Annotated in this window: 99 protein-coding genes and 1 pseudogene (2 of these 100 cut by a window edge); 54 read left to right on the top strand and 46 right to left on the bottom strand. The window is 60.4% G+C overall.

Annotated elements, in window-relative coordinates; translation table 11 throughout:
- From AB4N53_RS19805 to AB4N53_RS19755, 11 genes are all read left to right on the top strand, one after another.
- Window positions 1-160, top strand: partial view of a F0F1 ATP synthase subunit B gene (locus AB4N53_RS19805; protein WP_016772403.1) — the 3' end only. 311 nt of this gene lie to the left of the window's left edge; 160 of the gene's 471 nt are visible here — the last part of the coding sequence; its start codon lies beyond the left edge, outside the window; its stop codon occupies window positions 158-160.
- A gap of 12 nt (window positions 161-172) precedes the next feature.
- Entirely contained in the window at window positions 173-709 is a 537-nt protein-coding gene (locus AB4N53_RS19800; protein WP_016772404.1) for a F0F1 ATP synthase subunit delta, read from the top strand.
- A gap of 21 nt (window positions 710-730) precedes the next feature.
- Window positions 731-2275: a F0F1 ATP synthase subunit alpha gene (atpA, locus tag AB4N53_RS19795; protein ID WP_103302851.1), complete on the top strand. Its 1545-nt coding sequence runs from the start codon at window positions 731-733 to the stop codon at window positions 2273-2275.
- A gap of 50 nt (window positions 2276-2325) precedes the next feature.
- On the top strand, window positions 2326-3186 hold the full coding sequence (gene atpG / locus AB4N53_RS19790) for a F0F1 ATP synthase subunit gamma (RefSeq protein WP_007911960.1): 861 nt from the start codon (window positions 2326-2328) through the stop codon (window positions 3184-3186).
- Window positions 3187-3213: 27 nt separating this feature from the next.
- Entirely contained in the window at window positions 3214-4593 is a 1380-nt protein-coding gene (gene atpD / locus AB4N53_RS19785) for a F0F1 ATP synthase subunit beta (protein WP_025112247.1), read from the top strand.
- Between the two features lie 45 nt (window positions 4594-4638).
- Window positions 4639-5064, top strand: coding sequence for a F0F1 ATP synthase subunit epsilon (locus AB4N53_RS19780; protein ID WP_016772407.1), 426 nt, complete (start codon window positions 4639-4641; stop codon window positions 5062-5064).
- A gap of 119 nt (window positions 5065-5183) precedes the next feature.
- Entirely contained in the window at window positions 5184-6551 is a 1368-nt protein-coding gene (glmU, locus tag AB4N53_RS19775) for a bifunctional UDP-N-acetylglucosamine diphosphorylase/glucosamine-1-phosphate N-acetyltransferase GlmU (RefSeq protein WP_460122506.1), read from the top strand.
- A 207-nt stretch (window positions 6552-6758) separates the two neighbouring features.
- The gene (locus AB4N53_RS19770; RefSeq protein WP_041476528.1) at window positions 6759-7535 is read left to right on the top strand and encodes a DeoR/GlpR family DNA-binding transcription regulator; all 777 of its coding nucleotides are present in this window, start codon (window positions 6759-6761) and stop codon (window positions 7533-7535) included.
- 2 nt (window positions 7536-7537) lie between these two features.
- Complete coding sequence (glmS, locus tag AB4N53_RS19765; protein WP_460122504.1) at window positions 7538-9370, top strand: glutamine--fructose-6-phosphate transaminase (isomerizing); 1833 nt, start codon at window positions 7538-7540, stop codon at window positions 9368-9370.
- A 75-nt stretch (window positions 9371-9445) separates the two neighbouring features.
- Complete coding sequence (locus AB4N53_RS19760) at window positions 9446-10372, top strand: LysR family transcriptional regulator (RefSeq protein ID WP_460122502.1); 927 nt, start codon at window positions 9446-9448, stop codon at window positions 10370-10372.
- A 103-nt stretch (window positions 10373-10475) separates the two neighbouring features.
- On the top strand, window positions 10476-11102 hold the full coding sequence (locus AB4N53_RS19755; RefSeq protein WP_460122500.1) for a glutathione S-transferase family protein: 627 nt from the start codon (window positions 10476-10478) through the stop codon (window positions 11100-11102).
- 7 nt (window positions 11103-11109) lie between these two features.
- Here the strand turns inward: AB4N53_RS19755 and AB4N53_RS19750 are convergent, their stop codons facing one another.
- The 8 genes from AB4N53_RS19750 to AB4N53_RS19715 are packed head-to-tail and all read right to left on the bottom strand — an operon-like array spanning window position 11110 to window position 20098.
- Window positions 11110-12240, bottom strand: a complete 1131-nt coding sequence (locus AB4N53_RS19750; protein WP_460122498.1) for a glycosyltransferase family 4 protein — start codon at window positions 12238-12240, stop codon at window positions 11110-11112.
- The gene (locus AB4N53_RS19745; protein ID WP_460122496.1) at window positions 12241-13371 is read right to left on the bottom strand and encodes a glycosyltransferase family 4 protein; all 1131 of its coding nucleotides are present in this window, start codon (window positions 13369-13371) and stop codon (window positions 12241-12243) included.
- Window positions 13355-14722 (bottom strand): glycosyltransferase family 4 protein, encoded by a 1368-nt coding sequence (locus AB4N53_RS19740; RefSeq protein WP_460122494.1) that lies wholly within the window; start codon window positions 14720-14722, stop codon window positions 13355-13357. Before AB4N53_RS19740 ends, AB4N53_RS19745 begins: the two co-directional genes overlap by 17 nt.
- Window positions 14719-15972: an ABC transporter ATP-binding protein gene (locus AB4N53_RS19735; RefSeq protein ID WP_460122492.1), complete on the bottom strand. Its 1254-nt coding sequence runs from the start codon at window positions 15970-15972 to the stop codon at window positions 14719-14721. Before AB4N53_RS19735 ends, AB4N53_RS19740 begins: the two co-directional genes overlap by 4 nt.
- Complete coding sequence (locus AB4N53_RS19730; protein ID WP_460122490.1) at window positions 15972-16769, bottom strand: ABC transporter permease; 798 nt, start codon at window positions 16767-16769, stop codon at window positions 15972-15974. The genes AB4N53_RS19735 and AB4N53_RS19730 overlap by 1 nt, the downstream gene beginning before the upstream one ends.
- Window positions 16770-18212 (bottom strand): mannose-1-phosphate guanylyltransferase/mannose-6-phosphate isomerase, encoded by a 1443-nt coding sequence (locus AB4N53_RS19725; RefSeq protein WP_460122488.1) that lies wholly within the window; start codon window positions 18210-18212, stop codon window positions 16770-16772.
- Between the two features lie 3 nt (window positions 18213-18215).
- Window positions 18216-19187 (bottom strand): GDP-mannose 4,6-dehydratase, encoded by a 972-nt coding sequence (gmd, locus tag AB4N53_RS19720; protein ID WP_460122486.1) that lies wholly within the window; start codon window positions 19185-19187, stop codon window positions 18216-18218.
- Window positions 19184-20098, bottom strand: a complete 915-nt coding sequence (locus tag AB4N53_RS19715; protein ID WP_460122484.1) for a GDP-mannose 4,6-dehydratase — start codon at window positions 20096-20098, stop codon at window positions 19184-19186. Before AB4N53_RS19715 ends, gmd begins: the two co-directional genes overlap by 4 nt.
- Before the next feature lie 427 nt (window positions 20099-20525).
- Here AB4N53_RS19715 and AB4N53_RS19710 point away from each other — a divergent pair, with 427 nt between their 5' ends.
- From AB4N53_RS19710 to AB4N53_RS19685, 6 genes are all read left to right on the top strand, one after another.
- Window positions 20526-22103 (top strand): glycosyltransferase, encoded by a 1578-nt coding sequence (locus tag AB4N53_RS19710; RefSeq protein ID WP_460122482.1) that lies wholly within the window; start codon window positions 20526-20528, stop codon window positions 22101-22103.
- Window positions 22097-23398: a glycosyltransferase gene (locus tag AB4N53_RS19705; protein ID WP_460122480.1), complete on the top strand. Its 1302-nt coding sequence runs from the start codon at window positions 22097-22099 to the stop codon at window positions 23396-23398. The genes AB4N53_RS19710 and AB4N53_RS19705 overlap by 7 nt, the downstream gene beginning before the upstream one ends.
- Window positions 23395-24549: an acyltransferase family protein gene (locus tag AB4N53_RS19700; RefSeq protein WP_460122478.1), complete on the top strand. Its 1155-nt coding sequence runs from the start codon at window positions 23395-23397 to the stop codon at window positions 24547-24549. Before AB4N53_RS19705 ends, AB4N53_RS19700 begins: the two co-directional genes overlap by 4 nt.
- Complete coding sequence (locus AB4N53_RS19695) at window positions 24543-25382, top strand: class I SAM-dependent methyltransferase (RefSeq protein ID WP_460122476.1); 840 nt, start codon at window positions 24543-24545, stop codon at window positions 25380-25382. Before AB4N53_RS19700 ends, AB4N53_RS19695 begins: the two co-directional genes overlap by 7 nt.
- A 135-nt stretch (window positions 25383-25517) precedes the next feature.
- The gene (locus tag AB4N53_RS19690) at window positions 25518-26702 is read left to right on the top strand and encodes a DUF3142 domain-containing protein (RefSeq protein WP_460122474.1); all 1185 of its coding nucleotides are present in this window, start codon (window positions 25518-25520) and stop codon (window positions 26700-26702) included.
- Window positions 26689-28824, top strand: a complete 2136-nt coding sequence (locus AB4N53_RS19685; RefSeq protein WP_460122472.1) for a hypothetical protein — start codon at window positions 26689-26691, stop codon at window positions 28822-28824. The genes AB4N53_RS19690 and AB4N53_RS19685 overlap by 14 nt, the downstream gene beginning before the upstream one ends.
- Here the strand turns inward: AB4N53_RS19685 and AB4N53_RS19680 are convergent.
- On the bottom strand, window positions 28821-29450 hold the full coding sequence (locus AB4N53_RS19680) for a LysE family translocator (protein WP_460122470.1): 630 nt from the start codon (window positions 29448-29450) through the stop codon (window positions 28821-28823). The two genes, AB4N53_RS19685 and AB4N53_RS19680, sit on opposite strands and share 4 nt — an antisense overlap.
- 144 nt (window positions 29451-29594) lie before the next feature.
- Here AB4N53_RS19680 and AB4N53_RS19675 point away from each other — a divergent pair, with 144 nt between their 5' ends.
- Complete coding sequence (locus AB4N53_RS19675) at window positions 29595-30068, top strand: Lrp/AsnC family transcriptional regulator (protein WP_095181183.1); 474 nt, start codon at window positions 29595-29597, stop codon at window positions 30066-30068.
- A 101-nt stretch (window positions 30069-30169) separates the two neighbouring features.
- On the opposite strand, the gene lpdA is transcribed toward AB4N53_RS19675, so the two are convergent.
- Window positions 30170-31570 carry a dihydrolipoyl dehydrogenase gene (gene lpdA, locus AB4N53_RS19670; protein WP_460122468.1) on the bottom strand — a complete coding sequence of 467 codons (1401 nt, stop codon included), beginning with the start codon at window positions 31568-31570 and terminating at the stop codon, window positions 30170-30172.
- A gap of 211 nt (window positions 31571-31781) precedes the next feature.
- Between lpdA and hflK (AB4N53_RS19665) the strand changes: the two genes are divergently transcribed.
- The 5 genes from hflK (AB4N53_RS19665) (at window position 31782) to cfaB (ending at window position 39101) form a co-directional block, all read left to right on the top strand.
- Window positions 31782-33743 carry a protease modulator HflK gene (hflK, locus tag AB4N53_RS19665; protein ID WP_460122466.1) on the top strand — a complete coding sequence of 654 codons (1962 nt, stop codon included), beginning with the start codon at window positions 31782-31784 and terminating at the stop codon, window positions 33741-33743.
- Entirely contained in the window at window positions 33740-34783 is a 1044-nt protein-coding gene (gene hflC, locus AB4N53_RS19660; RefSeq protein WP_460122464.1) for a protease modulator HflC, read from the top strand. Before hflK (AB4N53_RS19665) ends, hflC begins: the two co-directional genes overlap by 4 nt.
- Entirely contained in the window at window positions 34780-35829 is a 1050-nt protein-coding gene (hflK, locus tag AB4N53_RS19655) for a protease modulator HflK (RefSeq protein WP_460122462.1), read from the top strand. Before hflC ends, hflK (AB4N53_RS19655) begins: the two co-directional genes overlap by 4 nt.
- Window positions 35826-37736 carry a cation-translocating P-type ATPase gene (locus AB4N53_RS19650; RefSeq protein WP_460122460.1) on the top strand — a complete coding sequence of 637 codons (1911 nt, stop codon included), beginning with the start codon at window positions 35826-35828 and terminating at the stop codon, window positions 37734-37736. Before hflK (AB4N53_RS19655) ends, AB4N53_RS19650 begins: the two co-directional genes overlap by 4 nt.
- Before the next feature lie 177 nt (window positions 37737-37913).
- The gene (cfaB, locus tag AB4N53_RS19645; protein ID WP_460122458.1) at window positions 37914-39101 is read left to right on the top strand and encodes a C17 cyclopropane fatty acid synthase CfaB; all 1188 of its coding nucleotides are present in this window, start codon (window positions 37914-37916) and stop codon (window positions 39099-39101) included.
- Window positions 39102-39111: 10 nt separating this feature from the next.
- Here cfaB and cls read toward each other — a convergent pair whose 3' ends face one another.
- The gene (gene cls, locus AB4N53_RS19640) at window positions 39112-40551 is read right to left on the bottom strand and encodes a cardiolipin synthase (RefSeq protein ID WP_460122456.1); all 1440 of its coding nucleotides are present in this window, start codon (window positions 40549-40551) and stop codon (window positions 39112-39114) included.
- Window positions 40552-40682: 131 nt separating this feature from the next.
- On the opposite strand from cls, the gene AB4N53_RS19635 reads away from it, so the two are divergent.
- Window positions 40683-41201 carry a DUF3617 domain-containing protein gene (locus AB4N53_RS19635; RefSeq protein WP_460122454.1) on the top strand — a complete coding sequence of 173 codons (519 nt, stop codon included), beginning with the start codon at window positions 40683-40685 and terminating at the stop codon, window positions 41199-41201.
- A gap of 83 nt (window positions 41202-41284) precedes the next feature.
- Here the strand turns inward: AB4N53_RS19635 and AB4N53_RS19630 are convergent, their stop codons facing one another.
- The 5 genes from AB4N53_RS19630 to AB4N53_RS19610 all read right to left on the bottom strand — a co-directional run bounded on the left by AB4N53_RS19630 (window position 41285) and on the right by AB4N53_RS19610 (window position 45063).
- Window positions 41285-42160, bottom strand: a complete 876-nt coding sequence (locus AB4N53_RS19630) for a metal ABC transporter substrate-binding protein (protein WP_460122452.1) — start codon at window positions 42158-42160, stop codon at window positions 41285-41287.
- Between the two features lie 11 nt (window positions 42161-42171).
- Window positions 42172-43041, bottom strand: a complete 870-nt coding sequence (locus AB4N53_RS19625; RefSeq protein WP_460122450.1) for a metal ABC transporter permease — start codon at window positions 43039-43041, stop codon at window positions 42172-42174.
- Window positions 43041-43709 carry a metal ABC transporter ATP-binding protein gene (locus AB4N53_RS19620; protein ID WP_460122448.1) on the bottom strand — a complete coding sequence of 223 codons (669 nt, stop codon included), beginning with the start codon at window positions 43707-43709 and terminating at the stop codon, window positions 43041-43043. The genes AB4N53_RS19625 and AB4N53_RS19620 overlap by 1 nt, the downstream gene beginning before the upstream one ends.
- Entirely contained in the window at window positions 43706-44602 is an 897-nt protein-coding gene (folE2, locus tag AB4N53_RS19615; protein WP_460122446.1) for a GTP cyclohydrolase FolE2, read from the bottom strand. Before folE2 ends, AB4N53_RS19620 begins: the two co-directional genes overlap by 4 nt.
- A gap of 83 nt (window positions 44603-44685) precedes the next feature.
- Window positions 44686-45063, bottom strand: coding sequence for a glutamine synthetase (locus tag AB4N53_RS19610; RefSeq protein ID WP_460122444.1), 378 nt, complete (start codon window positions 45061-45063; stop codon window positions 44686-44688).
- 207 nt (window positions 45064-45270) lie between these two features.
- Here AB4N53_RS19610 and zigA point away from each other — a divergent pair, with 207 nt between their 5' ends.
- Window positions 45271-46476: a zinc metallochaperone GTPase ZigA gene (zigA, locus tag AB4N53_RS19605; RefSeq protein ID WP_460122442.1), complete on the top strand. Its 1206-nt coding sequence runs from the start codon at window positions 45271-45273 to the stop codon at window positions 46474-46476.
- Window positions 46476-47126, top strand: a complete 651-nt coding sequence (locus tag AB4N53_RS19600; protein WP_460122440.1) for a DUF1826 domain-containing protein — start codon at window positions 46476-46478, stop codon at window positions 47124-47126. Before zigA ends, AB4N53_RS19600 begins: the two co-directional genes overlap by 1 nt.
- A gap of 4 nt (window positions 47127-47130) precedes the next feature.
- Here the strand turns inward: AB4N53_RS19600 and AB4N53_RS19595 are convergent, their stop codons facing one another.
- Complete coding sequence (locus tag AB4N53_RS19595) at window positions 47131-47487, bottom strand: NADH:ubiquinone oxidoreductase (RefSeq protein ID WP_212617469.1); 357 nt, start codon at window positions 47485-47487, stop codon at window positions 47131-47133.
- 41 nt (window positions 47488-47528) lie between these two features.
- Here AB4N53_RS19595 and AB4N53_RS19590 point away from each other — a divergent pair, with 41 nt between their 5' ends.
- Window positions 47529-48494 (top strand): CobW family GTP-binding protein, encoded by a 966-nt coding sequence (locus AB4N53_RS19590; RefSeq protein WP_460122438.1) that lies wholly within the window; start codon window positions 47529-47531, stop codon window positions 48492-48494.
- 66 nt (window positions 48495-48560) lie between these two features.
- Here AB4N53_RS19590 and AB4N53_RS19585 read toward each other — a convergent pair whose 3' ends face one another.
- Window positions 48561-48974, bottom strand: coding sequence for a DUF3301 domain-containing protein (locus AB4N53_RS19585; RefSeq protein WP_460122436.1), 414 nt, complete (start codon window positions 48972-48974; stop codon window positions 48561-48563).
- Between the two features lie 117 nt (window positions 48975-49091).
- Between AB4N53_RS19585 and pdxY the strand changes: the two genes are divergently transcribed.
- Window positions 49092-49964 (top strand): pyridoxal kinase PdxY, encoded by an 873-nt coding sequence (pdxY, locus tag AB4N53_RS19580; protein WP_042608042.1) that lies wholly within the window; start codon window positions 49092-49094, stop codon window positions 49962-49964.
- A gap of 104 nt (window positions 49965-50068) precedes the next feature.
- Here pdxY and AB4N53_RS19575 read toward each other — a convergent pair whose 3' ends face one another.
- The gene (locus tag AB4N53_RS19575; RefSeq protein ID WP_016772447.1) at window positions 50069-50551 is read right to left on the bottom strand and encodes an acyl-CoA thioesterase; all 483 of its coding nucleotides are present in this window, start codon (window positions 50549-50551) and stop codon (window positions 50069-50071) included.
- 278 nt (window positions 50552-50829) lie between these two features.
- Between AB4N53_RS19575 and AB4N53_RS19570 the strand changes: the two genes are divergently transcribed.
- Window positions 50830-52593: a cation:proton antiporter gene (locus tag AB4N53_RS19570; protein WP_460122434.1), complete on the top strand. Its 1764-nt coding sequence runs from the start codon at window positions 50830-50832 to the stop codon at window positions 52591-52593.
- Window positions 52594-52614: 21 nt separating this feature from the next.
- Here the strand turns inward: AB4N53_RS19570 and AB4N53_RS19565 are convergent, their stop codons facing one another.
- The 3 genes from AB4N53_RS19565 to uvrD all read right to left on the bottom strand — a co-directional run bounded on the left by AB4N53_RS19565 (window position 52615) and on the right by uvrD (window position 56518).
- Window positions 52615-53022 carry an SMI1/KNR4 family protein gene (locus AB4N53_RS19565; protein WP_038359443.1) on the bottom strand — a complete coding sequence of 136 codons (408 nt, stop codon included), beginning with the start codon at window positions 53020-53022 and terminating at the stop codon, window positions 52615-52617.
- 135 nt (window positions 53023-53157) lie between these two features.
- Window positions 53158-54033 (bottom strand): Tim44 domain-containing protein, encoded by an 876-nt coding sequence (locus AB4N53_RS19560; protein ID WP_460122432.1) that lies wholly within the window; start codon window positions 54031-54033, stop codon window positions 53158-53160.
- A gap of 301 nt (window positions 54034-54334) precedes the next feature.
- On the bottom strand, window positions 54335-56518 hold the full coding sequence (gene uvrD / locus AB4N53_RS19555; RefSeq protein WP_186568764.1) for a DNA helicase II: 2184 nt from the start codon (window positions 56516-56518) through the stop codon (window positions 54335-54337).
- Between the two features lie 257 nt (window positions 56519-56775).
- On the opposite strand from uvrD, the gene AB4N53_RS19550 reads away from it, so the two are divergent.
- From AB4N53_RS19550 to AB4N53_RS19540, 3 genes are all read left to right on the top strand, one after another.
- Window positions 56776-59649 carry a putative bifunctional diguanylate cyclase/phosphodiesterase gene (locus AB4N53_RS19550; protein WP_460122429.1) on the top strand — a complete coding sequence of 958 codons (2874 nt, stop codon included), beginning with the start codon at window positions 56776-56778 and terminating at the stop codon, window positions 59647-59649.
- 127 nt (window positions 59650-59776) lie between these two features.
- Window positions 59777-60643, top strand: coding sequence for a transcriptional regulator HexR (hexR, locus tag AB4N53_RS19545; protein ID WP_007962240.1), 867 nt, complete (start codon window positions 59777-59779; stop codon window positions 60641-60643).
- Window positions 60644-60876: 233 nt separating this feature from the next.
- Window positions 60877-61080: a PA3496 family putative envelope integrity protein gene (locus AB4N53_RS19540; RefSeq protein ID WP_081932351.1), complete on the top strand. Its 204-nt coding sequence runs from the start codon at window positions 60877-60879 to the stop codon at window positions 61078-61080.
- Here the strand turns inward: AB4N53_RS19540 and AB4N53_RS19535 are convergent.
- Entirely contained in the window at window positions 61022-61984 is a 963-nt protein-coding gene (locus AB4N53_RS19535) for a LysR family transcriptional regulator (RefSeq protein ID WP_460122426.1), read from the bottom strand. The two genes, AB4N53_RS19540 and AB4N53_RS19535, sit on opposite strands and share 59 nt — an antisense overlap.
- Before the next feature lie 190 nt (window positions 61985-62174).
- On the opposite strand from AB4N53_RS19535, the gene AB4N53_RS19530 reads away from it, so the two are divergent.
- Together AB4N53_RS19530 and oadA are read left to right on the top strand one after the other, a co-directional pair.
- Window positions 62175-63590 carry an acetyl-CoA carboxylase biotin carboxylase subunit gene (locus AB4N53_RS19530; RefSeq protein ID WP_024014853.1) on the top strand — a complete coding sequence of 472 codons (1416 nt, stop codon included), beginning with the start codon at window positions 62175-62177 and terminating at the stop codon, window positions 63588-63590.
- 101 nt (window positions 63591-63691) lie between these two features.
- Entirely contained in the window at window positions 63692-65500 is a 1809-nt protein-coding gene (gene oadA, locus AB4N53_RS19525) for a sodium-extruding oxaloacetate decarboxylase subunit alpha (protein WP_122612789.1), read from the top strand.
- A 210-nt stretch (window positions 65501-65710) separates the two neighbouring features.
- Here the strand turns inward: oadA and AB4N53_RS19520 are convergent, their stop codons facing one another.
- Window positions 65711-67900, bottom strand: coding sequence for an autotransporter outer membrane beta-barrel domain-containing protein (locus tag AB4N53_RS19520; RefSeq protein ID WP_460122424.1), 2190 nt, complete (start codon window positions 67898-67900; stop codon window positions 65711-65713).
- Window positions 67901-68191: 291 nt separating this feature from the next.
- Between AB4N53_RS19520 and AB4N53_RS19515 the strand changes: the two genes are divergently transcribed.
- A complete protein-coding gene (locus tag AB4N53_RS19515) occupies window positions 68192-68491 on the top strand; it encodes a helix-turn-helix domain-containing protein (protein WP_460122422.1) in 300 nt (99 codons plus the stop codon).
- A gap of 7 nt (window positions 68492-68498) precedes the next feature.
- On the opposite strand, the gene AB4N53_RS19510 is transcribed toward AB4N53_RS19515, so the two are convergent.
- The gene (locus AB4N53_RS19510) at window positions 68499-69335 is read right to left on the bottom strand and encodes an amino acid ABC transporter permease (RefSeq protein WP_460122420.1); all 837 of its coding nucleotides are present in this window, start codon (window positions 69333-69335) and stop codon (window positions 68499-68501) included.
- A complete protein-coding gene (locus AB4N53_RS19505) occupies window positions 69332-70150 on the bottom strand; it encodes an ABC transporter substrate-binding protein (protein ID WP_460122418.1) in 819 nt (272 codons plus the stop codon). Before AB4N53_RS19505 ends, AB4N53_RS19510 begins: the two co-directional genes overlap by 4 nt.
- A gap of 113 nt (window positions 70151-70263) precedes the next feature.
- On the opposite strand from AB4N53_RS19505, the gene AB4N53_RS19500 reads away from it, so the two are divergent.
- Window positions 70264-71166: a homocysteine S-methyltransferase family protein gene (locus AB4N53_RS19500; RefSeq protein WP_460122416.1), complete on the top strand. Its 903-nt coding sequence runs from the start codon at window positions 70264-70266 to the stop codon at window positions 71164-71166.
- Window positions 71167-71293: 127 nt separating this feature from the next.
- Here the strand turns inward: AB4N53_RS19500 and AB4N53_RS19495 are convergent.
- The 3 genes and pseudogenes from AB4N53_RS19495 to AB4N53_RS19485 form a co-directional block, all read right to left on the bottom strand.
- Window positions 71294-71959: pseudogene (locus tag AB4N53_RS19495) on the bottom strand (GNAT family N-acetyltransferase); the annotation flags it as partial.
- Between the two features lie 12 nt (window positions 71960-71971).
- Window positions 71972-72418 carry an N-acetyltransferase family protein gene (locus AB4N53_RS19490; protein WP_460122414.1) on the bottom strand — a complete coding sequence of 149 codons (447 nt, stop codon included), beginning with the start codon at window positions 72416-72418 and terminating at the stop codon, window positions 71972-71974.
- A gap of 10 nt (window positions 72419-72428) precedes the next feature.
- On the bottom strand, window positions 72429-73052 hold the full coding sequence (locus AB4N53_RS19485) for an FMN-binding negative transcriptional regulator (RefSeq protein ID WP_460122412.1): 624 nt from the start codon (window positions 73050-73052) through the stop codon (window positions 72429-72431).
- Between the two features lie 93 nt (window positions 73053-73145).
- Here AB4N53_RS19485 and pdxR point away from each other — a divergent pair, with 93 nt between their 5' ends.
- The gene (gene pdxR, locus AB4N53_RS19480; RefSeq protein WP_460122410.1) at window positions 73146-74699 is read left to right on the top strand and encodes a MocR-like pyridoxine biosynthesis transcription factor PdxR; all 1554 of its coding nucleotides are present in this window, start codon (window positions 73146-73148) and stop codon (window positions 74697-74699) included.
- Here pdxR and AB4N53_RS19475 read toward each other — a convergent pair.
- From AB4N53_RS19475 to aspA, 7 genes are all read right to left on the bottom strand, one after another.
- Entirely contained in the window at window positions 74656-79260 is a 4605-nt protein-coding gene (locus AB4N53_RS19475) for a dermonecrotic toxin domain-containing protein (protein ID WP_460122408.1), read from the bottom strand. The genes pdxR and AB4N53_RS19475 overlap by 44 nt on opposite strands.
- A gap of 138 nt (window positions 79261-79398) precedes the next feature.
- Entirely contained in the window at window positions 79399-80493 is a 1095-nt protein-coding gene (locus tag AB4N53_RS19470) for a polyamine ABC transporter substrate-binding protein (RefSeq protein ID WP_460122406.1), read from the bottom strand.
- Window positions 80490-81515 carry a histone deacetylase family protein gene (locus AB4N53_RS19465; protein WP_460122404.1) on the bottom strand — a complete coding sequence of 342 codons (1026 nt, stop codon included), beginning with the start codon at window positions 81513-81515 and terminating at the stop codon, window positions 80490-80492. Before AB4N53_RS19465 ends, AB4N53_RS19470 begins: the two co-directional genes overlap by 4 nt.
- A 203-nt stretch (window positions 81516-81718) precedes the next feature.
- Window positions 81719-82711: an AraC family transcriptional regulator gene (locus AB4N53_RS19460; RefSeq protein WP_460122402.1), complete on the bottom strand. Its 993-nt coding sequence runs from the start codon at window positions 82709-82711 to the stop codon at window positions 81719-81721.
- A gap of 172 nt (window positions 82712-82883) precedes the next feature.
- Entirely contained in the window at window positions 82884-83888 is a 1005-nt protein-coding gene (locus AB4N53_RS19455; protein WP_460122400.1) for an asparaginase, read from the bottom strand.
- A 171-nt stretch (window positions 83889-84059) separates the two neighbouring features.
- A complete protein-coding gene (locus AB4N53_RS19450) occupies window positions 84060-85508 on the bottom strand; it encodes an alanine/glycine:cation symporter family protein (protein ID WP_434767165.1) in 1449 nt (482 codons plus the stop codon).
- 485 nt (window positions 85509-85993) lie between these two features.
- Window positions 85994-87418 carry an aspartate ammonia-lyase gene (aspA, locus tag AB4N53_RS19445; protein ID WP_016772472.1) on the bottom strand — a complete coding sequence of 475 codons (1425 nt, stop codon included), beginning with the start codon at window positions 87416-87418 and terminating at the stop codon, window positions 85994-85996.
- Window positions 87419-87598: 180 nt separating this feature from the next.
- Between aspA and AB4N53_RS19440 the strand changes: the two genes are divergently transcribed.
- The 5 genes from AB4N53_RS19440 to AB4N53_RS19420 all read left to right on the top strand — a co-directional run bounded on the left by AB4N53_RS19440 (window position 87599) and on the right by AB4N53_RS19420 (window position 91413).
- Window positions 87599-88507, top strand: coding sequence for a LysR substrate-binding domain-containing protein (locus AB4N53_RS19440; RefSeq protein ID WP_122748256.1), 909 nt, complete (start codon window positions 87599-87601; stop codon window positions 88505-88507).
- A gap of 334 nt (window positions 88508-88841) precedes the next feature.
- The gene (purE, locus tag AB4N53_RS19435; RefSeq protein WP_007920220.1) at window positions 88842-89333 is read left to right on the top strand and encodes a 5-(carboxyamino)imidazole ribonucleotide mutase; all 492 of its coding nucleotides are present in this window, start codon (window positions 88842-88844) and stop codon (window positions 89331-89333) included.
- A gap of 10 nt (window positions 89334-89343) precedes the next feature.
- Window positions 89344-90426 (top strand): 5-(carboxyamino)imidazole ribonucleotide synthase, encoded by a 1083-nt coding sequence (locus AB4N53_RS19430; protein ID WP_460122398.1) that lies wholly within the window; start codon window positions 89344-89346, stop codon window positions 90424-90426.
- A gap of 111 nt (window positions 90427-90537) precedes the next feature.
- The gene (locus AB4N53_RS19425; RefSeq protein WP_016772475.1) at window positions 90538-90783 is read left to right on the top strand and encodes a GlsB/YeaQ/YmgE family stress response membrane protein; all 246 of its coding nucleotides are present in this window, start codon (window positions 90538-90540) and stop codon (window positions 90781-90783) included.
- A gap of 93 nt (window positions 90784-90876) precedes the next feature.
- Window positions 90877-91413, top strand: a complete 537-nt coding sequence (locus tag AB4N53_RS19420; protein ID WP_460122396.1) for a DUF3299 domain-containing protein — start codon at window positions 90877-90879, stop codon at window positions 91411-91413.
- A 125-nt stretch (window positions 91414-91538) separates the two neighbouring features.
- On the opposite strand, the gene AB4N53_RS19415 is transcribed toward AB4N53_RS19420, so the two are convergent.
- Window positions 91539-92438 (bottom strand): D-hexose-6-phosphate mutarotase, encoded by a 900-nt coding sequence (locus AB4N53_RS19415; RefSeq protein WP_460122394.1) that lies wholly within the window; start codon window positions 92436-92438, stop codon window positions 91539-91541.
- Between the two features lie 57 nt (window positions 92439-92495).
- Window positions 92496-92900 carry an acyl-CoA thioesterase gene (locus tag AB4N53_RS19410; RefSeq protein ID WP_003229628.1) on the bottom strand — a complete coding sequence of 135 codons (405 nt, stop codon included), beginning with the start codon at window positions 92898-92900 and terminating at the stop codon, window positions 92496-92498.
- A gap of 377 nt (window positions 92901-93277) precedes the next feature.
- Between AB4N53_RS19410 and AB4N53_RS19405 the strand changes: the two genes are divergently transcribed.
- The 8 genes from AB4N53_RS19405 to AB4N53_RS19370 all read left to right on the top strand — a co-directional run bounded on the left by AB4N53_RS19405 (window position 93278) and on the right by AB4N53_RS19370 (window position 104017).
- Entirely contained in the window at window positions 93278-94576 is a 1299-nt protein-coding gene (locus tag AB4N53_RS19405) for an MFS transporter (protein ID WP_073470879.1), read from the top strand.
- A 232-nt stretch (window positions 94577-94808) separates the two neighbouring features.
- Window positions 94809-95807, top strand: a complete 999-nt coding sequence (locus tag AB4N53_RS19400; protein WP_016772480.1) for a phosphate ABC transporter substrate-binding protein PstS — start codon at window positions 94809-94811, stop codon at window positions 95805-95807.
- 220 nt (window positions 95808-96027) lie between these two features.
- A complete protein-coding gene (locus AB4N53_RS19395) occupies window positions 96028-98313 on the top strand; it encodes an ABC transporter permease subunit (RefSeq protein ID WP_460122391.1) in 2286 nt (761 codons plus the stop codon).
- Between the two features lie 16 nt (window positions 98314-98329).
- Window positions 98330-100000, top strand: a complete 1671-nt coding sequence (gene pstA / locus AB4N53_RS19390) for a phosphate ABC transporter permease PstA (protein WP_460122389.1) — start codon at window positions 98330-98332, stop codon at window positions 99998-100000.
- A gap of 94 nt (window positions 100001-100094) precedes the next feature.
- A complete protein-coding gene (pstB, locus tag AB4N53_RS19385) occupies window positions 100095-100928 on the top strand; it encodes a phosphate ABC transporter ATP-binding protein PstB (RefSeq protein WP_016772482.1) in 834 nt (277 codons plus the stop codon).
- Between the two features lie 121 nt (window positions 100929-101049).
- Window positions 101050-101811 carry a phosphate signaling complex protein PhoU gene (phoU, locus tag AB4N53_RS19380; protein ID WP_016772483.1) on the top strand — a complete coding sequence of 254 codons (762 nt, stop codon included), beginning with the start codon at window positions 101050-101052 and terminating at the stop codon, window positions 101809-101811.
- A gap of 189 nt (window positions 101812-102000) precedes the next feature.
- Entirely contained in the window at window positions 102001-102933 is a 933-nt protein-coding gene (locus AB4N53_RS19375) for a response regulator (protein ID WP_041476598.1), read from the top strand.
- Window positions 102934-103120: 187 nt separating this feature from the next.
- The gene (locus tag AB4N53_RS19370) at window positions 103121-104017 is read left to right on the top strand and encodes a peptidoglycan DD-metalloendopeptidase family protein (RefSeq protein ID WP_122506249.1); all 897 of its coding nucleotides are present in this window, start codon (window positions 103121-103123) and stop codon (window positions 104015-104017) included.
- Window positions 104018-104128: 111 nt separating this feature from the next.
- Here the strand turns inward: AB4N53_RS19370 and AB4N53_RS19365 are convergent, their stop codons facing one another.
- From AB4N53_RS19365 to phoB, 3 genes are all read right to left on the bottom strand, one after another.
- Entirely contained in the window at window positions 104129-105469 is a 1341-nt protein-coding gene (locus tag AB4N53_RS19365) for a hemolysin family protein (RefSeq protein WP_016772486.1), read from the bottom strand.
- A gap of 123 nt (window positions 105470-105592) precedes the next feature.
- Window positions 105593-106879, bottom strand: coding sequence for a phosphate regulon sensor histidine kinase PhoR (gene phoR, locus AB4N53_RS19360; RefSeq protein ID WP_189691472.1), 1287 nt, complete (start codon window positions 106877-106879; stop codon window positions 105593-105595).
- A gap of 140 nt (window positions 106880-107019) precedes the next feature.
- Window positions 107020-107709 carry a phosphate regulon transcriptional regulator PhoB gene (gene phoB / locus AB4N53_RS19355; RefSeq protein WP_007896474.1) on the bottom strand — a complete coding sequence of 230 codons (690 nt, stop codon included), beginning with the start codon at window positions 107707-107709 and terminating at the stop codon, window positions 107020-107022.
- A 151-nt stretch (window positions 107710-107860) separates the two neighbouring features.
- Here phoB and AB4N53_RS19350 point away from each other — a divergent pair, with 151 nt between their 5' ends.
- Complete coding sequence (locus AB4N53_RS19350) at window positions 107861-108244, top strand: COG4315 family predicted lipoprotein (RefSeq protein WP_252877130.1); 384 nt, start codon at window positions 107861-107863, stop codon at window positions 108242-108244.
- Window positions 108245-108358: 114 nt separating this feature from the next.
- Here AB4N53_RS19350 and ubiA read toward each other — a convergent pair whose 3' ends face one another.
- Entirely contained in the window at window positions 108359-109249 is an 891-nt protein-coding gene (ubiA, locus tag AB4N53_RS19345) for a 4-hydroxybenzoate octaprenyltransferase (RefSeq protein ID WP_460122386.1), read from the bottom strand.
- Window positions 109249-109809: a chorismate--pyruvate lyase family protein gene (locus AB4N53_RS19340; RefSeq protein WP_460122384.1), complete on the bottom strand. Its 561-nt coding sequence runs from the start codon at window positions 109807-109809 to the stop codon at window positions 109249-109251. The genes ubiA and AB4N53_RS19340 overlap by 1 nt, the downstream gene beginning before the upstream one ends.
- A gap of 200 nt (window positions 109810-110009) precedes the next feature.
- Here AB4N53_RS19340 and AB4N53_RS19335 point away from each other — a divergent pair, with 200 nt between their 5' ends.
- The 3 genes from AB4N53_RS19335 to AB4N53_RS19325 all read left to right on the top strand — a co-directional run bounded on the left by AB4N53_RS19335 (window position 110010) and on the right by AB4N53_RS19325 (window position 111811).
- Window positions 110010-110177: a rubredoxin gene (locus tag AB4N53_RS19335; RefSeq protein ID WP_003177199.1), complete on the top strand. Its 168-nt coding sequence runs from the start codon at window positions 110010-110012 to the stop codon at window positions 110175-110177.
- A gap of 19 nt (window positions 110178-110196) precedes the next feature.
- On the top strand, window positions 110197-111345 hold the full coding sequence (locus AB4N53_RS19330) for an NAD(P)/FAD-dependent oxidoreductase (RefSeq protein WP_460122382.1): 1149 nt from the start codon (window positions 110197-110199) through the stop codon (window positions 111343-111345).
- A 190-nt stretch (window positions 111346-111535) separates the two neighbouring features.
- Window positions 111536-111811, top strand: a complete 276-nt coding sequence (locus AB4N53_RS19325; protein WP_003213368.1) for an HU family DNA-binding protein — start codon at window positions 111536-111538, stop codon at window positions 111809-111811.
- Window positions 111812-111924: 113 nt separating this feature from the next.
- Here the strand turns inward: AB4N53_RS19325 and AB4N53_RS19320 are convergent, their stop codons facing one another.
- From AB4N53_RS19320 to AB4N53_RS19310, 3 genes are all read right to left on the bottom strand, one after another.
- Complete coding sequence (locus AB4N53_RS19320) at window positions 111925-112293, bottom strand: DUF2388 domain-containing protein (RefSeq protein ID WP_460122380.1); 369 nt, start codon at window positions 112291-112293, stop codon at window positions 111925-111927.
- Between the two features lie 83 nt (window positions 112294-112376).
- Window positions 112377-114707 carry a lipase family protein gene (locus AB4N53_RS19315; RefSeq protein WP_460122378.1) on the bottom strand — a complete coding sequence of 777 codons (2331 nt, stop codon included), beginning with the start codon at window positions 114705-114707 and terminating at the stop codon, window positions 112377-112379.
- Window positions 114704-115343, bottom strand: partial view of a hypothetical protein gene (locus AB4N53_RS19310; RefSeq protein ID WP_460122376.1) — the 3' portion only. The gene runs 197 nt beyond the window's last position; only the last 640 of its 837 coding nucleotides appear in the window; its start codon lies beyond the right edge, outside the window — the gene reads right to left on this strand; the stop codon is at window positions 114704-114706. Before AB4N53_RS19310 ends, AB4N53_RS19315 begins: the two co-directional genes overlap by 4 nt.

Genomic DNA, 115343 nt, shown 5'->3' with positions numbered 1-115343 from the left:
GGCTCAAGCCGAGATCGAACAGGAACTGAACAGCGTCAAAGACAAGCTGCGTGCCCAAGTGGGCTTGCTGGCTGTTGGCGGCGCCGAGAAGATCCTGGGTGCCACAATCGATCAAAACGCGCACGCAGAGCTGGTTAACCAACTGGCTGCTGAAATCTAAGCGAGGGCGATCATGGCAGAACTGACCACGTTGGCCCGACCTTACGCTAAGGCGGCCTTCGAGCACGCTCAGGCCCACCAGCAACTGGCCAATTGGTCAGCCATGCTCGGCCTGGCAGCAGCGGTGTCGCAAGACGACACCCTGCAGCGCGTGCTCAAGGCCCCGCGACTGACGAGCGCAGAAAAGGCCGCCACGTTCATTGACGTGTGCGGCGACAAGTTTGATGAAAAGGCACGCAACTTCATCAACGTCGTTGCCGAGAACGACCGTCTCCTGCTTCTGCCGGAGATCGCCGCTCTGTTCGACCTGTACAAGGCCGAACAAGAGAAATCGGTAGACGTTGAAGTAACCAGTGCATTTGCATTGAACCAAGAACAGCAAGACAAACTCGCCAAGGTTCTCAGTGCACGACTCAACCGGGAAGTGCGCCTGCAAGTTGCGGAGGACGCTGCCTTGATTGGTGGTGTCGTGATCCGCGCCGGCGACCTGGTTATCGATGGCTCGATTCGCGGCAAAATCGCGAAACTTGCCGAAGCATTGAAATCTTGAGTTTGAAGGGGCAGCAGAGCAATGCAGCAACTCAATCCTTCCGAAATAAGTGAAATTATCAAGGGCCGCATCGACAAGCTCGATGTGACCTCCCAAGCCCGTAACGAAGGCACTGTCGTCAGCGTATCTGACGGCATCGTGCGGATTCACGGTCTGGCCGACGTCATGTACGGCGAGATGATCGAGTTTCCGGGCGGCGTCTACGGTATGGCCCTCAACCTGGAGCAGGACTCCGTAGGTGCCGTGGTATTGGGCTCCTACCAGTCGCTGGCTGAAGGCATGAGCGCCAAGTGCACCGGCCGCATCCTCGAGGTTCCTGTTGGTAAGGAATTGCTGGGTCGCGTAGTCGATGCTCTGGGTAACCCTGTTGACGGCAAAGGTCCACTGGGCAACACCGAGACCGACGCGGTCGAGAAAGTTGCTCCAGGCGTGATCTGGCGTAAGTCGGTAGACCAGCCTGTACAGACTGGCTACAAGGCTGTCGATGCCATGATCCCTGTCGGCCGTGGCCAGCGTGAGCTGATCATCGGTGACCGTCAGATCGGTAAAACCGCTCTGGCGATCGACGCGATCATCAACCAGAAAGACAGCGGCATTTTCTGCGTCTACGTAGCTATCGGTCAGAAGCAATCGACCATCGCCAACGTGGTTCGCAAGCTGGAAGAAAACGGCGCCCTGGCCAACACGATCATCGTGGCTGCCAGTGCTTCGGAATCTCCTGCGCTGCAATTCCTGGCACCGTACTCCGGTTGCACCATGGGTGAATTCTTCCGCGACCGCGGTGAAGACGCGCTGATCGTTTATGACGATCTGTCCAAGCAAGCAGTGGCTTACCGCCAGATTTCCCTGCTGCTGCGCCGTCCACCAGGCCGTGAAGCTTACCCAGGCGACGTGTTCTATCTCCACTCCCGTCTGCTGGAGCGCGCATCCCGCGTTTCGGAAGAATACGTAGAGAAGTTCACCAACGGCGCAGTGACCGGCAAAACCGGTTCCCTGACCGCACTGCCGATCATCGAAACCCAGGCTGGCGACGTTTCCGCGTTCGTTCCGACCAACGTGATTTCCATCACCGACGGTCAGATCTTCCTGGAATCGGCGATGTTCAACTCGGGCATCCGCCCTGCAGTGAACGCCGGTGTTTCCGTATCCCGTGTGGGTGGTGCCGCTCAGACCAAGATCATCAAGAAGCTGTCCGGTGGTATCCGTACCGCTCTGGCTCAGTACCGTGAACTGGCGGCATTCGCCCAGTTCGCTTCTGACCTGGACGAAGCGACCCGCAAGCAACTTGAGCATGGTCAGCGCGTTACCGAGCTGATGAAGCAGAAGCAATACGCACCGATGTCGATCGCTGACATGGCGCTGTCGCTGTATGCCGCTGAGCGTGGGTTCCTGACTGACATTGAAATCGCCAAGATCGGCAGCTTCGAACAAGCGCTGATTGCTTTCTTCAACCGCGATCACGCCGATTTGATGGCCAAGATCAACGTTAAAGGTGACTTCAATGACGAAATCGACGCTGGCATGAAAGCCGGTATCGAGAAGTTCAAGGCCACCCAAACCTGGTAAGCCGCAGCGGGAGCCGCGAGGCTCCCGCTTGCTAACCTGATAGGTGTTACATGGCAGGCGCAAAAGAGATTCGCAGTAAGATTGCGAGCATCAAAAGCACGCAAAAGATTACCAGCGCCATGGAAAAAGTGGCGGTCAGCAAAATGCGCAAGGCACAAATGCGCATGGCTGCTAGCCGTCCTTATGCGGAGCGTATCCGCCAGGTTATTGGGCATCTGGCCAACGCCAACCCGGAATACCGCCACCCGTTCATGATCGACCGCGAAATCAAGCGTGTTGGTTATGTTGTGGTGAGCAGTGACCGTGGTCTGTGCGGCGGCTTGAATACCAACCTGTTCAAGGCCCTGGTCAAGGACATGGCGGTAAACCGCGAAAACGGCGTCGAGATTGATCTGTGTGTCGTTGGTAGCAAGGGTGCGGCCTTTTTCCGTAACTTCGGCGGTAACGTCGTTGCAGCTATCAGCCACCTGGGTGAAGAGCCGTCGATCAATGATCTGATCGGCAGCGTCAAGGTGATGCTGGATGCCTACCTGGACGGCCGTATTGACCGCCTGTCCGTGGTGTCCAACAAGTTCATCAACACCATGACGCAACAGCCTACCGTGGAGCAGTTGATTCCACTGGTGGCTACCCCGGATCAGGATCTCAAGCACCACTGGGACTATCTCTACGAACCGGATGCCAAAGAGCTGCTTGACGGCTTGATGGTCCGTTACGTCGAGTCGCAGGTCTACCAGGCGGTGGTCGAGAACAACGCGGCTGAACAGGCTGCGCGGATGATCGCGATGAAGAACGCTACCGACAACGCCGGTGATTTGATCAGCGATTTGCAGCTGATCTACAACAAGGCGCGTCAGGCTGCGATCACCCAAGAGATCTCGGAAATCGTCGGCGGCGCTGCCGCGGTTTAACGGTTCAAATATTCAGAGGATCCAGCTATGAGTAGCGGACGTATCGTTCAAATCATCGGCGCCGTTATCGACGTGGAATTTCCACGCGACAGCGTACCGAGCATCTACAACGCGCTGACTGTACAAAGCGCGGCCGCAACCACTCTGGAAGTTCAGCAGCAGCTGGGCGACGGCGTGGTTCGCACCATTGCGATGGGTTCCACCGAAGGCTTGAAGCGCGGTCTGGAAGTTACCGACTCTGGCGCAGCCATCTCCGTACCAGTCGGTAAAGCGACCCTGGGCCGGATCATGGACGTCCTCGGTAACCCGATCGACGAAGCTGGCCCGATCGACACCGAAGAGCGCTGGGGCATTCACCGTCCAGCGCCTTCGTTCGCTGAACAGGCAGGCGGCAACGACCTGCTGGAAACCGGCATCAAGGTTATCGACCTGGTCTGCCCGTTCGCCAAAGGCGGTAAAGTCGGTCTGTTCGGTGGTGCCGGTGTAGGCAAAACCGTAAACATGATGGAACTGATCCGTAACATCGCCATCGAGCACAGCGGTTATTCCGTGTTCGCCGGTGTGGGTGAGCGTACTCGTGAGGGTAACGACTTCTACCACGAGATGAAGGACTCCAACGTTCTGGACAAAGTGGCACTGGTTTACGGTCAGATGAACGAGCCGCCGGGAAACCGTCTGCGCGTAGCACTGACCGGCCTGACCATGGCCGAGAAGTTCCGTGACGAAGGTAACGACGTTCTGCTGTTCGTCGACAACATCTATCGTTACACCCTGGCCGGTACTGAAGTATCCGCACTGCTGGGCCGTATGCCTTCGGCAGTAGGTTACCAGCCGACCCTGGCTGAAGAGATGGGCGTTCTGCAGGAACGTATCACTTCGACCAAGGAAGGTTCGATCACTTCGATCCAGGCGGTATACGTACCTGCGGATGACTTGACCGACCCGTCGCCAGCGACCACCTTCGCCCACTTGGACGCCACCGTCGTTCTGTCCCGTGACATCGCTTCCCTGGGTATCTATCCGGCGGTAGATCCACTGGATTCGACTTCGCGCCAGCTGGACCCGAACGTGATCGGCCAGGACCACTACGACACCGCTCGCGGCGTTCAGTATGTTCTGCAGCGTTACAAAGAGCTGAAAGACATCATCGCGATCCTGGGTATGGACGAGCTGTCGGAAGCCGACAAACAGTTGGTTAACCGTGCTCGTAAGATCCAGCGCTTCTTGTCGCAGCCGTTCTTCGTGGCTGAAGTCTTCACCGGTGCTTCGGGTAAATACGTTTCCCTGAAAGACACCATTGCTGGCTTCAAAGGCATCCTCAACGGTGACTACGACCACCTGCCAGAACAAGCGTTCTACATGGTTGGCGGCATCGAAGAAGCGATCGAGAAAGCCAAGAAACTGTAATCCCGGCGCCCGGCAACGGGCGCTAATTTAGGTTGAGGCAATCAGATGGCTATGACAGTCCATTGCGATATCGTCAGCGCGGAAGGGGAAATCTTTTCCGGCCTGGTCGAGATGGTGATTGCGCACGGTGCACTGGGTGATCTTGGTATCGCTCTGGGTCACGCGCCGCTGATCACTAATCTCAAGCCGGGTCCGATCCGCCTGATCAAGCAAGGCGGGGAAGCCGAGGTGTTCTACATCTCCGGTGGTTTCCTCGAGGTTCAGCCGAACATGGTCAAGGTACTTGCCGATACCGTGCAACGTGCCGCCGACCTGGATGAAGCTCAGGCTCAGGCAGCTCTCAAGGCTGCCGAGAATGCCCTGAACGAAAAAGGCGCGGACTTCGATTACGGCGCCGCTGCCACTCGTCTGGCCGAGGCTGCAGCTCAGCTGCGCACCGTCCAGCAGATCCGCAAGAAGTTTGGCGGTTAATCCGTCAGCCGCTTGTTGTGCGATTGATAAAAAAGGGTAGCCTCGGCTACCCTTTTTTCTTTTCCGAATTCCCCAGAAACCGGTCGCAGTCGCTGACCACCCAGGATTGGTAGCCAGTCATGTCTCTCGAAATCGTTATCCTCGCGGCCGGTCAAGGCACTCGTATGCGCTCGGCGCTGCCCAAAGTGCTGCATCCGGTTGCCGGCAACTCCATGCTCGGCCATGTTATCCACAGCGCCCGGCAACTTGATCCACAGCGCATCCACGTGGTGATCGGTCACGGTGCCGATGTGGTGCGTGAGCGACTGGCAGCTGATGACCTGAACTTCGTGTTGCAGGACAAACAGCTCGGTACTGGCCATGCCACCGCCCAAGCGGTGCCGTTCATTGACGCCGACACCGTGCTGATTCTTTACGGCGATGTGCCTCTGATTGAAGTTGAAACCCTGCAGCGTCTGCTCAAGCATGTGGTGCCGGGACAAATGGGCCTGCTCACCGTAGAGCTGGATGACCCGACCGGTTATGGCCGCATCGTGCGCGATGCCGACGGCAAGGTTGCGGCCATCGTCGAGCACAAAGACGCCAGCGAAGCGCAACGGGCCATCACAGAGGGCAACACCGGCATCCTGGCCGTGCCGGCCAATCGCCTGGCGGACTGGATGAGCCGCTTGTCCAATAACAACGCGCAGGGCGAGTACTACCTGACCGACGTGATCGAAATGGCGGTCAGCGATGGTTTGGTCGTCGCTACCGAACAACCGCACGACCCGATGGAAGTCCAGGGCGCCAATGATCGCAAGCAATTGTCTGAACTGGAGCGTCATTACCAGTTGCGCGCCGGCCGTCGTCTGATGGCTCAAGGCGTGACCCTGCGTGACCCGGCACGTTTCGATATACGCGGCGAAGTGACTGTGGGCCGTGATGTGCTGATCGACATCAACGTGATCCTCGAAGGCAAGGTGATTATCGAAGACGACGTTGAGATCGGTCCGAACTGCGTGATCAAGGACAGCACCCTGCGTAAGGGCGTGGTGATCAAGGCCAACAGTCATATCGAAGGTGCCATTCTCGGTGAAGGCAGCGACGCCGGTCCCTTCGCGCGTTTGCGCCCGGGCACTGTGCTCGAAGCTCGCGCCCATGTCGGTAATTTCGTTGAGCTCAAAAACGCCCATATGGGCGAGGGTGCCAAGGCTGGCCACCTGACCTATCTGGGCGATGCCGAAATCGGCGCACGCACCAACATCGGTGCCGGCACCATCACTTGCAACTACGATGGCGCCAATAAATGGAAAACCGTATTGGGGGCTGACGTTTTCATCGGCTCCAACAACTCGCTGGTTGCGCCTGTGGATATCTCCAACGGTGCAACCACTGCGGCTGGCTCGACCATCACGCAAAATGTGGATAACGCTCAGCTGGCAGTTGCCCGAGCGCGTCAGAAGAACATCGACGGTTGGAAGCGCCCGGAAAAAATCAAAAAATCCTGATTTATCCACAACCACCTGTGGGAGCGAGCCTGCTCGCGAATGCGGTTTGTCAGTCACGTCTTCAGTGGCTGAGACTCCCCTTTCGCGAGCGGGCTCACTCCCACAGTCATTTCATCCTTTCTGAATTTTTCTCCTCACAACTTGACGGCAACCTTTCGATAGAGTTTCATTGCTTGCGTTATCTTTCGAATCGAAACTTAAGCCGCCATGTCCAAACGCAATACTCCTCAGCGTCGTCATAACATTCTCGCCTTGCTCAACGAGCAGGGCGAAGTCAGTGTGGATGAGCTGGCCAAGCGTTTCGAAACTTCTGAAGTTACGATTCGCAAGGATCTTGCTGCGCTGGAAACCCATGGTCTGTTGCTGCGTCGTTACGGCGGTGCGATCACCATGCCGCAAGAGCTGGTCGCAGAAACTGCGCAGAGTATCTCCAAGTACAAGCAGGCGATTGCTCGGGCGGCAGTCAAACGCATCCGCGAACACGCGCGCATCATCATCGACAGCGGCAGCACCACCGCCGCGATGATTCCAGAACTGGGCCAGCAACCTGGCCTGGTGGTGATGACCAACTCCCTGCACGTCGCCAACGCCTTGAGCGAACTGGAACACGAGCCGGTGCTGCTGATGACCGGTGGCACCTGGGATCCGCACTCCGAATCCTTTCAGGGCCAGGTCGCCGAGCAGGTACTACGCTCTTACGACTTCGACCAATTGTTCATCGGCGCCGACGGTATCGATCTGGTGCGCGGCACCACCACATTCAATGAACTGCTCGGTCTCAGCCGGGTGATGGCCGACGTGGCGCGGGAAGTCATCGTCATGGTCGAGGCCGACAAGATCGGCCGCAAGATTCCCAACCTGGAGCTGCCATGGAGCAGCATCCATACCCTCATTACCGATGATCGCCTGCCAGTCGAGGCACGCGATCAGCTTCAGGCCCGCGGGATCACCTTGATCTGTGCGGCTGTCAGTCAGGAGAAATAACCATGTGTGGCATTGTCGGCGCAGTAGCTGAACGTAATATCACCGCCATCCTTCTCGAAGGCCTGAAGCGCCTCGAATACCGCGGCTATGACAGCGCCGGTGTGGCGGTCTATACCAATGACGAAACCCTGGACCGCATGCGCCGTCCGGGCAAGGTCAGCGAGCTGGAAACCGCACTGGCCGAACAGCCGCTGGCCGGCCGTCTGGGTATCGCCCATACTCGTTGGGCGACTCATGGCGCACCGTGCGAACGCAACGCTCATCCGCATTTTTCCGGTGACATTGCGGTGGTGCACAACGGCATCATCGAGAACCACGAAGCCCTGCGCGAACAGCTGAAAGCGCTGGGCTATGCGTTCAGCTCGGACACCGACACCGAAGTCATTGCCCACCTGCTGACCCACAAGCTCAAGGAACAACCGGACCTGACTGCCGCGCTCAAAGCGACCGTCAAGGAGCTGCATGGCGCCTACGGTCTGGCAGTGATCAACGCGCAGCAACCGGATCGTCTGGTCGCCGCGCGCAGTGGCAGTCCATTGGTGATCGGCCTGGGCCTGGGCGAAAACTTCCTCGCTTCCGACCAACTCGCTCTGCGTCAGGTCACTGACCGCTTCATGTACCTGGAAGAAGGCGATATCGCTGAAATCCGTCGCGACAGCGTGCAGATCTGGGACGTAACCGGCAACGCTGTCGAGCGCCAGACCGTGCAGTACACCGACGGTGCCGAAGCCGCCGACAAGGGTGAGTTCCGCCACTACATGCTCAAGGAAATCCACGAGCAACCGACCGTGGTTCAGCGCACTCTCGAAGGTCGTCTGGGCAACAATCAGGTGCTGGTTGAGGCCTTCGGTCCGCAAGCCGCCGAGCTGTTTGCCAAAGTGCGCAACGTGCAAATCGTCGCCTGCGGTACCAGCTATCACGCCGGTATGGTCGCGCGTTACTGGCTCGAAGAACTGGCCGGCATCCCCTGCCAGGTCGAAGTCGCCAGCGAATTCCGTTATCGCAAAGTCGTGGTGCAGCCGGACACATTGTTTGTGACCATCTCGCAGTCCGGCGAAACCGCTGACACCCTCGCGGCCCTGCGCAATGCCAAGGAGCTGGGCTTCCTCGCCAGCCTGGCAATCTGCAACGTCGGCATCAGCTCGCTGGTGCGTGAATCCGACCTGACCCTGCTGACTCAGGCCGGTCGCGAAATCGGCGTGGCTTCGACCAAAGCCTTCACCACGCAACTGGTCGGCCTACTGTTGCTGACTCTGTCGCTGGGCCAGGTACGCGGTACTTTGGCCAACGGCGTCGAAGCCACGCTGGTCGAAGAGCTGCGTCGTCTGCCGACTCGCCTCGGCGAAGCGCTGGCGATGGACAGCACCGTGGAAAAAATCGCCGAGCTGTTCGCCGAGAAAAACCACACTCTGTTCCTCGGCCGTGGCGCGCAATTCCCGGTCGCGATGGAAGGTGCCTTGAAACTCAAGGAAATCTCCTACATCCACGCCGAAGCCTATCCGGCCGGTGAACTGAAGCACGGTCCGCTGGCCCTTGTGGATAACGACATGCCGGTGGTCACCGTCGCGCCGAACAACGAACTGCTGGAGAAGCTCAAGTCCAACTTGCAGGAAGTCCGCGCCCGTGGCGGCGAGTTGATCGTATTTGCAGACGTTAAGGCCGCGATGACCAATGGCGAGGGTACTCATGTGGTGCAGATGCCACACATCCACGACATTCTCTCGCCGATCCTTTATACGATCCCGCTGCAACTGCTGTCGTACTACGTCGCCGTGCTCAAGGGCACCGACGTCGATCAACCGCGCAACCTGGCGAAATCGGTGACCGTGGAATAAGTTATCCACCGTTGACCTAAGCTCCCACAATCGCAGCCTCGGCTGCGATTGTCGTATCCGCCGCTGAGGAATCCCATGGACCGCTTTCAGGAAATGCAGATCTTCGTTGTCGTCGCTCAGGAGCAAGGCTTTTCGGCGGCGTCGCGGCGTCTGGGGTTGTCAGCGGCAAGCGTCACCCGAGCGGTGGCGGCGCTGGAGCAGCATATCGGTACGCAGCTGCTGGTGCGTACCACGCGCACCGTGCATCTCACCGAAGCCGGGCAGCGTTATTTCGATGACTGCCGGCGGATTCTCGCCGAGGTGCAGGAGGCCGAGGATTCGGCGGCAGGCAGCCATGCCTTGCCGCGCGGGCAGTTGACGATCACTGCGCCGGTGCTGTTTGGCGATCTGTTCGTGACCCCAGTGATGGCCGATTACCTTTGTCGTTATCCGGATGTGTCGATCAACGCGCTGTTGCTGGACCGGGTGGTCAACATGGTCGAGGAGGGCATTGATGTCGCAGTACGCATCGGTGAGCTGCCGGACAGCAATCAGCATGCGATTCGCGTCGGGGAAGTGCGGCGGGTAATCTGCGCTTCGCCGGGGTTTCTGGCTGAACATGGCCGCCCGGAGCATCCGCAGGCCTTGGCCGGGCTGCCGGTGGTGGCGACGTCGGCGATCGGTCAGCAACGCAACTGGCCGTTTCTCGACGGCGGTGAAGCACTCAGCGTGCGCACCGAACCGCGCCTGACCGTCACGGCCAATCAGTCGGCGATCACCGCCGCGCGCAAAGGCCTGGGTCTGACGCGAGTGCTGTCCTATCAAGTGGCGGACAAGGTTGCGGCGGGCGAGCTGGAAATCGTCCTTGCCGAGTTCGAACTGCCGCCGTTGCCGATCCACGTGGTGTATCAGGGCGGGCGCAAGGCGCCGGCGCGAATCCGCAGTTTTGTCGACTTCGCCGTGAAGGCCCTGCGCGAGCATCCGGCCTTGAGCGCTACGGCGTTATTGCACGAGATGAAATAATCGATTGCAGCTGCTGGTTATTCTGTTGTTCCGGCAACACATAGATGATGACTCATCGGCGCGCTCATCCCCGTAGCGACGTCACTTTCCAGCGGAGTCGACCATGCAAGCGATCAAACTCTACAACTTCCCCCGTTCCGGCCATGCCCATCGCGTCGAGTTGATGCTGTCGCTGCTGCAACTGCCGACCGAGCTGATCTTTGTCGACCTGGCCAAGGGTGAGCACAAGCAGTCGCAGTACTTGGCGATCAACAGCTTCGGCCAAGTACCGGCGATTGATGACAACGGCGTGGTGCTGGCCGATTCCAACGCGATCCTGGTTTATCTGGCGCAGAAGTATGGCAACGGTCGCTGGCTGCCGACCGACCCGGTGGGCGCAGCGCATGTGCAGCGCTGGCTTTCGGCAGCGGCGGGACCGATTGCCTTTGGCCCGGCGGCGGCACGCCTGATCACGGTGTTTGGTGCGCAGCTGAATGCCGAGGAAGTCATTGGCCGTGCGCATAACCTGCTCAAGGTCATGGAACTGGAATTGGGCAGAACTGCCTATCTGGCGGGGCAAGAGCCGACCATCGCTGACGTATCCGCCTACAGCTACATTGCCCACGCTCCGGAGGGCAACGTCTCGCTGGATGACTACGCCAACGTTCGCGCCTGGCTGGCGCGGATCGAAGCGTTGCCGGGTTTTGTCGCGATGCCGCGTACTGTCGCGGGTTTGCAGAAAACCGCGTGATCTCCACTCAAGCGTAGGACAGAGCCTTTTCAGCCAGTAGTTCCTGATACAGCTCTGTCCACTTGCGACCCATCTCATCGGCGGTGAACAACTGCCGATAGCGCGCTTCGGCTTTGACGCCCATCTCGGCAGCACGCGCAGGGTTTTCCCAAAGCGTACGCATGGCTTCACGGAAGGCCTGTGGATTGCTCGGTGGCACCACCAGTCCGGTTTCGTCGTGGATATTGATGAAACTGGTGCCGGTGCCGATTTCGCTGGAGATCATCGGTTTGCCGTACATCGCGCCTTCGAGCAGCGAAATCCCGAAAGCCTCGGAACGCAAGTGCGAGGGAAATACGATCGCGTAGCTCAATTGCAGCAACGCCACTTTGTCCTCGTCACTCAGACGACCGAGGAAATGAATATTGCGCAGGCCCAGCGCGGCGGCCTGTGCATGCAGTTCCTGCTCCAGCGGACCGGCACCGACGATCACCACGGGATAATCGACGTCCTTGAGCGCATCGAGCAGGATGTGCAGGCCCTTGTAATAACGCATTACTCCGACGAAGAGAAAAAACTTATCCCCAAGCTGTTGGCGCCAGCGGTTCGTCCTTTCGGTATCAGGCTGTGGATAACCTGCCTTGTTCAAGCCGTAGGGGATAACGCGAGTCTTGTCCTGAAACTGCTGCAACACATCGCTGGTGTGCAGATAGTTCGGCGATGCAGCAACGATGCGGTCGGCGCTGGCGAGAAAGCGATTCATCAGTGGCCGATAGAGCCTGAGCAAATGCTTCTGGCGAATGATGTCCGAGTGATAGGTCACCACGCTCGGCTTGTTCACGGCGCTGGCGAAATGCACCAGGTCCATGAACGGCCACGGGAAGTGATAGTTGATCACGTCCGCTTCAGCGGCCAGCTCGCGGAACTGCTTGAACACGCTCCAGGAAAAGCCGGTGGAGGCGAACTGGATATCCAGCTTCGCCCGATGTACTTCGTGCTGACCGAGTTGCACCACGGGCGGCGTCGGATCGGTGCTGAGTGTCAGCACTTGCCCGTCGATGCCATGCTGGGCGCCGCTTTCGCACAACTGAAAGATGACTTGTTCGATGCCGCCGACCGAATCGGGCAGGTACGTCTTGAAGAAATGAAGAACGCGCATTCAACCTCCCATGGCCTGGCGGTACGCACCGGCCGTGGCCTGTGCACAACGTTGCCAGGAAAAAAGTGCCGCCTGCTGCAATCCCGCTTCGCGGCAGGCCTGCCAATGCAGCGAGTCGTCGATCAGCCGGCCCATTGCATCACGCAGACCCTCGGCATCGTCCGCTTCAATATAGTTGCCAGCCGCGCCGGCCACTTCCGGCATCGCCGAAGAGCGGGTGGTCACCACTGGCGTGCCGCTGGCCATGGCTTCCAGCACCGGCAAGCCGAAGCCCTCATACAACGATGGAAATATCAGTGCCCGGGCGCCGGCCAACAGTTGCGCCAGTTGCTCATCGGGCAGATAGCCGAGCAGGCATACGTGACCGCTGGCCAATGCCTGGCGCAGTGGCTCGCTGAACTGCTCGCGCTGCCAACCGGCCATACCCGCTATCAACAAGGGAAAACGCTGGCGCACGACGTCGGGCAGCAGGGCGTGGGCCTGCAATGCCAGGCTCAGGTTCTTGCGCGGCTCGAGGGTGCCGACGCACAGGAAATACTCCCGGTTCTGGACGGCGTGGGCCTTGAGTACGCTATCGATTTCCTCGGTTTGCCGAGGGCGGAAGCGTTCGGCCACGCCTAGCGGCGCGACCACGAATCGCTGCGCAGGCAGGTTGAAATAAGCTTGCGCCTCGTCGGCGATTGCCTGCGAATCGGTCAGAATCACTCGCGCCTGCTCCACACCTGCGGCCAGACGACGTTCGATCTCCCTCAGCCGTGCTGGCGGTTGGGTTTCTGGAAAATGCAGGTGCGTCAGATCATGCAGGGTGATCACGGTCGGGCCGTCGAAAGCCAGCGGCCAAAGGCTCGGCTCGTGATAAAGATCAATCCCTTGGCGCCGACCCTGATCGAAGCGTTTCTGCTCCAGCCAGCGGCGTGCCTGATACGCCCCGGGTATTTGCCGCAACAATGGCGTCATGCGCGAGTAGCCGGGCATGGCCGCGTCCGGCAGGGCCGAACTCCAGCCCCAGCCATGAAACAGAGTCACCTCCACATCGGACTCGCTGCGCAAGGCGTTGACCAGTTCGGCGACGTAGTGGCCGATGCCGGTGCGCGGCGCTTGCAGGATGCGGGCATTAAGAGCAATGCGCATACGGCCTCGCTTGCACGCGCGGGGCCTGCAAAACATTTTCAAGACTGCGAGTCGCCAATTGTTCACTGGCCTCGCGCCAGCCGATCCAGCGCCAGTCAGCGACCTCGCGGGCGGCGGGAAATTGTCCGCTGCGCTGATAGGTTTCGATCAGATCGGCAAGACTTTGTGGATCCTGCAGATCGAAATAAGCCATGAACTCGCCGCCGATTTCGCGGAAAACCGCGATGTCGCTGCCCATTGCCGGCAAACCGCGCTGCATGGCTTCAACCAGCGGCAGGCCGAAGCCCTCGACAAACGATGGGAACACCAACGCGCTGGCTTGCGTATAAGCGTATTCAAGGCTGGTGTCATTCAGGTCGTTGAACATGAACAGGCGCCGGTTCAATTGCGGGTGATTGCGAATGCGGGCGAGCAGGGCGTCGCATTTCCAGCCGATCCGTCCGGCGATGCACAAGCGTGCCGTTGAGCCATCGGCCCAGGCGCGTTCGAAGGCGTCGAGCAGGTACCCATGGTTCTTGCGCGGCTCAATGGTGCTGACCATCAGAAAAACCGCTTCGGGCGCTGTGAACAGGTCTCTCAAGCGCGGTTCGACCGTGGCTTCGCTGTGCTGCAGATCAAGCTCGGAACCCAGATGAAAGTAATCGAACCAGCGCTTTTCAGTCTGCTCGGCACCGATTCTGCGCTGCAATTCGTCACGCACCTGATCGCGCACCGTGGCGGAAATTGCCATATAGCCGTCAGCTGTGCGGGTGATCCAGTCGAACCATTCGTTGAAAACCTCGACCAGACGCGTGTCGTAAAACTGCGGATGCGTCAGCGGAATCAGGTCGTAGATCACCGCGATCATGCCGACGCCGTCGCGTTTGAGCTGCTCGACATGGGTGAAAAAATCCGAGTGCCAAGAAGAATCCAGCAGCACCAGTTGATCGCCCGGCTGGTGCTGAAGCGGCGAACAACGTTTGAGCAACTGCCTGCGATTGATCCGCCGGACCAGCCGAATCGGCAGGCCGAGCACTGCAAACTGGGTCAACCGATAGCTCACATACAGCAGTCGCCGCGCCGGTTTCGACGTGCATAGCGCATCGCGGCGCTGGTGCCATTGCCAGAAGCGGTGGGCGAGGCGCTCCAGGCGCTCACCGAAGGTTTCAAGGCTGTTCCAGAAAGGTGTATCGAGTGGCGCCAGTTGCAGCACGTGGTAGAGCTGACCATTGATCACCACCACCGGCATGCACTCGATGCCTTCAGCGCTGGCGGGCAACTGCTTGATGACGTTGCGCACCACGCGCTGGATCCCCGAATTGACCTTCGGATGTTTGAATACGTGAGTGCATTCAACCAGGAGGCGGGTCATGGCGCACGCTCGACAGGCCGGGCCTCGTTTTCACGGGTAATGGTGGTTTTTGCGTCGAGCCAGGCACAACCGACGAAATCCTCCCGAGGGTTGTTGATCACGTGGAACACCAGTGCGTAGTCACGCCACTCGAAATTGCGATCCAGGTGCGAGTCCAGACGCGACAGGCTCAGCGACACCGAATAGTTGCCTTTGCCCAGGCCCATGATGAAGGCGAAGCGATAGGTGAAGCGTTCACCGGCGCGCAGATCGGTCAATGCCTTGTTCAGTCGGTGGGTGTTGATGCCGTACATCATCTGGCCCAGTCGATCCTTGAGGATAAAGCCCAGCACCAGCCGTTCGATGTCCTCGCGTACCTCGACCTGCACTTCGAGCACCACCGGCTGGCCGACTTCGACAGCGTCAATGCTGCGCTGGTTTTCATCGAGCAGGCGTACGCCGAGAATCGCCGCCTCGCCGGTGCCGGAGACCGTCTGCACCTCGCCACCGGCGAGCGTTTCCTGGCGTACGACCTGACCCTCACGTTCGGCCATTAGCGCGTTGTAATAATCGAGGACCGGCTCCGGTTTGCCGCGCATGGCCACGCGCCCATCCTTGAGCAGGATCGCCGAGTCGCAAATCGACTGAATCGCGAAGCGATCATGTGACACGATCAATAACGTCGTGCCGGATTTACGAAAGCTGCGGATGCGTTCGAAGCTCTTGTGCTGAAAATAGGCATCGCCCACCGACAGTGCTTCGTCGACGATCAGGATGTCCGGGCGCCGAGCCGTGGCGACGCTGAACGCCAGGCGCATCTGCATGCCGCTGGAGTAAGTGCGGACCGGGTGATCGATGGCTTCGCCGATTTCGGCAAAACGTTCGATATCGGGCATCAGGGCCTGGATTTCTTCAAGCTGCATGCCCAACAACTGACCGGCCATGATTGCGTTCTGGCGCCCTGTGAAGTCCGGATGGAACCCCATGCCCAGCTCCAGCAGGGCTGCGACGCGCCCCTGCAGTTCAATCTTGCCCCGGGTGGGTTGGGTGGTGCCGGTGATCATTTTCAGCAAAGTGCTTTTGCCCGCACCGTTGGCGCCGACGATGCCTACCGCTTCGCCGGGAGCAATTTCGAACTCGACGTCCTGCAGCACCCAATGCGGATGATGCCGGAGCGGTGAAAACGGAATCAGCCACTCGGCCAATCGCGCCCAGCGGTTGGGATACTGTTTATAGGCCTTGCCCAGGCCGGTGACGCGAATATGCCCCATCAGAGTTCATCCACCATTTCGCCGACGCGCTGGCGAAACAGCCTCAGACCGATCAGACAAAACACCACGCCGGTAATGAAAACCGGCAGCAGCGCACTCCATACCGGCCACTGACCGTAGAGAAACAGGTTCTGATAACTGCTGAACAGGTGGGTCAGCGGGTTGAGTTGCAGCAGGCGCTGGACCCATTCCGGCAGGATCGTGACCGGGTAGACGATCGGCGTCAGCCAGAACCAGAACTGCAGGCAGATGCCGAACAACTGGCCGACATCGCGAAAGAATACGTTCAACACGCCAAGGACCATGCCCAGCCCGGCGCAGAACATCATTTGCAGAGCAATCAGCGGAATCAGCGCCAGCAGCGCCATCCCCGGCCAGCGCCCGGTGACCAGCAGAAAGCCGAGAAACAGGCCGATGATGATGGCGAAATTGATTCCTGCGTTGATCAGCACAATCACCGGCAGGCAAATTCTCGGGAAGCTGATTTTCTTCAGCAGATTGGCGTTTTCCAAAAACATGTTCTGGCTGCGCAGGGTGATTTCGGAAAACAGTCCCCAGGCGAGCAGACCCGCACACAGGTAGACGCTGTAGGCCATGCTGTCGTCCACACCCGGTAAACGTGCGCGCATGATCTGGGAAAAAATCACCGTGTAGACGATGATCATCGACAGCGGATTGAAGATCGGCCATAGCGCGCCGAACAGCGAATTGCGATAGCGCGCTTGAAACTCTCGCTGCACGCTGCCGAGGATGAATCCACGGTAGCTGTACAGCGAGCGGTACAGGGAAAGCAGCATTCAAACCGTCCTGCCATATTGATCTTCGAAGCGAACGATATCGTCCTCGCCCAGGTACTCGCCGCTTTGCACCTCAATGATGACCAAATCGATCACCCCGGGGTTTTCCAGGCGATGCTTGTGTCCGGCAGCAATGAACGTCGATTCGTTCTTGGCTACCAGCGTGGTGCCGGAACCGTTGTTGGTGACCTTGGCCATGCCTTCGACCACCACCCAGTGTTCGTTGCGATGATGGTGCATCTGCAGTGACAACTTGCCACCGGGTTTGACCACGATGCGCTTGATCTTGAAACGCGGGCCTTCCTCGAGAACGGTGTAGGTGCCCCAGGGACGGCTGACCGTACGATGCAGGCGATAGGCTTCGTGGGATTTGTCCTTGAGCTGTTTTGCCACGCGGCGCACATCCTGCGCACGGTCGGCATGGGCCACCAGCACCGCATCGGCGGTGTCGACGATGATCAGGTTATCCACACCCACTGTCGCCACCAGCCGGCCTTCGCTCTGCACGAAGTTGTTGTGGCTGTCGATGAAAATCGCTTCGCCGCTGGCGCGGTTGTTGTCGGCATCGGCCGGAATCAGCGCCGCGACCGCGCTCCACGAGCCAATGTCGCTCCAGTCGAAACCGGCGGGTACCACCACGACTTTTTCCGAGCGTTCCATCAGCGCGTAGTCAATGGAAATGTCAGTGATTTCGGCAAACAGCGTCGGCGACAACTCCTGTTGCAGGCAGCCCACGGTTTCAACTGGCGCGCTGACGGCCATGCAGGCACGGGTCTGTTCCAGCAACTGGGGTGCGTGCAGTTGCAGCTCGGCAATAAGCGTCGCGGTGGTAAAACAGAACATGCCCGAATTCCACAGGAAATTACCGCTCTCCAGGTAGTGCGTGGCGGTTTGCAAGTCGGGCTTCTCGACGAAACGCTGCACCTTGGCCGCGCCTCTGGCGTCCAGCGGCGCACCGGTCTCGATGTAGCCGAAGCCGGTTTCCGGGGCGGTCGGAACCACGCCAAAGGTCACCAGATAACCGTCCTTCGCCAGATTCACTGCGTGTTCGACCGCACTTTTCAAGGCGTCCTGATTGACGATCAAATGATCCGCCGGCATCACCACCATGATTGCGTCGTCACCGTGCAGGGCCTGCAACGACAACGCCGCAGCCGCGATCGCCGGTGCGGTGTTGCGCCCGCTCGGTTCCAGCAGAAAGTGCCCGCGATGGCGCGATACGTGCGCCGCGCAATAGTGATCCTTGCTCTGGAAGTAATACTCGCGGTTGGTCACCGTGACGATGTCGCCCCAGCCATCGAGCAAAGCTGCCGCGCGCTGGTAGGTCTTGCCCAGCAGCGACTGGCCGTCGGGCAGGGTCATGAACGGCTTGGGATGGCCCTCGCGGGACACCGGCCACAAACGGGTGCCGGCACCGCCGGACAGAATCACTGGAATCAGCATGGCCTACTCCTTGGCGACGCGTTTCATGTCCGCATCCATCATCATGCGGATCAAGGTATCCAGGTCGGTTTTCGGTTTCCAGCCCAGTACACGCTGGGCCTTGGCCGGGTTGCCGAGCAGCACTTCGACTTCGGCCGGGCGGAAGAACGCCGGGTCGATCTTCACGTAATCGCGGTAGTTCAGGCCGACGTGGTCGAAGGCGATGCGGCACATTTCGCGCACCGTGGTGGTAACACCCGTGGCGACTACGAAGTCGTCAGGCTTGTCCTGCTGCAGCATCAGCCACATGGCTTCGACGTAATCGCCGGCAAAGCCCCAATCGCGTTTCGCGTCGATGTTGCCCAGTGCCAAGTCCTGCTGTTTGCCCAGCTTGATGCGCGCGGCCGCGTCAGTGACTTTGCGCGTCACGAATTCGATGCCGCGCAGCGGTGATTCATGGTTGAAGAGAATGCCGCTGCTGGCGTGCAGGTTGAAGCTTTCGCGGTAGTTGACGGTGATCCAGTGGCCGTAGAGCTTGGCCACGCCGTAAGGGCTGCGCGGGTAGAACGGGGTGTTTTCGTCCTGTTGCTCAGCCTGGATCAGGCCGAACATTTCGCTGGTCGAGGCCTGATAAAAACGCGTGTGCGGACTGAACTGGCGGATCGCTTCGAGCAGGTGTGTCACGCCCAATCCATCGACGATGCCGGTGGTGACCGGTTGATCCCACGAGGCGGCAACGAAACTCTGTGCGGCGAGGTTATAGACTTCGTCCGGTGCCGACTTGATTACCGCACGCTGCACCGAGCAGGCATCGGCCATGTCGCCGTCGAGGTAGACGATATCGGCTTCGACACCCATCTCGCGCAGGCGCCAGCGTGAATCGCTGCTGCGCCTGGCGACGAGGCCGTGAACCTTGTAGCCCTTGTCCAGCAGCAGTTTGGCCAGATAGGCGCCGTCCTGGCCCGTAATCCCGGTAATCAGTGCACTTTTTGTCATTGTTGTCGTACTCGCGTCTCCCAGTCGGACAGGATCGCCCGCAGGGATTGTTGTGTGGTGATGGCTGGCGCCCATCCTGTGGCGCTGGCCAGTTTTGCCTGACTGCCGCAGACGCGGCGCTGGTCCGCGCGACGCATGCGCGCCGGATCCTGCACCAGTTCTACGTCGACTTCGGCCAGATCGGCCAATTGCTCGATCAGGCTGCGAATGCTTTGCTCGCGGCCCGAGCAAATGTTGTAGACCTGCCCCGGTGTGCCGTTTTCCAGCAGTGCGAAGTAGGCGCAAATCACATCGCCGACATCGAGAAAATCGCGGGTCACGTCGATATCGCCGACTTGCAGTTGCGGTGCTTGCAAGCCCTGTTTGATGCGGCAGATCTGCCGCGCTGCGCTGGCGATGACGAAGCTGTCTTTTTGCCCGGTGCCAATGTGGTTGAACGGACGCGCGACCAGTACCGGCCAGCCTTCGCTCAGGCCCCATTGAAGGGTCAGAAATTCCGCTGAAAGTTTGCTCACTGCGTAAGGATTGCGCGGCAGCGGCGGTTGTAGCTCGGTGATCGGCAGGTGCTGCTCGTCGACTTGCCCGTAAACGTCACCGGAGCTGACGTACAGGAATGTCCCGGCAAAGCCGCGAGCCTTGAGCGCCTGCAACAGATTGAGGGTGCCGAAGAGATTGATGTCGAGGGTGCGGGCCGGGTCACGAAAGGCTTCCGGCACAAAGGTCTGGCCGGCCAGATGAATGACTGCATCCGGCAACTCAGGCCAAAGGTCGATGAGGCTGTCGGCGTTCGTAAGGTCGTAGGCCGATGCGGCAGGCAGCAGCTCCCACGACGATCCCGGCGAAGCCAGACGAGACTGAATGTGTTGTCCCACGAAGCCACTGAGGCCCGTGACGAACAGACGTTTTTTCAAACAGCGACCCCTTGGTCATGACTCGCGCCGCTTTCCTCACACGCTTTAAGGAAAGCTCTGTCAGACCGGAGGAAGTATCCGGTGAAACAGCAGGCGAAGCCGTTGTTGTAGTTGTTTGGTTGCCAATCTGTGCCAATTGCTCGGCAATTTCAACCGGGCAAACCGTGACTGGTCAGTTCTCGTCAGCATAGTCCGATTTATTCTCGCCCGGCGGTTCCCGGAGTCGCGATGGATGTGTTTAGAATGGCCTTCGTCGCGAGTTGGCCGGTTGTTTTCCGGACGCCGCGACGCGGGGTGAAACTGACCACTAAAACAAGAACGAAGACGTGCCCGATGATGACGGACGAGTGCCGGCCCTGCCGACCCGATCCGACGCCCGGCCGTCATAGCATGAAGCAGCCGGGACGGCGCTTCATCGTGGGATGCCATGAATTTCATTCTCTATTCGGACGTCAACGACAGCTCCATCAGTGCCAGTCTCGGGCGTCCGGAATACAGCTATTACTTTGTGCTCAAAGCCTATCGCCCGGTGCTGGAAAGCCTGGGGCGGGTGCACGTGGCCGGGTCTGTCGCCGACGTTGATGTGATTTACCGGCAATTGCTCGCCGCTGGTGAAGACAGTGTGTTCCTGTCCTTCACTCCGCCGCAGAAAACCCCGGTTGATCTGGAATGCCCGACGATATGCGTGGTGGCCTGGGAGTTCGATTCGATCCCCGATGAACAGTGGGACGACGATCCGCGTCAGGACTGGACGCGCATGCTCGCGCGCCACGGCCGGGTCATCACCCTGTCGAGCCACACGGCAACGGCGATCCGCCGCTCCATGGGCGAAGCATTTCCGGTACTGGTCTTGCCAACGCCGTTGTGGGACAGCTTCGCGGCAATTCGTCAGCAACAGCAGCCGATGCCAGTCAATCCGGGCACTACGCTGGCGATCAAGGGCTGCATTTTCGACAGCCGTACATTGGGGCTCTCGGCCGACGGTTTGCTTCCTGTCCCGCTGACTGCTGAAGAAGAGGCTGCGCTGGCGGCTGAACTGGAGGCAGCCCGGCCACCACCTTTGACGCTCAAGCGGCGTTTCGTCATTGCCCGGCACTACCTGCGGCTATGGCTGTTGAACGCCGGTCAGCTGCAAGCCGAACCGGTACCTCGAGTTAAATTCTTGTCGAACTGGTATTGGGAAGGCGTTCGCGATCTGCTGCCCGATGCCGTTCACGGTTGGCTCGAGCAGCGTCTGCCGGCCGTGTGCGCCGCGCCACCGCTGACGGTAGTCGAACCTGTCCCGCTCAATCTGCCAGACACCTCTTCGGTGGTCGAAACCCGGGTTGACGGCGTTATCTACGTCAGCGTGTTCAACCCCAAGGACGGGCGCAAGAACTGGCATCAACTCATCACCGCGTTTTGCTGGGCGTTTCGTGAGACGGCTGATGCGACGCTGGTGCTGAAAATCACGCAGAACGATCTGGCGCTTTACTACGACGAGCTGATGACCTTGCTCGCCCAGCTCACGCCGTTCGCCTGCCGCGTGGTGGTCCTGCACGGTTACCTGGACGACGGCCAATACGCTCGGCTTTATCAGGCCGCGAGTTTTTACGTCAACGCTTCGCGCTGTGAAGGTCTTTGCCTGCCCTTGATGGAGTTCATGTGCAGCGGCAAACCGGTGATCGCACCGGATCACTCGGCGATGCAAGACTACATCGACGACTCGGTGGCCTTCGTGGTCAAGTCCAGCGAGGAGCCGGCCATCTGGCCGCAGGACACTCGCCTGATCTATCGCACGCTGCGTCATCGGCCCGATTGGGGCTCGCTGAAAAGTGCCTACGAACGCAGCTACCGCATGGCCACGACGCAGCCGCAGGATTACCGCCGCATGTCGGCAGCGGCGGGAGAACGCATGCAGCATTATTGCGGTTTCAGCGAGGTGCAAACGCGTCTGTCGAACTTCTTCGAACCTTTGCCCGAGATTGCAGATGTCGTGCTCGCGAAGGATAACGCCTCATGCTGATCATCATTCATTCGGAAACCAACCGGCACACCATCGCGCAGAACCTCGGGCGCTCGGAATACAGCTATTACTTCGTACTCAAGGAGTATCGCCCGGTGCTCGAACGCATCGGTCAGGTGGTGGAAGTGGCCGATCCGCAGACGGAAGTCGATGCGCTGTATCTGGAATGCCTGAGCCGTGGCGAGCCCTGCGTGTTTCTGTCGTTCTCGCCGCCACATCGCACTCCCGTTGACCTGGCCTGTCCGACGCTGCCGGTGTTTGCGTGGGAGTTCAGCACGATCCCCAACGAAGCCTTTGCGGGCGAGCCGCGCAACGACTGGCGTAGCGTATTGCATGCCTGCGGGGCGGCGATCACCCATTCCAGTTATACGGTCAACGCCGTGCACGAGGCCATGGGGGCCGAATACCCGATCGTCGCGGTGCCGGCGCCGGTCTGGGACCGCTTTGCCGCCCGTGGCGCGAATATGCCCGAGCAACCGCTGGCCGCTGCATACAGCCTGACGATCAAAGGCCTGGTCGCGGACAGCCGCACCCTCAATCTGAATGCATTCGGCCCTGCGCACCTGCGCAGCGGCGACGGCATCGACTTCGCCGCGCCGGCCTCCGAACAGACGCTGGTGCTTGATGGCGTGGTTTACACCTCGGTGTTCAATCCCGGTGACGGGCGCAAGAACTGGGAAGACATGCTCAGTGCGTTTTGTGTGTGTTTGCGCGATGTTGAAGATGCGACGCTGGTGCTCAAGCTCACTCACCATGACGCCGAAGAAGCGCTCAGCGATATTCTTCATCACTTGTACAAAAACCAGTCTTACCGCTGCCGCATCGTTCTGATCTACGGTTACCTCGCCGATCCGGACTACGAGCAACTGGTGCAGGCCACGCGGTACGTGGTCAACACCTCGTACGGTGAAGGTCAGTGCCTGCCGTTGATGGAGTTCATGTCCTGCGGCAAGCCGGCGGTGGCGCCGCGCACCACGGCGATGATCGATTACCTGAGTGCCGACAATGCCTTTCTCATCGAATCCACCGACGAGCTGACAGCCTGGCCCCACGACCCGCGCAAAGCCTTTCGAACCTTGCGTTACGTGACCAACTGGAGTTCGTTGTGCGAGGCCTATCGTGCCAGTTACGACGTCGCGAAAAACCAGCCGCAGCGCTATGCCGCGATGTCGGCGCAGGCAGTCGACAGTTTGCAGGCGTTTTGCAGTCAGGCTGTGGCTGAACAGCGTTTGCGAGGGTTTCTGACGCAGTTGTTCGAGCATCGTGCGCCTGCCCTGGAAGCCCCCCAGGCATGAACGCCAAGCGCATCATGGACGTTGAAGTCCTGCGTGCGGTCGCGGTGCTCGGCGTGTTGTTCCACCACTTGCCGGACAATCTGTTCGGCGAACCGGTGCGGTCTCTGGGCTTGATCCATGCGTGGGCGCAGACGTGGTGGGGCGTCGATCTGTTTTTCGCCATCTCCGGGTTCGTCATCGCCCGCAGCCTGATCCCGCTGTTGCAAGGCTGCACGACGGCGCAGCAGCGCTGGCTCCAGGTCCGCCACTTCTGGCTGCGCCGGGCTTTTCGCCTGTTGCCTTCGGCCTGGCTGTGGCTGGTGCTGATCCTGCTGGCCTGCGTGTTTCTCAACCGATCCGGCGCTTTCGGAACGCTGTCCGCCAATCTTCAGGCAACTCTGGCCGGGGTGCTGCAATACGCCAATTTCCGGTTTGCCGACAGCTTCTTCCAATACGAATACGGCAGCAGTTTCGTCTACTGGAGCCTGGCGCTGGAGGAGCAGTTCTATCTGCTCTTTCCGTTGCTGATCCTGTTGTTTCGCCGGCACCTGGTCTGGGCATTGCTGGCGCTGGTGGCGGTGCAGATTCTGACCGTGCGCACGCCTTTGCTGATGGTGGTACGCACCGACGCGCTGGCGCTTGGCGTGCTGTTGGCGATGTGGAGTGCGCAGCCGGGTTATCAGCACTGGCAGCCCTCGCTCTTGCGCCGACCATGGCTTGGCATCTCAGCCTTGATTGCCATTGCAGCGCTGTTGAGCTTCATGGCCACCGACCGTTTCACTTTGGCCAATTATCGGATCGGTTCGATCGCCGTGCTCAGTGCCATGCTGGTCTGGATCGCCTCGTACAACCGTGACTACCTGATGCCTGCCGGACGCTTGCAGCGGTTGCTGGCATGGGTCGGTAGCCGCTCCTACGGTATCTACCTCATTCACATTCCGGTCTACCTGTTGGTACGTGAACTGATATTTCGCTTGCAGAGCAGCGGCCTGCCGAGCCCGGCCGGACATCCCGTCCTTACGCTGTTGATTGCCTTCGGCCTGATCGCGGTCCTCAGCGAACTCAACTACCGCTTGGTCGAAATGCCGATGCGCAATCGCGGTGCTGCACTGGTCAAGCGCCTCGATGCCTCCCGAACTGCTGTTACCTCAACCGGAGCCACCTCATGCTGAGTTTTTTGAAGAAACTCTCGGCGACAACGCCTGCACAGACGGCAGCAGAACCGGTCGCTGCGGTTGCCGACAAAGTCGATCCGTACTTGCTCGGCCTTTACGATGCAAAGCTCAGCGGCTGGTTCAACCAGGAAACTCACGAGCTGTACACAGGGTTCGCCGTGAGCGCCGACGACACGCTGCTTGATGTCGGCTGCGGCGATGGCGGCAACGTGCACTTTTGCGGTATGCGCGGGGCGAAGATCATTCTTGCCGATATCGATGCGGCCAAGGTCGAGGCCACGCGCCAGCGTCTGAACGACACACCGGCCCGGGACATCGAATGCCATGTCACCGACTGCAACCCACTACCGATTGCCGACGCAACGGCGACGCGTGTGGTCTCCACCGAGGTGATCGAGCACGTCGACGATCCCGCGCAGTTTCTCGCCGAGCTGGTGCGGGTCGGCAAGCCGGGCGCGCTGTATCTGCTGAGCGTGCCGCATCCCAGCTCCGAGGACCTGCAGAAGGACATCGCCGCGCCGGAGTATTTCCAGAAACCCAACCACATACGCATCATCAGTGAAGAGCAGTTCAAGTTGATGGTCAGCGAGGCCGGGCTTGAGATCATCAGCCACAGCCAATATGGCTTCTACTGGTCGATGTGGATGATGTTGTTCTGGGAAGCCAAGGTCGAGCTCAGCAACCCCGATCACCCGATGCTCGAGCACTGGGCCAATACCTGGCAAGCGGTGCTGGACTCTCCGCGCGGAGCGCAGATCAAGCAGGCGCTGGATGCGGTGGTGGCCAAGAGTCAGGTGATCATCGCGCGCAAACCTGCGGCATCCCTGTAGGAGCTGCGGCACGCTGCGATCTTTTGATCCAGGTTGTTGAAGCAAGATCAAAAGATCGCAGCCTCGTTTCACTCGACAGCTCCTACACGGTTTTTGTGTAACCTTGCAGCCCGGTGATCGAGGGGTTTTCAAGGTATGCGGTTTATTGCGGGTCTGATCTTTAGCGTCTTGCTGGCAGGTTGCGAGCAACACCCCGCGCCGGTCCTCGACCAGCAACTCTACGTCTGGCAACGCCAATGGACACCTGCGCATGAACCGGCATTGCGCGACAGCCACGACGATTTCTCGACCCTGCGCGTGCTGGCATTGCAGGCCTTTCCTGGCGAGCGGTGGAGCAGGGCGCGGGTTGCTCCGGCATTGTTGAAAGCTGATGGTCGCCCGCTGATCGCAGTGATTCGCCTCGATGGCCAGTTGCAGTCGCTGGATCAGGAGCAGGTCACCGCGCAGATTCTGCAGATCATTGCCGATTGGCAGGTGCATGGCCTCACGCTGAACGGTATCGAAATCGACCACGATGCCGGCAACGCGCGGCTGCCGGCGTACGCTGAATTCCTCAAACATTTGCGTGCGGCGTTGCCGCCTTCGTTGCCTTTGAGCATCACCGCGCTGCCGGCTTGGCTCGACAGCGTGCAGTTGCCAGCGCTGTTGCAAAGCGTCGACAGCAGCGTGTTGCAAGTCCACGCCGTGAGCGATCCGCGACTGGGTCTGTTCGATCCCGAGCAGGCGTGGAAATGGGCCAAGGCCTGGGCACGTATCAGCGACAAACCGTTCTATCTGGCGCTGCCGGCCTACGGCGTTGCGCTGTTGAGCGATGACGGTGGCGCGCCGGTAGTGGAAAGCGAAGTGCAACTGGAGCGCGGCGGGCAGCGCAGGGAATTGCTCGCCGATCCGCAGCAACTCAGCCAATTGGCCAAGACCTTGCGCGAGGATCCACCTGAGCATCTGGCCGGTTTGATCTGGTTTCGCTTGCCGCTGGCCAACGATCGTCGCGCCTGGAGCCTGACTACTTTGCGCGCCGTGGCGCGGGGCGATGGGCTGAACAGCCGGTTGGATCTGTCATTCAGAGAGCAGGGCGGTCTCTATGACATCCAGCTCGAAAACCGCGGCAATCTCGACAGCCCGTGGCCCGCGAAAATCACGCTGAAGGCGCAGGATTGTGCAGGTGCCGATGCGCTCGCCGGTTACTCGTTGCAACAAAGTGCCAATCTGCTTACCTTCACCCGCCTGCGTGACGGCCGCTTGCCGGCGGGCGGACAGCGCGCTGTCGGTTGGGCGCGTTGTGCATATATTGATCAAGGAGGTTCGCATGTTGACCCGTAACTGGCCCCGCCATCTGCTTTGCCTGAGCCTCAGCCTGCCGCTGGGTTCGGCGCTGGCCTGCGGCCCGGACTTCCCCATGCGCCTGCTCGACAACCGCGCGCAGACCTTGGCCGATTTGCCCGAAGGCAGCTTCAGCTTCGAAATCAGTCGCTTGGGTAAAACCATTGCCGGGCTGAAAAATGTCACAGGGGCGACCCATAACCCCAATGACTACGCCGAAGACCACGCGGCTGAGCTGGCGCGCGAACAGGCTGAGCAGGTGGGCCTGAGCGCCGAGCAATACGCGGTGGTCAAGCGCCTGCGAGGGCTCAGCGATGCACGTCAGGCCGAGGAGCAGGGCGCCAGTTTGCCGGCGGAAATCCGTTTGTACGTCGCCGGCGCCGTTGCCTTTGCCACCGGCGATGATCAATTGGCCACGGAGTATTTCAACAAGGTGCTGGCACTGCCGGCAGACCAGCGTCCGTTGCGCAGCACCTGGGCGGCGTATTCCCTCGGGCGCATCGCCTTTGCCATGAGCAACGAGGCGCACGATCGCATCGAAGCGCTGGAAGAAGCGCGCGATGCTTTCCGCCACGCTCGGCAACTGAGCATCGACGGCTTCAGCGATCCGCTGGAATTGGGCGTTGCCAGCCTCGGTGAAGAGGCGCGGGTGTTGCGCAGCGCGGGCGACTGGAGCGGCGCCATCGAACTGTACGAAGCACAGAACCTGCACGGTTCGGCCGTCGGTTACACCTCGCTCAAGCAACTGATGAACGAACTGGCCGAATTGCCCGAGGCCCAACTGGCGAAACTGCTACAGCAGCCAGCGGTGCAGCAACTGGTTACGGCATCGCTGGTCAGCCGTCAGGGCTGGTCTTTCGGTGAGCAGCCGCCGAATGAAAAGAAACTCGTCACACTCCTGCAAAACAGCACCCGTGGCAGCCTCGACAATGCCGATCGACTGGCGGCGATGAGTTATCAACAGGGCGACTACGCGTCTGCCCAGGCCTTTCTGGTAAACGCCGGCGACGGCGGGCTGGCCTGGTGGCTGCGGGCAAAACTGGCAGTGCGTGAGGGCGACACGACTGCCGCTGCCGCCGCCTACGCCAAAGCCGCCCAGGCCTTTCCGCAGAATGAAGACTGGGGCTATCGCCGCACGCCGGACTGGGCGTTTGAAACGGTACAGCCCAAATGCCGGGTCGACGGCGAAAGCGCGATCCTGGCGCTGCAACGCGGTGAATACCTGCAAGCATTCGTGCAGCTGTATCGCAGCAACAGCCTTTACTGGTTCGATGCCGCCACCGTTGCCGAGCGGGTGCTGACGATCGATGAGCTCAAGCGGTATGTCGATGAGAACGTGCCGGCGCCGCCGCCATTAACCCAGCAGGAGCGCGACAGCTATGTCCCGCTGTCGGTGGCCGCCAACCTGCGCAATCTGCTCGGTCGGCGCTTGCTGCGTGAGGGGCGATACCAGGAAGCGGTCGGTTATTTCGCCAGTGACGATCTGCAGCACAAGGCTCGGCTGTACGGCGAGCAACGGCTCAAGGCCGACTCGGCGTGGTGGCCGAGCAAGCGCGCCAGTGCGTTGTACAACGCCGCGTGGACAGCCCGGGAGTGGGGCATGGACATCCTCGGTTATGAGATGGCCCCCGATTACGCCACCTTCGGCGGCAATTACACGCTGGAGAGCACGAAGCTGGATGTCGGTCCGCTGATTTCCACGGCGGAAGTGCAGCGCCAGCAGGCCAGCGCCGCGCAACCGGATCAGCGTTATCACTATCGTTTTGTCGCCACGGCACTGGCCGGTCGCGCCGCCGATAACCTGCCGCACACCAGTCAGGCGTTTGCTGCGGTGTTGTGCAACGCCGCCGGCTGGAACAGCAGCCTCGAAGACCAGAGTGCGCTGTATCAGCGCTACGTCAAGGAAGGTCCTTACGTGCCGTGGGCGCAGGACTTCGGCAATCAATGTCCGTACCCGGACTTCGAGCATGCGGACAAGCGCTACGTCACCCAGGTGACCGATGCCGTGCGTGAAACGCTGCGACCATACAAGTGGCCGGTGCAGATCGGCGCGGTGCTGCTGGTCGCTGTCGCTGCGCTACTGCTGATCACCCGTCGTCAGCGCAAGGTACGCAAAGGCTAGGCCTGCTGAATGAAGCTCAGGCGTACGGCGAAGCCAATCAACAGGCTGCCAAACAGCCATTGCTGAATGCGCTGGGCGGTCGGACTGTGTTGCAGCCAACGGCCCAGTGCCGCGCCGGTCAGGGCAAATACACTGTCGAACAGCAGACCGACGCCGACCAGCACCAGGCCAAGCACGGCGAACTGGCTCAACACCGGCGCGCCATGACTGACGATGAATTGCGGCAGTAGCACCGAGCAGAACAGCAAAGCCTTGGGATTAAGCAGGTTGGTCAGCAAGCCGCGACGGATCGCATCGCGCCACTGGCCGTGGGCAAGTGCCTGCTCTTGGGTTTGCGGGCTCGGCACCAGCGAGCTGCGCAAACACTGGATGCCGATCCACAACAGATAGGCCGCGCCAGCGATGCGCACCACGTCAAACGTCCACGGTGCCGTTTTGAACAGCGCCGCCAGCCCCAATGCTGCCAGTGCCACGTGGCAGGCGCGGGCAATGGCAAGGCCCAGCGCGGTGGCCAATGCCGCGCCACGCCCCTGTCGCGCCCCGGTTTGCAACAGCAGGATCATGTCCGGTCCCGGCAGTAGCAGAACCACAGCCAGCGTCAGGATAAACAGCCAGAGACTTGCCACGTCACGCCCCTCTCAATGTTGATTTTCTCGCGCCAGTCTAGAGCGAGAGGCCAGGGCAGGTGCTTGCGTAGTCGGCTTCAATTGTTCACAGCTTTGGCATAACCTGCTGGTTTTAAACCGTCAGACTATCGGGATCTGCCAAAGATGAAACTCGACGCCTATGACCGCAAGATTCTCGCCGCGCTGCAACGCAACGGCCGCCTGAGCAATGTCGAGCTGGCGGAACAAATCGGCCTGTCGGCCTCGCCGTGCCTGCGCCGGGTGCGCATGCTGGAAGAGGCGGGAGTTATTCGAGGCTACCAGGCCAATCTGGATCGCGATGAAGTCGGGCTGGGGCTGACGGTGTTTGTCGGGGTCAAGGTCGAGCGGCATAACGAAGAACGCGCCGAGGCGTTTTATGCGGCCGTCACTGCGTTGCCTGAGGTGGTCTCAGCGTTTCTGGTGTCCGGCGAATCGGATTTCCTCTTGCAGGTGGTCGTCCCTGACTTGCGCGCTTATGACCGCTTTGTCAGTGCGCACCTGCTGAAACTGCCTGGGGTGAGCGATATTCGCAGCAACTTTGCCATTCACACAGTGAAAGCGCCGGGGGCGTTGCCGTTGGGGCATCTGCCGCTGTAGACCGGGTGGCGCCATTCGCGAGCAGGCTCGCTCCCACAGGGGTAACGCATTCCAATGTGGGAGCGAGCCTGCTCGCGAAGGAGCGCGCAAGGCTTGGAGATTTACATCTGCGTCGCCATCCCCTCGACATTCATCGCTGCCTGACGCAACGCTTCCGAACGCGTCGGGTGCGGATGGCAGGTCAGGGCAATGTCCTCGGCCGACGCGCTGAACTCCATCGCCACACAGAACTCGCCGATCATCTCACTCACGCTCGGCCCGACCAGGTGCACGCCAAGGACTTCGTCCGTGCGCTCGTCGGCGAGGACTTTGGCAAAGCCCTCGGTTTCGTGATTGATCTTCGCCCGGCTGTTGGCAGTGAAGGGAAACTTGCCGACCTTGTAGGCACGGCCCTCGGCCTTGAGCTGTTCTTCGGTCTGGCCGACGCTGGCCAGTTCCGGTTGGGTGTAGATGACGTTGGGGATCAGCGCGTAATTGACCTCACCGGCCTTGCCGTGGATCTGCTCGACGCAGGCCATGGCCTCGTCTTCTGCCTTGTGCGCGAGCATCGGCCCGGACGTGACGTCGCCGATGACCCAGACCCCAGCGGCTTCGGTGCGATGTTGCTTGTTGGCGAGCATGCCGCGTTTGTCGGTACTCAGGCCGACGTTCTCCAGCCCCAGGCCCTGGGTGTATGGCCGACGCCCGATGGCCACCAGCACATAGTCGGCTTCGATCAGCTCAGCCGTACCACCAGCGGCAGGCTCGACACTCAGCTGCACGCCTGTAGCGGAGCTGGTGGCGCTGGTGACCTTTGAACTCAATTTGAAGGCAATGCCTTGTTTGCTCAGCGCGCGCTGCAAGGTCTTGCCGGCCTCGGCATCGACGCCGGGGCAGATGCGATCAAGGTATTCGACCACGGTGACCTGCGCGCCGAGTCGCCGCCATACCGAACCCAGCTCCAGGCCGATCACCCCGGCGCCAATGACCACCAGATGTTTGGGCACTTCACTCAGCGACAGCGCGCCGGTGGAATCGAGGATGCGCTGGTTGTCGATCTCGACGCCGGGCAGGGGAGTGGGCTCGGAGCCGGTGGCGATGATGATGTCCTTGGCGCTGAGCTCGGTCTTGTTGCCCTGATCGTCGGTCACCGTGACTTTGCCCGGGCCGTCGATGTGGCCCCAGCCTTTGATCCAGTCGACCTTGTTCTTGCGAAACAGAAATTCGATGCCCTTGGTCAGGCCGGCGACGCTTTCGTCTTTCTGTTTCATCATCTGCGCCAGGTTCAGCGTCGGTTTGACTTCGATGCCAAGGTTGGCGAACTCCGTACCCACCGCAGCGGCGAAGAGTTCTGAAGCGTGCAACAAGGCTTTGGACGGCATGCAACCAACGTTCAGGCACGTGCCACCGAGGGTCGAGCGCCCTTCGACGCATGCGGCCTTGAGCCCGAGCTGGCCGGCGCGGATCGCTGCGTTATAACCGCCGGGGCCGCCGCCCAGAATCACCACGTCATAGTTGCTCATGCGCTTGCTCCAGATTGCTCGATGGGGGATAGCGAAGATTAGCTGCGATTAAAATTACGTGCGTAATATGAGCTTTACCGGACATTTCGGTCAAGGCTTCAGGCAAGCGACAGCTGCGGCGTCTTTGAATAACGGTAAATGTATACGAATATTTCACAGTTTCCGTTATATCGTAACGCTATGAACGTAGGGCCTACATTTTCGGGGTGTTATGCAAGTCGATCTTGAGTTGGACGCCGCGCCAGTCACCGAACTGCCGCGCTTTCAGCAGGCAGCCGCGCACTCACGCAAATTGCGTTGGTTAGCGTATGGACTCGGCGCAGTGGCCGGGTTGGGCTGGGTGTTGGCATTTTTCGTCGGTCTGTTTGCGCCGCAATCCTTGTGGTCGCCGTTGTTGGTCAATCAGAGCGCCGCGTTGCTGGTGCTGGTCGCCGGGCTGCAATCGGCCTGGTGGGTGGCGCAATGGCGCGCGCGGGTGATGCATCCGCCAGCCTCGCAACCGAGCGTCGTGGAGGAAGGCGCAGCAGCCGAGGGCTGGTACGAAAGGCTGCTGGAGCGCTTGAGTCTGCGCGGCCGGTATTTGCTAGGACAAATCGGCGCGCCGGCACTTTGGCTCGGTGGCTGGGCATTGCTGGTTCTGCTCAGCACCGAGCAAGTGTGGAATCTCACTTTACCTGCTGCGGCGTTGGGCCTGCCGGCAAACATTGGTGCAGCACTGATGTTGTTGCTGGCCTTCGCCTTGCTGGTGCTGGAGCGGCAACTGGCGCAGGAGCTAACGGCGCAATGGCCGGAGGCGGCTGCGCTGGCGCAACTGACCCGGGTGGTGATCATCACCCTGTTGATCGGTGCGCTGTGTCTGTTGTTTGCCAGCGAGCACGCAGTCTGGCCGGTTCGCGTTGCAGTGCTCAGCGCAATCTTGCCGATGCTGGTTGCCCTCGAACTGCTGTTGCGCGCGGCGCTGTCTGTCTTCAGCCCGCGCCTCGACCAACTCGAGCCGTCCCTGCTGGCGCGCAGTTTTACCTCCGATATGCTGCGTTGGCCGCCGCAGCCGTGGTTGGCGTTGCAGCACGAAATGCACAATCGGTTCGGCATCGATCTGCGCCAGATCTGGGCCTTCAGTTACATGCGCCGGGCCTTGTTGCCAGTGTCGGCGGTGGTCGTCCTTAGCGGTTGGCTGCTGACCGGCGTACATGAAATTCCTCTGCAGGGTCGCGGCATCTACGAGCGCTTCGGTAAACCGGAACAGGTTTTCGGCCCGGGTTTGCATGCCGGTTTGCCTTGGCCACTGGGGCGTGTGATCTCCGTTGAAAACGGCGTGGTCCATGAACTGGCGACCAGTGTCGGCGACAAGCCAATCGCCGCGCAGTCCGACTCCGCTGAAGGCCCCGCCCCGCTGATCGCCAACCGTTTATGGGACGCCAGCCACGTCAACGACAAATCCCAGGTCATCGCCAGCAGCCGCGGCGCGCAACAGGGCCTGCAAATCGTCAACATGGATGTGCGCTTTGTTTATCGCATCGGTTTGGACGACGAGGCGGCGTTCGCCGCGACCTATAACAGCGCCGATGTAGCGACGCTGATTCGCAGCACTGCCAGCCGCATTCTGGTTCACGATTTTGCCTCGCGCACCCTCGACGGTCTGCTCGGCGACGACAGGGCAGGGCTGGCCGAGGAAATCGGTCGCGCAGTGCAACGCGATCTGAACAAACTGAACAGTGGTGTGGAAATCCTCGCCACAGTCGTCGAAGCGATTCATCCACCGGCCGGTGCGGCAAATGCCTATCACAGTGTGCAGGCGGCGCAGATCGGCGCCCAGGCGTTGATCGCTCGCGAGCGCGGCGCGGCTGCGCAGACCAGTAACGAAGCGCAGTTGCAGGCGAGCACGGCGCAGGATCAGGCAACGGCAAACGCGCAGGAGATCAATGCCGCTGCGCAAACCGCCGACCTGAAATTCGGCGCCGAACAAAAGGCATTCGCCAGTGCCGGTCAGGCCTTCGTACTGGAGCAATATTTCAGCCAGCTCAGTCAGGGCTTGAGTAAAGCCAGGTTACTGATACTTGATCATCGACTCGGCGGCAGCGCCAACGCGCCAACCATCGATCTGCGTACTTTCACACTTCCGACTGATCCGTCGTCCCCACGCACCACCGCTCAACCAGGAGCCACCCATTGAGCCAGTCGCCTGTTCATGACGTTCACGACCACAGCGGCCATGACCACGGCCACGGCGGCCATCACCATCATCATGGTCATCATCACCATCACGGCGAGGTGCCAGAAGCCGGACCCTTTCCGTGGCGGCGTATGGGCTGGGCTGCGTTGCTGGTGGCGTTTGCCATTGCCGCGGCGAGTCTGGTGCAAGTGCGCTCCGGTGAAGCTACGGTCATCACCCGTTTCGGAAATCCGTCGCGGGTCTTGCTCGCTCCAGGATTGAACTGGCGCTGGCCGGCACCGTTCGAAGCAGCGATCCCGGTGGACTTGCGTTTGCGCACAACCTCAAGTGGTCTGCAGGACGTTGGTACTCGGGACGGTTTGCGCATCATCGTGCAGGCCTATGTGGCGTGGCAGGTGCAGGGTGATCCTGAACACGTGCAGCGCTTCATGCGAGCCGTGCAGAATCAGCCGGACGAAGCGGCGCGGCAGATTCGCACCTTTGTCGGCTCAGCGCTGGAGACCACGGCCAGCAGTTTCGACTTGGCCAATCTGGTCAACACTGATGCCAGGCAAGTGCGCATCGCTGATTTTGAAGCGCAATTGCGGCAACAGATCGATCAACAATTGCTCGCCACTTATGGTGTGCGCGTGGTGCAGGTCGGTGTCGAGCGGCTGACTTTGCCCTCGGTCACACTCAACGCCACAGTCGACCGCATGCGCGCAGAACGTGAAACCATCGCTACGGAACGCACGGCTGTTGGCAAACGCGAAGCGGCGCAAATTCGCTCCGCCGCCGAGCGCGATGCGCGGATCGTCCAGGCCGATGCAACGGTGAAAGCCGCTGGCATTGAAGCGCAGTCGCGGGTTGAGGCTGCGCAGATTTATGGGCGCGCCTACGCCAGCGCGCCACAGCTTTACAATCTGCTGCGCTCCCTCGATACCCTCGGCACCATCGTCACGCCAGATACCAAACTGATTCTGCGTACCGACTCTGCACCGTTCCGCATATTGGTCGACGGCCCGCCGAAGCTCGATAACAAACCCGGATCGCAACCATGAGCGAAGAAGTTCCACGTGGAACACATGCGTTGAACAGTCCGTGGATTCAAGCCGGACGTCTGACCTTCATCGTCCTGTATGCGATCACGGTATTGGCCGCGTTGGCATGGGCATTTTCGAATGTCCGGCAGATCGATCCGCAGAACCGCGCGGTGGTACTGCACTTCGGCGCACTGGATCGCGTTCAGAATGCAGGACTGTTATGGGCATGGCCGCAGCCCTTTGAGCAGGTGATGCTGTTGCCGGCGGCGGATCGGGTGATCGAGCGTCGAGTGGAAAATCTGTTGCGCAGTGACGAGGCGCTAAAGGCTGACCGGGTGGCGTCCTTCGCCACGCCGTTGAGCGATGCACTTGCCGGATCTGGTTATTTATTGACCGGTGACGCCGGCGTAGTGCAACTGGACGTGCGAGTGTTTTACCAAGTCTGCGATCCCTACGAATTCGTGTTGCAAGGCGAGCATGTGCTGCCGGCACTCGATCGCCTGGTGACGCGCAGCGCCGTGGCGCTGACTGCGGCGCGAGATCTCGACACCATTCTGGTCGCTCGCCCGGAATTGATCGGCGCCGACAGTCAAGCGGCCGAGCGTCGTGAGCGATTGCGCGGTGATCTGGTGCAAGGCATCAACGCGCGTCTCGCTGAACTGAAGGCGAGCGGGCAGGGCATCGGTATCGAGGTGTCGCGGGTCGATGTGCAATCGAGTCTGCCGGAGCCAGCGGTCAGTGCTTTCAATGCGGTTCTGACCGCAAGTCAGCAGGCTGACAAAGCTGTGGCTAACGCGCGCACCGATGCCGAGAAACTTACCCAGTCCGCCAACGAACAGGCAGACCGCACGCTGCAGGTGGCTCACGCGCAGGCAGGTGAGCGTCTTGCAAAAGCCGCGGCCGATACCGCAACCGTCTCTAGTCTCGCCACGTCTGCCGACCCGCAAATGCTCCTGCGTCTGTATCGCGAGCGCATGCCGAAGATTCTTGGTCAGGCCGGGTCGGTTACCACCGTCAACCCGAAAGACGATTCCCGGTTGATCATTCAAGGAGCCAGTCAATGACGGCGACTACCGCTGCTCCGAGCCTGTTGTCCTCGGCCGAACAACGTCGCGCCGCGCGTCAATTGACCCTGGCGATGCTTGCGCTCGGGCTGCTGGGTCTGGGCTTGCTCTGGCGCTGGATGCTCCCGGAGCAGACCGGTGTCAGCCAATTGCTGCTCGGTGTCGCCTCGTTGCTGGTAGCGGTTCCGGTGATGCGTTCGGCCTGGTACAGCCTGCGTTACCCGAGCCTGCACGGAATCACCGATCAATTGATTGCGCTGGCCATGCTCGGTGCCTGGGCGACCGGTGATCTGCTCACTGCAGCGTTGTTGCCGATCATCATGATCTTCGGCCATGTCCTGGAGGAGCGCAGCGTCATCGGCTCCCAGGAAGCGATTAATGCGCTTGGCCAGTTGACCCGCAGCCGTGCGCGCAAGCTGCAAGCAGACGGTTCGATCATCGAGGTGGACAACGGCATGCTCAGCGCTGGTGATGTCGTCGAGGTGCGGGCCGGTGATCGGGTGCCGGCAGACGGTCGGGTGCTGGCCGGTCAGGCGAGCCTTGATACCGCCTCGATTACCGGTGAGTCGGTGCCGGTAGAAGCGGGCGTCGGCGCACTGGTGTTCGGCGGGGCAATCAACCTTGATGGAGTGCTGCGCGTTGAAGTCACCCGCACCGGCGAGGAATCCACGTTGGGCAAAGTCATCGCCCTGATGCAAAACGCCGAGCGCTCGAAACCACCGATCACACGGTTACTCGAACGCTATGCAGGCAGTTACATGGTGTTGGTTTTGCTGCTGGCGGCGGTGACCTGGTTCGTCACCAATGATGCTCAGGCCATGCTCGCGGTGCTGGTGGCGGCGTGCCCCTGTGCGCTGGTGCTGTCGGCGCCGGCCACGGCGATTGCCGGTGTCGCCGTGGCCGCGCGCCATGGGATTCTTATTCGCAGCTCGGCATTCCTGGAAGAACTCGCCGATCTGACCTCGCTGGTGGTCGACAAGACCGGCACGCTGACTTACGGCACGTTGCGTTTGCAGTCGATCGACAGCCCGAATGCGGACACCGCCGACGTGCAGACACTGGCCGCCAGTCTCGGCGCGGCGAGCAGTCATCCGGTGAGCCGGGCACTCGCTGGGATGGCCGGTCAGGAAGCTTATTGGCCTCTAACTGAAATTCATGAGCGCCAAGGCTTGGGTGTAGTTGCGATGACAGGGAAGGGCGAAGCTGCGCTCGGTCGCCCAGAGTTGTTCGCACAACTGGGCATCACAACCACCCTTGTTCCTGAACACGATGGCCCGATTGCCGGGTTGGCCCTGAACGGCGAATTCCTCGCCTGGCTGTTGCTCGCCGACAGCATCAAACCCGAAGCACGCATTGCCTTGAGCGAATTGCGCGAACTGGGCCTGGGACGACAACTGCTGCTGACCGGTGATCGTCAGAGTGTCGCGCGAACCCTGGCGCAGGAAGTCGGGCTGAATGAAGTCCAGGCGCAAGCGCTACCCGAAGACAAACTCAATCGCGTGCTCAAGGAAATCGATCACGGCTTCCGTCCGATGGTGGTGGGTGACGGCATCAACGATTCACTCGCACTCAAGGCAGGCGTAGTTGGCGTGGCGATGGGCGCCGGCGGTGCCGACATTGCTCTGGCGTCAGCGGACATCGTCTTGATCGGCAGCGACTTGCGCCGCCTCGGTACTTGCGTGCGCTTGAGTCGTCAGTGCCGTCGCACTTTGCAGGCCAATGTGATCATCGGGCTGGGCTGGACGCTGGCCATCGTGATTTTTGCGGCTTTCGGTTGGCTGGGTGCCGCCGGGGCCATGATCGCGGCGCTGCTGCATAACCTGAGTACGTTGTTGGTGTTGGGCAACGCCGGACGTTTGCTGCGCTTTCAGGAGCCATTGCTCAGGCTCGACGCTCAGGATAAATGAAAGAAAATTCATCGAACCGCACAGTGCGCAGGCAGTCATCTATCGTAAGGCGCGTCGCCTGTGGCTTTCAGCCGATGGGCCGATCACGATAGACAAGGCCGATCGAATCGATAGCCTGCTATTTTTCCAGGTTGGTCTACCCTCAGATCAGACGTCTGAAATAAGGGGGGATTTTCCATGCTCGCGCAACTTCCACCGGCCTTACAGAATCTGCAGTTACCGCTTCGCCTGCGACTCTGGGACGGCCATGAGTTCAATCTGGGCCCGACGCCCAGCGTGACCATCGTCGTCAAGGACCCGCAGATGGTCACTCAATTTACCCACCCAAGCCTGGATGCGCTGGGTGCGGCGTTCGTCGAAGGCAAGCTGGAACTGGAGGGCTCGATCAGCGAGGTCATTCGGGTCTGCGACGAATTGAGCAGTGCGCTGCTCGACGAAGAAGAAGGCAGTCAGCCGGTGCGAGCGCATCACGACAAGGACACTGACGCCAAAGCCATTTCCTACCATTACGACCTGTCGAATGCGTTCTACCAGCTCTGGCTGGACAGCGACATGGTGTATTCCTGTGCCTATTTCGAAACCGGCAGCGAAACCCTCGAACAGGCGCAGCAAGCCAAATTCCGCCATCTGTGCCGCAAGCTGCGCTTGCAGCCGGGCGAGTATCTGCTGGATGTCGGCTGTGGCTGGGGCGGTCTGGCGCGGTTCGCGGCGCGAGAGTTCGGTGTGAAGGTCTTCGGTATTACGTTAAGCAAGGAGCAATTGGCACTCGCGCAGGAGCGTGTCAAAGCCGAAGGGCTGGAAGACCAAGTCGAACTGCAATTGCTCGACTATCGCGATTTGCCGCAGGACGGTCGGTTCGACAAGGTCGTCAGTGTCGGCATGTTCGAACATGTCGGCCATGCCAATCTCGCCGAGTATTGCGCAACGTTGTTCGGCGCGGTCAGGGAGGGCGGGCTGGTGATGAATCATGGCATCACCGCCAAGCACACCGATGGCCGTCCGGTTGGACGCGGCGCCGGAGACTTCATCGAGAAGTACGTGTTCCCCAACGGCGAGTTGCCGCATCTGTCGATGATCTCAGCCGAGATCAGTGAAGCGGGGCTGGAAATCGTCGATGTCGAAAGCCTGCGCCTGCATTACGCGCGCACGCTCGATCACTGGAGCGAGCGACTTGAAGACAACCTCGAGGCTGCGGCGAAGCTGGTGCCCGAGCAAGCGTTGCGTATCTGGCGTCTGTACCTTGCCGGCTGCGCGTATGCTTTTGCCCGGGGCTGGATCAACCTGCATCAGATCCTCGCCGTGAAAGCTCATCCGGATGGCAGCCACGAACTGCCCTGGACCCGCGACGATATCTACCACCCCTGACACGGGGCGTTCAGAGAATCGGCGAAATCAGCCGGGCGATCCGCATGCCGACTTGCTGCAGGCGGTGGATCTCCCGGCTTTCTTCTTTGGCCACCTCATCGGCCTGTGCGAAGTCATCGTTGAGCATCTGTTCCACGGCGGCGGCGAACTCGCTGTCGACGGTCAGTAACATCACTTCGAAATTCAGGCGGAACGAGCGATTGTCCAGATTGGCGCTGCCGATGGCGCTGATCTCGCTGTCGATCAATACCACTTTCTGGTGCAGAAAACCCGGTCGATAACGGAACACCCTAACGCCGGCCCGTACCGCTTCAAAGGCATACAGGCTTGAGGCGGCATAGACGATGCGATGATCAGGCCGCGACGGCAACAGCAGGCGCACATCGACACCACGCAATACCGCCAGCCTCAATGCCGCGAATACAGCTTCGTCCGGGACAAAGTAAGGGCTGGTGATCCATACGCGTTGAGTGGCCGCGTGAATGGCTTCGACGAAAAACAGCGAGCAGGTTTCGTAGGCATCGGCCGGGCCGCTGGCGAGCAATTGGCAAAGCACGCCATCGTCCGGATACGCATCCGGAAGGATCAACGGTGGCAATGTTCGAGCTGCCCAGAACCAGTCTTCGGCGAACGATTCCTGCATGCATGCCACCACCGGCCCGCGTACTTTAACGTGGGTGTCACGCCACGGCGCCAGTGGCGGCTTCTCACCCATGTATTCATCGCCGACGTTATGCCCGCCGACGAACCCGACTACGCCATCGACCACGACGATTTTTCGGTGGTTGCGGAAGTTGACCTGAAAGCGGTTGAGCCAGCCGCTGCGCGTGGCAAAGGCTTTGACCTCGACGCCGGCATCACGCAATGCCTGCACGTAATGATGGGGCAGGGCGTGGCTGCCAATGCGGTCGTAGAGCAAATGAACGGAAACGCCTTCGGCGGCCTTCTTCAACAGCAAATCACGCAAGCGCTGGCCGAGCCGATCGTCGTGGATGATGAAGAACTGGATCAGCACGGCTTCCTTCGCTTGCTCGATCGCCTGAAAAATCGCATCGAAGGTCGCCGCGCCGTTCACCAGCAGTTGCACCTCGTTATTCGCCAGACACGGCATGCGCCCCAGTTTGGGCATCGCGCGCAGTGACGCGTAGGCACTCGACGCGCGAGCGGCCAAGGCTTCTTCCACCCACGGGCGCCAGTTCAATTCGGAAATGGCCAAACGCATCTGCTCGTTGGCCTGGCGCCGCGCCTTGATGTAGCCATCGAAGGTGCTGCGACCAAATACCAGATATGGAATAAGCGTGAGGTAGGGAATGAAGATCAGCGACAATGCCCAAGCGATCGAACCTTGCGCAGTGCGCACGGTGAGCACCGCATGGATCGCCGCGATCGACCCGAGTGTGTGCAACAGGGCGATCAGGTAACCGAAAATGTGCGGTCCGAAAAAATCCATGGGGCAACCTTGCTCCGCGAGATGCAATGCTTAACAGACCATGTTCTGCTGCGAATGTCTCTATTTAATCGGCGCATGAACCGACGCAATCGGCCGGCGTCTAACGGCCACAACTGATCAGGAGTTTCTCGATGAACGTTCGTCTGCTGGGTTTGGTGCTGGGCCTGGGTTTGGCTTTACCGGTGGTTGCACAGGCACAAATGCTGCAGCCGGGATTGTGGGAGATGACTTCGAGCAATCTGAAGGTCGATGATCAGGCCATGGACGTGCAATCGATTCTTGGCCAGATTCAAGGTCAGATCACCCCGCAGCAGCGTGCGGCGCTGGAGAAGAACGGCATCAATATCGGCGGTAAAGGCATCCGCGCTTGCCTGACGCCACAACAGGTCGCGACCAACGACATCCCGTTGGCCGACCCGCAATCGGGTTGCAAACAACAGATCACCGAACGCACCGGCAACCAATGGAAATTCCGCTTCAGCTGCCCGAAAGCCCAGGGCACCGGCGTGGCTACATTCCTCAGTGACCGCGAATTCACCACCGTCGCCAATGGCACCTTCAACGCTATCGGTATCAACCAGAAGGGCAGCCTGGAAACCCGTGCGGTTTGGCTGGGTCAGGACTGCGGCACGGTAAAACCTCGCGCTTGAAACCTCTGCGACTCCCACAGCTGGAACCTATTCCAACTGTGGGAGCGAGCCTGCTCGCGAATAGATCGCAAATTCGCCTCAAGTCATGGCTGACTCAACGCCTTGTACAGCGTATTGAGGTTGTATTCGAACAGCCCGGTAAAGGTGCTCGCCGGCCCACTCGCCGCCAGTGCATCCGAGTACAGCGTGCCACCAATGTGTGCGCCGCTTTCATCCGCGATCTGCCTGAGCAGGCGCACGTCCTTGATGTTTTCCATGAACACCGCTTTGACTTTGGCCTGGCGAATCTGCGTGATCAGCGCAGCGACTTCGGCGGCGGAGGGTTCGCGTTCGGTGGACAGACCCTGTGGCGCGATAAAGTCGATGCCATAGGCCTGACCTAGATAGCCGAAGGCATCGTGGCTGGTGACAATCCTGCGGTTGCCCGGCGGCAGCCCGCCAAGTTTGCTCTTGGCTTCGGCGAGCAGAGTGTAGATCTGTTTGATATAGGTCTGGCTGTTGCGCTCGTAGTCAGCCTTGTTGGCCGGGTCAGCGGCGATCAGCGCGTTGGTGATGTTGGCGACATACAACTGGGCGTTCGCCAGATTGTGCCAGGCGTGTGGGTCAGGAATGGTTTCGCCGTCTTCATCGAGCGAACGTGGAATCACCCCGCGACTGGCACTGATCACCGTGGCCTTACTGTCGGTGCTGGCCACCAGCCGATCCAGCCAAGGCTCGAAACCGAGGCCGTTCTTGATGATCACTTTGGCGTTTAGCAAAGCCTTGGCATCGTCCGGGGTCGGCTCATAGGTATGCGCATCGGCGTCCGGGCCAACCATATTGGTGATCTGCACGTGCTCGCCGCCGACCTGATGGACCATGTCGGCGAGGATGCTGAAGCTGGTGACCACCGGCAGTTTTTCGGCGGCCGACAAGGACATCGACAGCATCAAGCTGAACAGCACGAGTAGAGCGCGCATCGGGAAACACCTCATTGGGATGTGAGCAAAGGCGGGCGGCGCAGCAGACCGTGAACCGGTCCCAACACCACCGACAGCAGATAGCCGAGCCCCGCGACCAGCACGATGGCCGGGCCGCTGGGCAACGAGTAGTAGAACGACAGCAGCAAACCGAGCCACACCGACACGCAGCCCATGACGGCGGCGACGGCAATCAGTATCGGCAGACGGCGACTCCAGAATCTCGACGCAGCAGCTGGAAGCATCATCAATCCCACCACCATCAGCGCGCCGATGGCCTGAAACCCGATCACCAGATTCAGTACGACGAGGGTAAGAAACACACCGTGAGCCAGAGGCCCCAGACGGCTGACTGTGCGCAAGAACAACGGGTCAAGTGTGTCCAGCAGGAGTGGTTTGTAGATCGCCGCCATGGCCATGAGGCTGCCTGCCGAGACCCACAGCATGCCGGTCAGCGTTGGTCCGTCTACGGCCAGCGCTGAGCCGAACAGCAAATGCAAAAGGTCGAGGCGTTTGCCGGCAATGCCGAGAATCAGCACGCCGCTGGCGAGTGAGATCGGATAGATTGCGGCGAGGCTGGCGTCCTCGCGCAGACCCGTGCGCCGGGTGATCCAGGCCGCAAGTCCGGCCATGCTCAGCCCGGCGCCGAGGCCTCCGAACGTCAGAGCAGGGAGGCTCAGACCGGCAAACCAGAATCCTAACGCTGCACCAGGGAGAATGCCGTGGGCGACGGCGTCACCGATCAGGCTCATACGCCTGAGAATCAGAAACACGCCCAACGGCGCAGTGCTGCACGCCAGCACCAGGCCGCCGACCAGGGCGCGGCGCATGAACACGAATTCGCTGAACGGCTGCCAGAAATGGTCGAGGGTAGCGAGCATCAGGCGACCTGCATGTGCGGTGCCGGCTGGATCAGTTCCTGGCTGGTTCCGTACACGCACTCGGCGTTTTTGATCAGCAGGGTATGCGGAATGTGTTGGCGGACAGCGGCCAGGTCATGGCAGACCACGACCAGTGTCCGACCCTCGGCGTGCCAGTGGTGGATGTGTTGCCAAAGCAGTTGCTGGCCGAGTTCGTCGAGTGCGGCGTGAGGTTCATCCAGCAATAGCACCGGGGCATCCGCGAGACTCAGACGTGCGAGCAAGGCGCGTTGTAACTCACCGCCTGACAGAGCCATCAACGGACGCTGTTCGAGTCCACTTAAGTGCCAGTCTTCCAATGCGTTGTTGAGTCGCTGCGTGCGTAGTTGTGTCGACAGCCGTCGGCCCCAGAAACCTGCGGCGATGAGCTCTTGGAGGCTGATTGGAAACTGGCGATCAAGGTGCTGCTGTTGCGGCAGGAAGGAAATTCCGCTTTGCCGGGGAACCGCCATTTCTACCTTGCCAGCCAGAGGTTTTTGCAAACCGGCGATGACCTTCAGCAGGCTGCTTTTGCCGCAGCCGTTGGCGCCGATGACGGCCGTCAGGCTGGCACTTTCGAATTCAAGACTCAGAGGCGTCGTCAGCGGTTGGCCGGGTGCGCCCCAGACCAATGATTGGCAGCGGATCATTTGCGCTCCCGTTGCCAGCTGCTTTCGGCGACGGCGTCATGGGCATGCAGGCTTTCGGCGTGGATCACGCGGATGTGGAATTGGTTGATGCCAGGCGTGCGCTGCAGTGCCAGGTTGAGTCGGCGCGCGGCGTCTTCGCAGAACATCAGGTTTTGCCCATTGGCGAGAGCGAAGGCTTGCTCATCGGGGCGCTTTACGGCGGTCTGAACCGCAGTGCCCAACGCTGCTTCAGCGTCATTGATGATCGCGGTCAGCGGTAGCTCGTCGATGAAATTGTCGAGATGCAGGTGCAGTTGCGCAAAGCTGCGTTGACTGTGCGGAGTGGCTACGATCCCTTTGGTTGAACCTAGCCACGCCAGAACATCCGCGTGTTGCAGAGCCTTGTTGGCGAAATCTTCGACGAATTGCTGCTGGATCAATTGCCTTGCCAAGGCTGCGGAGCAGGGGCATGTCGAGGAATAGGGCACCTCGATTTTTAGTTCCACGTGGAACATTTGCTGTTTCACGCTGGCTGAAATGGTTGCCGGATAAGATTTCCAGCCGGCCAACGAACTGATCAGCGCGGCTCGTTTCAGCAGCACGTCGGTGTGAATGTTCAGATGAGCGCTGGCGGATAGACCTTGGTGACTTTGCAGAAAACGCTTGAGTACCTGATGCAGCAGAGCGGGAGAAAGGCTTTGCTGTTCGAGGGCTTCGAGTGCCAGATACAAGCGCGACATGTGAATACCACGCGCTTCGCCATTATCGAGACTAACGCCGGCGTCTATTTTTGCGCTGAGGCGTTGGCCTTCAAGCAAAACGGGAAGGGAGATCCCGTGCATTCCCACCCAATCGAGAGGCAATGTCTGGCGGGCAGATTGAGCGGCGATATCTGGAAGAGTAAGAGAATTCATGGTTGAGACCGTCGTGTTGATCTCTTTTTACGTTACATTATAACAATCCATTCAGCGACGCTTTTTTCATGAAAAGGTTTTCACTAGCAGCCCGTCATCCGGCTGCAAGTGAACCTTGCGCTGCTCCCTCCCGAGCTGGAAAAGCGGTTGATGGTCGTCCACCCGACACGACGGGTATAGCCAACCCAAGCCTCGCCATCAGAGGCAATGCCGGTAAAAAAGGTTAATTGGCCGAAGCGGCTGTTGGTCTGCGCCCAATAGCGATGGCCGTCCTTCTCGAATCCGCGCAGGTAAAGCGTGGAACCTACCGTACTGACGCTATAGGCGTTGCCGTCGGCGTCTACACAGGCCAGCAGATTAGCGCTGCGTGTGCAGTGCGCGAGCGCCGGCATTTGCGCTTGGGCTTGACCGGCCAGCGACGTAGCGCAGCTCAAAATCAGGTATTTCAACCCATTGTTCATTGCGAGTTTCCACGATCGGTGGTGCGGCAATTTGCGAAATCTCCTGCGTCGGACTGGCAAGCTCAAGTTGTTATACTATAACATAGGTCGTAACCAGCCTGAGCTGCCGATCACAATCGTATGCCTTCTTTGACCCGGTTAAATGAAGCGCAACACGCCAAGCGCACCTCAAAGCGCAAATCGGCTGCCATTTATAAGGATTATCCAATGTCAGCCAAATTGCCCGTCACCGTACTTTCAGGATTTCTCGGCGCGGGAAAAAGTACACTTTTGAATTACGTACTACGTAACCGAGACGGCTTGCGCGTTGCGGTGATCGTCAACGATATGAGCGAGATCAACATCGATGGCAGTGAAGTCCAGCGTGATGTCAGCCTGAACCGCGCTGAGGAAAAACTCATCGAAATGAGCAATGGCTGTATCTGCTGTACGTTACGTGAAGATTTACTGGAAGAAGTCAGCAAACTTGCCCGTGAGGATCGTTTCGATTACCTGCTCATCGAGTCCACTGGCATTTCCGAACCGCTTCCGGTCGCGGAAACCTTCACCTTCCGCGATGAACAGGGGCAAAGCCTCGCCGACATCGCTCGCCTGGACACCATGGTCACGGTGGTCGACGGTGTGAATTTCCTGCTCGATTACCAGGCAGCCGAAAGCCTTGCCTCTCGCGGCGAGATTCTCGGTGCAGAAGACGAGCGTTCCATCACCGATCTGTTGATCGAGCAGATCGAATTCGCCGACGTACTGCTGATCAGCAAAATCGACATGATCAGCCAGCACGAGCGCGAAGAGCTCACCGCTATCCTCAAGCGCCTGAATGCCCAGGCTGAAATCATTCCAATGGTGATGGGCGAAATCCCACTGGAGAAAATCCTCAACAGCGGTCGTTTCGATTTCGAGAAAGCCGCACAAGCGCCCGGGTGGCTGCAGGAGTTGCGCGGTGAGCACGTCCCGGAAACACAGGAATACGGCATCGCGTCGACGGCCTACCGCGCGCGCCGGCCATTCCACCCGCAACGCTTTTTCAGCTTCATTGACCGCCCATGGCTGAACGGTAAATTGCTGCGCTCCAAAGGCTTCTTCTGGCTGGCCAGCAAACCCACCGATGCCGGTAGCTGGTCCCAAGCCGGCGGCCTGATGCGCCATGGGTTCGCCGGGCGTTGGTGGCGTTTCGTTCCAAAAAACCAATGGCCTGAGGATCAGGAAAGTGTCCAGGCGATCATGGGAAACTGGATGCCAGGCACAGGAGATTGCCGCCAGGAGCTGGTTTTCATCGGTCAGGACATCGATTTCCTACAACTGAGCGCTGAACTCGATGCCTGCCTTTTGACCGATGAAGAAATGGCCATGGGCGTAGAAGGCTGGCGTTCGCTGCCTGACCCATTCGGTCCCTGGCACGAAGAGGCCGCCTGATGCTTGCGCTCAAAGATCAGCAGCACCTTACCCGTCATCAGCACCAGGGCCTGACTCCGCAAACGCTGACGCGCATCCTCGAAGATCAGGCCAATCTCGCTATCTGGCAGCGCCAGCTACCCGTGCACATTGCCGATTTTGCGCAATTGGTGCTGTCGCTCAACGAGCCCCTGGCCGAGTCGCTTTGCCTGGAGTTACCTGACGAAGACGCCGAACCGGATCTCGCCGGTCTGGCTGCAGGGTTGCGTGATCTGCAAGGTTTCGAAGGTTTCATGTGCGACCTCAAATGGCTGATCAGTGCCTTCGCCTGTCTGCTGGGCGCGCGGCGTATCGGCGTGCGTTTGCGTGTGCTGGACAAGGCCATGTGTCCGCGCTTCCACGTCGATCACGTGCCGGTGCGCCTGATCACTACTTACGCTGGCATCGGCAGCCAATGGCTTGAGGAGGGTGCGATGGACCGCGCGCAACTTGGCCAGGCCAATGCCGAACCGCAAGATCCAGCGTCGATTCGTCAGCTCGACAGCGGCGACGTCGCGCTGCTCAAAGGCGAAAAGTGGCACGGTAATGAAGGCTTCGGCCTGATCCATCGTTCGCCGCAACCGGCACCCGGTGAGCGCCGTCTGTTGCTCACCCTCGACTGGCTCGGCTGACACATCAGGGCTTGCGCCAGACGCCCTGACTCTGGCCTTCGCAATATGGCTTGAGATACGCCGCATCGGTGGCCACGCCGTAATAGTGGATATCCTGGCGATAGGGCATATTGGCGACTTGCGCGTTGCTGCACACGCCGAAAGCGCCGCTCGGGCACTGATCGACGTACTGCACCTCGACCTTCTGCCCGGCCAGCGTCGGTTGGCAGAAGCCGTCATTGAACAATTTCTGCGGAATCGTCCTGTTCTGCTGACAGACTTTGACGTCGAGCCGTTCGCCCTGCGTGTGCACTACGCAGGCCTGGGCCCACGCTTCACTCGACAGCAGCGCCAACAGCAACGACCATCCCGACCAGCGCATCTTCGATCTCCTCAATAACAGTCTGCAGAAAAGTGCCCACCATGTTGCAGAACATACCGACCCACGTCATCGCCGGCCCATTGGGCGCTGGCAAGACCAGCCTGATTCGCCAGTTGCTGGCGCAGCGGCCTGCGGACGAACGCTGGGCGGTGCTGATCAACGAGTTTGGCCAGATTGGTCTGGACGCCGCGCTGCTGACTCGCGATGCCGATGGTATCGCACTCGGTGAGGTGGCCGGGGGCTGTCTGTGTTGCGTCAATGGCGCGCCATTTCAGATCGGCCTCGGCCGGTTGCTGCGCAAGGCCAGGCCAGATCGACTGTTTATCGAGCCATCCGGACTGGGCCATCCGGCGCAGTTACTCAAGCAGTTGAGCGAGGCGCCGTGGCTGGGCGTGCTGGCTGTTCAACCGAGCGTTCTGGTTTTGGATGCTCAGGCACTGCACGCAGGCAAATCCCTGCCGGACGCCCAGCAGAAAGCGTTGGCCAGCGCGGGGTTGTTGCTGTTGAACAAGGCGCAGGATCTTGATGAAAAGGCTCGAGACAGTATCGCCACCCAGTTGCCGCCCGTCAGGCTGATATGGACGCAGCGAGCACAACTGCCCCTGAGCGAGCTGCCGGGGCTGAAAGCAAAAGCATACGAAGGCGCAGGCAATCTGCCGCTGCCCACTGGATTGGCACAGCTGCCAGCGGTCTGGAGCAATCCGGCCGAACCGATTTGCCTGAGTCAGTCACAAGAGGGCGGCTGGAGCATCGGTTGGCGCTGGCATCCGGCGCAGGTCTTTGATCAAGATCGCATTGCCCATTGGTTGAGCGGTATGAACTGGAAGCGGGCCAAACTGGTTATCCACAGCACGGATGGCTGGGTTTCGGCGAATGCGCTGGAGAATGCCGAGCTGGAATGGCAGGTAAGTGAATGGCGAAGAGATTCGCGGATCGAGCTGATTTTCAGTGATATTGAAGAACTTGGAGTGCTTCAGCAGGGGCTGGCTGCTTGTCGCAAGCTTTAGATGCAAAAGATCGCAGCCTTCGGCAGCTCCTGCAAAGCCTGCATCAAGGCTGCGATATCTGGTCTCTCAAGGCTTCCACTTGGTATGTTCCTGGCGCCACTGGCTCAACTCGATGACTTCCGCGCGAGGCTTGTGCACTTCGACCACCGGCGGCGTATCGTCGAACGGCGCCGGGTAGGGTGCCAGTTCAATCTGCGCACTGTGCGCGCCGAACTGGGTGACGGTACCGTTGTGGCGGCTCTCGCCGGTCACGGTGAACTCGAAGTTGTAGACCCGCGCCAGTCGTCGGCGACCGTTGGCATCCTTGATCAGACCGATCTTTTTCAGCGCGACGTTACCGTCCAGCAGCTCGACGCCGACATTGGTGCAATGCTGCTTGACCCGTTCCAGCGCGCGCTCGCGCAGGCCGTGGTTGTGCCATAGCCAGGCACCGGCAGCGGCGAACAGCATCAGCACGAAGATGTTTTCCAGGCTCAGCATCTACATCGAACTCCAAATGATGGCGTCAGCTTAACTGTCTCGCCGGTCTGTCGTACAGGCTGTGTTTCGTCGCATACTGCGCGGCTTGAATTTCAATCGTTTTACGGAATGACCCGAATGAAACGTACGCCTCATCTGCTCGCCATCCAGTCCCACGTGGTGTTTGGCCACGCCGGCAACAGCGCTGCGGTTTTTCCGATGCAGCGCGTCGGGGTCAACGTCTGGCCGCTCAACACCGTGCAGTTTTCCAACCATACCCAGTATGGTCAGTGGGCCGGTGAAGTGCTGGCGCCGCAGCAGATTCCCGAGCTGATCGAAGGCATCGCCGCGATTGGCGAGCTGGGCAACTGCGACGCGGTGCTCTCCGGCTACCTCGGCAGCGCCGCGCAGGGCCGGGCGATTCTCAGCGGTGTGGCGCGAATCAAAGCGGTCAATCCGAAGATGCTGTATCTGTGTGATCCGGTGATGGGCCATCCGGAGAAGGGCTGCAGCGTACCCACCGAAGTCAGCGATTTCCTGCTGGATGAAGCGGCGGCCGTGGCGGACATCATGTGCCCGAACCAGTTGGAGCTGGACAGTTTTTCCGGGCGCAAGCCGCAGTCGCTGTTCGATTGCCTGGCGATGGCGCGGGCGCTGCTGGCGCGCGGGCCGAAAGCGGTACTGGTCAAGCATCTGGATTACCCGGGCAAACCGGCCGATGGTTTTGAAATGCTGCTGGTGACTGCCGAAGGCAGCTGGCATCTGCGCCGTCCCTTACTGGCGTTTCCACGTCAGCCGGTGGGCGTGGGCGATCTGACCTCTGGTCTGTTCCTGGCGCGGGTGTTGCTGGGTGACAGCCTGCTGGCAGCGTTCGAATTCACCGCAGCAGCGGTGCATGAGGTGTTGCTGGAAACCCAGGCGTGCGCCAGTTACGAGCTGCAACTGGTGCGGGCGCAGGATCGCATTGCGCATCCGCGGGTGAAGTTCGAGGCTACAGCGATCAGTCTGTAATCTCGTCGTTGTTCAAAAAGATCGCAGCCTTCGGCAGCTCCTACATGGGTTTGCATTCCAAAATGTAGGAGCTGCCGAAGGCTGCGATCTTTTGCTTTTTGGTCTCAGGCGTCGCCCTTGATTTCCTGATAACGCTTCTCCAGTTCCTGGCGAATCTGCCGGCGCTGCTGCGCCTGCATGAAGCGGCGCTTGTCTTCGCTGTTCTGCGGTTGCAACGGCGGCACGGCGGCCGGTTTGCGCTGATCATCCACCGCGACCATGGTGAAGAAACAGCTGTTGGTGTGGCGCACCGAGCGTTCGCGGATGTTTTCGGTGACCACTTTGATGCCGACTTCCATCGACGTGTTGCCGGTGTAGTTGACCGAGGCCAGGAACGTCACCAGTTCGCCGACATGAATCGGCTCGCGGAAAATCACCTGATCCACCGACAGGGTCACCACGTAGCGCCCGGCATAACGGCTGGCGCAGGCGTAAGCCACTTCGTCGAGGTATTTGAGCAGGGTGCCGCCGTGGACATTGCCAGAGAAGTTGGCCATGTCGGGGGTCATCAGTACCGTCATCGACAGCTGGGCGTTTCCGGGTTCCATAACGTTCTCACGGATCAAGGCTGATTGCAGGAAGCGCCTCTGCGGGCACCTGGTAGCTTTTCAAAAAGCACCGTTATCGGGACGCCGCGCGGCGGGCCGCCGTCACGCCGGTAGCGATCTGTTTCCATATATTGCACCGGCTTCCAGAGCGAAGTCGCGGTGTTAACCTGCAAAAGCCCTGCCCAAGGGCAATTCCTACATTAAAAGCGGATTTTTACCCTGCTCGCGCAGAACGTCTGACGTCTGTCCGCGCGCCTCGTCATCAAGGAGACCACGCCATGCATGCCATCAGTTTTATTCAGGACCTGGCAGTGATCATGCTGGTCGCAGGCGTGGTGACCGTGCTGTTCCACCGTTTCAAGCAGCCGGTGGTACTCGGCTACATCGTTGCCGGCTTCATCATTGGCCCGCACACGCCGCCGTTCGGCCTGATCCACGATGAAGAAACCATCAAGACCCTGGCCGAACTCGGGGTGATCTTCCTGATGTTCTGTCTCGGCCTGGAGTTCAGCCTGCGCAAGTTGTTCAAGGTCGGCGCGACAGCGTTCATTGCCGCGTTTCTCGAAATCATCCTGATGATCTGGATCGGCTACGAAATCGGCCGCTGGTTCGACTGGAACACCATGGATTCGTTATTCCTTGGCGCGATTCTGGCGATCTCCTCGACTACCATCATCGTTAAAGCGCTGAATGACCTGAAGATGAAAAACGAGCGCTTTGCGCAGTTGATCTTCGGCGTGCTGATTGTCGAGGACATCCTTGGCATTGGCATCATTGCGTTGCTGTCGAGCATCGCCGTCAGTGGCACGGTGAGCTCGGGGGAAGTATTTTCAACGGTCGGCAAGCTGTCGCTGTTCATGATCGTCGCGCTGGTCATCGGCATTCTGTTGGTGCCGCGTTTGCTGGCCTATGTGGCGAAATTCGAAAGCAACGAGATGCTGCTGATCACCGTGCTCGGCCTGTGTTTCGGCTTCTGCCTGCTGGTGGTCAAGCTCGAATACAGCATGGTTCTAGGCGCTTTCCTGATCGGTGCGATCATGGCCGAGTCGCGGCAATTACTGAAAATCGAAAGACTGGTCGAGCCGGTTCGCGACCTGTTCAGTGCGATCTTCTTCGTCGCCATCGGGCTGATGCTCGACCCGCTGATTCTCATCGAATACGCCTGGCCGATCGCGGTAATCACCGTGGCTGTGGTGCTTGGCAAGATGTTGTCCTGCGGCCTCGGTGCGTTTATCGCCGGCAATGACGGACGGACCTCGCTGCGAGTCGGCATGGGTCTGTCACAGATTGGCGAATTTTCCTTCATCATCGCCGCGCTGGGCATGACTTTGCAGGTCACCAGCAACTTCCTCTATCCGGTCGCTGTGGCCGTGTCGGTAATCACCACGCTGCTGACGCCATACCTGATTCGCGCGGCGGACCCGCTGTCGATCAAGCTCGCGGCCGCCGTGCCCAAGCGTCTCGGGCGGGTGCTCGGCATGTATGGCGAGTGGTTGCGCAGCATTCAGCCGCAAGGCGAGGGCGCGATGCTGGCGTCGATGATCCGGCGGATTCTGTTGCAGGTCGGGGTCAATCTGGCGCTGGTGATTGCGATCTTCTTTGCCGGCGCGTACTTCGCCGAGCGCATGTCGTTGTGGCTGCAGGACTGGATCAGCGATCCGAGCTGGCAAAAGGCACTGATCTGGGGCGGTGCGTTGTTGGTGTCGCTACCGTTCCTGATTGCCGCTTATCGCAAGCTCAAAGCGCTGTCGATGCTGCTGGCGGAGATGGGCGTCAAGCCGGAGATGGCCGGGCGTCACACGCAGCGAGTGCGCCGGGTGATCGCCGAAGTGATCCCGATTCTCTCGCTGCTGGTGATTTTCCTGCTGTTGGCAGCCTTGTCGGCCAGTATCCTGCCGACCAACAAGCTGCTGGTGCTGATTGCCGTGGTCGCCGCTGCGGTAGCGGCGCTGCTGTGGCGCTGGTTCATCCGCGTGCATACGCGGATGCAGGTGGCCTTGCTGGAAACCCTCGACAACCACAAGGAATCGTCGGGGCATTGACCAGCCGGGGCGTGTGGCGGATCAGCTTTCCAGCCAGACGTCCCGCGCCCAGTGCCACACCGATTCCCAGGTTTCTTCAGCAATCAGTTCTTCTTCGGCCTGCCACAGCACCACGGTGCCGTCTTCTTCGACACAGTAATAGTCATCGCCGTCCTGACAGATCGGGATCAAGCTGCGGTCAACGCCCACGTCCCATGCATTGGCGGCGACGTCCGGCAGATAGGTGTGTGATTGCGGGTCGGTGACCGTCACCGGCTCGAGGCTGCCATAGACCACATCGCTGACGGTCAGCAAAAATTCTTTGAAGACGAACGGAATGTCGATGAACAGTTGTTCTTCGATTTCCACCAGCAGGTCTTCGTCAGGCAATTCCAAAGGAACCGGCACGGGTTCGTTGGCTTCGCGCAGTTGTTCGATGATTTCTTCCACGTCCGGGATCCTCTTGCTGAATGGCGCGGTTTATATGGGCCGGTTTATACAGTAGCTCGCTATAGATGCAACCGTGAAATGAAAAACCCCGGCCGAGGCCGGGGTTCTGTTACCGCAAGTGAAGCGCAGCAGGGATCAGCCGTTCTGGCGGATACCGGCGACCAGCCAAGGCTGGTTGTCGCCCTGCGGACGTTCCATGTTCCAGCTTTCGCTGAACACTTCGCCCTGGTCGAAACGCGAGGTTTTCGACACGCCGGTGAAGGTCAGGGTGGCGATGGTCTTGTCGGCACGATCGTCGACGCCGTCCAGTTGCACCTGCAGGTTGTCGATGTAGGTCGACTGGAAGCCGTCGCCCAGGTCGGCACGCTCACGCTTGAGGAACTCAAACATTTGCGGGGTCACGAACTCGGCGATCTTGTCCATTTCGTTGGCGTCCCAGTGCTGCTGCAGCGACTGGAAGTGGCTGCGCGCGGCTTCAAGGAAGCGCTGTTCGTTGAACCAGGCCGGTGCGTTGATCACTGGACGGGCGGCAGCCGGAGCAGCCGAACCACCGAAGATCGAACCCATGGCGGCAGGTTTCTGTTCGAACACTTCACGCTGCATCGGCGCGCCGGCCGGAGCGAATTGCTCCTGCTGCTTGCGACGACGGGCGGCGATGAAGCGGAAGATCACGAACGCGATCAGGGCCATGATCAGGATGTCGAAGATCTGCATGCCCTGGAAGCCGTCGCCCATGAACATCGACGCCAGCAGGCCACCGGCGGCAATACCCGCCAATGGGCCGAGCCAGCGCGAAGCACCACCGGCCTTGGCCGCGGCGCCAGCAGCACCGGCAGCGCCAGCGGTCGCTGCTGCGCCGCCCACGCCAGGAGAAGAAGGAGCCATCTGGCTGGTCTGGTGCGTCGGCGCAGCGCCGGCGCTTTTGCCACCACCAAAGCGCTTGGCGTTGGCGTCGAGGCTCATCGTCAGGCCGATGCACAACGCCATGGCGATGCTAAGAAAACGTTTCATAAAGGGTATTCCCGTTTTGTGGAGACACGCGCGCCATGTTGCACAGCTGAAGTGTTACTGGCTAGCGAGAGAGTGTTTCGGGCTTTTGCCTGACAGGTCGCGTTCAGCTTGGCGAGGCAATCAGCCGATGTACTTTTGTCTGTAGGAAAAGACGATAGGTTCAGAGGGATTGATGCACTTGAGCCGCATACCCTGTGGGAGCGAGCCTGCTCCCGAAGGCGTCGTGTCAGACAAATGAATGCTTGATGACACAGCGCTTTCGCGAGCAGGCTCGCTCCGACATTGGGTTCAGTGCCGGTGGTTAGATCGCTTCCAGCTTGGCATAGCCGAGCATCAGCCACTTGCTGCCTTCGCTGAAGTTCACCTGCACCCGGGCCTGGGCGCCGGAGCCTTCGAAGTTGAGGATCACCCCTTCGCCAAAGATCGAGTGACGGACAGCCTGACCGAGCACGAAACCGGTTTCCGGAATCTCGCTGCCGCTGAACAGATTGCTGCCGCTCATCGACTGGTTGCCGCCGAACGGTCGGCTGACGCTGTTGGACAGACGAACTTCCTGAATCAGGCCTTTCGGCACTTCCCGTACGAAACGCGACACCTTGTTGTAGGTTTCGCTGCCGTACAGGCGCCGGGTTTCCGCATAGGTCATCACCAGATTCTGCATCGCCCGGGTGATACCGACGTAAGCCAGACGCCGTTCTTCCTCGAGACGCCCCGGTTCTTCCAGGCTCATCTTGTGCGGGAACAGGCCTTCTTCCATGCCCACGAGGAACACGTAAGGGAATTCCAGACCTTTGGCGCTGTGCAGGGTCATCAGTTGCACACTGTCTTCGTGCTCGTCGGCCTGAGTGTCGCCGGCCTCCAGCGAAGCATGGCCGAGGAACGCCGCCAGTGGCGTGAGTTCTTCGTCCTCTTCGGTGTTCTCGAAGTTGCGCGCGGCGCTGACCAGTTCCTCAAGGTTTTCTACCCGGGCCTGGCCTTTTTCGCCTTTTTCCGCCTCGTGATAGGCGATCAGGCCAGACTGCTCGATGACGGTTTGCGTCATCAGGTGCAGCGGCATCTCGGCGCACTTGGCGGCGAGGTTCTCGATCAGTTCGATAAATGCACCGAGCGCGCTCGCTGCACGGCCGGTCAGGCCTTTGTTAGCCACCAATAGGCGCATTGCTTCCCACATCGACACATCGCTGTGCCGCGCATGCTCGCGAATCGCTTCGACGGTTTTCTCGCCGATGCCGCGGGCCGGCACGTTGATCACCCGCTCCAGCGCCGCGTCGTTGCCACGACCTTCAAGCAAGCGCAGGTAGGCCATGGCGTTCTTGATTTCCGCGCGTTCGAAGAAGCGCTGCCCGCCATAGATGCGGTACGGGATGCGCTCACGCAGCAGGGCTTCTTCGAGCACCCGCGACTGGGCGTTGGAGCGGTACAGAATCGCGATATCGCTACGGGCCAGACCGGTTTTCAGCGCGCTTTCGATGGTTTCCACCACGTAGCGCGCTTCGTCGTGTTCGTTGAACGCGGCGTACAGATTGATCGCTTCGCCGTCGCCACCGTCGGTCCATAGCTCTTTACCGAGACGCCCGGTGTTGTTGGCGATCAGCGCGTTGGCGGCTTTGAGGATGCCGGCGGTGGAGCGGTAGTTCTGCTCCAGACGAATCGTCTCGGAGTCCGGGAAGTCGGACGAGTACTGATGAATGTTCTCGATCTTCGCGCCGCGCCAGCCGTAAATCGACTGGTCGTCGTCGCCGACCACCATCAGGCTGTCGCCGCCCTTGCCGAGCAGGCGCAACCAGGCGTACTGCACGGCGTTGGTATCCTGGAACTCGTCGACCAGAATATGCCGGAAGCGCTTTTGGTAGTGCGCCAGCAGGCCGGGGTGATCGCGCCACAGGTCGAGTGCGCGCAGCAGCAGTTCGGAGAAATCGATCACGCCGGCACGCAGGCACGCTGCCTCGTAGGCTTCGTAGATGCCGCGCATGGTGGCGAGGAACAGGTCGCCGCTGGCCTGAATGTGTTGCGGTCGCAGACCTTCGTCTTTCTGGCCGTTGATGAACCACTGCGCCTGCCGCGCCGGCCAGCGTTGCTCGTCCAGACCCAGCTCGCGGATCACCCGCTTTACCAGCCGTTGCTGGTCATCGCTGTCGAGAATCTGGAAGGTCTGGCTCAGGCCCGCTTCCTGCCAGTGCGCGCGCAGCAAGCGGTGCGCGAGGCCGTGGAAGGTGCCGACCCACATGCCGGCCGGGTTGATGCCCAGCAACTGCTCGATGCGATGGCGCATCTCGGCAGCGGCCTTGTTGGTGAAGGTCACCGACAGGATGGAGTGAGGCGAGGCGTTTTCGACCTGGATCAACCAGGCGATACGGTGCACCAGCACTCGGGTTTTACCGGAACCGGCGCCGGCCAGGACCAACTGACGGCCAACGGGGGCTGCTACGGCCTGGCGTTGGGCATCGTTGAGGGAGTTCAGCAGAAGGGAGAGATCATCGCGCATCGGGGCATTCTAGGGTGCGCCGCAGGCCCGGGCAAACCGTGCGTTGCATTAGCCGATGAAAGTGCTGCCGATGACGACCGGTCGGTCACTGGCTGCAGGCTTCGGCCCGTCTCGCCTGAGGGGTTGCAGCGGTGCGCAAGCGGCGGAAAATTTCCCCGCAATTGTGATCGGCAGCAGTTTGGCATCGGGATCGGCTTGTGTATGCTCCGTGCACGTTTCGGGCGCACGCCCTCCTTATAAGAACAAGAACGTTGCCCATGATCTTCAGCGCCGAACTGTCGGGACCCTCCGTGGACCCCCGGGTGATCCGCAAGCACTATGCCGTCGAAATGGCGGTGGAGCGCACGCGTCTGCTGTATCAGGGCTCGTTGTTGCCCACGCTGTTCATGTTGATCAACGGTCTGGTCTGCGCCGCTTTGCTCTGGAGCCCGCAGCGCTACTTCGTGGTCAGCGTCTGGCTGGTGTGGCTGCTGTCGCTGGTCGCGCTGCGGGTGATTCAGGTGGCCGCGTTCGATTCGGCGATTCCCGATCGTCAGGCCCAGCCGATCTGGTTCCGCATGTTCCTGCTCGGTTCGACCATGACCGGCCTGACTCTGGCCGGAGCCGGTATCGCCCTGGTACCCGCTGACAACTTCATGCAGCAAGCCTGGGTGTTCGGCCTGATCGGCGCGGCAACGCTGTCGGCCAGTGTCGCCTACGCGGTGAGCCTGCCGGCGTTCCTCTCGTTTACCTTGCCGTGCCTGCTGCCAGCGATCGGCTACCTGTTCTGGGGCGGCGACGATCAGGCCCGGGGCTGGGGCTGGCTGGGTCTGATCCTGCTCGGTTCGTTGAGCGTGGTGGCGTGGCAGGTCAATCGGCTGATCGACCGTGGATTGCTTCGGCGTTTTCAGAATCAGCACCTGATCGAGCATTTGCAGCAAGCGCAGACGCGCAGCGAACAACTCAATCAGGAACTTGGCAAAGAGATCGAACAGCGCCGCTGTGCCGAGGCGCAATTGCGTGAAGCGCAGGTCGATCTCGAAGATCGCGTAGCCCAGCGCAGCCGCGAACTGGATGCCGCCAATCAGGCCCTGAGCAAAAGCGAAGCGCGCCTGGCGCTGGCGCTCAAGGCCAGTGAGCTCGGATTGTGGGACTGGAACCTGCAGACCGACGAAGTCCATCACACACAGATTCAAGAACTGTTCGGCCTCGCCCCGGAGTACGTGACCGCGCTGCTGCGCGACCTCAAGCCGCGACTGCACCCCGAAGACGTGCCGTCACTCAAGTTCGCCCTGGTCGAGCATTTGAAAGGGCGCACCGAGGATTATCAGGTCGAATATCGCCTGCGCCACGGCGACGGCCACTGGGTGTGGATCGAGGACCGTGGCCGCGCCGTAGAGCGCAGCGCCAGTGGCCGGGTGATCCGCATGGTCGGCACCCGTCGCGATATCAGCGCCAGCAAAAGCCTCGAAGAGCAGCAACGGCTGGCGGCAACGGTGTTCGAAGCGGCCAGCGAAGGCATCGTGATTCTCGACCCGGACTACGCGCTGATTGCGATCAATCAGGCGTTCAGCCGGGTCACCGGTTACGAGATCGACGACATGCTCGGGCGCAACGTCGTCGAGTTGCCGTGCAGCCGCGATGCCCGTCGTCACTACGTGGCGATCCGTCAGGCACTGGAGCAGCACGGCAGTTGGCAGGGTGAGCTGGTGGAAACCCGCAAGAACGGCGAGCTGTATCCGCAATGGCTGCAACTCAATGCCGTGCGCGACAGCCGTGGCAATGTCAGCCATATCGTCGGCTTCTTCGCCGATCTCTCGGCGCGGCGTGCCTCGGAAGAACGCATGCGCTATCTGACTCATTACGACGAGCTCACCGGCCTGGCCAACCGTGCGCTGTTCCGCGAGCGTCTGCACGAAGCCCATCAGCGGGTGCGGCAAGGCGGGCGCCGCAGTCTGGCGTTGCTGCACATCAATCTCGATCGCTTCAAATTGCTCAACGACAGCCTTGGCCATGAAGTCGCCGATCAGCTGCTGCAGAAGATGGCCCGGCGCCTGGTCAATGCCTTGCCGGAAGCCGACACCATTGCGCGCCTGTCCGGTGACGAATTTGCCGTGCTGTTCGATGCCTACGGCAATCTGTCGAGCCTGGCGCGGGTCGCCACGCGGTTGTCGGCCAAGCTGCGTTTGCCACTGAGCGTCGACGGGCATGAACTGGTGGTCAGCGCTTCGATGGGCATCAGCCTGTTGCCGGACAACGCGCGGGAGATTTCCGCGCTGGTCAGCCAGTCGAACATGGCCATGCAGCATGCCAAACATCTGGGCGGCAACAATTTCCAGTTCTTCACCGACAGCCTGCAAGCCAGCACACTCGAACGTTTGCAACTGGAAAACCACCTGCGCCGAGCCATTGAAGAACAGCAACTGACGGTGTTCTATCAACCGAAACTGTGCCTGCAAACCGGCCGCATGAATGCCGCTGAAGCGCTGGTGCGCTGGGATCATCCGAGCATGGGCCAGGTGCCGCCGGCGGATTTCATTGGCCTGGCTGAAGAGACCGGTCTGATCGGGCCGATCGGCGAATTCGTTTTGCGTCAGGCGTGCTGGCAAGCGTGCGAATGGCAGCGGCAGGGCCTGGCGCCGATCCGCGTGTCGGTGAACCTGTCGGTGCATCAGCTGCGCCAGGGCAAGCTGGTCAGTCTGGTGCGGCAGGTGCTGGAAGAAACCGGGCTGGCGCCGCACTGCCTCGAGCTCGAGTTGACCGAAAGCCATTTGCTCGACAGCGTCGAACACATCATTGCGACGTTCCAGCAACTGCGCGATCTGGGGGTGAAACTGGCGATCGATGATTTCGGTACCGGTTATTCGTCTTTGAGTTATCTCAAGCGCATTCCAGTGGATTACGTGAAGATCGACCAGGCGTTCATTCGCGGCTTGAGCGTGGGCAGCGCGGACGCTGCAATCACGCGTGCGATCATCGCCATGGCTCACGGGCTGGCGCTGAAAGTAGTGGCGGAGGGTGTCGAGCGTCAGGATCAGTTGGAATTTCTGCGCATGGAGCGTTGCGACGAGGTGCAGGGTTATCTGATCAGCCGGCCGGTGGACGCTGCCTGTCTGGCCGGGCTTTTGCGTGATCAGGAAAATCTGCGTTAAGGGCTACATGCACCTCAGCGTGCCTGATGCCGGGACATCGAGTTACGCATTGAGCAGGCAAAATGCCTATTCATGTAGTATAACTACAAGCTTGCTACATCCTTGCCCACAAGAAGAGTCCAGCCCCTTGAATCTGCTGCAACACATCGCCCAGTCACGTCACCTGTTACGCAAGTCGGAGCTCAAGGTCGCCGACCACGTGCTGCTTGACCCTGCGGCAGTGATGCACAGTTCCATGGCCGACCTGGCTCACAGCGTCGGCATCAGCGAGCCGACCATCGTGCGCTTCTGCCGCGCCATCGGTTGTTCCGGCTTTCAGGATCTGAAACTGAAACTGGCGCAAAGCCTGGCCGCCGGCGCCAGCTTCGGCCAGTTCGCGATTCACGAAGACGACTCCGTCGCCGACTACAGCCTGAAGATTTTCGACACCACGCTGCACACCCTGATGGAAGTGCGCGAGAAGCTCGATCCGGTGGAATTGCAACGCGCGGTGACGTTGATGTCGCAGGCGCAACGTGTCGAGTTCTACGGCTTCGGGGCCTCGGGCGCGGTGGCGGCAGATGCGCAGCACAAGTTCTTCCGGTTGCTGCTGACCGCGGCGGCGTACTCCGATCCGCACATGCAGGCCATGTCAGCCGTTACCTTGAAACCGACCGATGTGGCGATCTGTATTTCCCAGTCAGGGCGATCCAAGGATTTGCTGATCACCGCCAATCTCGTACGCGAGAGCGGGGCGTCGCTGATCACCCTGTGCCCGAGCCAGACGCCGTTGGCCGAACTGTCGACCGTCAATCTGGCGATCGATGTACATGAAGACACCGAAATCTATACGCCGCTGACTTCGCGTATCGCGCACCTTGTCGTGATCGACGTGCTGGCGATGGGCGTGGCCATGGCGCGCGGGCCGAGCCTGGTCAATCACCTCAAGAGCGTCAAGCGCAGTCTGCGCAGTTTGCGTCTGTCTCCAAAAGCCGTGAAAGCCCTGGATGATTGAGCAAGGTCGTTCCGACCTTGTTCGCGAGCAGGCTCGCTCCCACAGGGGATCTCCCGAGAACACAAATTCTGGGTCATGACGGGATCAAATGTGGGAGCGAGCCTGCTCGCGAAGGCGTCCTCAAAAACACCACATCCCTGCGCACATTTCATCACATTGTCATCCCCGCGCAGCCAAACCGTCATCCCCCACGCCTATCGTGAAACTCCCGTACTCGCCCTGGGAGACTCGAAATGGCTCAGCCCTACGAAGAACGCAACAGCGCCGCGAAAACCCGTCGACAGCAGGAAGATCAGCGCCGCATGGAATTTCGCCGCGCCATTGAAGATCGCTTCGAACTTCGCCAGCTTCAGGCCGAGATCGGCGATTTTCCCGAGATCACGCACTGGCAGGCAACGCCCGCAGCTTCCCGTCGAAACGCTCAACCAACGCAATAATCTGCGCCCGCTCGCTGCGGATGAACGCCAGGAAGGCGTGCGCCACCGGTGACAGCCGTTTGGCTTTGGCTTGCACCAGGCACCAGCTGCGCATCAGCGGCAACTCTTCGACCGGCAGCTCGACCAGGCCGCCGGTCGCCAGCTCCAGGTTCAGGGCGTGGCGCGTCAACAGCGCCAGGCCCAGACCTGCCACCACGCATTCACGCTGAGCTTCGGCGGACGCCACTTCCTGGGTCTGGGTGAAGTGCACGCGCTTTTCCTTGAAGTATTCCTCGCAGGCCAGACGCGTACCCGAGCCCGGCTCGCGGATCAGCAGCGTATACGGCTCGAGATCCTGCAAGCGCAGCGGGCCCATGTGCGCCAGCGGATGATCCGGGCGCGCCACGGCAACGATCGGATTATTGAGAAACGGCAGGAATTCCAGGCCCATATCCTGCGGCACCATCGACATGATGACCAGGTCGTCGCGGTTGTCCGAGAGGCGGCGGATGACCTGGCCACGGTTGACCACCGTCAGCTGCAAATTGACTTCCGGATGCTGGCGCTTGAACGCGGCGAACAGGTGCGGCACAAAATATTTCGCACTGGATTCCACCGCCAGTTTCAGCTGGCCCTGCAGCGAGCCCTGCATGTCCGACAGTTGCATATCGAGGTTTTCCAGGCGCCCGAAAATGTCGCGACTGGCACGTTGAAGCGCTTCTGCCGCCTCAGTCATGTAGAGTTTTTTGCCGACATAGTCGAAGAGCGGCTGGCCGATCAGCTCTTCAAGCTGACGAATCTGTAGGCTGACGGCCGGTTGTGTGAGGGACATTTCCTCAGCGGCGCGGCTGTAGGATCGTAAGTCGCAAACCTCATTGAAGATTTGCAGTTGACGCAATGTCATACGCATCAGTGACTTACGCATATTTTTGATGCTCGGGCGGCGGGCAGACGCCACAACTATAAGTGTTTACTTATGCCTGTCCCAATTTTTATTCATTTTTGTTAATCCCTTGGCAGCGCTAGTGTGGACCTGCGACTGAATTGAAACATTTGGTCACGCGTCGACCTGGGTCTAGCAGGTCGTGGTGCCACCGGCTCAAGGGAACCTCCAAGTGATAAAAAAGATCCTGATCGCCAACCGTGGTGAGATTGCCGTACGAATCGTACGAGCCTGCGCCGAAATGGGCATTCGCTCGGTTGCGATTTTCTCCGATGCCGATCGCCATGCCTTGCATGTGAAGCGTGCGGACGAGGCGCACAGCGTCGGAGCCGAACCATTGGCCGGCTACCTGAACCCGCGCAAGCTGGTGAACCTGGCGGTGGAAACCGGCTGCGATGCGCTGCACCCCGGCTACGGATTCCTGTCGGAAAACGCCGAGCTGGCGGAAATCTGCGCTGAGCGCGGCATCAAATTCATCGGCCCGTCGGCGGAAGTCATCCGGCGCATGGGCGACAAGACTGAAGCGCGGCGCAGCATGATCAAGGCCGGCGTACCGGTGACGCCCGGTACCGAGGGCAATGTCTCCGGTATCGAAGAAGCCCTGGTCGAAGGCGACCGTATCGGTTACCCGGTAATGCTCAAGGCCACCTCCGGTGGTGGCGGACGCGGTATCCGTCGCTGCAACAGCCGCGAAGAACTCGAACAGAACTTCCCCCGGGTCATATCCGAAGCCACCAAGGCGTTCGGTTCGGCGGAAGTGTTCCTGGAAAAATGCATCGTCAATCCCAAGCACATCGAAGCGCAGATTCTCGGCGACAGCTTCGGCAACGTCGTGCACCTGTTCGAGCGTGACTGCTCGATCCAGCGCCGCAACCAAAAGCTCATCGAGATCGCGCCGAGTCCGCAGCTGACCCCGGAGCAACGCGCCTACATCGGCGACCTGTCGGTGCGTGCGGCCAAGGCTGTGGGTTACGAGAACGCCGGCACCGTGGAGTTCCTGCTCGCCGAGGGCGAGGTGTACTTCATGGAAATGAACACGCGGGTGCAGGTGGAACACACCATCACCGAAGAAATCACCGGCATCGACATCGTCCGCGAACAGATTCGCATTGCTTCCGGCCTTCCATTGTCAGTGAAGCAGGAAGACATTCAGCATCGTGGTTTTGCGTTGCAGTTCCGTATCAACGCTGAAGACCCAAAGAACAACTTTCTGCCCAGCTTCGGCAAGATCACCCGTTACTACGCCCCCGGCGGTCCGGGCGTGCGCACCGATACGGCGATCTACACCGGCTACACCATTCCGCCGTTCTACGATTCGATGTGCCTGAAACTGGTGGTCTGGGCACTGACCTGGGAAGAGGCGATGGACCGTGGCTTGCGTGCCCTTGATGACATGCGTCTGCAAGGGGTGAAGACCACCGCCGCCTACTACCAGGAAATCCTGCGTAACCCGGAATTCCGTAGCGGCCAGTTCAATACCAGCTTCGTTGAGAGCCATCCGGAACTGACCAACTACTCGATCAAGCGCAAACCCGAAGAGCTGGCCCTGGCCATCGCCGCCGCCATCGCCGCCCACGCAGGCCTATGAATGAAGCAGCTGCGAGCTTTCAGCTGCAAGCGGCAAGTAAAAGCAGATTGGCTTTTTCTTGCAGCTCGTAGCTTGAAGCTTGCCGCTATGAGGAGATACCAATGACTAAGAAGATCTTCGTTACCGACACCATCCTGCGCGACGCTCACCAATCGCTGCTCGCCACCCGCATGCGCACCGAAGACATGCTGCCGATCTGCGACAAGCTCGACAAGGTCGGCTACTGGTCGCTGGAATGCTGGGGCGGCGCGACGTTCGACGCTTGCGTGCGCTTTCTCAAGGAAGACCCGTGGGAGCGCCTGCGCCAATTGCGTGCGGCGCTGCCCAACACCCGTCTGCAAATGCTCCTGCGCGGGCAGAACCTGCTCGGCTATCGCCACTACAGCGATGACGTGGTCAAAGCCTTCGTCGCCAAGGCAGCGGTGAACGGCATCGACGTGTTCCGCATCTTCGATGCGATGAACGATGTGCGTAACCTGCGCGTGGCCATCGAAGCGGTGAAAGCGGCCGGAAAGCATGCGCAAGGGACCATCGCCTACACCACCAGTCCGGTACACACCATCGACGCCTTCGTTACCCAAGCCAAGCAAATGGAATCCATGGGTTGCGATTCGGTAGCGATCAAGGACATGGCCGGTCTGCTGACGCCATACGCCACAGGTGAACTGGTGCGCGCATTGAAAGCCGAACAGTCGCTGCCGGTGTTCATCCACTCCCACGACACCGCTGGCCTGGCCGCCATGTGCCAGCTCAAAGCGATCGAGAACGGTGCCGATCACATCGACACCGCAATCTCCAGTTTCGCCTCAGGCACCAGCCACCCCGGCACCGAGTCGATGGTTGCCGCGCTCAAAGGCACCGAGTACGACACCGGCCTGAATCTGGAACTGCTGCAGGAAATCGGCCTGTACTTCTACGCGGTGCGCAAGAAGTACCACCAGTTCGAAAGCGAATTCACCGCCGTCGATACCCGTGTGCAGGTCAACCAAGTGCCGGGCGGGATGATCTCCAACCTCGCCAACCAGTTGAAAGAGCAGGGCGCTCTGAACCGCATGGGCGAAGTGCTCGCAGAAATTCCGCGCGTACGTGAAGACCTCGGCTTCCCGCCGCTGGTGACCCCGACGTCGCAGATCGTCGGCACCCAGGCGTTCTTCAACGTGCTGGCCGGCGAGCGTTACAAGACCATCACCAACGAGGTGAAGCTGTATCTGCAGGGCGGCTACGGTAAGGCGCCGGGCGTGGTCAATGAAAAGCTGCGGCGTCAGGCGATCGGCAGCGAAGACGTCATCGACGTGCGCCCGGCCGATCTGCTCAAACCGGAAATGACCAAGCTGCGTGCCGACATCGGCGCACTGGCCAAGTCCGAAGAAGACGTGCTGACCTTCGCCATGTTCCCGGACATCGGGCGCAAGTTCCTCGAAGAGCGTGCCGCCGGCACCCTTACGCCGGAAGTGCTGTTGCCGATCCCGGAAGCGGGTGCCGTTGCCTCGGCGGGCGGCGAAGGCGTGCCGACCGAGTTCGTCATCGACGTCCACGGCGAAACCTACCGCGTCGACATCACCGGTGTCGGCGTCAAGGCCGAAGGCAAGCGCCACTTCTATCTGTCCATCGACGGCATGCCCGAAGAAGTGGTGTTCGAACCGCTCAACGAGTTCGTCGGCGGTGGCAGCAGCAAACGCAAACAGGCCTCGGCGCCAGGCCACGTCAGCACCACCATGCCCGGCAACATCGTCGATGTGCTGGTCAAGGAGGGTGACACCGTCAAGGCGGGCCAGGCGGTACTGATCACCGAAGCGATGAAAATGGAAACCGAAGTCCAGGCTGCCATTGCCGGCAAGGTCACTGCGATTCATGTGGCCAAGGGCGACCGGGTCAACCCGGGCGAAATCCTCATCGAGATCGAAGGCTGAGATAACAGCCGCGATCCAACGCTTTAAACCTCGGGGGAGCAGGTGCTCCCCTTTTTTTTTGCCTGTGATTTTCGTTACTTCTCAGCTCGCTTGAAGAACCAATGTGGGAGCGAGCCTGCTCGCGAATGCGTCGGACCAGCCAACATCATCTGCGAGTGATCCACCGCTTTCGCGAGCAGGCTCGCTCCCACAGAAGGCGTGCTTAATCCATTAGAACGCCATGCGCCATTGACCCGCAAAGCCATACGCTCGGCTGTCATTGCCCAGCTCACCCGTCAAGCCCACGCCCAGTGTATGCGCCGCTGAAATACCAAGATCGAGCCCCGCATCCACCGACAGAGCGTTCCTATCCAGTGCCGCGCCGGTCACTTCGAAGCGCTTGCCGCCCTTGCGCAGTTGCTGGCGGGTGTCACTGTCGATGTCACCGTAGGTATGTTTCCAGCCGGCGCTCAATCGCGGGGTCAAATGCATGCCGTTCTCCAGCGTATTGACCTGCGCAACCCGCAGACCGAAGGTGCTGCTGAAGTTGTCGCGGGTCTGGCCGTAGACTTTCAGCGCCGCGTCGCCGCCCTTTTCGTTGTAGCTGTCGCGCTGATAACGCTGATAGCCGAGGCTGGCGTAGGGCTCGAGGGTTACGCGATCCCGGCCCAGATTGAACCCGGCTTCAGCGAATGCCTGTTGAGTATTGGCGTCGTAGTTGCCCTTGAGACGATCGCTGAAACCCTTGAACGCGACCCGCCGTGTGCTGCTGCCGTCATGGCTGGCGTAGGTAGCGCCGAGACGCACCGATAGCGGGCCATCCTGACGCACGGCGTAGGCGCCCAAGTGCCAGCTGTCGAGGTCGCCGTCGTACTGGCGGGCATCAAGTTTCGTCTGCGATTTGCCGCCGAGCAGGCCGACCTGCCAGTGCTCGTGGAGTCGCCAGTCAGCGCCCATGACCAGCCCTTGCGTGGCGTGTTGGAGGATGCCGTCAGCGTCGCGGTCAACCTTGCCGCCGTGGCCCAGTGCCTGGAACCACACCCGTCCGGAGTCTTCGCTGCCCGAGGCCTGATGAGGTGAACTGCGCGAGCCGTCAGTAGAGCCGGAACGGTTGTCCAGTTGGCGCATCGCCGAGAGCATGCTCGCACTCACTGGGGTGATGCTGCTTAGCGTGGCTTTAGCGAGGTTGGCGTTGCTGCCTGCGGCGAGTTGGTCGAGGGCGATGGGCGCGGTGGTTTTATCGCTGGTCAGCAGTGCGGCGACGGCCGTGTTGATGGGTTTTGCAGGCTCGGACGCGCGCTGTGCGGTGGTTTGTGCAGTCACGATTTCGTTGGGTATTGATGATTCCACCGATGCGGAGTCTTCAATCAAGGTCGCAACTGAGGTCAGGGCGGGGGCTGGAGCTGCGATCACCGCTGTCATTGAAGCTGGAGCGGGCGTTGTCGCGATCGGTACAGCGGGAGAAGTCGGCTGCTCTGGCTCGATAATACTGCTTGCAAGTTCGCCTGCATTTTCTGTAAGAGCGAGGCTTTCAAGCGGTTCACCATTGCGAGCGTAAGTCAGTCCAACCGACTTCTTGTTGTATTGAGCTGTGGCGGTCATATAGGCGAGATCGTTCTCTATCCTGCCGAATTCGCCTTTTACCTCTCGGGCCTCAATGATTTTGTATTGGCTGCTCTGCGGATATTCACCAGGAGCCGAAACAATCTTCAGGGTGGCACCTTCGAGTTGGGCTGTACCATCGACCTTGATCGTCTGACCACCAGCGGGAGTGACCTCGTAAGCCAATTCGGCACCAGGCGCCAAGTGCAAATTGCCCTTCACTCGCGGTGCCCCAAGCGCTGCATTGACGGTGAGCAGCCCACCCACCTCAAGATTTCCCACCGTGCCTTTACCGGCGAAACTGCCGCCATTCTGGACATACACATCGCCCTTGATGCTGCCGAGGTTGGTCAGTGCCCCACCGCTGTTGACCAGAACGCCTTCATGGAAATCACCTTTGGAGCTCAGCGTCCAGTTGCCTTGGGCGACGAATAACCCATTGAAGTTGCGCGTGTCGTTCAACGCGCCGCCCTCCGCAGCATTCAGGAACAACACGTTATCGCCCTTGCCGCCATCCAGCCGGCCAGTGAAGCTTGCGCCGTCTGCGAGGGTAATCAAGTCGTTGACGTCAGTCCCTTTGAACCCGGTTTCCGGGGTCGTGAAGATGATCGGAACCGTGCTCGCGTCGTTGAGAAAACCCTGGAGCCGTTCCATCGCCTGTTGCTTGGGGTTGGCTTCGGGCTGCTCCGTCGTTTCCATGCTTGGGGGCTGCTCTATTGCTTCAGTGGATTGCTCGGCGTTAGCCAGCGCTACGCCACCCAGCGCCAGTGAAATAGCCAGAGCCAGGTGTTTTGGTGCGAATACATGTTGAGTGGGCATCAGGTTCGATTTCCGTATCGAGAAAACCCAACTCTATTGCTACCCGAAAAAAACCGATGTCGGCCGCTTCCCACAGCCACGCAGGCGACATCGGATCGTTCTGTAGAAAAACGTCACTGGATTTCGCAGAAACAGCTTTTGCGTAATGGTGAGCAGTCTTTTTCCTACAGCCGATTCAGGATCACAACGGTATCGATCGGTGATCCATCTGCATTGTTTTGCGTCGATTGAAGCCCCGGCGGCTCGCGTCTGCATTAAATTGCGTCTTTCGCCGATCGAATCTACCGCGTCATGAGAAAGCATAAATCCGCACAGCAACTGACCGTCCTCGAGCGCACGGCGCTCATCGAAAGCATTCAGCAAGCGCTGGCCGAAGGCACTCTGGAAATCGGTGACGCCGTGCGCCGTTTACGGGTCGAAGTCACCGGTCTGCATCAGACCCAGTTCGCGAAGATGTGCAAGATTTCAGTGCGCACGCTGGTGCATATCGAACATGGCGAAGGCAATCAGACCCTGAAGTCGCTGATCGCGGTGTTCCGCCCCTTCGGCATGAAAATGGGCGTAGTGCGGATTCGCCGGGACACCATTTGAATGCACCTCAACTACGGCGCACATACGCCTTGCTGTAATGCCGCTCCATCCGTGCCTGAATCAGCTCCAGCCCGATCGACATCAGCCAGTAGATGATCGCCGCCGTGGTGAGCATTTCGATGTAGCGATAACTTGAGCGCCCGTAGGACTGGGCGAGAAACATCACATCCCAGACGCCCATCACCGAGATCAGCGACGAGTCCTTGAGCATCGAGATGAACTGGTTGGTGGTCGGTGGAATGATCGTGCGCATGGCCTGGGGCAGGGTGATGCGCCAGAAGATCACGCTTTCGCGCAGGCCCAGCGCCAGGGATGCTTCGCGTTGGCCGTGATCGACGCCGAGGATACCGGCGCGGAAGATTTCGCTCAGGTAGGCGCCGTAGTTCAGCGACAGGGCAATGATGCCGGCGACGATGGCGCCGGGGACGATGCCCAGTTGCGGCAGGCCGAGGTAGATCAGCAGGATCTGGATCAGCAGTGGCGTGCCACGAAAGAACGAGGTGTAGAAACTGGCGATGCCAAACGCCACGGCGCTGTTCGACAGGCGCGCCAGCGCGGTGATGAAACCGAGCAGCGACGAGGCGATGATCGAGCAGGCGCAGAGAAACAGAGTCAGCGCTGCGCCCTGCAGAAATCCGTTCGGCGCCAGTTTCAGGCCGACCAGGTTGGGCAGCTTGTCGAGGATGATCGAGAACTTCAGGTCGAAGCTGAGAAAGAATCCGGCAAACAGGCAGAACAGCGCCGCCCACGTCAGGTACAGGCGCGTACGGAAACCGAAGAGCTTTTGCAGGCGTGTTTCAGCCACCGGTTGCGGTGGCTGTGGCGGGGTTGGAAAGGAAGTCATTGGCTGATGTCGGCGCCGATCCATTTCTGCGACAGCTTGCTCAGGGTGCCGTCCTGTTTCAGCTGGGCGAACACCTCGCGCACCTTGGCGTCCCACTGCGGGTCACCCTTTTCGATGGCTACCGAATTGGGCTCCGAGTAGAGCGGTTCACCAGCTAATTTGAAGCGCTGGTCCTGGTTCAGGCGCGGCTGCGCGGTGACCAGATTGGTGAGGATCGCATCCAGGCGCACGCCGGCACCCAGGCCCAGATCCTGGAAGGCAACGTTGTCGGTGTCGTACGGGGCGATCTGTACATCCTCGAACGGATACTGCAACTGCGTATCCTCGGCGCCTTCGATGACCAGGTTCTTGTTCAGGTAACTTTCGTAGCTGGAGGCGCTGGTCAGACCGACCTTCTTGCCGCTCAGATCCTTGGCGCTGTGAATGCGCTCGTCCTTGGCATTGACCACGATTACCGCTGGCGAGGCGTAGTACTCGACCGGGAAGTCGAACACCTCGGCGCGGGCCTTGCTCGGGGTCATCGAGCAGATGCAGATGTCGTAGCGCCCGCTCCAGCGGCCGGCGGCGATAACGTCCCAGGACGGCGTTTCGAGACGCAGTTTGACCCCGAGTTTGTCCGCCACGGCTTTGGCAACGTCGACATCGAAACCGTCGAGTTGATTCTGCTCATTGAGAAACGAGAACGGCGGATAGCTTTCCATGAGTACGCCGACCAGCTCTTTTTTCTGCTCCACACGGTCCAGCGTCGCGCCGCCGAAGGCTTGGGTGGAGGCCAGAATGGTCAGGCCCAGGGCCAATAGCGGTTGGAATTTCACAGTCGCTTCCTGTTGAAAAAAGAGGTTGTTATTAACCGAGTGGTGCGTATTAAATAGTTATAAGAACGACTCTGATAGTGAGTTATTTTCATAAGCATATGAGTGAAAAGCATATGGGCGCAGCAGGTACGGTCATTCTCGATGGCGGCATGGGCCGTGAATTGCAACGCGCCGGGGCGCCATTTCGCCAGCCCGAGTGGTCGGCACTGGCGCTGAGCGAAGCGCCGCAAGCGGTCGAGGCGGTGCATGCCGCTTACATCAGCAGCGGTGCCAACGTGATCACCAGCAACAGTTACGCGGTGGTGCCGTTTCACATTGGCGAGGCGCGCTTTGCCGCTGAAGGCCAGGCGCTTGCGGCGCTGGCGGGAGAGTTGGCGCGGCGGGCGGTGCAGGCATCCGGCAAGCCAGTGCGTGTTGCCGGTTCGTTGCCGCCGCTGTTCGGCTCGTACCGTCCGGATCTGTTCGAAGCGGATCGGGTGAGCGAATTGTTGATGCCACTGATCAAGGGACTGGCCCCGCACGTTGATCTATGGCTGGCCGAAACCCAGAGCTCGATCGTCGAGGCGCGCGCCATTCACGCCGGGCTGCCGAAGGATGGCAAGCCGTTCTGGCTGTCATTCACCCTCAAGGATGAAGACACCGATGAAGTGCCACGCCTGCGCTCCGGTGAACCAGTAGCGGAAGCGGCTGCGGTGGCAGCGGACTTGGGTGTGGAAACGTTGCTGTTCAACTGCAGTCAGCCTGAAGTGATTGGCGCAGCAATCGACGCGGCACGCGCAACCTTTGAGCGTCTCGGCGTCACGATCAATATCGGCGCGTATGCCAACGCGTTTCCTCCGCAACCCAAAGAAGCCACGGCCAATGACGGGCTCGACCCGTTACGTGACGATCTTGATCCGCCGGGGTATCTGCACTGGGCGCTGGACTGGCAGCAGCGCGGCGCCAGTCACTTGGGCGGCTGCTGCGGGATCGGGCCGGAGCATATTGCGGTGCTGGCGCAGAAGCTGCGTCGTTAAGCCAGACCCCGCCAATTGTGGGAGCGGGCCTGCTCGCGAAAGCGGTGTGTCAGTCAACATTTGCGGTGACTGACACACCGCTTTCGCGAGCAGGCTCGCTCCCACAGGGGCTTTGTGACGATCGGCTACGGCACTCGGCCAAGCCTTTCACCTGGCCATCAGGCGTCTGGTTTTCATCGCTCAGCCAGCGCTCGAACCCCTCACCGATCGCCGGCCATTCCGAATCCACAATCGAATACCACGCGGTGTCGCGGTTCTGCCCCTTGACCACCATGTGCTGGCGGAACACCCCTTCAAAGCTGAAGCCCAGACGCTCGGCCGCATATTTGGAGCGGGCGTTGCCGTTGTTGCACTTCCATTCCAGGCGCCGGTATCCCAGCTCGAGCGAGTATTTGGCCAGCAGGTACACAGCTTCAGTGCTTTTCGGTGAGCGCTGCATCGGCGCACCGAAAGTGACATGGCCGATCTCGATGCGGCCCTGCGCCGGGACGATCGACATCAGGCTGAGGATGCCTTGCACCTGACCAGTCGCACGGTCGATGACGCTGAAAAAATACGGGTCGCTGTTGGCCGCATGATTGTTCAGCCAGTCGTTGAACGCGCTGCGCTCGGGAAACGGCCCGTAAGGCAAATAATCCCACAGTTTCGGATCAGCACCCGGCCCTTCGAGGGCGGCGAAGAGTTGATCGGCATGGCGCGCCGGGTCGAGTTTTTCCAGGCGGATGAAACGGCCGTCGAGCAAGGTGGCGGAGGGGGCGGGGACGCCTTTCCAGTCAGCGAGTGAAGCGGTCATGTGCGCGTCTCCTTAAAGGGCTTTACGAAACTGGATGAAACCCGGACGTTCGGCAATGCGCTGGTAGAGCTGGATCGCCGTCGCGTTGGTTTCGTGGGTCAGCCAGTGGACTTTGCAGCAACCATCGGCCTTGGCGGTAGCGTAGACATGCTCGATCAACAGCCGACCGACACCTGTGCCACGGGACTCGGGCACCACCAGCAGATCCTGCAGATAGCAGGAGTTTTCAATGCTCCAGTTCGAGCGATGATAGATGTAATGCACCATGCCCAACGCTTTGCCCTCGGCCCAGGCGAGGGCGGCGTGAGTCGGCTCGTTCGGATCGAGAAAGCGCTGCCAGGTGCTCTGGGTCACGGCGTCTGGCAGCTCGGTGTTGTAAAAGCGCAGGTAGGCCTGCCACAGCGGCAGCCAGGCGGCATGGTCGTTGGCGCTGACCGGGCGAATGTCGATCTGGGTCATGCGGGTTTCCTTAGCGCATCAATTGGGCGAGGGTTTGATCGTTGGCGTCGGGGCTGGCGGCGAGGCCTTCGCGTACCCCGGCAATGTCAGCGGCGCTGCGGTTCTGGCTGAGCTTGCGTTTGCCTTCGAGGCGGTCGATGGGAATGGCGAAACCGACGATGGCTTTGAGCATGCCGTCGATGTAATCGGCAGGTGCATCTTCGACCGACCATGGCTGGGCGCGGCCCGCTTCGTGACGGTCAGTGAGGGTGCTGACGATGTCGAGCAGGCGCCCGCCATCGCTAAAGGTTTCGGCATGGCCGTAGGCGTGCACGGCGATGTAGTTCCAGGTCGGCACGACTTTGCCGTGTTCGGCTTTGCTCGGGTAGAAGCTCGGGCTGACGTAGGCGTCTGGTCCGGCGAAGATCAGCATCGCCTCGGCGCCGTCACGCAGGTCCTTCCACTGCGGATTGGCTTTGGCCAGATGGCCGTAGAGCGTGCCGTGCTCACCCTGTTCGCGATGCAACAGCACCGGCACGTGGCTGGCCTGCAGGCCGCTCTCACCGTGGCTGACCAGAATGGCCAGGCGAGTGGCAAGAATCAGCTCGTGCAGCTGGGACAAGTCTTCGATGGCAAAGGCGCGTGGCGTGTACATGGACAGATTTTCCTTGGCGAATGCCTGCATCCTAGGCAGGCTATTGGTCTGTTGTAAGAGCCATTGCTGAGCCATTTCATAGGTCCATTCGCTATGCCTGATCTGCCACCCTTGTCGATGCCTTTCAATCCGGCCGGAATCGAGCTTGATCGCCGTCAGGGTCTGAGCCGCCAGCTCTATCAGGCGTTGCGCCAGCGGGTGCTTGACGGGCGCCTCGTTAGCGGCACGCGATTGCCGGCCAGCCGTGACCTGGCGTCGGCGCTGGGCATTTCCCGCAACAGCGTGGTGCGCGCATATGATCAGTTGTACGCCGAGGGCTTTATCGAAGGGCGCGTTGGCGACGGTACTTACGTGGCGCAATTGGTGCAGGCGTCCACGCCGAAGAAAAAACTATCCACAAATCCATCCACAGGCTTGTCAACAGGCTTACCCACAGCCTTATCCACAAATTGGCTGGATTTACCTGTGAATCCATCCAGCAAAGTTATCCACAGCGACGGATTTTCCCGCATCGAAAAGCACCATCTGGCCCGACCGCCGAGCGGTCCGCCGCGTGCTTTTCGGGTGGGCGTGCCGGCGTTCGACCTGTTCCCGTTCGAGGTGTGGGCCAAGCTGAACGCGGCGTTCTGGCGCAAACCGGATCTGCAGCAACTGTGTTACGGCGATCCGGCCGGTGATGCGCGACTGCGCGGCATGATCGCTGCGTATTTGCGCAGTTCACGCGGCATGCAGTGCACGGCTGAGCAAATTGTGATCACCAGTGGCGCGCAGCAGGGCATCAGCCTTTGTGCACAGCTGCTGGTCGAGCCTGGGGACGGCGTGGCGATCGAGAACCCGGGCTATCGCGCCGCCGGACATGCCTTCGCTGTGGCGGGGGCCAAATTGCACGGCGTGGCGGTAGACGGCGACGGCATCGATTGCGGTGCCATGGCTCAGCTCAGTGACTGCCGGGTGGCGTACGTCACGCCGTCTCATCAGTACCCGACCGGTGTGGTGATGAGTCTGGCCCGGCGTCTGGAATTGCTCGCCTGGGCCGAGCGTGTCGGCGGCTGGATCGTCGAGGATGACTACGACGGCGAGTACCGCTACACCGGCGCACCGCTGGCGCCGTTGGCCGCACTTGATCGTCAGGGGCGTGTGCTCTACGTCGGCACGTTCGGCAAAGTGGCGTTCCCGGCGCTGCGCCTTGGTTATCTGGTGCTGCCACCCGCGCTGGTCGACGCGTTCGCGCAACGCCGCGCCGTCGATGTGCGGCATTCGGAGGTCGGCACGCAAGCGGTGATGGCCGAGTTCATGGCCGCCGGGCATTTCCAGCGGCATATCCGCCGCATGCGCCGGGCTGCGCTGAGCCGGCGCAACTGCTTGCTCGAAGGTTGGCCGACGGCGATCGCCGGTGTCGGTCAATTGCCCGCGGTGTCCGCCGGGCTGCACCTGACCGTGGCTGTGGACAGCGTGGAGCGTGAGCAACAATTGATCGCCCAGGCCGCTGATGTCGATGTCGAAATCAACGGCCTGAGCAGTTACTGGTTGCCGGACTCGACTACACCCATGGCCCGCCGCGCCGGCCTGGTGCTGGGTTTTGCCGCTGTGCCGGAGGCTGCGATCACAGCGGCACTGGCGCGCTTGCGACAGGCTTGGGGAGGTTGAAGAACAACGCCTCGGCCGAGCGACTGGAAATTTCGCTGCGATGGATTTCAATCAGTTGCTGGTTGCTTGGCTGGCTGGGCTCGTAGGCACCGCCCATTCGCTGTTGGGCGACGGTTTTCATATGCCCGCGAACGAACGATGGATCATGCGCCTCGGCGCTGCTGTAGTGAAAATGGGCATAGCACAGGACCTTGTCATTGTGGGCATCACGAATCCGGTACTCGTCGAGGAAATCATGCTGACGGCGACGGATCGGCCGTCGGGTCACGGTTTTGTCGATGATTATTTCTCCCTTTTCCTTGAGCCATTGCATGCCCGCCGCCGTGGGTAATTGCTGTTTGACCAAGCGAATGCGCGTGCTGGTGCCTTTTTCTTCCAGGTTTTTCGCTGCTTTGTCGAGCGCGTGATTAAGCGTTTCGGAGGGTTCATGCTGGCCCGCGGTGAGGTTCCTGGCGGTCAGTGCTTCGTCGATCGCCGCAATGGCCTTGCGTAAGAGTGCGGCATGCTGGTGGTATTCCTCCTCGACCTCCACCGGGATCCGCGCGCCGCGTTTGAGGCGCGCTTCGATGCGCCGATGAAATGCCGCCAGGCCATCGATCAGCGCCTGGCCCTCGCGAACACTGTGTTTCAAGTCGACGGGAGAGGCTGGCGTCGGCGCAGGCGGCGTACGCTGTTCGACCCAGACACCGGGCGACTCTTCGTGGAATGTGGCAATGACGCCCGTCAGATGAGTGCGTACTTCCATCAGTTCGGTAGTGTCATCGCCGACGCTTTTCTTGCGTTCGCCGACCACGGTGCCCCTTGATCGTGTCTGGATGATCTGTCGATTAGAGGCAGACGCGGAGGGCGTTGACGGACCGGCCTGCGGCGCGAGCAGATGCCGGAAGCGCAGCAGTTCGGCGAGTCGGCTGTCGGCGGCGGCTTTGAATGCAATCACCCGCGTTTGTACATGTTTAAGTCGCTCTGTGTGGAGCTGGCCGGAGTATTCGCTGGCCAGATCGCTGAAGCGTTTGTCCACGGAATCGAACTGCTGCGCGACGTTGCTCAAGGCGTCGATGCGTCCACGCAAGTCGCCCAGGCTTTCATCGGCGCTCAAGTCCAGCGAGCTCTGGATATTCAGCGCAGCGTCTTCGATGAGATCGGCCAGCGCCTGTTGCGCGCTGGCATGGTTCGCGGTGTCGCCAGGCTTGATACATATTCTCTCGGCGAGGCTGATTTGCAGCACTTTAAGGTCATCCAGCTGGTAAGCCGGCAGCGCGTCCCGATACACGCGCATTGCCTCCACGGCGTCTTTTCCCAACAGCTTCATTTCTTCGAAGCAGGCTTGTGCCGCCTCCATTTTCTCGATGATGCTTTGAGTGACGTCATTCAGGCTGACGGCCGCCAGACCGAATGCCTCTGAATCGGCGCTGGCCCCCTCCGCGATCATCATCTGCATGCCCTCGACGCTCTGTTGGAATTGCGAGGAGTGCTCACTGAGCCACTCCTGGCCCAGAAACAATTGCATCTGCAAGCGTTCGGTCATGACCGTGCGGTAATTGGGAATGGTCTGGTTGAGATTCAACTCCTTGATCTGCTGAATGTTCGCTGCGTACTCCTTGTGCTGGGCATCGAGTGTGGCGAGGTACTGAGTGCGCGCCTGTGACTGCGCCGGCGGCAGAGCATCGCTCAAGGCATCACGGTCCGCGTTCAGACGTATCTCCTTGGCATGCATGGTGTTATCGAACTCGGCGATCTTTTCGGTCAACGCTTTGGCGGCGGCCTGCCTGCTGTCCCGGGATTTTTTCAGTGCCGAATCCAGGCCTCCGCCGCGCAGACGCAGGCGCATATCGATCACCCACTCGCCCCTGGCGGAATAGGCCACTGTCGGACCGATGCGGCGGGGTTGCTGGCGCGAGTCGATAATCTGCACGTTACCGTGTTCATTGCGCATCACCTCGAACCAGCGCTGGCCGACCTCCACGTACCAAGTGTCGCCGTGCGGGTGCAAGCCTCGGTGCATGCCGTCGCTGGCGGCCTCGCCAAGATCTTTCGGTCGGCCACGCTTGAAGCTGTCGAGGACCTTGGCCAGCGCCAGCGGCGAGCGTTTCAATGCAGTGACGATATCGATGGTCGTCGCGTGGGGGCCGACCAGTTCGGCACTGGTGGCATCGGGCAGTTGCAGCGCTTTGCGTACCTTGCCGGCCGGCTCAAGGGGCGCCATATCCTTTTCGAGCTGTGCAAACGATTCACCCGCTGATGCCTCGCCGACTGCCGCGCGATGCGCAAGGACCATACCCAGAGCCAGGAGGATGTCGGCAATCGCCGTCCACGCAACCTTGCCCGACTGCTGGTTGGCAACGTCGGTGACTTCCTGCAGATCGTCCATGATTTGCCAGATCCATGCCGCCGTGCCGACGCTGCGTCCCAGGAACGGCAGGGCGGCATTGAATATCAGCCAGCCGCCCTGTTTCAGGGTGGCCCAGCGTGCCTCGGCGTTGGACACCGATTGCCGGTCGGCCTGGGTCAGCAGGGCCTGCACGTTGCGTTCATGAAGTGTCTCCAGCACGTCACCGGTCAGTACTTGTGTTCCCAACGCTACGGGGCCGGACATGTCGAGCGCCGTCGTCGGATTGACCAGCATCTGCGGAATTGTCCATATCGATGGCAGCCTGGCGGTAAAGACAAACTGGCTGTAATTGAAACGTACGTCATCGGGCAGCCACGCCAGCACCGAGTCGCGTAAATGTCGCGAATGCTCGATCGCGTAGAGGAGGTTGGCGTGTCCGGGAAATTGCATCAACGGCATCTCGAACAGTGGACGGTACAGCAGGCAGGGGCCTTTGTTCGCTTCGCGCGGGCCGATGACGTACATGTTGGCGACGCTGTCGGCTGCGGCGCTGCTGCGGTGCGCGACGAAAGCCAGCGGGCGGATCACGATTTCCTCGCCATCGACGTATCGTTCAGCGGCGGTGGCCGCCAGCGCCGCTGCAACGTAGCGATAACCCGAATCATCAATGCCTGCTCGACCCTGGATCTTGTCTTGCAACGCCAGCAAGGGCAGCTCGATGCGTAGCTGGCTTGTGTATAGCTTTTTCAGCGCCGCCGCCTGATCGGCGTCGTCTATCAGGCGTGCCTTCAGGTGCGCCGGATAGGTCCGGCCGATATCCACCGTGCTGACCAGTTTTTCCAGATACGCCACGGTCATCCAGTCAGGGACTGCGCTGGCATCCTTATAACTCACGGTCTTGTTGCCCAATGGCAGTCCGGCGAGGTTCTGCAGGGCCAGTTCCGTCAAGGTCAGGGTCTTGGTGCTGGTGTTGCCGGGCAATACGAACGTTCCCCAGACCACCAGGCTGGTGATGGTGATCACAATGTCATCGAGCTTGATGTCCTTGGCATTCGGCTGGTCCTTCAACATCTGTTGCATCAAGGCGTCGCGGGTATACGCGCGCAGGTCAACGACCTCGCTCTGGAACGATTTGCCGTTGTGTTCATGCTGAACCGTGGTCAGGTCCAGGAGGTGCCGGCTGTAGCGGGCCTGATCGACGGACGGCGCAGCATTGAGCCACTGCGGCAGCATCGGTCGCAGTCGTTCGAAATGTGCCTCAAGACGTGGGGTCGGTCGGGCCGTTTTGCCGGAAGTCCCTGTGTGCGGATAGACAGGGTTGAGCGGCTTGTCAGCAAAAAAGTTGATTTTGCCCAGGGCATCGGCCTCAAGCGAAATCAAAGTGCAGGCCTGATGGTCGAAAAAGTCGCCCTGCGGTTCGACCAGCCGCCACTTGAGGCCCGGATCTGCGGCAGTTGCGCCGAAGCGTCGCTGCAGATCCTCGCCAAACGCTTGCAGCGAGTCGAAGTGCTGGTAACCCCGGGTGACCGCGTGAGTGAGAACCACGCTGCGTTTTGCAACCGTGCCAATGATGACCGCCATGTCCAGCAAGGCCAGGTGATCGGGCTGTGACGTGCCTTCCCGGTCGAGGTCGATCAGACACGCCCGTGTATTGTATTGGTCAGCGGTCATACGTTGTTGCTTGTCGGGCTGCCGGAAAACCGCTTCGGCGACGGCGGTTTGAGCGTTATCCCAGCCAAGGCTGGCATCGGCTCTCCATAAATTGCGTAACGCTTGCGACAACTGCTGCCAGCGCGGCTGCCCGGGGTAGGTGAACTCATCCCAGTAGGTGACGTGCTGGTCCTGGTAGGCGATGAACAACAGGGGGGCGAGCTCGTTGAGCAGCAGACCGATCGCCTCGATTTTCACCGGCAACTGCACGGGAGCCGGCCAGGCAGGTTGCTGGGTCAGATAATGCTCACCGTCCAGGTAGGTTACGGTTTTTCCGGTCATGCCGAGGCGTACCAGCGCATCCGTCAGCGTTTCAACGTTGGGCCGGCCGGCGAAGACCTGATCGTTGTCTATCTCCCAGGTCGGCTCTACGACCATGGCCAGTTGCGGATCGATCTCAAGGTCGGGGTACAGCGTCTTCAGTGCCGGGGCCAGGGTTTTCGCGGCGACTTCATGGAGTGAGGGGCCGGTGACCAGTTGGGTCACGATATCGACGGCACTGGGTGTGGGGAGTTCGGGCATCGGTGATTCCTGCTCTGTCGGGCGCCGGAAGCCGGCGGATCAGGGCAAGTTAAAAGGCGCCACTATCGCCCGTGCGGTACATAAATCTTCCAGGCAAAAAAAGACCCGCGTGTGCGGGTCCCGGATGCGCTGTGGGAATCAGGTTCCGGATTTGATTTTGCTCCAGGCCCGCGTCCGCGCGCGTTCGGCATCGCGAGGCAGCGGTTGCAAGGTGTAGAGCGTGTTCATGGCCGCGTCGGTCGGGTACAGGTTCGAGTTGTTGCGAATGGCGGGATCGACCAGGCCGGTAGCGTCCTTGTTCGGGTTGGGGTAGCCGACAAAATCGCTGACCGGTGCGATCACCGCCGGTTGCAGCAGATAGTTGATGAAGGTGTAAGCGTCCTCGGTGTTCTTCGCACCTTTGGGAATCGCGAGCATATCGAACCAGATCGGCGCCCCTTCTTTTGGCAAGCGCATGTCTACTACCACACCATTCTTCGCCTCCTTGGCGCGGTTGGCCGCTTGCGAGAAGCTGCCGGAATAACCGACGGCCACGCAAATGTCGCCGTTGGCGATGTCGGCCATGTATTTGGAGGAATGGAAGTAGGTCACGTAAGGGCGGATCTTCATCAGCAGCGCTTCGGCCCTGGCGTAATCCGCCGGCTTCTTGCTGTTGGGGTCGAGGCCGAGGTGTTGCAGAGCCAGCGGCAGAATCTCCGATGGCGAATCGAGCAGGGCGACGCCGCACTGCTTGAGCTTGCTGATGTTCTCTTGCTTGAAGATCAGGTCCCAACTGTCCACCGGCGCGTTGTCGCCCAGCGCTGCCTTGATCTTGTCTGGGTTGAAGCCGATCAGGATGGTGCCGTACATGTACGGCACGGCAAATTTGTTACCCGGGTCATTGGCCTCGATCAGCTTCATCAGTTTCGGATCGAGGTGATTCCAGTTCGGCAGCTTGCTGCGATCCAGCGGCTGGAATACTCCGGCCTCGATCTGTTTGGCGAGGAACACGTTTGACGGCACTACCACGTCATAGCCTGAGTTGCCGGTGAGCAGCTTGGCCTCGAGTGCTTCGTTTGTGTCGAAGATGTCGTAGATCAGCTTGGTCTGGCTGTTCTGTGCCTTGAAGTCGTCCAGCGCCTTGGGCGTGATGTAGTCGAACCAGTTATAAACGCGCAGCGTGCGTTCTTCAGCTTGGGCGCCAGCGCTGAGCAGGGCCGCGCACAGTGCCGAGGCGATCAATCGCTTGTTCATTGTTCAAAACCTTCCAGCACGTTCACTGCGTTGATGCCGATCTCTTCAACGGCGTAGCCACCTTCCATGACGAACAGGGTCGGCTTGCCAAGGGCGGCGATGCGCTTGCCCATGGCCAGGTAATCCGGGCTGTCGAGTTTGAACTGCGAGATCGGGTCGTCTTTGAACGTATCGACGCCGAGGGAGACGACAACGATGTCCGCGCCGTAGCGATCAATCTCGTCGCAGGCCTGATCCAGCGCTGCACTCCAGACATCCCAGCCGGAACCGGCCGGCAGCGGATAGTTGAAATTGAACCCTTCACCGGCGCCTTCGCCACGCTCGTCGTCATAGCCGAGGAAGAACGGAAACTCCGCTTCCGGGTGACCGTGGATCGAAGTGAACAGAACGTCGCTGCGTTCATAGAAAATCGACTGGGTACCGTTGCCGTGGTGGTAATCGACGTCGAGGATCGCGACTTTCTGGTGCCCCTGGTCGAGGAACGCTTGCGCTGCAATGGCGGCGTTATTGAGGTAGCAATAACCGCCCATCAAATCGCTGGCGGCGTGATGTCCCGGCGGACGGCACAGGGCGAAGGCCGCGCGGGCGCCACGCTGGATTTCTGCTTGTGCGGTCAGGGCCACTTGCGCTGCGCTATAGGCCGCTTGCCACGTACCGGCGGTAATTGGTGCGCCGCCATCGAAGCTGTAATAACCGAGCTGGCCGTGCAGGCTGGTCGGTTTGATCGCACGCAGCGTGCGCGCCGGCCAGGTGTAGGGCAGCAAGTCGCCGTCGGTGTTGAACTCGGTCCAGCGATCCCACGCACCTTTGAAAAATTCCAGATAGTCACGGCTGTGAATGCGCGCGATCGGTTCCAGACCGAAATCCTTGGGCGCTTCGACGGCACCGAGGCTTTGCTTCTGCACGCGTTGCAGTACGTGGTCGGCACGCGACGGCATCTCGAAGCACGGCTTGAGCTGGCCATCGATGAGTTCGCAGCGGCCATGGTGCAGGTGGTGATCGTCTGAGTAGATCGTCAGCATTTGTTGTTCTCCGCAAGGCTGATTCGGTGGGTTTCAGTGTTGCGGCGCCGGGCGAATCGGAAAACGTTGCGAGCGGCCAAAAGGGGATCGATATGGCCAAAACCTCTGACCGCAATTCGCCCCTCACAATCAAAGATCGCCGCCTTCGACAGCTCCTGCACCGATCCCTGCAGGAGCTGCCGAAGGCTGCGATCTTTTGGTCTTCAGGATCTGAACTGACTTGGCGCCACGCCGCTCCAGCGCACAAACGCATGGCGAAAACTCGCGGTCTCGCTGAAGCCCAGCGTCTCGGCGATCCGATAAATCGGCAATTGATCCTCACACAACATCTGCTTGGCCCGCTCGAAGCGCAGTTCATCGAGCAGTTCCTGATAGCTGCTGCCCATGTCTTTCAAATGTCGGCGCAAGGTACGCGGTGAGCACTTCATCTGCTGCGCCAACCCCTCCAGGCCCGGCGCGGCGTTCAGTTGCGCGCTGAGCAACTGCCGAATCCGTCCCAGCCAGGCCTGACGTCCGGTGAACTCCAGATTCTGCTTGCGGCAACGTTCGGCCATGGCCTGATGGGTGATCGCGTCGGCCAGCGGCAGCGGCTGATCGAGCCAGTGGCGGTCGAAGGCGAAGGCGTTGTCCTTGGCCGAAAAATGCAGCGGCGAGTTGAAGGGTTCAGCGTAGCTGGCGCGGTAGTCCGGTGCGGCATGTTCGAAGCGTGTGGCGCGCAGTGGCAAGGAATGGCCGAGCAAGTCGTCGCAGATGACTTTCAGCGACACCAGACAGAATTCGGCATTGAACACCGCCATGGCCGGGCTTTCGCGATAGTCGGCGGCGACGAACCAGACCTGCTCGCCATCGTCTTCCAGGCTCAGTTCGAACAATGTGCCCAACAGCGCCGGATAACGGATCGCCAGCCGCAAAGCGTCACCGAAGGTGGCACAGGTCAGCAGGGCGTAACCGAGCATGCCGTAACAGGACACGTGCATGCGTCGGCCCAACTCAAGGCCGATGTCACGTTTGAGCGCCACTGCATTGGTGCAGACCTGCATCTCCTGATGGGTGGTGATCCGCGTATCGGCGCGCTGCAGATCCGCCGCCACGATGCCGCTGCCAGCCAGCAACGCCTCGCTCGACAGGCCTTCGGCCTTGAAGGTGTTGAGAATCAGTGAGACCGCGTTGAGGGTGGTGAGGTGGGAGTGGAGCATGGGATCTTCCAGCCTGAGGGTGGCTGGAACGCAGCAATTTATATGCCGTACAAAAATCCCTTGTGGGAGCGAGCCTGCTCGCCAAAGCGGTTTGTCAGCCACACGAATGCCGAATGTGTCATGGCTTTCGCGAGCAGGCTCGCTCCCACAGGGGGATTTGCGTTGTGACAGATCAGATCAGCTCGCCACACAAATCCAGCTCGATCAGCCGTCGCACTTCAGCCGTTTCCAGCCCCGCACCCAGCAACCCATGCAGCTTGCCGAACGCCGCTTCTCGCGTCATGCCGCCACCGGACAATACGCCAACACCCCGCAAGCGGCTGCCAGCCTCGTAGACATCCAGCTCAACCCCGCCTTCATGGCATTGCGTCACTGCAACCACGACTACGCCGTTATCCCGTGCGCGGCCAAGGCTGGCGAGGAACTTTGGATTGTCGCTCGGCCCGGTACCGCTGCCGTAGCATTCCAGCACGAGGCCTTGAATGCCGCTGTCGAGAAGACCGTCGAGGACTTCGGCGCTGATGCCGGGGAACAGCGGCAACACCGCGACTTTGGCCAGTTGCTTGGGCTGGCTGTAGCTCAAACTGGCTGGAATCGATGGCGCTTTCACACCACCGCCCTGACGCTCCAGGCGTTTGAACGGATGGCGGCCGAAGCTGCGCACTTTCGCGCAGCGGGTCGGCGCCAGCAGTTCGCCGTGGAAGTACAGGTGCACGCCCGGCGCCAGGCCTTGGCCGAGAGCGACCAGCGCGCCGCCGAGGTTTTCCCAGGCATCGCTGTCGGTCACGCCCGCCGGCAACATCGAGCCGGTGAAACATACGCGCGCGTGCAGCCCGAGCAATTGAAAACTCATCGCCGCCGCGCTGTACGCCAGCGTGTCGGTGCCGTGCAGGATCAGCACGCTGTCGCAGCCTTGCACATCGACGGCATCGACCACCGCTTCGCGCAGTTGCTGCCAATAGGTCGGGGTCATGTTGGCGCTGTCGATCAGCGGCGACATTTCCCGAAACTGCCACTGCGGCACTACCAGCTCAGGCTGGCTGTGCAGATAGTCGCGCATCCGCGCTTCGAAGCCGGACGCCGGGGCCAGACCGTTGGCGCTGGCCTGCATGCCGATGGTGCCACCGGTGTAGAGCACCATGATGTGTTGGGCGGCGGGATAGGTCGACGAGCTCATAGGATTCTCCGAAACGATGAGGGCCCTGTGGGAGCGAGCTTGCTCGCGAATGCGGTGTGTCATTCAACAATGATGTTGGCTGAAAGTCCGTCATCGCGAGCAGGCTCGCTCCTACAGGTTATTGCATCACAATAACTGACGGGCGCAGGGGATGCGCCCGTCATTCACCTGTCAGCGTTGCGCTGCAGGTACGCCTTGCGGCGCAGCTTCAGTCTGGCCCGCCGCTGCTGGCGGGTTGACCGGCCAGGCGTTGCGATCCAGATCCAGATCGGCGAATTTGCTCGAGTCGAAAACTGGCTGTTTGACGCCGGCGCGACGCTGCTCATCGTAGTCGCGCATCACCCGCAGGCCGACCTTGAACAGCATGGCCAGGGCCACGAGGTTGACGAAAGCCAGACAGGTCATGGTGATGTCGGCGAAGGCGAATACCGTCGTCAGGTCCTGCATCGAACCCCACACCACCAGCGCCAGCACCAGGCCGCGGAACAGCATCAGCAGGGCGCGGTTGCGGCTGAGGAACTGCAAGCTGTTCTCGCCCAGGTAGTAGTTGTAGAGGATGCAGGTGAAGACGAACAGCGATAGCGCGACGCTGACGAACATGCGACCCCAGTCACCGACTACGGCAGCCAGCGAGTTCTGGGTCAGGACGATGCCGTCACCTTCGAAGCCCGGGGTGTAGAAGCCCGACAGCAGAATCAGCAGCGCGGTGCAGGTGCAGATCACGAAGGTGTCGAGGAACACGCTGAAAGCCTGAACCACGCCCTGCGCGCCCGGATGCTTGACGGCGGCCACAGCGGCGACGTTCGGCGCACTGCCCAGGCCCGCTTCGTTGGCGAACACGCCACGCTTCACGCCCATGACAATGGCGCTACCGAGCAGGCCAGCAAACGCCGGGTCGAGGCCGAAGGCGCTCTTGAAGATGGTTTCCAGCATGGCTGGTACGTGTTCGATCTGGGTGCCGATCACGTACAGGGTCACGCCGATGTAGGCCAGGGTCTTGATCGGTACCAGCAGGTCGGAGACCGAAGCGATGCGCTTGATCCCGCCGATAAAGGTGATGGCCAGCAGCACCGCGAGGACGATACCGGTGTGTTGTGGGTTGAAGTCAAAGGCGTTCTGCAGCGAGTGGGTCACGGTGTAGGACTGCAGACCGATGAAGGCGAAGCCGTAGGTGACCAGCAGCAGAACGGAGAACACTATCGCCATGCCCTTGAGCTTGAGCCCGTGCTGGATGTAGTAGGCCGGGCCGCCACGGTACAGACCGTCGCCATCGGCGCGCTTGTAGACCTGGGCCAGGGTGCACTCGAAGAAGCTGCTGGACATGCCGACCAGTGCGGTCACCCACATCCAGAACACCGCACCCGGACCACCGAGGGTCACGGCGATGCCGACACCGGCAATGTTGCCTGCACCGACGCGGCCGGCGAGGCTGAGCATCAAGGCCTGGAACGAGCTGAGTTGCCCGGCGCTGCCTTTGAGGCTGTCGCGGAACACCGCGAACATGTGGAAGAAATGACGCAGTTGAACGAAACGCGAGCGAATCGTGAAGTAGCTACCGAGCCCGACAATGAGCACGATCAGTACTTTCCCTGAGAGGAAGTCGTTGATGACTTCGAGCATGGATTTTTCCTCGCTGTTTTTTGTGGGTGCAAATGCTGGATCGGAGAAACATCGTGTTACACCGGCGTGCACGCGGCACGACGGGCGAGGCGAAGGTTTCGTCCCGGATCCATATCGCGGGTTTTGTTATTAGTTCGGGTTTCGCATGGGTTATGGCCTCGTTACCGACGACCGCTCACGCGAAGAGGGGCGGCACTATACCGATCAGTGGCGCGCCCGTCTGCACGGTAGTGGTGCAAGCGACGAAACGAGGTTGCTGCAAAATCAAAAGATCGCAGCCTTCGGCAGCTTCTACAGGTGTACGTCAATCCTGTAGGAGCTGCCGAAGGCTGCGATCTTGGCGGTATCGAATACACAAAGCATCTAACGTCCTGCCCGCAAAGAAGTTAAAAAAAAGGGCTCGGGGACAAAATCCCCAAGCCCTCAAAAGGTGAGAGGTGTCTAGTCCCTCGACCTGGTGAGCGGTGCTGCAAATTCGCGTCGGCTCAGGCTTTGAGCGGAACCAGACGCGGGGCGATCATGTTTTCCGGGCGCAGGATGTCGGCGAGCATGGCTTCGTCGAGCAGACCTTCTTCGCGCACCAGTTCCAGCACGCCGCGGCCGCTTTCAAGAGCGATACGGGCGATGCGGGTGGCGTTCTTGTAGCCGATGTACGGGTTCAGTGCGGTGACCAGGCCGATCGAATGTTCGACCAGTTCACGGCAGCGCGCTTCGTTGGCGGTGATACCGACGATGCAGTGCTCGCGCAGCATGTCCATGGCGCGTTGCAGCAGGCGGATCGAGTCGAGGATCTTGAAGGCGATCAGCGGCTCCATCACGTTCAGTTGCAGCTGGCCGCCTTCGGCTGCCATGGTCAGCGCCAAGTCGTTACCGATGACCTGGAACGCCACCTGGTTCACGGCTTCCGGGATCACCGGGTTGACCTTGCCGGGCATGATCGAGCTGCCTGGCTGACGCGCCGGCAGGTTGATTTCATTGATGCCGGTGCGTGGGCCGCTGGACAGCAGGCGCAGGTCGTTGCAGATCTTCGACAGCTTGACTGCGGTGCGCTTGAGCATGCCGGAGAACAGCACGAACGCGCCCATGTCGGAGGTCGCTTCGATCAGGTCGGCGGCCGGTACCAGCGGTTGGCCGCTGATCAATGCCAGACGCTGAACTGCCAGAGCCTGATAACGCGGGTCGGCGTTGATGCCGGTGCCGATGGCGGTGCCGCCCAGGTTGACTTCGGTCAGCAGTTCCGGGGCCAGCGTCTTCAGACGCGCCAAGTCTTCGCCCATGGTGGTGGCGAAGGCGCGGAATTCCTGGCCGAGGGTCATCGGCACGGCGTCTTGCAGTTGGGTACGGCCCATTTTCAGGACGTGGTCGAACTCTTTGCCCTTGGCCGCGAAGGCCTGGATCAGGCTGTCGAGGCTGGCCAACAGCGCGTCGTGACCCAGCAGCAGACCCAGGCGGATCGCCGTCGGGTAAGCGTCGTTGGTCGACTGCGCCATGTTCACGTCGTCGTTCGGGTGCAGGTACTGGTATTCGCCTTTCTCGTGGCCCATCGCTTCCAGAGCAATGTTGGCGATCACTTCGTTGGCATTCATGTTGGTGGACGTGCCGGCGCCACCTTGAATCATGTCGACCACGAACTCTTCGTGGTAATCGCCGCGGATCAATCGGGCACAGGCTTCGCTGATGGCAGCGTGCTTGGCTTCGCTCAGGTGACCCAACTCGCGGTTGGCGTCAGCGGCGGCCTGTTTGACCATCGCCAGGCCCACAACCAGTTTCGGGTAATGCGAAATCGGAACGCCCGAGAGGCGGAAGTTGTTCACCGCTCGCAGGGTCTGGATGCCGTAATACGCATGGGCCGGTACTTCGAGGGCGCCAAGCAGGTCGGTTTCTGTGCGGAAAGATGCAGCGGAGGACATGATAGAAATCATCTCGATAAGGACCCGGTCTGTGCCGGAACGCTGCGAATGCTAGGCTTGTGGGGATTTTTGGGCCAATGCTGTTAAGCGCTGCCCTATGCACATTCGGCATAATGCCCATGTGACGCCGCCTGTGCGGCAGACGTGTGACCTGTTTTGGTGCGTGTCCGGGAGGACGTGATGAATCTGGAAAGCAAATGGCTCGAGGACTTCAGTGCCCTGGCCGCCACCCGCAGCTTCTCGCAGGCAGCCGAACGGCGCTTCGTGACCCAACCGGCGTTCAGTCGGCGGATCCGCAGTCTCGAAGCTGCGCTGGGGCTGACCTTGGTCAATCGCTCGCGCACGCCGGTCGAACTGACGGCGGCGGGGCAGTTGTTTCTGGTGACCGCGCGCACCGTGGTCGAACAACTCGGTGAAGTGCTGCGCCATCTGCATCATCTGGAAGGCGGGCAGGGCGAAGTGATGCAAGTTGCTGCGGCGCACTCGCTGGCGCTGGGCTTTTTCCCGCGCTGGATCGCCCAGTTGCGCAACGAAGGACTGAACATTGCCACGCGACTGGTGGCAACCAACGTTGGCGACGCCGTGCATGCACTGCGCGAAGGTGGCTGCGATCTGATGCTGGCGTTCTACGACCCGGATTCGGCGATGCAGATGGACCCGGAAATCTTCCCATCGTTGCATCTCGGCCAGACCGAGATGCTGCCGGTGTGTGCGGCGGATCTGGATGGCAAGCCGTTGTTCGATCTGGAAGGCGAGGCGAGCGTGCCGTTGCTGGCTTACAGCGCCGGGGCGTTTCTCGGGCGTTCGGTCAACGGCTTGCTGCGCCAGCGCCAGTTGCGCTTCACCACGATCTACGAAACCGCCATGGCCGACAGCCTGAAAAGCATGGCGCTGGAAGGCCTCGGCATTGCCTGGGTGCCGCAACTGAGCGTACGTGCCGAACTGGCCCGCGGTGAGCTGGTGGTGTGCGGCGGCCCGCAATGGCATGTGCCACTGGAGATCCGTCTGTACCGCTGCGCCCTGGTGCGCAAGGCCAACGTCCGGTTGCTGTGGCGCAAGCTTGAAGGCGGTGCTGCCCAAAACACTTGAAGCTGATGAAGATCGAATGTGGGAGCGATCCTGCTCGCGAATGCGCAGTGTCAGGCCCTGAGGTACGTCTGACACAACGCTTTCGCGAGCAGGCTCGCTCTCACAGGGGGATTTTTGCGGTGTTCTTTCGCTGACCTCAAGGTCAATAAAACCGGGCGTTTCGCTCATTTGACAGATGGTCGTTTCGGGGGCTGTTTATTGCTTTCTTTGCGGTATACTGCGCGGCCTTCGGCCGGCACGTCCGGCCATTTTTCGTACAATCAAGCCACGCAACCTGCGTGGCTTGTTGTTTTATGACGCGCCTGCGGGCGCTCCAGAGAGAAGAGGCGCGACGATGAGTGCACTGGTTGGCGTGATCATGGGCTCCAAGTCCGATTGGTCCACCCTTAGCCACACCGCCGATATGCTGGAAAAGCTCGGCATCCCGTACGAGGTCAAGGTGGTTTCCGCCCACCGCACCCCGGATTTGCTGTTCCAGTACGCCGAAGAGGCTGAAAGCCGCGGCATCGAGGTGATCATCGCCGGTGCCGGTGGCGCAGCCCACTTGCCAGGCATGTGTGCGGCCAAGACCCACCTGCCGGTGCTGGGCGTGCCGGTGCAGTCGGCCATGCTCTCGGGCGTCGATTCGCTGCTGTCGATCGTGCAGATGCCAGCGGGCATTCCGGTTGCCACCCTGGCCATCGGCAAGGCTGGCGCAATCAACGCCGCGCTGCTTTCGGCGAGCATCCTCGGCGCCAAGCACCCGCAATTTCACGCGGTACTGAAAACCTTCCGTGCCGAGCAGACAGACAGCGTCCTGGACAATCCAGACCCACGTATTGCCTGAGGTTGTTGAGATGAAGATCGGTGTAATCGGTGGCGGCCAGTTGGGTCGCATGTTGGCCCTGGCGGGCACTCCGCTGGGGATGAACTTCGCTTTTCTCGACCCCGCGCCGGACGCTTGTGCGGCCGCGCTGGGCGAACACCTGCGGGCCGATTACGGCGATCAGGATCATCTGCGCCAGTTGGCCGATGAAGTCGATCTGGTGACCTTCGAATTCGAAAGCGTCCCGGCCGAAACCGTGGCGTTTCTCTCGCAGTTCGTGCCGGTCTACCCGAGCGCCGAAGCCCTGCGCATCGCCCGCGATCGCTGGTTTGAAAAGAGCATGTTCAGGGACCTCGGCATTCCGACGCCGGCCTTCGCCGACATCCAGTCGCAAGCCGATCTGGACGCCGCCGTCGCTTCGATCGGTCTGCCGGCCGTGCTGAAAACCCGCACCCTGGGTTACGACGGCAAGGGCCAGAAAGTCCTGCGCAAGCCGCAAGACGTGGCCGGTACGTTCGCCGAACTGGGTAGCGTTGCCTGCCTGCTGGAAGGCTTCGTGCCGTTCACCGGCGAAGTGTCGCTGATCGCCGTGCGTGCCCGCGATGGCGAAACGAAGTTCTATCCACTGGTGCACAACACCCACGACAGCGGCATTCTCAAGCTGTCGGTCACCAGCACCGATCACCCGTTGCAGGCGCTGGCGGAAGATTATTCCAGCCGTGTGCTCAAGCACCTCGACTATGTCGGCGTGATGGCTTTCGAGTTCTTCGAAGTCGACGGTGGCCTGAAGGCCAACGAAATCGCCCCGCGCGTGCACAACTCCGGGCACTGGACCACCGAAGGTGCCGAGTGCAGCCAGTTCGAAAACCACCTGCGCGCCGTGGCTGGCCTGCCGCTGGGTTCGACCGCCAAGGTCGGCGAGAGCGCGATGCTCAACTTCATCGGCGTAGTGCCGCCGGTGGAAAAAGTCATCGCCATCGAAGACTGCCATTTGCATCACTACGGCAAAGCTTTCAAGGCCGGACGCAAGGTCGGCCATGCCAACCTGCGCTGCGCCGACATGGCCACGCTGCAGGCGCAGATCATCAAGGTCCAAGCGCTGATCGCCGAGTAAACCAGTTTCATGTGGCAGCGGCGGAACCATTCAGGCGCCGCCGTTCTCTCATGGCAGGATGCGAAACACTGGCTAGTCTTTCGCATATCTTCCAAATCAGAGGGAAATGCCATGGGAATTATCGGAACCATCTTTATCGGCTTGATCGTCGGCCTGCTGGCTCGGTTCCTGAAACCGGGCGATGACAGCATGGGCTGGATCATGACCATCCTGCTCGGTATCGGCGGTTCGCTGGCAGCCACCTACGGCGGCCAGGCTCTGGGCATCTATCAGGCGGGCGAGGGTGCGGGTTTCCTCGGCGCACTGGTCGGCGCTGTCGTGTTGCTGGTCATCTACGGTCTGATCAAAAAGAACTGATCGAAAGCGACAAAGCCCTCTCGGCCATCGCGGCCGGGAGGGCTAGAATGCGCGGCGACTCACCGTCCATTCCTTTGCCTGCCGAGCACCTTCATGCGCCGTCTTCTGTTGACTCTCCTCTTGCTGGGCAGCTATCTCGCCCACGCCGGCGAACTGCCGGAAACCGACTGGCTGGAACTGATGCCCAAGTCGGATCAAAAGGCCCTCGAGGCCATGCCTGAAATCGACCACAACTCCCCCGAAGCCAACGGCACCTTCACCGAGAAGGGCGGGATGAAGCAGGCCAAAGGTCTGCCGGCGGTGATGTATTCGACCAAAACCGTGGCGTCGATGAACGACAAGCACATCCGCATCGGTGGTTACCCGGTGCCGCTGGAATCCGACGCCAAGGGTCGCAGCACGTTGTTCTTCCTCGTGCCGTATCCGGGCGCGTGCATCCACGTGCCGCCACCGCCGCCGAATCAACTGGTGCTGGTGCGATATCCCAAGGGCTTGAAGCTGGACGACATCTACACACCGCTGTGGGTGACCGGCACGCTGAAAGTCGAAAAGGTCAGCAATGACCTGGCGGACGCGGCGTATGCGCTGGAGGCTGAGAAGGTGCGGGTGGTGCAGGAAGCTGATCTTTGACACCTGCGCAAACCAATGTGGGAGGGGGCATGCTCCCGAAGGCGGTGGGTCAGTCAATGGTTTCGTCGACTGAGACACCGCCTTCTGGAGCAAGCCCCCTCCCACAATAGGTTTTGCGGCGTTGGTTAGAGCGGCGTAGCGGCGACGCTGACGCCCATGGTATGACTCGCGCCCGGCGCCAGCGTGACGATGTCATCCATCACATTGGCCGTCTCGATGCACAACATGCGCTGCCAGCCATCGTTGTCCATGTCCGGCAGGGCGGCGGCGCGGTCGATCCACGGGTTCCAGATCACCGCCGTGCGCGAACCGGTCGAGGTCAGCACGATGCGTCGTTCCCAGGCCGGATCAACGATGCTCAATTGCGGCGGAGCATTGAGGTAGATGCGGTCGGTCTCGCCGGCGAAATGCAGATCGCCGCTCTGGCTGGCCGTGTTCCAGTCGTCCAGGGTCTCGATGTAATCCAGCCCGGCCACGCCGTCGACATGCACATTGCGCACGTCACTCACGGCGAAATAGGTGTGCAGCGCCTGACTCAGCGTGACGGTGTCAGTACCACGGTTATGGCTGGTCAGGCTGTAATGCAGTTGATCCGCCAGATGCAGGGTCAGGGTCAGGTCGACCTCGTGGGGCCAGCCCGGCAGGCCACCTTCCGGGTAGGGCAGCTTGAACTCGACCTTGATGCCGTCAGCCTCTGATTCGATGTTGCCCAACTCCCAGTCCATCGCCCGCACCAGACCGTGCGCGGGGGCCGGCTGCTCGCCGGTGTACATGGCCTGCACGCTGCTCGGGTTGCGCTCGAACTTGCCGAACCACGGCCAGCACACCGGCACGCCGGCGCGGATGCTCTTGCCGGTCTTGAACTCGGCCTTGTCGTTGAGCCAGATGATCGGCGGCTGGCCGTCGATCTGATAACTGAGGATGTGCGCGCCTTGCTGGGCCACCAGCACTTCGGCCTTGCCGTGGCGGATGCGCCAGCAGTTCAGTTCATCCTGTTTCACGGCTTCAACGTTGGGCGTGTTCATGGGCAACTCTCGATCAGACACTGGGGACGACTATCGACCGCAAAACGGCCGCGAGGTTTAACGCGCGCGTGGTGGCACCGAACGGGTGCGACCGCTGCCATCGATGGCGACGAAAACGAAAACCGCTTCGGTGACCTTGCGCCATTCGCTGGAGAGTGGGTCATCGCTCCACACTTCGACCATCATCTGGATCGAGCTGCGACCGATTTCCAGGGTCTGGGTATAAAAGGACAACTGCGCGCCGACGGCGACCGGGACGAGAAACGCCATGCGGTCGATGGCGACAGTGGCGACGCGGCCACCGGCAACCCGGCTGGCCATGGCAGTGCCGGCCAAATCCATTTGCGCGACCAGCCAGCCGCCGAAAATATCGCCAAAGCCGTTGGTTTCACGCGGAAGTGCGGTGATTTGCAGGGCCAGGTCGCCCTGTGGAATCGGATCTTCTTGTTCGAGCTCTATCATGCCGAGGGGCCTCTGACCCGTGACTCTTCGTGGGTATTGCGGGTGGTAGCCGTCTTCAAGAAAAACGATTCAACACCGAACACACTGCGTTCGTCACGTTTTCCATCAGGCGCCTAAAGGGAAACTCTGCGAAAAAGGCTAAATCCCGAGCAAAGGACGGGCCAACAACGTTTTCGCACAGTAACCTCTTACAAATCCTGCGCAGGTGGCGAGTATATCGGTCGATAGACCCCGCGACGACCACCCGGTTCTGATTTCGACCGTCAATTACGCGCCTCTATGTGCTTTTTCGAACAATTTGCTATGGTGCCGAACCTGTCCGAGCCACCGCCAGCGTTGTTGTGGCGACAGATTCGACTATAAGAGAAGCCCTTGCCATGACCACAGCGCCTTCGAGCCTCGCGCAGCCCGAGCAACCCGCACGACCGTTGACCCGCAATGATTACAAGACTCTGTCGCTGTCCGCCCTCGGCGGGGCGCTGGAGTTCTACGATTTCATCATCTTCGTCTTCTTCGCCACCGTCGTCGGCAAGCTGTTCTTCCCGGCCGACATGCCCGAGTGGCTGCGCTTGATGCAGACCTTCGGCATCTTTGCTGCCGGCTACCTGGCGCGTCCTTTGGGCGGCATCGTCATGGCGCACTTCGGTGACCTGCTGGGGCGCAAGAAGATGTTCACCCTGAGCATTTTCATGATGGCCGTGCCGACGCTGATCATGGGCCTGCTGCCGACCTACGCGCAGATCGGCATCTGGGCGCCGATCCTGTTGCTGCTGATGCGGGTGATCCAGGGTGCGGCGATTGGCGGTGAAGTGCCGGGGGCGTGGGTCTTCGTTTCCGAACACGTACCGCAAAAGCACATCGGTTATGCCTGCGGCACGCTCACCAGCGGCCTGACGGCCGGCATCCTCCTCGGCTCGCTGGTCGCCACGGCGATCAACAGCATTTATACGCCAGCCGAAGTGTCGGATTACGCCTGGCGGATCCCGTTCCTGCTCGGCGGCGTATTCGGCCTGTTCTCGGTGTACCTACGTCGCTGGCTGCACGAGACACCGGTGTTCGCCGAACTGCAATTGCGCAAGGCACTGGCCGAAGAAGTGCCGCTGCGCGCAGTACTGCGTGATCATCGCGGCGCCATTGCCATTTCGATGCTGCTGACCTGGCTGCTGTCGGCTGGCGTCGTCGTGGTGATCCTGATGACGCCGACCGTGCTGCAAACGGTCTACCACTTTTCGCCGACCACGGCGCTGCAAGCCAACAGCCTGGCCATCGTGTTCCTCAGCCTCGGCTGCATCGGTGCTGGCGCGCTGGCCGATCGTTTTGGCGCCGGTCGCGTCTTCGTCTTTGGCTGCCTCGGCCTGCTGATCAGCTCCTGGACCTTCTATCACAGCCTCGCCGACCACCCCGACTGGCTGTTCCCACTGTACGCGCTGACCGGTCTGCTGGTCGGCACCATCGGCGCGGTGCCGTACGTGATGGTCAAAGCGTTCCCGCCAGTGGTTCGCTTCAGTGGCTTGTCGTTCTCGTACAACGTCGCTTACGCGATCTTCGGTGGCTTGACGCCGATGGTGGTGAGCCTGCTGCTGAAGGAAAGCGCAATGGGGCCTGCCTACTATGTAGCGGTGCTGTGCGGAATGGGGATTGTGGTGGGTGCGTGGCTGTGGAAGAAGGGGCGCTAACGCCTGGGATCTGCTCCACCAATACCGGCCTCTTCGCGAGCAGGCTCGCTCCCACAGGTGGAATGCACTCCATTGTGGGAGCGAGCCTGCTCGCGATTGGGGCAGCACAAATCACTCAGTAAAACCGGATGCTGGCCTTTCATCCAATTGTCATATTTCAGCCATAGAGTGTTCACATGGCCTGCTGATACTTGGCCCCGACTTAACACACCCTATCTGCTAGGAGTAAGGCATGAAACTGAAGCGTTTGATGGCGGCAATGACTTTTGTCGCTGCTGGCGTTGCGACTGCCAACGCGTTCGCCGCTGTTGACCCTGCTATCCCGAGCTACACCAAGACCACTGGTGTGTCGGGCAACCTGTCCAGCGTCGGTTCCGATACCCTGGCCAACCTCATGACCCTGTGGGCTGAGAACTACAAAAAAGAATACCCGAACGTCAACATCCAGATTCAGGCTGCCGGTTCTTCCACCGCGCCACCTGCACTCACCGAAGGCACCGCCAACCTGGGCCCGATGAGCCGCAAGATGAAGGACAACGAGCTGCAGGCTTTCGAACAGAAGTACGGCTACAAGCCGACTGCGATCCCGGTTGCCGTGGATGCCCTGGCCGTGTTCGTGCACAAGGACAACCCGATCAAGCACCTGACCATGGCTCAGGTCGATGCGATCTTCTCCTCGACGCGCCTGTGCGGTGCCAAAGCTGACGTCAAGACCTGGGGTGACCTGGGCGTGACCGGTGACCTGGCCAACAAGCCGGTCCAGCTGTTCGGCCGTAATTCGGTATCCGGGACCTACGGCTACTTCAAGGAAGAAGCACTGTGCAAAGGCGACTACAAGCCAAACGTCAACGAACAACCAGGTTCGGCGTCGGTGGTGCAGTCGATCAGCAGCTCGCTTAACGGCGTCGGCTACTCGGGCATCGGCTACAAGACCGCCAGCGTGAAAACCGTCGCCCTGGCCAAGAAAGAAGGTGGCGAGTTCATCGAAGACACCGAAGAAAACGCCCTGAACGGCAAGTATCCGCTGTCGCGCTTCCTCTACGTTTACGTCAACAAAGCCCCGAACAAGCCTCTGGCCCCGCTGGAAGCCGAGTTCGTAAAACTGGTGCTGTCGAAACAGGGTCAGGAAGTGGTAGTGAAAGACGGTTACATCCCGCTGCCAGCCAAGGTTGCTGCCAAGGCACTGGCTGACCTCGGTCTGCAGGAAGGCGGCGCTGTCGCCAAAAAGTAACACCCTGAGGCCGGCCTGACGCCGGACTCCTGTGGGAGCGAGCCTGCTCGCGAAGGGGCCGTCACATGCACCATCGATGTGACTGACCCGACGCTTTGACGAGCAGGCACGCTGCCGCAACCACCAAATTCTCGACTCCGCTGCCGGACTTCCGGCTGGCGGATTTGCTGCGTCACTGCACTGTCATCTTTCTGTCATACAGGATCGCTAGGGTGTGCGCATGAATGATCTGGCCAATTCCCCAATGACTACGACTTCCCCTCCCAAGCGCATTGACTTCAATACGCCTGAGCTGCAACGCAAGCGCCGCATCCGCGCGCTCAAGGATCGCTTCACCCGTTGGTACGTCCTCGTCGGCGGCCTGGCCGTGCTCGCGGCCATCACCCTGATTTTCTTCTTCCTCGCCTATGTTGTTGCGCCACTGTTTCAAGGTGCCGACCTGACTGCGAAAGACTCGATCACCCCGGCCTGGATGCAGGACGCCGGCAAGCCGCTGATGATCTCGCTCGAGGAGCAGAATCAGGTGGCCATGCGTGTGTCCGACAAGGGCCAGGCGCTGTTTTTCGATCTCGACAGTGGCGCTGAATTGAGGCGTGTCGATCTGCCGCTGCCTGCGGGCGCCACCGTGACATCGATCGGCGAAGACCAGCCGGGGCATCCGCTGGTGGCCGTGGGCCTGTCCAACGGTCAGGCGCTGGTGTTCCGTCACACTTATAAAGTCAGCTACCCAGACGGCAAGAAAACCATTAGCCCGGCTATCGAGTATCCGTATGGCGAGGCTGCGATCGCCTTGAACGAAAGCGGCGGCGCGCTGGAGCATGTCAGCCTCAATGCCACCGACTCGACGCTGATGCTGGTCGGCTCCACTGGCTCGCAACTCAACGTGCTGTCGCTGACCAGCGAAGAAAACATGATGACCGGCGAAGTCACCAACGAGCAGACGCGCATCGATCTGCCGCAAATGACCGAGCCTGTGAAAAACATCTTCGTCGACCCGCGCCAGCAGTGGCTGTACGTGGTCAACGGTCGTGCCCAGGCCGATGTGTTCAGCCTGCGCGACAAGAGCCTCAACGGGCGCTACAAACTGTTGGAAAATGCCGACGCCGAAGTCACCGCGACCGCGCAACTGGTCGGCGGTATCTCGCTGATCATCGGCGATTCCAAGGGTGGTCTGGCCCAGTGGTTCATGGCCCGTGACACCGATGGCGAACAGCGTCTGAAGCAGATTCGCACGTTCCAGATGGGTACCACGCCGATCGTTGAAATCGCTGCCGAAGAACGCCGCAAAGGTTTCCTCGCCCTCGATGCCAGCGGCAAGCTCGGCGTGTTCCACAGCACCGCGCACCGCACGTTGCTGGTTGATCAGGTGGTGGAAGGCCAGGGCCTGTTCGGTCTGTCGCCGCGCGCCAACCGGGTGATCGTTGAAGCCGGCGGCAAGCTGCAGCCGTTGCTGCTCGACAATCCGCACCCGGAAGTATCGTGGAGCGCGCTGTGGAGCAAGGTCTGGTACGAGAACTACGACGAGCCTAAATACGTCTGGCAGTCGACCGCAGCCAACACCGATTTCGAACCGAAACTGAGCCTCTCGCCGCTGACCTTCGGCACCCTGAAAGCCGCGTTCTACGCCATGCTGCTGGCGGCACCACTGGCCGTCGCTGCGGCGATCTACACCGCGTACTTCATGGCCCCGGGCATGCGCCGCAAGGTCAAACCGGTGATCGAGCTGATGGAAGCGATGCCGACGGTGATCCTCGGTTTCTTCGCCGGCCTGTTCCTCGCGCCGTATGTCGAGGGCCATCTGCCGGGCATCTTCAGCCTGCTGATGCTGCTGCCGATCGGCATTCTGGTCGCCGGCTTCACCTTCAGCCGCCTGCCCGAGTCGATCCGCCTGAAAGTCCCGGACGGCTGGGAAAGTGCGCTGCTGATTCCGGTGATCCTGTTTGTAGGCTGGCTCTCGCTGTACATGAGCCCGTTCATGGAGAACTGGTTCTTCGGTGGCGACATGCGCATGTGGATTTCCCACGACCTGGGCATCACCTACGACCAGCGCAACGCTCTGGTGGTCGGTCTGGCCATGGGTTTTGCGGTGATCCCGAACATCTACTCGATCGCCGAAGACGCCGTGTTCAGCGTGCCGCGCGGCCTGACCCTGGGTTCGCTGGCCCTCGGTGCCACGCCGTGGCAGACCATGACTCGCGTGGTGATCCTGACCGCCAGCCCGGGCATCTTCTCGGCGCTGATGATCGGCATGGGCCGTGCGGTCGGCGAAACCATGATCGTGCTGATGGCCACCGGCAACACCCCGGTCATGGAGATGAACCTGTTCGAAGGTCTGCGCACCCTGGCCGCCAACGTCGCGGTGGAAATGCCCGAGTCGGAAGTCGGCGGCAGCCACTACCGCGTGCTGTTCCTCTCGGCGCTGGTGCTGCTGTTGTTCACCTTCGTCATGAACACCCTGGCAGAACTGATTCGTCAGCGTCTGCGCAAGAAATACTCGTCGCTTTAAGCAAAGGTAGAAGTCTGTGAAACAGAACTCCCTGAAAGGATGGTTCAAGAGCGGCGCCCCGGGCGTCTGGATCAGCGGTGGCGCGGTGTCCATCGCGGTCATCATGACCATTGGCCTGTTGGCGGTGATTGCCGTGCGCGGTCTCGGTCACTTCTGGCCGGCGGACCTGATCCACGCTCACTACGACGTACCGGGCCAGGCCAATCACCTGGTGATCGGCGAAGTGGTACAGAAAGAAGAAGTGCCGCGCGCGCGTCTGAAGAGCGCCGGTTTGCCGGTGCCGGACGAAGGTCCGGAGTTCATGACCCGCGAGCTGATCAAGGTCGGCAACCGTGACCTGAACGGCAACGACTTCACCTGGATCGTCGGCGAGTGGCTGACCAACCAGACCACGCCGCCGGAGTTGATGGCGATCGAGCGTCGTGAGTGGGGCAACTTCTACGGCTACCTGGTCAACGTCAAACAGGATGGCAAGGTCATCGCCGAAGGCGAGGCCGCATGGCCTGAACTGAAAGCGCGCATCGACCGTGTGAACGATCTTGCTGCTCAGCTGAAAACGCTGGAAAAAACCGACATCGGCGCAATCAATGCCGGCCTCGAACGCATCCGACTGCACGGCCGCAAATTGGAGCTGGAAGGCAAACTCGACGCCACCGCACAAGCGGACATGGAGTCCGAGCGCGCCGAGCTGGATGCGCGGTACAAAGACATCGAAGCACGTCTGTCTGATTTGCATGCACAGTTCAACCGCGACGCCTTGACCGCCCGTGACGCCAACGGCAAGGAAATCGAAATCGGTCTGGGCAAAGTCGTGCATGCCTACCAGCCAAACGGCATGAGCACGTTGACCAAGGTTGGTTTCTACTTCAGCAAGATCTGGGAATTCCTCTCCGACGACCCGCGTGAAGCCAACACCGAAGGCGGGATCTTCCCGGCGATCTTCGGCACCGTGATGATGACCCTGATCATGGCGATGATCGTCACCCCGTTCGGCGTGCTGGCAGCGGTGTACCTGCGCGAATATGCCAAGCAGAACACCCTGACTCGCGTCATTCGTATCGCGGTGAACAACCTCGCCGGCGTACCGGCGATCGTTTACGGCGTGTTCGGTCTGGGCTTCTTCGTCTACGTGCTGGGTGGCTCGGTCGACCGCTTATTCTTCCCGGAAGCACTGCCGGCACCGACTTTCGGTACACCGGGCCTGCTCTGGGCCTCGCTGACCCTCGCGTTGCTGGCAGTGCCGGTGGTGATCGTGGCGACCGAAGAAGGTCTGGCGCGGATTCCGCGAACCGTGCGTGAAGGTTCGTTGGCCCTCGGCGCGACCAAAGCGGAAACGCTGTGGAAAATCGTTATCCCGATGGCCAGCCCGGCCATGATGACCGGCATGATCCTCGCCGTGGCCCGTGCCGCCGGTGAAGTGGCGCCGCTGATGCTGGTGGGTGTAGTGAAACTGGCGCCGTCGCTGCCGGTGGACGGCAACTACCCGTACCTGCACCTGGACCAGAAGATCATGCACCTGGGCTTCCACATTTATGACGTCGGCTTCCAGAGCCCGAACGTCGAAGCAGCCCGCCCGCTGGTGTACGCCACCGCGCTGTTGCTGGTGCTGGTGATCGCGACGCTGAACCTGTCGGCGGTGTATATCCGCAACCACCTGCGCGAAAAATACAAAGCACTGGACAGCTAAAGCCATTAGCCACAAGCGGCAAGCTACAAGCCGCTTTTGCTCAAACTTGCAGCTTGCAGCCAGAAGCTTGCAGCTACGAACGGAGTGAGACCCCATGCAGCACGAAACACACAGCCACGGCATCAACATGTCTGCCCTGGGCCGCGACAAGCAGAGCCTGGACCTGGCGCAGGAAACCGTCGCCATCGAAGTGCCGGGCCTGAGCCTGTACTACGGCGAGAAACAGGCCCTGTTCGACGTCAGCATGAACATCCCCAAACAGCGCGTGACCGCGTTCATCGGCCCGTCCGGCTGCGGTAAGTCGACGCTGCTGCGTACCTTCAACCGGATGAACGATCTGGTCGACGGCTGCCGTGTCGAGGGCGCGATCAACCTGTACGGCAACAACATCTATCGCAAGGGCGAAGACGTGGCCGAGCTGCGTCGTCGCGTCGGCATGGTGTTCCAGAAGCCCAACCCGTTCCCGAAGACCATCTACGAAAACGTGGTTTACGGCCTGCGCATCCAGGGCATCAACAAGAAGCGCATCCTCGACGAAGCCGTTGAGTGGGCGTTGAAAGGCGCGGCATTGTGGGACGAGGTCAAAGACCGTCTGCACGACTCCGCCCTCGGCCTGTCCGGTGGGCAGCAACAACGTCTGGTGATCGCCCGCACCATCGCGGTCGAGCCGGAAGTGCTGCTGCTCGACGAACCGTGCTCCGCTCTCGACCCGATCTCGACGCTGAAAGTCGAGGAGCTGATCTACGAGCTGAAGTCCAAGTTCACCATCGTCATCGTTACCCACAACATGCAACAGGCGGCACGGGTGTCCGACTACACCGCGTTCATGTACATGGGCAAACTGGTGGAATTCGGCGACACCGATACTCTGTTCACCAATCCGGCGAAGAAGCAGACCGAAGACTACATCACCGGTCGATACGGTTAACCGTACAGCCGCGAGCTTCAAGCTGCGAGCGGCAAGTCAAAACGGTTCAGCGTAACGACAAATTTCAGCTTGCAGCTCGTAGCTTGCAGCTCTTGGTTAAAGCTTTTGCGGAGCGAACACAATGATTTCTAAGGAAGGCCTTACCCATCACATTTCCGCGCAGTTCAACGCTGAACTGGAGGAAGTGCGCAGTCACCTGCTTGCCATGGGCGGGCTGGTCGAGAAGCAGGTCAACGACGCGGTCACGGCGCTGATCGAGGCCGACTCCGGCCTGGCTCAGCAGGTCCGTGAGATCGACGACCAGATCAACCAGATGGAACGCAACATCGACGAAGAGTGCCTGCGCATTCTCGCCCGTCGTCAACCGGCGGCATCTGACCTGCGTTTGATCATCAGCATTTCCAAGTCGGTGATCGACCTCGAGCGTATCGGCGACGAGGCCACCAAGATCGCCCGTCGTGCCATCCAGTTGTGCGAAGAAGGTGAAGCCCCGCGCGGTTACGTCGAGGTCCGTCACATTGGCGACCAGGTGCGCAACATGGTGCGCGATGCGCTGGACGCTTTCGCGCGTTTCGATGCCGATCTGGCGTTGTCGGTGGCGCAGTACGACAAGATCATCGACCGCGAATACAAAACCGCCCTGCGCGAGCTGGCTACCTACATGATGGAAGATCCGCGCTCTATCTCGCGCGTGCTGAGCATCATCTGGGTCCTGCGTTCGCTGGAGCGCATCGGCGATCACGCGCGCAACATCTCCGAACTGGTGATCTACCTGGTGCGCGGCACCGACGTGCGCCACATGGGCCTCAAGCGCATGAAAGAAGAAGTTGAAGGCACAAGCGCTGAAACCGCTAATGTTCCGGGCGAAGCTGACGATAAGTAAGATTGCCTGAGAAAAGCGCCCGGCCCTCTGGCCGGGCGTTTTTGTTTCTGCTTTTCGTAGGCAGATACGGATCGGAAAGCGAATTAAAAAGCAGCACCCGCGAACGAAAAGTCCCGGCGTGACTGAAGAGTTTTGGCAATGTGCCATCAGCCAGCGTTATGCTTGCCGGGATTTTAATAGGGGTGTTGGATGAGCAAGATCAGTGTGTTGGTCGTGGACGATGCTTCGTTCATTCGTGACCTGGTGAAAAAGTGCCTGCGTAATTACTTCCCGGGGATCCGCACCGAGGACGCCATCAACGGCAAAAAGGCCCAGGCCATGCTGGCCAAAGAGGCTTTCGACCTGGTGCTGTGCGACTGGGAAATGCCGGAAATGTCCGGCCTCGAACTGCTGACCTGGTGCCGCGAGCAGGACAACCTCAAGACCATGCCGTTCGTCATGGTCACCAGCCGTGGCGACAAGGAAAACGTCGTGCAGGCGATTCAGGCCGGCGTTTCCGGCTACGTCAGCAAGCCGTTCACCAACGAGCAACTGCTGACCAAGGTCAAGCAGGCACTGAACAAGGTCGGCAAGCTCGACACCTTGATGAACAGCGCGCCGACCAAGATGAATTCGGCATTCGGCAACGATTCCCTGAGCGCACTGACCGGCGGCAAGCCGGCCGTGGTCGGCGGCGCTGCGGCCAGGCCTGCCGCTGCTGCCCCCGCTCCAGCCGCTGCGCCGTCGCGCGGTTTGCTCAACAGCCCGCCAGTTCAGGCGCCCGGTGCATCCAAGGCGCCGGTGGGCGGTCGTGGTCAGGGCCAGTTGCGCCTGCCGAGCGGTACTCAGCAATGCGTGATCAAGGCCCTGAGCATCAAGGAAGCGCTGCTGGTAGTGAAGCGCACCGAGACCCTGCCGCAGATCCTCGACAGCGCCGTGCTCGATCTGGAGCAGGGCGACAACGCCGAGATCGCGCGTCTCAACGGTTATCTGCACGCCATCGTCGCCCACGAGCAGAAAGCCGACAGCGACTGGCTGCAACTGACCTTCCGCTTTGTCGACCAGGATGCGCAGAAGCTCGACTACATCTCGCGCCTGATCGCCCGGGGCACGGCGCAAAAGCACTTCGTGCCCGGCGCGTAACCGCAGCGGCCCAAAAAGATCGCAGCCTTCGGCAGCTCCTACAGGGGAACGCATTCTCATGTAGGAGCTGCCGAAGGCTGCGATCTTTTGCTTTGTGTGCTGGCCAATTTGAAACATCTGTCGACTACCCTGGTCTGTCTCAGCTGCTAGGCTGATTCCCAGGCCTTCCTTCGACAGACTTTTGCCCATGCTCGCGCGCCTGCTGTTTTTCTGCGGTCTCTGCCTGGCCTCCCAGCTGGCGATGGCCATGACCATCTACAAATCCACCGATGCCAACGGCGTGGTCTCGTACAGCGACCGCCCGAGCAAAGGCGCGAAAGTGTTCGTGTTTCAGGATCGCATGGTCGAGCGCCTCGACCGTCAGGTGTACCTGGACATCAAGAAGCAGAAGGGCGTCGACGTAGTGTTTGCGCGCAACGATCTGTACGCGCCGGTCGAGGTTGCTCTGGCCTTCATCGGTACGAGCAATGTGCGTGGCGCGCCCGCACAGGCGATCCGCCGCGTGCTGCCGCCGCGCAGCAACACGCGGCTGGCGCTGCTGACGGCGATCAGCCGCGACCAGCCGCTGGTGTATTCGCCGCAGTTCCAGTATTCGCTGGGCGACCCCGCAGGCACCGCACAGAGCTATCGCTATCCGCTGCCCTGGCGTGGCGGGCCGTTTCGCCTGAGCCAGGGCGCCAACGGCCAGTACAGCCACTACGGGCCGAAGAATCGCTACGCCATGGACATCGCCATGCCGGTGGGCACGCCGATCATCGCCGCGCGAGCGGGGGTGGTGGTCAAGACCGAAAATTCCCAGAGTGGACGCGGCACCGATGCCTCCGGCAATTTCGTCCGGGTGCTGCACGACGACGGCACCATGGGCGTGTACCTGCACCTGAAACAGGGTTCGGTGAGCGTGCGCGAAGGCCAGCGGGTCAAGGTCGGCAGCCCGCTGGCGCTATCCGGCAACACCGGCAACAGCAGCGGCCCGCACCTGCATTTCGTGGTGCAGCGCAATACCGGAGAAGGGCTGGTGTCGATTCCCTATCAGTTCAACCAGCCGCTGGGGGCGTTGCCCAATTTTGCGTTGGGCAAACAGTGATGAGGTGTCTGGTCTGACGCCTTCGCGAGGCTCGCTCCCACAGTTGAAATGCATATCCATGTGGGAGCGAGCCTGCTCGCGAAAGGCACGGCGCGGTGCCGGGTCAATTGTTCAATCGAGCATCAACACCTTGGCCAGGACAATCTTCGGCCCTTTCATCTTCTTGATGATGATGCGCAGGCCTTCGACTTCCAGTACTTCTTCCTCTTCCGGCACCCGTTTCAGGGTTTCGTAAACCAGCCCGGCGAGGGTTTCCGCTTCGATGTGATCCAGATCGATGCCCAGCAGACGCTCGACCTTGAACAGCGGCGTATCACCACGTACCAGCAGCTTGCCCGGTTGATAGGCAAGGATGCCGCGCTCTGCCTTGCGGTGTTCGTCCTGGATATCACCGACCAGCACTTCCAGCACGTCTTCCATGGTCAGGTAGCCGATGATGTTGCCGTCAGCCTCCTCGACCACGGCGAAGTGCGAGCCACCCTTGCGGAACTGCTCCAGCAGCTGCGACAGCGGCATGTGCCGCGACACGCGCTCCAGCGGGCGGGTCAGCTCGGCAAGGTTGAACGACTCGGGAATGTGGTCCAGCGCGGCCAGTTCCAGCAGCAGATCCTTGATGTGCAGCAGGCCGACGAACTCCTGACGCTCGCTGTCGTACACCGGATAACGGCTGAACTTGTGGCGACGGAACATCGCCAGGATTTCCTTCAGCGGCGCGTTGAATTCCAGGGTGATCAAATCTTCGCGGGAGTTGGCCCAGTCGACCACTTCCAGCTCGCCCATTTCCACGGCCGAGGCCAGTACGCGCATGCCCTGATCGCTCGGATCCTGGCCACGGCTGGAGTGCAGAATCAGTTTCAGTTCTTCGCGGCTGTAATGGTGTTCATGGTGCGGGCCGGGTTCACCTTGCCCGGCGATACGCAGAATCGCGTTGGCGCTGGCGTTGAGCAGGTAGATCGCCGGGTACATCGCCCAGTAGAACAGGTACAGCGGCACCGCCGTCCACAGCGACAAAAGCTCCGGTTTGCGGATCGCCCACGACTTGGGCGCCAGCTCGCCGACCACGATGTGCAAGTACGAAATGATGAAGAACGCGGTGAAGAACGACACGCCTTTGATTATCTCTGGCGAATCGACGCCGACGGCGCTCAGCAGCGGTTCGAGAATGTGTGCGAACGCCGGCTCACCGACCCAGCCCAGGCCAAGGGAGGCGAGGGTAATGCCGAGCTGGCACGCCGACAGGTAGGCATCGAGCTGACTGTGCACGGTGCGCAGGATATGTCCGCGCCAGCCATGTTGTTCAGCGATGGCCTCGACCCGGGTCGAGCGCAATTTGACCATGGCAAATTCCGCCGCAACGAAAAAGCCGTTGAGCAAAACCAGGATCAGAGCAAAAAGGATCATGCCGAAGTCGGCGAAAATGGTAGCGAGGGACAAGCCAGGGGAAGGGTCCATGATGGAGTTTTGCGGGTTCCGTGTGATTCGAAAGTGGGGAGAAACAGCGCCTGAAAGGCAGGCACAAGTCAGCCAATGTAGCGGCTGACCGTGCGATTGCCTAGTGGCGTGTGCCAGGCGGCATCACTCGGTGGCGCTGATGGCTCGTGCGCTGGCCACCTGGGCCGGGGCGAAATGGCAGGTGAACGTGCTGCCATGACCGGGCACGCTGCTGATTTCCATCCGCGCGCGGTGGCGCAGCAGCACGTGCTTGACGATGGCCAGGCCGAGGCCGGTGCCGCCGGTATTGGAATTGCGACTGGAGTCGACACGGTAGAAACGTTCGGTCAGGCGCGGCAGGTGTTTGCTGTCGATACCGATGCCGGAATCCTGCACGCTCAGGTGCGCGCCTTGCTCGTCGCCCCACCAGCGAATGCGGATGTTGCCCTCGGCCGGGGTGTACTTGACCGCGTTGAACACCAGATTGGAGAACGCACTGCGCAGTTCTGCCTCGCTGCCCTTGAGCAACACTCCGGCATTGGCCTCAAGGCTGATGCGCTGGTTTTTCGCCCCGGACAACTGCTGCGCATCGCTGGTGATCGATTGCAGCAGTGTGTCGATCTGCACCGGCTGGTTGTCCGACGGGTAGTCGGTGGCTTCCAGCTTGGCCAGCAGCAACAGGTCGTTGAGCAGCGTCTGCATGCGCCCGCCCTGTTGCTGCATCTGCTGTAGCGCCCGGCTCCAGCGCGGGTTCACTTCTTCGACGTTGTCGAGCAGGGTTTCCAGATAGCCGCAGATCACCGTCAGCGGTGTGCGCAGCTCGTGGGAGACGTTGGCGATGAAATCCTTGCGCATCTGTTCCAGTTGATGAATGCGTGTGACATCGCGGACCAGCATCAGGTGTTCATTGTTGCCGTAGCGGGTCAGGTACAGCTGAATGCGCACGCGATCATTGGTCGGCGAAGGGATTTCCAGTGGTTCGGCGAAGCTGTCCTGCTCGAAGTATTCCTTGAAGCGTGGATGGCGCACCAGGTTGGTCACCGGCTGCCCGCTGTCCTGCGGAGTCTTCAAACCGAGCAGGGTTTCGGCGGCGCGGTTCCACCATTCGAGGTTGCCGTCGCTGTCGAGCATGATGACCGCGTCTTTCAGTGCGGCGGTGGATTCCTGAACCCGGTCGATCACCGCTTGCAGACGCCCGCGCACCCGTTGGTCGCGGCGTTGCAGGTGATAGATGCTGTCGAACACCTCACCCCACAGGCCATAGCCATCGGGCGGCGCTTCGTCGGGTTGATGCTGGCGCAGCCATTCGTGCAGACGCAGCAATTGCTTGAGCGTCCAGGCCAGATAAAGACCCAGACCCGCCGCGAGACTCCAGCCGTAATAGCCGGTGATCAGACCGATCACCAGGCAGGCGGTGACCAGCAACAGCATGTGGCGAATCAGGGTGCCATGCCAGTTTTGATTCACAGAGGCGTCCTTAGCCGCAGCTTCAAGTTTCAAGCGGCAAGCTTCAGGCTAACGCGGATCGGCTGTTACTTGCCGCTTGTAGCTGAAAGCTTGCAGCTGCTTTTTTACGCTTTTGTGGAGAACCGATAACCGGTGCCGCGCACGGTTTGTACCAGATTTTCGTAAGCGTCGCCGAGGGCCTTGCGCAGGCGCCGGATGTGCACGTCAACGGTGCGCTCTTCGACATAGACGTTGCCGCCCCAGACCTGGTCAAGCAACTGGCCACGGGTGTAGGCGCGTTCCTGATGAGTCATGAAAAATTGCAGCAGGCGGTATTCGGTCGGGCCCATCTCGGCGGGTTTGCCGTCGATGGTCACGCGGTGGCTGATAGGGTCGAGCAGCAGGCCACCGACTTCGATCGGCGCTTCACCATCGGTCGGTCCGGCGCGGCGCAGCACGGCCTTGAGGCGGGCGACCAGTTCGCGCGGCGAAAACGGTTTGGTGATGTAGTCGTCGGCGCCGACTTCCAGGCCCTGGATCTTGTTGTCCTCTTCGCCCTTGGCGGTGAGCATGATGATCGGGATGTCCCCGGTCAGCTCGTCACGCTTGAGGCGCCGGGCCAGTTCGATGCCCGAGGTGCCGGGCAGCATCCAGTCGAGCAGGATCAGGTCCGGTTTGCGGTCGACGATGATGGCGTGGGCCTGCTGTGAATTCTCTGCCTCGAGGCAGTCATAGCCGGCCATTTCCAACGCCACGGCGATCATTTCGCGAATGGGCGCTTCGTCGTCGACGATCAGAATGCTCCTGCCAACCATGCCATAATCCTCTTGTCATTTAACTGTCTTGCGCCGCATTAGATAACGGAATTATTGCAGTCGTGTGACAGTATTTCAGGCTGGCAACATTTGCACCCATCCTCGACTAAGCTCTAAGTCCGAATCCTGACAACCACAAAAGAAGGTTTCCATGACTCAGATGACTGCTTCTTTCAAAGCCCTGCTGATGGCCGCCGCCCTGACATTGCCGGGGCTGGCCATGGCGGCCGATCCGGCAATGGAAAAGGACGGCATGTACACCGACCACAAGGGCATGACCCTGTACACCTTCGCCAAGGACTCCGCTGGCAAGTCCGCGTGCAACGACAAGTGCGCGGCAAACTGGCCGCCGTTGATGGCGCAGGCGGGTGACAAATCCATGGGCGACTGGACGGTGATCAAGCGTGACGACGGCACGATGCAATGGGCCTACCAGGGCATGCCGCTGTACACCTTCGTGATGGACAAAAAGGCCGGCGACATGACCGGCGACGGCAAAATGGACGGCGCCTGGAAAGTCGCCAAGGCCAAATAACCACAAACCCCCCTGTGGGAGCGGGCTTGCTCGCGAAAAGCGTTGTGTCAGTTATCGCAGAGGTGACTGACATGGCGACTTCGCGAGCAAGCCCGCTCCCACAGGTGTCATGTATCAGCGCAATGCGTAATCCAGCACGATCCCGACAAATATCGCCAACCCTGCCCAGTGGTTATGCAAAAACGCCTGGAAGCAGCGCATGCGGTCTTTGCTGCGCGTGTACCAGAACTCCCACGCATAACACCCCGCAGCTACCAGCAAGCCGAGGTGGAACCAGATCCCCAGCTCGAACTTCGACCCGGCCAGAATCAGACAGACCAGCGACAATGCCTGCAAGCTGAGGATGATCACCCGATCCGCTTCGCCAAACAGAATCGCCGTGGATTTCACGCCGATCTTCAGGTCGTCATCGCGGTCGGTCATTGCGTAATAAGTGTCGTAGCCCACTGTCCACAGCAAATTGGCGATCCACAGCAGCCACGCCGCCGCCGGCAATTCTCCGGTCTCAGCGGTGAAGGCCATCGGCATGCCCCAGGAAAACGCCGCCCCCAGCACCACTTGCGGGTAGTAGGTGTAGCGCTTCATGAACGGATAAGTGAACGCCAGCGCCAGACCGCCGAGCGACAGCCAGATGGTCGGGGCGTTGGTGCACAGCACCAGCAGAAAACTGATGCTCATCAGCACGGCAAAGAACACCAGCGCTTCCTTGGAGCTGATCCGGCCAGCGGCGAGCGGCCGTTGCGCGGTGCGTTTGACGTGGCCGTCGACCTTGCGGTCGGCCCAGTCGTTGATCACGCAACCACCGGCACGGGTCAACACCACGCCGAGGACGAAGATGACGATGTTGGCCAGCGACGGCGAGCCCTTGCCGGCAATCCACAACGCCCACAGCGTCGGCCACAGCAGCAGGTAAATTCCGATCGGCTTGTCCATGCGCGTCAACTGAACGAAATCCCAGGCGCGCGGGTTCAGACGGTTGAGGGACTTGAGCAGGCTCTGATACATCAGCAGTTCTCCGGATGGGCGCGGACGGCGTCCCACAGGCTCGGCAGGAAAATTTCCGCGACCAGCACGCTCAGCGCGCCACGGTCGAAACGCGAACGCCGGCCCCACAGCTCAGGGGCTTTCACCGCTGGCGGGAGCCATTGTTCAGGGTAGTGGCAGACTTCAATGGCGCGGCGCTGGAACGCCTGATCGCAAAACAGCAACTCGCCCAGCGAGCGGCTGCCCAGTTCATCCATGTGCAAACCGTCACCTTGCAGGGCCGCCCGCGAGGCGACGCTGCGGGCAAACACCCAGGCCTCGCCGTGGCCGCGCAAATACACCTCACGGACCCAGCCTTCGCTGCCCTCGGCCAGCTCCAGTGCCGCGCATTCATCAGCGCGCAGGGTGTCCCAGCCTTCGAACAGCGGCGATACACTGAAGCCGTCCTCGGACAAACGGGTCAAACGGCGGGTCAGTGAACCTTCGTCGAACAACCAGTCGAGGGTCAACGGATCGGGGCGGGGCGTCAGGCAGTCCTGGGTCAGCCAGAGCGGGGCGGGGCAGGCATTTGTATGTTGCACAATGAGTCATTATTGGCCGCAAATGAGGCGGCGAGCTTACCATGGCGGGCGACAAGATCGAGCGGCGCCGGCCGCCGTTGCGCCGAACAGGCTTGCATCTGCCCGGCACCCTCAGTACAAAACGCCCTGAGCCGGATGGCAACGCTGCACCCATCGACCGTCCGCGCCGCACTACGCCTGAACCCTGAGGAAGTACCTGAATGAAGAAGTGGCAATGTATCGTCTGTGGCCTGATCTATAACGAAGCCGATGGCTGGCCGGATGACGGCATCGCGCCGGGCACCCGCTGGGAAGACGTACCGGCAGACTGGCTGTGCCCCGACTGCGGCGTCGGCAAAATGGACTTCGAAATGATTGAAATCAACTAAGCAAACAGAGGAGTAAGGCATGAGCGCACCAGTCGTCATCATCGGCACCGGACTTGCGGGCTACAACCTGGCCCGCGAGTTTCGCAAGCTCGACAGCGAAACCCCGTTGTTGCTGATCACCGCCGATGACGGCCGCTCTTACTCCAAGCCGATGCTCTCCACCGGTTTCGGCAAGAACAAGGACGCCGACGGCCTGAGCATGGCCGAACCCGGCGCCATGGCCGAACAGTTGAAAGCCGAGGTGCGCACCCACACGCGCATCAGCGGCATCGACGCCGGCCACAAGCGCTTGTGGATCGGCGAAGAAGCCGTGCCCTATCGCGATCTGATCCTGGCCTGGGGCGCGGAAACCGTGCGCGTGCCGATCGAAGGTGACGGCGCAGAACTGGTATTCCCGATCAACGATCTTGAAGACTACGCGCGCTTCCGTGCCGCAGCAGCGGGCAAGCGTCGGGTGTTGTTGCTCGGCGCCGGGCTGATCGGCTGCGAATTCGCCAATGACCTGATTCTCGGCGGCTACGAAGTTCAACTGGTCGCGCCGTGCGAACAGGTGATGCCAATGCTCTTGCATCCAGCTGCGGCGGCGGCCGTGCAGGCCGGGCTGGAAAGTATCGGGGCGAAGTTTCACCTCGGCCCGGTGCTGACCCGGCTGGAGAAAGTCGCCGATGGCCTGGAAGCGCACCTGTCCGACGGCCAGATCATCCCGTGCGATGTGGTGGTCTCGGCGATCGGCCTGCGTCCACGCATCGATCTGGCGGCGGCTGCCGGCGTGCAGGTCAATCGCGGCGTGATGGTCGATCGTTACCTGAAAACCTCCCACGCCAACATTTACGCCTTGGGCGATTGCGCCGAAGTCGACGGGCTCAACCTGCTTTACGTGATGCCGCTAATGAGTTGCGCACGCGCGCTGGCGCAAACTCTCGCCGGAAACCCGACCGCAGTCAGCTACGGGCCGATGCCGATCACCGTGAAAACTCCGGTGTGCCCGCTGGTGGTGTCGCCGCCGCCTCGGGGCAGCGAAGGCATGTGGAGCGTCGAAGGGCAGGGTGCCGACATCAAAGCGCTGTGCCACAGTGCCGACGGTCAGTTGCTCGGTTACGCCCTGACCGGCGGGGCGGTCATGGAAAAACTGGCCCTGAACAAACAGCTGCCGCCGCTGCTGGCGTAAATGCCGGTCGTTCTGTCGTAAACACCGCTCTTTTGCCCCGACAAAGGTCGTGGGGAGACTGGCGCCGCCGTTGGCGGCGTGCCATTCTCACTCCCGTCTGCCGCAGAGTAGAGCCTGCGGCGCCTTGGGCGCTGTTCCAACGAGAACAGCACGGACATAACAACAAAAAACCGTCAAAGGGGCTTCACTAATGCGTAAACCAGAACTCGCCGCTGCAATCGCCGAAAAGGCAGACCTGACCAAAGAACAGGCCAACCGCGTCCTCAACGCCGTCCTCGAAGAAATCACCGGCGCCCTGCACCGCAAGGACAGCGTGACGCTGGTCGGCTTCGGCACCTTCCTGCAACGCCACCGCGGCGCCCGCACCGGCAAAAACCCGCAGACCGGCGAACCGGTCAAGATCAAGGCCAGCAACACCGTGGCGTTCAAGCCAGGCAAATCGTTGAAAGACAGCGTCAATCCTTGATGGCGGCGTGCTCCCCTGAATGACGGGGAGAACCGCAAATGAAAAATGGGCACACCGATTGCGGTCGGGTGCCCATTTTTTGTACGTCTGCTATCCGTCCGGATATTTAATGGCTATCCGTAGGTAGCCAAAACCATATGGGCAAAGTCTCTCTTGCTTAATTTCTGCTCGGTATTCTGAAGGTGATATGCACGCCATGCCGATTCAAGCATTGCCCCGTCGAATTCTCCGTCCGTAGCGATATAGGTAGTGGCGTCGTCCCTTACAGCTTGCACATAGTGCTTCGAAAGGCTTTTGATTTCTTCCGACGTCGTATAAAACGGCACGGTTGTTGTGAAGAGCAACATAGCCCCCGTTGATGATAATGGGCCTTTAAACATGCAAATTTTTGCAATGCACATTTCAGCCGCAACAGAGGTGCTGATAAAAAGCAAAATTAAGGCTGGAACCGTGATCCGTTTTTTTAAAAAGCTAGTGCCCATGTCTAATTGAACTCCTTGTCCTAAATTGCGCCGCCAGGCGCACTGCGTGTCTTTTTGAGTCGAGAAAGGATTACGTCAGAGCGCTAAACAATCGAATCAATATCCAGCTGAAACGGCGCGCCAACTGCATGTCCACCGGTCATCGCGGCGATAGCGGCGTCGTGGTCTTCAGCGGCTGGCGGGATCATCGCCAGTTGCTCCTGAACCAGGTTTTCAGGGTGGGCGTTCCAGCGCAGCAGACTTTCCTCGACCCATTCGGGCTGGTCGGCATAGCTGCCGTAAACGTCGGTCTCAGTGACCCGTTGACTGCGCAGCGCTGTCAGGCGGGCCTTGGTCATGCTGATCTTGTCTATTTCCTGATTGAGCATCAGCGTCTTGTGCACGCGCTCCTGCTCTCGCACGTAAGAACGGTGGTTGTTTTGCAGATCGCGCTTAACGGCCCGCAGCTGTTGCTGAATATTCTCCAGCGCGCTGCTGATCCACTCGAATTCGCGATTGGTCACCAGCGAACGCTTGAGCTGCAGTGCTTCCTGCCAACGGCGCAGGCTGGCCCAGCAGCCGGGGATGTAGCTGCCGACCATTGAGTGGTGACCTGCGGAGAACAACTGCCGCAAAAACGATTCGCGTTCGGGCAAGCCGTTGGTAGCGCGCAACGCCTTGGCGCAGCCGTGATCGTTGATCGTGCTGCAACCCGGTTCCCAGAGAAGGGAGGATCGGTGGTCCTTGTCGAACTCAACGGGCATGAAATGGCGCAAAGCACCGTGATGCCCATAGTCGTCGCCAAAGAAATTGATGATTCCCCAGATCAGCAGGCCGAGGCCGGCGACCGGGTTGAAGCCCAGCACCACGGCGTTGGTTGCGTACATCGGCCCAGGCTTGGCGAAAGTATTCATCCATGTGGCGGGAACGCTCGGAACCGGGTCGTTCTGATTGACGATGCGGTGGTGGGCCAATGCTTTGGCGCTTTCGATGAACGTGGTGTCACCAGCGCGGGGGGCGCCGTAGGTGTAGAGCACGATTTGCGGGGAGAACTCCAGGTTGCGTCTCAGCATCTCGGACAGGATCAATGCAACTGCACCGCCCAGACTGTGACCCGTGATCAGCAGCTTTTGCCCGCTGTAGAATTTTTCCAGATAAGTCACGATGAATGGATAAGCCGCCAAAGCGCCACCGTAGAAACCGCGGTGCACTTTGCCTTCTCCTTCCTGGAACGGAACCTGATAGGCATCTCCATCACGCAGACCGTCGGGCCAGAATTCACTAGTACCGCGCACGCTGATCAGGATCAGATCGTCGTGGTGGCAGATAAAGGCCTGGGTATCAGTACTGTTGTCTTTGTTACGGTCATCGAGACAATGCAACTTGGCCGGGTGTTCTTGTTCGTCGCCCAACGCCGGGTCATTCACTTCGGGGTAAAGATTCGGGTCGAACGGCACCACTTCCAGGCGTTTCGAATACGGCACGTCTTCGTACAGTGGGTAGTATTTCTGCGTTTGCGAGTCATCGACCTTCCACAACTCGTCGAACTGCGGCAGCGCGTGGCCGAACCAGTTGCCGCTGCTGGGCTGTACCGGAAAGCTTACTGTGTCGGTCTGCACCGGTTGAGTGTTGGGTTCCTGTCCGAAATCGGTGTAGCTCAGCGTCGCCATCACCGATAACTGATAAAGGTTGAGCGCGCAGAACGCCTCGCCTGTCGACAGCATTGGTCGTAGCGCTCTCATCGGCCGTACTTCCAGCACATGGTGTTTGTTCGGCAGCAGCGCGACGCCCATGGGCGGTGGCGGGGAAAACCCCAGCTCGACGGTAGCCATTTCCGCCGGACTCAGGATTGCGTGCAGTCCGCCATCCGCGGCGGTTTTATCGACGAGCTTGAAGTCTCTGGACTTCGCCGCCGATCGCATGAGCTTGTGCGCCGCCCTTTTCGGAGGGTCGCGACGAGCAGCCAGCGGCGGCAGGTGGGCGATGTGTTTTACCAATTCACTGACTTCGACCTGGCAGTACGCATCGGTTTCGGGCAGGTCCTTGGCCGGATTGGCCTGGGTGCGAGTACCTGTTTTATGGAAGAAGCGGGTCTTTTCGGCGCGGACTTGGAGTTCGGTAATGGGGAGGGGGTAGTCCAGTCTTTTTCTCAAGTCTCGATACAGCGCGTCTGCTCCTTGAAAAGGCTTATTCAGCTTGAGCACTACCGGGCCACAATGGTGGTTGTTTACCTTTGCCCAGCCTTTCGCATCCAGTTTTCCTGTATGAACGGTGTCTTCGTAGTCGGTGATCTCATATGCCAAGCCGGCGTAGGGTGTGCCATCTCCGAACTCATTCACCAATTGAAAACTGGTCGAATGCCCGCGCATCGGGCAGGCGTGGATATCACCTTGCATGAAGGTGGTAACGCTTGTCGGTAAGGATTCAGCGTTCATGGAGTCTCGTCCGTGTTTTCGTTGCAGCTTGGATAGATGGTGCAAATCCGTCCATCCACCATTCTGAAGGTGCTGAAGTCTTCATAATTTCCATTGCAATAACCATGCTGGTCCTCATAGCCTTCCCCCATACAGCGCTTCCAGCCACCAGGAACCTGGACCCAAGTGTCCCCCCAACCAGGTTGCTCTTCATTCGCTAGGTTTATTTTCAATCTCACGGTTTTTCCTGGGAGTTGATCCAGTGTGTACGCGCCATGAGGGCGGCTCCGGGCTACATTTCCTTCTTGATCCATTCCTTTACATCTCAACATTTTTATTAGGTTACGCTTGGGGCTGACTGTCCGGAAAAACCACATGCATTCGCCTGTAAACTCACCCAGGCCGTCCTCGGTGAATGTGCCCTTTAATCGTTCCAGCAACTCTGGACGCACGAAAATCGAGGCGTAGTCCATGCTGAAGTTGTTTCGGCCTTTTCCATAAAAGCCGATGACCTTGATTTCCACTTTGTTGAGCGCCAACGGACAATCGCTGACGGTTTTGTACAACTCGATTTCCGCAGTGCTTACATATTCCATGGTGGGTTTATTAAAGCTCACCCAGAAATCCGGCTTCCCTGGCACGCGGCAGGTTTCACCT

The organism is Pseudomonas sp. H3_E04 (assembly GCF_054668915.1).
Note: the sequence above shows the minus strand (reverse complement) of the source record. Positions and strands in the feature narration are given on the sequence as shown.

Bases quoted from the DNA above. Each gene is read 5' to 3' on its own strand.
- AB4N53_RS19540 (WP_081932351.1), top strand. From the start codon at position 60,877: ATGGCTCAGCCCTACGAAGAACGCAACAGCGCCGCGAAAACCCGTCGA.
- AB4N53_RS19420 (WP_460122396.1), top strand. From the start codon at position 90,877: ATGCGCCGTCTTCTGTTGACTCTCCTCTTGCTGGGCAGCTATCTCGCC.
- AB4N53_RS19600 (WP_460122440.1), top strand. From the start codon at position 46,476: ATGCTTGCGCTCAAAGATCAGCAGCACCTTACCCGTCATCAGCACCAG.
- atpD (WP_025112247.1), top strand. From the start codon at position 3,214: ATGAGTAGCGGACGTATCGTTCAAATCATCGGCGCCGTTATCGACGTG.
- aspA (WP_016772472.1), bottom strand. From the start codon at position 87,418: ATGTCCTCCGCTGCATCTTTCCGCACAGAAACCGACCTGCTTGGCGCC.
- phoU (WP_016772483.1), top strand. From the start codon at position 101,050: ATGATTTCTAAGGAAGGCCTTACCCATCACATTTCCGCGCAGTTCAAC.
- AB4N53_RS19415 (WP_460122394.1), bottom strand. From the start codon at position 92,438: ATGAACACGCCCAACGTTGAAGCCGTGAAACAGGATGAACTGAACTGC.
- AB4N53_RS19770 (WP_041476528.1), top strand. From the start codon at position 6,759: ATGTCCAAACGCAATACTCCTCAGCGTCGTCATAACATTCTCGCCTTG.
- AB4N53_RS19465 (WP_460122404.1), bottom strand. From the start codon at position 81,515: ATGCTGACGATCTACTCAGACGATCACCACCTGCACCATGGCCGCTGC.
- purE (WP_007920220.1), top strand. From the start codon at position 88,842: ATGAGTGCACTGGTTGGCGTGATCATGGGCTCCAAGTCCGATTGGTCC.
- AB4N53_RS19745 (WP_460122496.1), bottom strand. From the start codon at position 13,371: ATGCGCATTGCTCTTAATGCCCGCATCCTGCAAGCGCCGCGCACCGGC.
- AB4N53_RS19515 (WP_460122422.1), top strand. From the start codon at position 68,192: ATGAGAAAGCATAAATCCGCACAGCAACTGACCGTCCTCGAGCGCACG.
- AB4N53_RS19440 (WP_122748256.1), top strand. From the start codon at position 87,599: ATGAATCTGGAAAGCAAATGGCTCGAGGACTTCAGTGCCCTGGCCGCC.
- AB4N53_RS19350 (WP_252877130.1), top strand. From the start codon at position 107,861: ATGACTCAGATGACTGCTTCTTTCAAAGCCCTGCTGATGGCCGCCGCC.
- glmU (WP_460122506.1), top strand. From the start codon at position 5,184: ATGTCTCTCGAAATCGTTATCCTCGCGGCCGGTCAAGGCACTCGTATG.
- AB4N53_RS19490 (WP_460122414.1), bottom strand. From the start codon at position 72,418: ATGACCCAGATCGACATTCGCCCGGTCAGCGCCAACGACCATGCCGCC.
- AB4N53_RS19690 (WP_460122474.1), top strand. From the start codon at position 25,518: ATGCGGTTTATTGCGGGTCTGATCTTTAGCGTCTTGCTGGCAGGTTGC.
- AB4N53_RS19755 (WP_460122500.1), top strand. From the start codon at position 10,476: ATGCAAGCGATCAAACTCTACAACTTCCCCCGTTCCGGCCATGCCCAT.
- AB4N53_RS19510 (WP_460122420.1), bottom strand. From the start codon at position 69,335: ATGACTTCCTTTCCAACCCCGCCACAGCCACCGCAACCGGTGGCTGAA.
- AB4N53_RS19705 (WP_460122480.1), top strand. From the start codon at position 22,097: ATGCTGATCATCATTCATTCGGAAACCAACCGGCACACCATCGCGCAG.
- folE2 (WP_460122446.1), bottom strand. From the start codon at position 44,602: ATGAATTCTCTTACTCTTCCAGATATCGCCGCTCAATCTGCCCGCCAG.
- AB4N53_RS19400 (WP_016772480.1), top strand. From the start codon at position 94,809: ATGAAACTGAAGCGTTTGATGGCGGCAATGACTTTTGTCGCTGCTGGC.
- AB4N53_RS19575 (WP_016772447.1), bottom strand. From the start codon at position 50,551: ATGGAACCCGGAAACGCCCAGCTGTCGATGACGGTACTGATGACCCCC.
- AB4N53_RS19405 (WP_073470879.1), top strand. From the start codon at position 93,278: ATGACCACAGCGCCTTCGAGCCTCGCGCAGCCCGAGCAACCCGCACGA.
- AB4N53_RS19780 (WP_016772407.1), top strand. From the start codon at position 4,639: ATGGCTATGACAGTCCATTGCGATATCGTCAGCGCGGAAGGGGAAATC.
- AB4N53_RS19560 (WP_460122432.1), bottom strand. From the start codon at position 54,033: ATGAAACGTTTTCTTAGCATCGCCATGGCGTTGTGCATCGGCCTGACG.
- hflK (WP_460122462.1), top strand. From the start codon at position 34,780: ATGAGCGAAGAAGTTCCACGTGGAACACATGCGTTGAACAGTCCGTGG.
- AB4N53_RS19700 (WP_460122478.1), top strand. From the start codon at position 23,395: ATGAACGCCAAGCGCATCATGGACGTTGAAGTCCTGCGTGCGGTCGCG.
- AB4N53_RS19520 (WP_460122424.1), bottom strand. From the start codon at position 67,900: ATGCCCACTCAACATGTATTCGCACCAAAACACCTGGCTCTGGCTATT.
- AB4N53_RS19395 (WP_460122391.1), top strand. From the start codon at position 96,028: ATGAATGATCTGGCCAATTCCCCAATGACTACGACTTCCCCTCCCAAG.
- AB4N53_RS19635 (WP_460122454.1), top strand. From the start codon at position 40,683: ATGAACGTTCGTCTGCTGGGTTTGGTGCTGGGCCTGGGTTTGGCTTTA.
- cls (WP_460122456.1), bottom strand. From the start codon at position 40,551: ATGGATTTTTTCGGACCGCACATTTTCGGTTACCTGATCGCCCTGTTG.
- AB4N53_RS19475 (WP_460122408.1), bottom strand. From the start codon at position 79,260: ATGCCCGAACTCCCCACACCCAGTGCCGTCGATATCGTGACCCAACTG.
- AB4N53_RS19760 (WP_460122502.1), top strand. From the start codon at position 9,446: ATGGACCGCTTTCAGGAAATGCAGATCTTCGTTGTCGTCGCTCAGGAG.
- AB4N53_RS19370 (WP_122506249.1), top strand. From the start codon at position 103,121: ATGCTCGCGCGCCTGCTGTTTTTCTGCGGTCTCTGCCTGGCCTCCCAG.
- AB4N53_RS19630 (WP_460122452.1), bottom strand. From the start codon at position 42,160: ATGCGCGCTCTACTCGTGCTGTTCAGCTTGATGCTGTCGATGTCCTTG.
- AB4N53_RS19325 (WP_003213368.1), top strand. From the start codon at position 111,536: ATGCGTAAACCAGAACTCGCCGCTGCAATCGCCGAAAAGGCAGACCTG.
- atpG (WP_007911960.1), top strand. From the start codon at position 2,326: ATGGCAGGCGCAAAAGAGATTCGCAGTAAGATTGCGAGCATCAAAAGC.
- AB4N53_RS19330 (WP_460122382.1), top strand. From the start codon at position 110,197: ATGAGCGCACCAGTCGTCATCATCGGCACCGGACTTGCGGGCTACAAC.
- glmS (WP_460122504.1), top strand. From the start codon at position 7,538: ATGTGTGGCATTGTCGGCGCAGTAGCTGAACGTAATATCACCGCCATC.
- pdxY (WP_042608042.1), top strand. From the start codon at position 49,092: ATGAAACGTACGCCTCATCTGCTCGCCATCCAGTCCCACGTGGTGTTT.
- AB4N53_RS19550 (WP_460122429.1), top strand. From the start codon at position 56,776: ATGATCTTCAGCGCCGAACTGTCGGGACCCTCCGTGGACCCCCGGGTG.
- AB4N53_RS19695 (WP_460122476.1), top strand. From the start codon at position 24,543: ATGCTGAGTTTTTTGAAGAAACTCTCGGCGACAACGCCTGCACAGACG.
- AB4N53_RS19485 (WP_460122412.1), bottom strand. From the start codon at position 73,052: ATGTACACGCCACGCGCCTTTGCCATCGAAGACTTGTCCCAGCTGCAC.
- lpdA (WP_460122468.1), bottom strand. From the start codon at position 31,570: ATGAGCAACTATGACGTGGTGATTCTGGGCGGCGGCCCCGGCGGTTAT.
- AB4N53_RS19735 (WP_460122492.1), bottom strand. From the start codon at position 15,972: ATGGGGCATATTCGCGTCACCGGCCTGGGCAAGGCCTATAAACAGTAT.
- AB4N53_RS19460 (WP_460122402.1), bottom strand. From the start codon at position 82,711: ATGCTCCACTCCCACCTCACCACCCTCAACGCGGTCTCACTGATTCTC.
- zigA (WP_460122442.1), top strand. From the start codon at position 45,271: ATGTCAGCCAAATTGCCCGTCACCGTACTTTCAGGATTTCTCGGCGCG.
- AB4N53_RS19585 (WP_460122436.1), bottom strand. From the start codon at position 48,974: ATGCTGAGCCTGGAAAACATCTTCGTGCTGATGCTGTTCGCCGCTGCC.
- AB4N53_RS19650 (WP_460122460.1), top strand. From the start codon at position 35,826: ATGACGGCGACTACCGCTGCTCCGAGCCTGTTGTCCTCGGCCGAACAA.
- gmd (WP_460122486.1), bottom strand. From the start codon at position 19,187: ATGACAAAAAGTGCACTGATTACCGGGATTACGGGCCAGGACGGCGCC.
- AB4N53_RS19570 (WP_460122434.1), top strand. From the start codon at position 50,830: ATGCATGCCATCAGTTTTATTCAGGACCTGGCAGTGATCATGCTGGTC.
- AB4N53_RS19455 (WP_460122400.1), bottom strand. From the start codon at position 83,888: ATGAGCTCGTCGACCTATCCCGCCGCCCAACACATCATGGTGCTCTAC.
- AB4N53_RS19740 (WP_460122494.1), bottom strand. From the start codon at position 14,722: ATGACCCGCCTCCTGGTTGAATGCACTCACGTATTCAAACATCCGAAG.
- phoB (WP_007896474.1), bottom strand. From the start codon at position 107,709: ATGGTTGGCAGGAGCATTCTGATCGTCGACGACGAAGCGCCCATTCGC.
- AB4N53_RS19425 (WP_016772475.1), top strand. From the start codon at position 90,538: ATGGGAATTATCGGAACCATCTTTATCGGCTTGATCGTCGGCCTGCTG.
- AB4N53_RS19625 (WP_460122450.1), bottom strand. From the start codon at position 43,041: ATGCTCGCTACCCTCGACCATTTCTGGCAGCCGTTCAGCGAATTCGTG.
- AB4N53_RS19590 (WP_460122438.1), top strand. From the start codon at position 47,529: ATGTTGCAGAACATACCGACCCACGTCATCGCCGGCCCATTGGGCGCT.
- AB4N53_RS19410 (WP_003229628.1), bottom strand. From the start codon at position 92,900: ATGATAGAGCTCGAACAAGAAGATCCGATTCCACAGGGCGACCTGGCC.
- AB4N53_RS19320 (WP_460122380.1), bottom strand. From the start codon at position 112,293: ATGGGCACTAGCTTTTTAAAAAAACGGATCACGGTTCCAGCCTTAATT.
- AB4N53_RS19725 (WP_460122488.1), bottom strand. From the start codon at position 18,212: ATGCTGATTCCAGTGATTCTGTCCGGCGGTGCCGGCACCCGTTTGTGG.
- AB4N53_RS19375 (WP_041476598.1), top strand. From the start codon at position 102,001: ATGAGCAAGATCAGTGTGTTGGTCGTGGACGATGCTTCGTTCATTCGT.
- AB4N53_RS19500 (WP_460122416.1), top strand. From the start codon at position 70,264: ATGGGCGCAGCAGGTACGGTCATTCTCGATGGCGGCATGGGCCGTGAA.
- AB4N53_RS19365 (WP_016772486.1), bottom strand. From the start codon at position 105,469: ATGGACCCTTCCCCTGGCTTGTCCCTCGCTACCATTTTCGCCGACTTC.
- ubiA (WP_460122386.1), bottom strand. From the start codon at position 109,249: ATGTATCAGAGCCTGCTCAAGTCCCTCAACCGTCTGAACCCGCGCGCC.
- hflK (WP_460122466.1), top strand. From the start codon at position 31,782: ATGCAAGTCGATCTTGAGTTGGACGCCGCGCCAGTCACCGAACTGCCG.
- cfaB (WP_460122458.1), top strand. From the start codon at position 37,914: ATGCTCGCGCAACTTCCACCGGCCTTACAGAATCTGCAGTTACCGCTT.
- AB4N53_RS19430 (WP_460122398.1), top strand. From the start codon at position 89,344: ATGAAGATCGGTGTAATCGGTGGCGGCCAGTTGGGTCGCATGTTGGCC.
- atpA (WP_103302851.1), top strand. From the start codon at position 731: ATGCAGCAACTCAATCCTTCCGAAATAAGTGAAATTATCAAGGGCCGC.
- uvrD (WP_186568764.1), bottom strand. From the start codon at position 56,518: ATGCGCGATGATCTCTCCCTTCTGCTGAACTCCCTCAACGATGCCCAA.
- AB4N53_RS19730 (WP_460122490.1), bottom strand. From the start codon at position 16,769: ATGCTGCTTTCCCTGTACCGCTCGCTGTACAGCTACCGTGGATTCATC.
- AB4N53_RS19595 (WP_212617469.1), bottom strand. From the start codon at position 47,487: ATGCGCTGGTCGGGATGGTCGTTGCTGTTGGCGCTGCTGTCGAGTGAA.
- AB4N53_RS19470 (WP_460122406.1), bottom strand. From the start codon at position 80,493: ATGAACAAGCGATTGATCGCCTCGGCACTGTGCGCGGCCCTGCTCAGC.
- AB4N53_RS19750 (WP_460122498.1), bottom strand. From the start codon at position 12,240: ATGCGCGTTCTTCATTTCTTCAAGACGTACCTGCCCGATTCGGTCGGC.
- pstB (WP_016772482.1), top strand. From the start codon at position 100,095: ATGCAGCACGAAACACACAGCCACGGCATCAACATGTCTGCCCTGGGC.
- AB4N53_RS19620 (WP_460122448.1), bottom strand. From the start codon at position 43,709: ATGATCCGCTGCCAATCATTGGTCTGGGGCGCACCCGGCCAACCGCTG.
- AB4N53_RS19535 (WP_460122426.1), bottom strand. From the start codon at position 61,984: ATGCGTAAGTCACTGATGCGTATGACATTGCGTCAACTGCAAATCTTC.
- pdxR (WP_460122410.1), top strand. From the start codon at position 73,146: ATGCCTGATCTGCCACCCTTGTCGATGCCTTTCAATCCGGCCGGAATC.
- AB4N53_RS19675 (WP_095181183.1), top strand. From the start codon at position 29,595: ATGAAACTCGACGCCTATGACCGCAAGATTCTCGCCGCGCTGCAACGC.
- phoR (WP_189691472.1), bottom strand. From the start codon at position 106,879: ATGCTGTTGCTGGTCACCGCCTGCCTGGTGATCGGTCTGATCACCGGC.
- AB4N53_RS19610 (WP_460122444.1), bottom strand. From the start codon at position 45,063: ATGAACAATGGGTTGAAATACCTGATTTTGAGCTGCGCTACGTCGCTG.
- AB4N53_RS19800 (WP_016772404.1), top strand. From the start codon at position 173: ATGGCAGAACTGACCACGTTGGCCCGACCTTACGCTAAGGCGGCCTTC.
- AB4N53_RS19710 (WP_460122482.1), top strand. From the start codon at position 20,526: ATGAATTTCATTCTCTATTCGGACGTCAACGACAGCTCCATCAGTGCC.
- AB4N53_RS19335 (WP_003177199.1), top strand. From the start codon at position 110,010: ATGAAGAAGTGGCAATGTATCGTCTGTGGCCTGATCTATAACGAAGCC.
- AB4N53_RS19315 (WP_460122378.1), bottom strand. From the start codon at position 114,707: ATGAACGCTGAATCCTTACCGACAAGCGTTACCACCTTCATGCAAGGT.
- AB4N53_RS19450 (WP_434767165.1), bottom strand. From the start codon at position 85,508: ATGCTCGAAGTCATCAACGACTTCCTCTCAGGGAAAGTACTGATCGTG.
- AB4N53_RS19685 (WP_460122472.1), top strand. From the start codon at position 26,689: ATGTTGACCCGTAACTGGCCCCGCCATCTGCTTTGCCTGAGCCTCAGC.
- oadA (WP_122612789.1), top strand. From the start codon at position 63,692: ATGACTAAGAAGATCTTCGTTACCGACACCATCCTGCGCGACGCTCAC.